At 69.4% G+C, this 115,343-nt stretch carries 99 protein-coding genes (2 of these 99 only partly in view); 50 read left to right on the top strand and 49 right to left on the bottom strand.

Annotation, left to right across the window (positions count from 1 at the left end; genetic code table 11):
- From G6O69_RS11315 to plsY, 7 genes are all read left to right on the top strand, one after another.
- Nucleotides 1-680, top strand: the 3' portion of a protein-coding gene (locus tag G6O69_RS11315; protein ID WP_172303524.1) for a hypothetical protein. Its footprint begins 457 nt before the window's first position; only the last 680 of its 1,137 coding nucleotides appear in the window; its start codon lies beyond the left edge, outside the window; it ends in the stop codon at nt 678-680.
- Between the two features lie 54 nt (nt 681-734).
- A complete protein-coding gene (locus G6O69_RS41540; RefSeq protein WP_172303523.1) occupies nt 735-4,049 on the top strand; it encodes a dynamin family protein in 3,315 nt (1,104 codons plus the stop codon).
- Between the two features lie 85 nt (nt 4,050-4,134).
- Nucleotides 4,135-4,755, top strand: coding sequence for an imidazole glycerol phosphate synthase subunit HisH (gene hisH / locus G6O69_RS11305; protein WP_172303522.1), 621 nt, complete (start codon nt 4,135-4,137; stop codon nt 4,753-4,755).
- A 13-nt stretch (nt 4,756-4,768) separates the two neighbouring features.
- On the top strand, nt 4,769-5,551 hold the full coding sequence (locus tag G6O69_RS11300) for a HisA/HisF-related TIM barrel protein (RefSeq protein WP_172303521.1): 783 nt from the start codon (nt 4,769-4,771) through the stop codon (nt 5,549-5,551).
- On the top strand, nt 5,545-6,351 hold the full coding sequence (gene hisF, locus G6O69_RS11295; RefSeq protein WP_172303520.1) for an imidazole glycerol phosphate synthase subunit HisF: 807 nt from the start codon (nt 5,545-5,547) through the stop codon (nt 6,349-6,351). The genes G6O69_RS11300 and hisF overlap by 7 nt, the downstream gene beginning before the upstream one ends.
- A 15-nt stretch (nt 6,352-6,366) precedes the next feature.
- Nucleotides 6,367-7,263, top strand: coding sequence for a bifunctional phosphoribosyl-AMP cyclohydrolase/phosphoribosyl-ATP diphosphatase HisIE (gene hisIE / locus G6O69_RS11290; RefSeq protein ID WP_172303519.1), 897 nt, complete (start codon nt 6,367-6,369; stop codon nt 7,261-7,263).
- Nucleotides 7,260-7,892, top strand: coding sequence for a glycerol-3-phosphate 1-O-acyltransferase PlsY (gene plsY / locus G6O69_RS11285; RefSeq protein ID WP_346017030.1), 633 nt, complete (start codon nt 7,260-7,262; stop codon nt 7,890-7,892). Before hisIE ends, plsY begins: the two co-directional genes overlap by 4 nt.
- Before the next feature lie 173 nt (nt 7,893-8,065).
- On the opposite strand, the gene G6O69_RS11280 is transcribed toward plsY, so the two are convergent.
- Together G6O69_RS11280 and G6O69_RS11275 are read right to left on the bottom strand one after the other, a co-directional pair.
- Entirely contained in the window at nt 8,066-10,093 is a 2,028-nt protein-coding gene (locus G6O69_RS11280) for a DUF4157 domain-containing protein (RefSeq protein ID WP_172303518.1), read from the bottom strand.
- 56 nt (nt 10,094-10,149) lie between these two features.
- Nucleotides 10,150-10,485 (bottom strand): hypothetical protein, encoded by a 336-nt coding sequence (locus G6O69_RS11275; RefSeq protein ID WP_176396770.1) that lies wholly within the window; start codon nt 10,483-10,485, stop codon nt 10,150-10,152.
- Nucleotides 10,486-10,938: 453 nt separating this feature from the next.
- On the opposite strand from G6O69_RS11275, the gene G6O69_RS11270 reads away from it, so the two are divergent.
- Both G6O69_RS11270 and G6O69_RS40075 read left to right on the top strand, forming a co-directional pair.
- The gene (locus G6O69_RS11270) at nt 10,939-13,089 is read left to right on the top strand and encodes a right-handed parallel beta-helix repeat-containing protein (protein WP_172303517.1); all 2,151 of its coding nucleotides are present in this window, start codon (nt 10,939-10,941) and stop codon (nt 13,087-13,089) included.
- 62 nt (nt 13,090-13,151) lie between these two features.
- A complete protein-coding gene (locus G6O69_RS40075; RefSeq protein ID WP_255215762.1) occupies nt 13,152-15,164 on the top strand; it encodes a hypothetical protein in 2,013 nt (670 codons plus the stop codon).
- A 90-nt stretch (nt 15,165-15,254) separates the two neighbouring features.
- Here the strand turns inward: G6O69_RS40075 and G6O69_RS40070 are convergent, their stop codons facing one another.
- The gene (locus tag G6O69_RS40070) at nt 15,255-15,464 is read right to left on the bottom strand and encodes a hypothetical protein (RefSeq protein ID WP_255215761.1); all 210 of its coding nucleotides are present in this window, start codon (nt 15,462-15,464) and stop codon (nt 15,255-15,257) included.
- Between the two features lie 3 nt (nt 15,465-15,467).
- Here G6O69_RS40070 and G6O69_RS11260 point away from each other — a divergent pair, with 3 nt between their 5' ends.
- Nucleotides 15,468-15,662: a hypothetical protein gene (locus G6O69_RS11260; protein ID WP_176396524.1), complete on the top strand. Its 195-nt coding sequence runs from the start codon at nt 15,468-15,470 to the stop codon at nt 15,660-15,662.
- A 32-nt stretch (nt 15,663-15,694) separates the two neighbouring features.
- On the opposite strand, the gene G6O69_RS11255 is transcribed toward G6O69_RS11260, so the two are convergent.
- The gene (locus G6O69_RS11255; RefSeq protein WP_176396769.1) at nt 15,695-16,630 is read right to left on the bottom strand and encodes a hypothetical protein; all 936 of its coding nucleotides are present in this window, start codon (nt 16,628-16,630) and stop codon (nt 15,695-15,697) included.
- An 853-nt stretch (nt 16,631-17,483) separates the two neighbouring features.
- On the bottom strand, nt 17,484-17,615 hold the full coding sequence (locus G6O69_RS40065; RefSeq protein ID WP_255215760.1) for a hypothetical protein: 132 nt from the start codon (nt 17,613-17,615) through the stop codon (nt 17,484-17,486).
- A 486-nt stretch (nt 17,616-18,101) separates the two neighbouring features.
- Here G6O69_RS40065 and G6O69_RS11250 point away from each other — a divergent pair, with 486 nt between their 5' ends.
- Nucleotides 18,102-19,559 (top strand): hypothetical protein, encoded by a 1,458-nt coding sequence (locus G6O69_RS11250; RefSeq protein ID WP_172303514.1) that lies wholly within the window; start codon nt 18,102-18,104, stop codon nt 19,557-19,559.
- Here G6O69_RS11250 and G6O69_RS11245 read toward each other — a convergent pair.
- The 7 genes from G6O69_RS11245 to G6O69_RS11215 form a co-directional block, all read right to left on the bottom strand.
- Complete coding sequence (locus G6O69_RS11245) at nt 19,543-20,046, bottom strand: hypothetical protein (protein WP_172303513.1); 504 nt, start codon at nt 20,044-20,046, stop codon at nt 19,543-19,545. The two genes, G6O69_RS11250 and G6O69_RS11245, sit on opposite strands and share 17 nt — an antisense overlap.
- A 70-nt stretch (nt 20,047-20,116) precedes the next feature.
- The gene (locus G6O69_RS11240; protein WP_255216236.1) at nt 20,117-20,791 is read right to left on the bottom strand and encodes an IS3 family transposase; all 675 of its coding nucleotides are present in this window, start codon (nt 20,789-20,791) and stop codon (nt 20,117-20,119) included.
- A 68-nt stretch (nt 20,792-20,859) separates the two neighbouring features.
- Entirely contained in the window at nt 20,860-21,555 is a 696-nt protein-coding gene (locus G6O69_RS11235) for a toll/interleukin-1 receptor domain-containing protein (protein WP_172303511.1), read from the bottom strand.
- Between the two features lie 406 nt (nt 21,556-21,961).
- A complete protein-coding gene (locus tag G6O69_RS11230; protein WP_217909805.1) occupies nt 21,962-22,855 on the bottom strand; it encodes an STAS domain-containing protein in 894 nt (297 codons plus the stop codon).
- Nucleotides 22,855-23,373 carry a hypothetical protein gene (locus tag G6O69_RS11225; protein ID WP_172303509.1) on the bottom strand — a complete coding sequence of 173 codons (519 nt, stop codon included), beginning with the start codon at nt 23,371-23,373 and terminating at the stop codon, nt 22,855-22,857. Before G6O69_RS11225 ends, G6O69_RS11230 begins: the two co-directional genes overlap by 1 nt.
- A 232-nt stretch (nt 23,374-23,605) precedes the next feature.
- The gene (locus tag G6O69_RS11220) at nt 23,606-26,593 is read right to left on the bottom strand and encodes a serine/threonine-protein kinase (RefSeq protein ID WP_172303508.1); all 2,988 of its coding nucleotides are present in this window, start codon (nt 26,591-26,593) and stop codon (nt 23,606-23,608) included.
- Nucleotides 26,594-26,685: 92 nt separating this feature from the next.
- Nucleotides 26,686-28,266 carry a protein kinase gene (locus G6O69_RS11215; protein WP_172303507.1) on the bottom strand — a complete coding sequence of 527 codons (1,581 nt, stop codon included), beginning with the start codon at nt 28,264-28,266 and terminating at the stop codon, nt 26,686-26,688.
- A 58-nt stretch (nt 28,267-28,324) separates the two neighbouring features.
- On the opposite strand from G6O69_RS11215, the gene G6O69_RS11210 reads away from it, so the two are divergent.
- The 4 genes from G6O69_RS11210 to G6O69_RS11195 all read left to right on the top strand — a co-directional run bounded on the left by G6O69_RS11210 (nt 28,325) and on the right by G6O69_RS11195 (nt 33,444).
- On the top strand, nt 28,325-29,281 hold the full coding sequence (locus tag G6O69_RS11210) for a hypothetical protein (protein ID WP_172303506.1): 957 nt from the start codon (nt 28,325-28,327) through the stop codon (nt 29,279-29,281).
- Nucleotides 29,278-30,936 carry an FG-GAP repeat protein gene (locus G6O69_RS11205; protein ID WP_172303505.1) on the top strand — a complete coding sequence of 553 codons (1,659 nt, stop codon included), beginning with the start codon at nt 29,278-29,280 and terminating at the stop codon, nt 30,934-30,936. The genes G6O69_RS11210 and G6O69_RS11205 overlap by 4 nt, the downstream gene beginning before the upstream one ends.
- Before the next feature lie 48 nt (nt 30,937-30,984).
- Nucleotides 30,985-32,379 (top strand): asparagine--tRNA ligase, encoded by a 1,395-nt coding sequence (gene asnS, locus G6O69_RS11200; protein WP_172303504.1) that lies wholly within the window; start codon nt 30,985-30,987, stop codon nt 32,377-32,379.
- A 303-nt stretch (nt 32,380-32,682) separates the two neighbouring features.
- Nucleotides 32,683-33,444, top strand: a complete 762-nt coding sequence (locus G6O69_RS11195) for an alpha/beta fold hydrolase (protein ID WP_172303503.1) — start codon at nt 32,683-32,685, stop codon at nt 33,442-33,444.
- Between the two features lie 48 nt (nt 33,445-33,492).
- Here the strand turns inward: G6O69_RS11195 and G6O69_RS11190 are convergent, their stop codons facing one another.
- Entirely contained in the window at nt 33,493-34,497 is a 1,005-nt protein-coding gene (locus tag G6O69_RS11190) for an HD domain-containing protein (protein WP_172303502.1), read from the bottom strand.
- Between the two features lie 77 nt (nt 34,498-34,574).
- On the opposite strand from G6O69_RS11190, the gene G6O69_RS11185 reads away from it, so the two are divergent.
- Nucleotides 34,575-35,318: a hypothetical protein gene (locus tag G6O69_RS11185; RefSeq protein WP_172303501.1), complete on the top strand. Its 744-nt coding sequence runs from the start codon at nt 34,575-34,577 to the stop codon at nt 35,316-35,318.
- On the opposite strand, the gene G6O69_RS11180 is transcribed toward G6O69_RS11185, so the two are convergent.
- Complete coding sequence (locus G6O69_RS11180) at nt 35,304-35,588, bottom strand: glutaredoxin domain-containing protein (RefSeq protein WP_172303500.1); 285 nt, start codon at nt 35,586-35,588, stop codon at nt 35,304-35,306. The genes G6O69_RS11185 and G6O69_RS11180 overlap by 15 nt on opposite strands.
- Nucleotides 35,589-35,692: 104 nt before the next feature.
- Between G6O69_RS11180 and G6O69_RS11175 the strand changes: the two genes are divergently transcribed.
- The 5 genes from G6O69_RS11175 to G6O69_RS11155 all read left to right on the top strand — a co-directional run bounded on the left by G6O69_RS11175 (nt 35,693) and on the right by G6O69_RS11155 (nt 39,352).
- On the top strand, nt 35,693-35,962 hold the full coding sequence (locus tag G6O69_RS11175) for a hypothetical protein (protein WP_172303499.1): 270 nt from the start codon (nt 35,693-35,695) through the stop codon (nt 35,960-35,962).
- A gap of 100 nt (nt 35,963-36,062) precedes the next feature.
- Nucleotides 36,063-36,851, top strand: coding sequence for a hypothetical protein (locus tag G6O69_RS11170; RefSeq protein WP_172303498.1), 789 nt, complete (start codon nt 36,063-36,065; stop codon nt 36,849-36,851).
- Between the two features lie 52 nt (nt 36,852-36,903).
- Complete coding sequence (locus G6O69_RS11165) at nt 36,904-37,290, top strand: MAPEG family protein (RefSeq protein WP_172303497.1); 387 nt, start codon at nt 36,904-36,906, stop codon at nt 37,288-37,290.
- A gap of 40 nt (nt 37,291-37,330) precedes the next feature.
- Nucleotides 37,331-38,917 carry a hypothetical protein gene (locus tag G6O69_RS11160; protein WP_172303496.1) on the top strand — a complete coding sequence of 529 codons (1,587 nt, stop codon included), beginning with the start codon at nt 37,331-37,333 and terminating at the stop codon, nt 38,915-38,917.
- Between the two features lie 21 nt (nt 38,918-38,938).
- Entirely contained in the window at nt 38,939-39,352 is a 414-nt protein-coding gene (locus G6O69_RS11155) for a biopolymer transporter ExbD (RefSeq protein WP_172303495.1), read from the top strand.
- Nucleotides 39,353-39,512: 160 nt separating this feature from the next.
- Here the strand turns inward: G6O69_RS11155 and G6O69_RS11150 are convergent, their stop codons facing one another.
- A complete protein-coding gene (locus tag G6O69_RS11150) occupies nt 39,513-40,640 on the bottom strand; it encodes a hypothetical protein (RefSeq protein WP_172303494.1) in 1,128 nt (375 codons plus the stop codon).
- 144 nt (nt 40,641-40,784) lie between these two features.
- Here G6O69_RS11150 and G6O69_RS11145 point away from each other — a divergent pair, with 144 nt between their 5' ends.
- Nucleotides 40,785-41,657: a hypothetical protein gene (locus G6O69_RS11145; RefSeq protein WP_172303493.1), complete on the top strand. Its 873-nt coding sequence runs from the start codon at nt 40,785-40,787 to the stop codon at nt 41,655-41,657.
- A gap of 89 nt (nt 41,658-41,746) precedes the next feature.
- Here the strand turns inward: G6O69_RS11145 and G6O69_RS11140 are convergent, their stop codons facing one another.
- From G6O69_RS11140 to G6O69_RS11130, 3 genes are all read right to left on the bottom strand, one after another.
- A complete protein-coding gene (locus tag G6O69_RS11140) occupies nt 41,747-44,101 on the bottom strand; it encodes a DUF4139 domain-containing protein (RefSeq protein WP_172303492.1) in 2,355 nt (784 codons plus the stop codon).
- A 71-nt stretch (nt 44,102-44,172) separates the two neighbouring features.
- The gene (locus G6O69_RS11135; RefSeq protein WP_172303491.1) at nt 44,173-46,404 is read right to left on the bottom strand and encodes a molybdopterin-dependent oxidoreductase; all 2,232 of its coding nucleotides are present in this window, start codon (nt 46,402-46,404) and stop codon (nt 44,173-44,175) included.
- A 64-nt stretch (nt 46,405-46,468) separates the two neighbouring features.
- On the bottom strand, nt 46,469-46,987 hold the full coding sequence (locus G6O69_RS11130) for a hypothetical protein (protein WP_172303490.1): 519 nt from the start codon (nt 46,985-46,987) through the stop codon (nt 46,469-46,471).
- Nucleotides 46,988-47,063: 76 nt separating this feature from the next.
- On the opposite strand from G6O69_RS11130, the gene G6O69_RS11125 reads away from it, so the two are divergent.
- A complete protein-coding gene (locus G6O69_RS11125; RefSeq protein ID WP_172303489.1) occupies nt 47,064-48,512 on the top strand; it encodes a hypothetical protein in 1,449 nt (482 codons plus the stop codon).
- Nucleotides 48,513-48,539: 27 nt separating this feature from the next.
- Here G6O69_RS11125 and G6O69_RS11120 read toward each other — a convergent pair whose 3' ends face one another.
- The 5 genes from G6O69_RS11120 to G6O69_RS11100 all read right to left on the bottom strand — a co-directional run bounded on the left by G6O69_RS11120 (nt 48,540) and on the right by G6O69_RS11100 (nt 53,241).
- The gene (locus G6O69_RS11120; protein WP_172303488.1) at nt 48,540-49,325 is read right to left on the bottom strand and encodes a hypothetical protein; all 786 of its coding nucleotides are present in this window, start codon (nt 49,323-49,325) and stop codon (nt 48,540-48,542) included.
- Between the two features lie 15 nt (nt 49,326-49,340).
- Nucleotides 49,341-50,174, bottom strand: coding sequence for a type VI immunity family protein (locus tag G6O69_RS11115; RefSeq protein ID WP_172303487.1), 834 nt, complete (start codon nt 50,172-50,174; stop codon nt 49,341-49,343).
- A 64-nt stretch (nt 50,175-50,238) separates the two neighbouring features.
- A complete protein-coding gene (locus G6O69_RS11110; RefSeq protein ID WP_346017029.1) occupies nt 50,239-51,189 on the bottom strand; it encodes a PAAR-like domain-containing protein in 951 nt (316 codons plus the stop codon).
- Nucleotides 51,190-51,199: 10 nt separating this feature from the next.
- Nucleotides 51,200-52,222 (bottom strand): beta-ketoacyl synthase N-terminal-like domain-containing protein, encoded by a 1,023-nt coding sequence (locus G6O69_RS11105; protein WP_176396768.1) that lies wholly within the window; start codon nt 52,220-52,222, stop codon nt 51,200-51,202.
- A 5-nt stretch (nt 52,223-52,227) separates the two neighbouring features.
- Complete coding sequence (locus G6O69_RS11100) at nt 52,228-53,241, bottom strand: DUF2169 domain-containing protein (protein ID WP_176396767.1); 1,014 nt, start codon at nt 53,239-53,241, stop codon at nt 52,228-52,230.
- Nucleotides 53,242-53,473: 232 nt separating this feature from the next.
- Here G6O69_RS11100 and ettA point away from each other — a divergent pair, with 232 nt between their 5' ends.
- A complete protein-coding gene (ettA, locus tag G6O69_RS11095) occupies nt 53,474-55,156 on the top strand; it encodes an energy-dependent translational throttle protein EttA (RefSeq protein ID WP_172303484.1) in 1,683 nt (560 codons plus the stop codon).
- Nucleotides 55,157-55,165: 9 nt separating this feature from the next.
- Here ettA and G6O69_RS11090 read toward each other — a convergent pair whose 3' ends face one another.
- The 3 genes from G6O69_RS11090 to G6O69_RS11080 are packed head-to-tail and all read right to left on the bottom strand — an operon-like array spanning nt 55,166 to nt 57,239.
- Nucleotides 55,166-56,065 (bottom strand): energy transducer TonB, encoded by a 900-nt coding sequence (locus tag G6O69_RS11090; RefSeq protein WP_176396766.1) that lies wholly within the window; start codon nt 56,063-56,065, stop codon nt 55,166-55,168.
- Nucleotides 56,062-56,487 (bottom strand): biopolymer transporter ExbD, encoded by a 426-nt coding sequence (locus tag G6O69_RS11085; RefSeq protein WP_172303482.1) that lies wholly within the window; start codon nt 56,485-56,487, stop codon nt 56,062-56,064. Before G6O69_RS11085 ends, G6O69_RS11090 begins: the two co-directional genes overlap by 4 nt.
- Nucleotides 56,484-57,239: a MotA/TolQ/ExbB proton channel family protein gene (locus G6O69_RS11080; RefSeq protein WP_172303481.1), complete on the bottom strand. Its 756-nt coding sequence runs from the start codon at nt 57,237-57,239 to the stop codon at nt 56,484-56,486. Before G6O69_RS11080 ends, G6O69_RS11085 begins: the two co-directional genes overlap by 4 nt.
- 56 nt (nt 57,240-57,295) lie before the next feature.
- Between G6O69_RS11080 and G6O69_RS11075 the strand changes: the two genes are divergently transcribed.
- Nucleotides 57,296-60,142, top strand: a complete 2,847-nt coding sequence (locus G6O69_RS11075) for a hypothetical protein (RefSeq protein WP_176396765.1) — start codon at nt 57,296-57,298, stop codon at nt 60,140-60,142.
- Nucleotides 60,143-60,188: 46 nt separating this feature from the next.
- On the opposite strand, the gene G6O69_RS11070 is transcribed toward G6O69_RS11075, so the two are convergent.
- Together G6O69_RS11070 and G6O69_RS11065 are read right to left on the bottom strand one after the other, a co-directional pair.
- The gene (locus G6O69_RS11070) at nt 60,189-60,968 is read right to left on the bottom strand and encodes a hypothetical protein (RefSeq protein WP_172303479.1); all 780 of its coding nucleotides are present in this window, start codon (nt 60,966-60,968) and stop codon (nt 60,189-60,191) included.
- Between the two features lie 133 nt (nt 60,969-61,101).
- Nucleotides 61,102-61,281 (bottom strand): hypothetical protein, encoded by a 180-nt coding sequence (locus tag G6O69_RS11065; protein WP_176396764.1) that lies wholly within the window; start codon nt 61,279-61,281, stop codon nt 61,102-61,104.
- Nucleotides 61,282-61,330: 49 nt separating this feature from the next.
- Between G6O69_RS11065 and G6O69_RS11060 the strand changes: the two genes are divergently transcribed.
- Both G6O69_RS11060 and G6O69_RS11055 read left to right on the top strand, forming a co-directional pair.
- Nucleotides 61,331-61,747 (top strand): hypothetical protein, encoded by a 417-nt coding sequence (locus G6O69_RS11060; protein WP_172303478.1) that lies wholly within the window; start codon nt 61,331-61,333, stop codon nt 61,745-61,747.
- Nucleotides 61,748-61,787: 40 nt separating this feature from the next.
- Complete coding sequence (locus G6O69_RS11055; protein ID WP_172303477.1) at nt 61,788-62,621, top strand: hypothetical protein; 834 nt, start codon at nt 61,788-61,790, stop codon at nt 62,619-62,621.
- Between the two features lie 44 nt (nt 62,622-62,665).
- Here the strand turns inward: G6O69_RS11055 and G6O69_RS11050 are convergent, their stop codons facing one another.
- From G6O69_RS11050 to G6O69_RS11025, 6 genes are all read right to left on the bottom strand, one after another.
- Nucleotides 62,666-64,399, bottom strand: coding sequence for a carboxyl transferase domain-containing protein (locus tag G6O69_RS11050; protein WP_172303476.1), 1,734 nt, complete (start codon nt 64,397-64,399; stop codon nt 62,666-62,668).
- A 54-nt stretch (nt 64,400-64,453) separates the two neighbouring features.
- Nucleotides 64,454-65,818 (bottom strand): biotin carboxylase N-terminal domain-containing protein, encoded by a 1,365-nt coding sequence (locus G6O69_RS11045; RefSeq protein WP_172303475.1) that lies wholly within the window; start codon nt 65,816-65,818, stop codon nt 64,454-64,456.
- 50 nt (nt 65,819-65,868) lie between these two features.
- Nucleotides 65,869-66,834, bottom strand: coding sequence for a hypothetical protein (locus G6O69_RS11040; protein ID WP_172303474.1), 966 nt, complete (start codon nt 66,832-66,834; stop codon nt 65,869-65,871).
- Between the two features lie 70 nt (nt 66,835-66,904).
- Nucleotides 66,905-67,738, bottom strand: coding sequence for a hypothetical protein (locus G6O69_RS11035; RefSeq protein WP_172303473.1), 834 nt, complete (start codon nt 67,736-67,738; stop codon nt 66,905-66,907).
- Nucleotides 67,735-68,580, bottom strand: coding sequence for a hypothetical protein (locus tag G6O69_RS11030; RefSeq protein WP_172303472.1), 846 nt, complete (start codon nt 68,578-68,580; stop codon nt 67,735-67,737). The genes G6O69_RS11035 and G6O69_RS11030 overlap by 4 nt, the downstream gene beginning before the upstream one ends.
- Nucleotides 68,577-69,788, bottom strand: coding sequence for a retropepsin-like aspartic protease (locus G6O69_RS11025; RefSeq protein ID WP_172303471.1), 1,212 nt, complete (start codon nt 69,786-69,788; stop codon nt 68,577-68,579). Before G6O69_RS11025 ends, G6O69_RS11030 begins: the two co-directional genes overlap by 4 nt.
- A 42-nt stretch (nt 69,789-69,830) precedes the next feature.
- On the opposite strand from G6O69_RS11025, the gene G6O69_RS11020 reads away from it, so the two are divergent.
- Genes G6O69_RS11020 through G6O69_RS11010 form a run of 3 tightly spaced genes read left to right on the top strand, consistent with a single transcriptional unit; the run spans nt 69,831 to nt 71,560 of the window.
- On the top strand, nt 69,831-70,004 hold the full coding sequence (locus G6O69_RS11020) for a hypothetical protein (RefSeq protein ID WP_176396763.1): 174 nt from the start codon (nt 69,831-69,833) through the stop codon (nt 70,002-70,004).
- A 12-nt stretch (nt 70,005-70,016) separates the two neighbouring features.
- Nucleotides 70,017-71,123 (top strand): response regulator, encoded by a 1,107-nt coding sequence (locus tag G6O69_RS11015; protein ID WP_172303470.1) that lies wholly within the window; start codon nt 70,017-70,019, stop codon nt 71,121-71,123.
- 38 nt (nt 71,124-71,161) lie between these two features.
- On the top strand, nt 71,162-71,560 hold the full coding sequence (locus G6O69_RS11010) for a hypothetical protein (protein ID WP_172303469.1): 399 nt from the start codon (nt 71,162-71,164) through the stop codon (nt 71,558-71,560).
- Nucleotides 71,561-71,589: 29 nt separating this feature from the next.
- Here the strand turns inward: G6O69_RS11010 and G6O69_RS11005 are convergent, their stop codons facing one another.
- A complete protein-coding gene (locus G6O69_RS11005) occupies nt 71,590-72,243 on the bottom strand; it encodes a hypothetical protein (protein ID WP_172303468.1) in 654 nt (217 codons plus the stop codon).
- 111 nt (nt 72,244-72,354) lie between these two features.
- Between G6O69_RS11005 and G6O69_RS11000 the strand changes: the two genes are divergently transcribed.
- Both G6O69_RS11000 and G6O69_RS10995 read left to right on the top strand, forming a co-directional pair.
- On the top strand, nt 72,355-75,321 hold the full coding sequence (locus tag G6O69_RS11000) for a DUF6541 family protein (RefSeq protein WP_172303467.1): 2,967 nt from the start codon (nt 72,355-72,357) through the stop codon (nt 75,319-75,321).
- A gap of 130 nt (nt 75,322-75,451) precedes the next feature.
- On the top strand, nt 75,452-76,228 hold the full coding sequence (locus G6O69_RS10995) for an MBL fold metallo-hydrolase (RefSeq protein ID WP_172303466.1): 777 nt from the start codon (nt 75,452-75,454) through the stop codon (nt 76,226-76,228).
- A 192-nt stretch (nt 76,229-76,420) separates the two neighbouring features.
- Here G6O69_RS10995 and G6O69_RS10990 read toward each other — a convergent pair whose 3' ends face one another.
- Nucleotides 76,421-77,548, bottom strand: coding sequence for a M28 family peptidase (locus tag G6O69_RS10990; protein WP_172303465.1), 1,128 nt, complete (start codon nt 77,546-77,548; stop codon nt 76,421-76,423).
- Between the two features lie 322 nt (nt 77,549-77,870).
- Here G6O69_RS10990 and G6O69_RS10985 point away from each other — a divergent pair, with 322 nt between their 5' ends.
- The gene (locus G6O69_RS10985) at nt 77,871-79,130 is read left to right on the top strand and encodes a glycosyltransferase (protein ID WP_172303464.1); all 1,260 of its coding nucleotides are present in this window, start codon (nt 77,871-77,873) and stop codon (nt 79,128-79,130) included.
- A 136-nt stretch (nt 79,131-79,266) separates the two neighbouring features.
- Here the strand turns inward: G6O69_RS10985 and G6O69_RS10980 are convergent, their stop codons facing one another.
- Nucleotides 79,267-80,790: a DUF4157 domain-containing protein gene (locus G6O69_RS10980; RefSeq protein ID WP_172303463.1), complete on the bottom strand. Its 1,524-nt coding sequence runs from the start codon at nt 80,788-80,790 to the stop codon at nt 79,267-79,269.
- 404 nt (nt 80,791-81,194) lie between these two features.
- On the opposite strand from G6O69_RS10980, the gene G6O69_RS10975 reads away from it, so the two are divergent.
- The 3 genes from G6O69_RS10975 to G6O69_RS10965 all read left to right on the top strand — a co-directional run bounded on the left by G6O69_RS10975 (nt 81,195) and on the right by G6O69_RS10965 (nt 85,721).
- The gene (locus G6O69_RS10975) at nt 81,195-83,387 is read left to right on the top strand and encodes a hypothetical protein (RefSeq protein WP_172303462.1); all 2,193 of its coding nucleotides are present in this window, start codon (nt 81,195-81,197) and stop codon (nt 83,385-83,387) included.
- Nucleotides 83,388-83,465: 78 nt separating this feature from the next.
- On the top strand, nt 83,466-84,725 hold the full coding sequence (locus tag G6O69_RS10970) for a tetratricopeptide repeat protein (RefSeq protein ID WP_172303461.1): 1,260 nt from the start codon (nt 83,466-83,468) through the stop codon (nt 84,723-84,725).
- 141 nt (nt 84,726-84,866) lie between these two features.
- The gene (locus G6O69_RS10965) at nt 84,867-85,721 is read left to right on the top strand and encodes a hypothetical protein (protein WP_172303460.1); all 855 of its coding nucleotides are present in this window, start codon (nt 84,867-84,869) and stop codon (nt 85,719-85,721) included.
- 57 nt (nt 85,722-85,778) lie between these two features.
- Here the strand turns inward: G6O69_RS10965 and G6O69_RS10960 are convergent, their stop codons facing one another.
- The 7 genes from G6O69_RS10960 to G6O69_RS10930 form a co-directional block, all read right to left on the bottom strand.
- The gene (locus tag G6O69_RS10960; RefSeq protein ID WP_176396762.1) at nt 85,779-87,029 is read right to left on the bottom strand and encodes an SAM-dependent methyltransferase; all 1,251 of its coding nucleotides are present in this window, start codon (nt 87,027-87,029) and stop codon (nt 85,779-85,781) included.
- 21 nt (nt 87,030-87,050) lie between these two features.
- Entirely contained in the window at nt 87,051-87,758 is a 708-nt protein-coding gene (locus G6O69_RS10955) for a DUF459 domain-containing protein (RefSeq protein WP_172303459.1), read from the bottom strand.
- A gap of 45 nt (nt 87,759-87,803) precedes the next feature.
- Nucleotides 87,804-88,448 carry a DUF3226 domain-containing protein gene (locus tag G6O69_RS10950; RefSeq protein WP_176396761.1) on the bottom strand — a complete coding sequence of 215 codons (645 nt, stop codon included), beginning with the start codon at nt 88,446-88,448 and terminating at the stop codon, nt 87,804-87,806.
- The gene (locus G6O69_RS10945) at nt 88,445-89,467 is read right to left on the bottom strand and encodes an ATP-binding protein (RefSeq protein WP_172303457.1); all 1,023 of its coding nucleotides are present in this window, start codon (nt 89,465-89,467) and stop codon (nt 88,445-88,447) included. Before G6O69_RS10945 ends, G6O69_RS10950 begins: the two co-directional genes overlap by 4 nt.
- A 13-nt stretch (nt 89,468-89,480) precedes the next feature.
- The gene (locus tag G6O69_RS10940; protein ID WP_172303456.1) at nt 89,481-90,674 is read right to left on the bottom strand and encodes an acyl-CoA dehydrogenase family protein; all 1,194 of its coding nucleotides are present in this window, start codon (nt 90,672-90,674) and stop codon (nt 89,481-89,483) included.
- Nucleotides 90,675-90,854: 180 nt separating this feature from the next.
- Nucleotides 90,855-91,379 (bottom strand): MauE/DoxX family redox-associated membrane protein, encoded by a 525-nt coding sequence (locus G6O69_RS10935; protein WP_172303455.1) that lies wholly within the window; start codon nt 91,377-91,379, stop codon nt 90,855-90,857.
- Nucleotides 91,376-91,999: a rhodanese-like domain-containing protein gene (locus G6O69_RS10930; RefSeq protein WP_172303454.1), complete on the bottom strand. Its 624-nt coding sequence runs from the start codon at nt 91,997-91,999 to the stop codon at nt 91,376-91,378. Before G6O69_RS10930 ends, G6O69_RS10935 begins: the two co-directional genes overlap by 4 nt.
- A 208-nt stretch (nt 92,000-92,207) precedes the next feature.
- Between G6O69_RS10930 and G6O69_RS10925 the strand changes: the two genes are divergently transcribed.
- Nucleotides 92,208-92,960, top strand: a complete 753-nt coding sequence (locus G6O69_RS10925; protein WP_172303453.1) for a hypothetical protein — start codon at nt 92,208-92,210, stop codon at nt 92,958-92,960.
- Nucleotides 92,961-93,094: 134 nt separating this feature from the next.
- Nucleotides 93,095-93,928, top strand: a complete 834-nt coding sequence (locus tag G6O69_RS10920) for a class I SAM-dependent methyltransferase (RefSeq protein ID WP_172303452.1) — start codon at nt 93,095-93,097, stop codon at nt 93,926-93,928.
- Between the two features lie 158 nt (nt 93,929-94,086).
- On the opposite strand, the gene G6O69_RS10915 is transcribed toward G6O69_RS10920, so the two are convergent.
- On the bottom strand, nt 94,087-94,974 hold the full coding sequence (locus G6O69_RS10915) for an XdhC/CoxI family protein (protein WP_172303451.1): 888 nt from the start codon (nt 94,972-94,974) through the stop codon (nt 94,087-94,089).
- Between the two features lie 126 nt (nt 94,975-95,100).
- Here G6O69_RS10915 and G6O69_RS10910 point away from each other — a divergent pair, with 126 nt between their 5' ends.
- From G6O69_RS10910 to G6O69_RS40060, 3 genes are all read left to right on the top strand, one after another.
- Nucleotides 95,101-95,769, top strand: coding sequence for a hypothetical protein (locus G6O69_RS10910; protein ID WP_172303450.1), 669 nt, complete (start codon nt 95,101-95,103; stop codon nt 95,767-95,769).
- Nucleotides 95,770-95,860: 91 nt separating this feature from the next.
- Nucleotides 95,861-97,939: an ABC transporter ATP-binding protein gene (locus G6O69_RS39365; protein WP_172303449.1), complete on the top strand. Its 2,079-nt coding sequence runs from the start codon at nt 95,861-95,863 to the stop codon at nt 97,937-97,939.
- On the top strand, nt 97,932-99,755 hold the full coding sequence (locus G6O69_RS40060; RefSeq protein WP_255216224.1) for an ABC transporter ATP-binding protein: 1,824 nt from the start codon (nt 97,932-97,934) through the stop codon (nt 99,753-99,755). Before G6O69_RS39365 ends, G6O69_RS40060 begins: the two co-directional genes overlap by 8 nt.
- Nucleotides 99,756-99,785: 30 nt before the next feature.
- On the opposite strand, the gene G6O69_RS10890 is transcribed toward G6O69_RS40060, so the two are convergent.
- From G6O69_RS10890 to G6O69_RS10880, 3 genes are all read right to left on the bottom strand, one after another.
- Nucleotides 99,786-101,120, bottom strand: a complete 1,335-nt coding sequence (locus G6O69_RS10890; RefSeq protein WP_172303448.1) for an FAD-dependent monooxygenase — start codon at nt 101,118-101,120, stop codon at nt 99,786-99,788.
- 99 nt (nt 101,121-101,219) lie between these two features.
- Nucleotides 101,220-102,461: a patatin-like phospholipase family protein gene (locus G6O69_RS10885; RefSeq protein WP_172303447.1), complete on the bottom strand. Its 1,242-nt coding sequence runs from the start codon at nt 102,459-102,461 to the stop codon at nt 101,220-101,222.
- 191 nt (nt 102,462-102,652) lie between these two features.
- Entirely contained in the window at nt 102,653-103,312 is a 660-nt protein-coding gene (locus tag G6O69_RS10880; RefSeq protein WP_255215759.1) for an MBL fold metallo-hydrolase, read from the bottom strand.
- A gap of 144 nt (nt 103,313-103,456) precedes the next feature.
- Here G6O69_RS10880 and G6O69_RS10875 point away from each other — a divergent pair, with 144 nt between their 5' ends.
- The gene (locus tag G6O69_RS10875; RefSeq protein WP_172303445.1) at nt 103,457-104,113 is read left to right on the top strand and encodes a hypothetical protein; all 657 of its coding nucleotides are present in this window, start codon (nt 103,457-103,459) and stop codon (nt 104,111-104,113) included.
- Between the two features lie 73 nt (nt 104,114-104,186).
- Here the strand turns inward: G6O69_RS10875 and grxD are convergent, their stop codons facing one another.
- A complete protein-coding gene (gene grxD / locus G6O69_RS10870; protein ID WP_172303444.1) occupies nt 104,187-104,504 on the bottom strand; it encodes a Grx4 family monothiol glutaredoxin in 318 nt (105 codons plus the stop codon).
- A gap of 500 nt (nt 104,505-105,004) precedes the next feature.
- Here grxD and G6O69_RS10865 point away from each other — a divergent pair, with 500 nt between their 5' ends.
- The 8 genes from G6O69_RS10865 to tssA form a co-directional block, all read left to right on the top strand.
- Nucleotides 105,005-106,531, top strand: coding sequence for a hypothetical protein (locus G6O69_RS10865; RefSeq protein WP_176396759.1), 1,527 nt, complete (start codon nt 105,005-105,007; stop codon nt 106,529-106,531).
- A gap of 378 nt (nt 106,532-106,909) precedes the next feature.
- Nucleotides 106,910-109,663 carry a type VI secretion system ATPase TssH gene (gene tssH, locus G6O69_RS10860; RefSeq protein WP_172303443.1) on the top strand — a complete coding sequence of 918 codons (2,754 nt, stop codon included), beginning with the start codon at nt 106,910-106,912 and terminating at the stop codon, nt 109,661-109,663.
- A 349-nt stretch (nt 109,664-110,012) separates the two neighbouring features.
- Nucleotides 110,013-110,435, top strand: a complete 423-nt coding sequence (locus tag G6O69_RS10855; protein WP_172303442.1) for a hypothetical protein — start codon at nt 110,013-110,015, stop codon at nt 110,433-110,435.
- A gap of 195 nt (nt 110,436-110,630) precedes the next feature.
- Nucleotides 110,631-111,047, top strand: coding sequence for a hypothetical protein (locus tag G6O69_RS10850; protein ID WP_172303441.1), 417 nt, complete (start codon nt 110,631-110,633; stop codon nt 111,045-111,047).
- A 40-nt stretch (nt 111,048-111,087) separates the two neighbouring features.
- Entirely contained in the window at nt 111,088-111,405 is a 318-nt protein-coding gene (locus G6O69_RS10845) for a hypothetical protein (RefSeq protein WP_172303440.1), read from the top strand.
- A gap of 400 nt (nt 111,406-111,805) precedes the next feature.
- Nucleotides 111,806-112,291, top strand: a complete 486-nt coding sequence (tssB, locus tag G6O69_RS10840; protein ID WP_172303439.1) for a type VI secretion system contractile sheath small subunit — start codon at nt 111,806-111,808, stop codon at nt 112,289-112,291.
- A 58-nt stretch (nt 112,292-112,349) separates the two neighbouring features.
- Nucleotides 112,350-113,825 (top strand): type VI secretion system contractile sheath large subunit, encoded by a 1,476-nt coding sequence (gene tssC, locus G6O69_RS10835; RefSeq protein ID WP_172303438.1) that lies wholly within the window; start codon nt 112,350-112,352, stop codon nt 113,823-113,825.
- A gap of 102 nt (nt 113,826-113,927) precedes the next feature.
- Nucleotides 113,928-115,343: the 5' portion of a type VI secretion system protein TssA gene (gene tssA / locus G6O69_RS10830; RefSeq protein WP_172303437.1), read on the top strand. 1,878 nt of this gene lie beyond the right edge of the window; 1,416 of the gene's 3,294 nt are visible here — the first part of the coding sequence; it begins with the start codon at nt 113,928-113,930; its stop codon lies beyond the right edge, outside the window.

The raw sequence follows: 115,343 nt of genomic DNA, 5'->3' as shown, positions 1-115,343 counted from the left end.
CGCTCGACTCGCAGTTCGAGCAGATCACCGAGGACCTCGGCTGCCCGCAGTCGTCGACCTTCTCGATGTCCGTCGACCGCAACGGCATCGCCCACGTGATGTTCTTCAACAACGACATCTACACCGTGGACGTCAACAACCCCAACACCTGCGCGGACCCGGGCTACGTCCCCAGCCAGCTCGACTTCGACAAGTTCGGCATGGGCTTCGTGTCGAACAGCCAGTTCGACCCCTGCGAGAAGCTCTACGCCCACAGCTGGAGCGGCCAGGGCGGGTTCTCGGAGGCCAACGACGCCGGCCGCCTCGGCAAGCTCGACCCCGAGACCCTGACCATGGAGGAGATCGGCTACATCGACTACGACGGCGGCGAGCTCACCGGGACCGGCGACGGCCGGCTCTTCGCCTTCGCCGGCAGCCCGGCCAAGCTGGTCGAGTACGACAAGTCCGACGCCTCGGTGATCGACACCGAGACCCTCGACATGGACCTGACCAACGCGTTCGCGTTCGGCTTCTACGGCGGTGACTTTTATATGTTCACCGAATCCGACAACAACTCCTCGGTGTCCAAGGTCACCCACTACGACTACAACGACACCAAGGACCTCACGGTCGTGGTCGAGCAGGCGCCGATCCGCATCGTCGGCGCCGGCGTGTCGACCTGCGTGCCCGTGGCCCAGTAGGAAAGTCCAGGGCCCCCAGGCGCCGCCCGGGGGCCTGCGCTATGCTCCCCGCGCATGGCCGAGGACGAGGACGATAGCCCCTTCGAAGAAGCCGCCCGCCAGGCCCGAGAGGCCGGGCGCCAAGCTCGTGACTGGGCGCGCAAGTTCAAGCTCCGCGACGTCGGAGACTCGCTCGGCGGGACCCTCGGCGACTGGGCCAAGAAAGCCCGCGACCTCGTCGTCGAGGTGTCCGAGAACGTCGGCGTCCCCGAGGCCGTGCGCGACGCGACGGAGCAGGCCAGGGCCATGCGCATCGCCGGCGACGCGGCGGGGGCCCGGGCCGTGCTCCGCGAGCTCATCGAGCCCTACAAGGGCGAGGCGGCGCTGGTCAACGCCCTGGCCCTGACGGCGACCCACGAGCGCTTCGTCGACGACCGCGTCCCCGCGGGCGTCGAGATCGTCCGCGAGCTCGGGGATCGCCTGGGCGAGAAGAAGGTCGGGGCCATGTGCCTGCTCGACGCGGCCGAGCACCTGCGCAGCGGGCGAGATCCGGCCAAGGCCCTCGACACGCTGCGCCGCGGTCGGGCTCGGCTCGAGCGCCTCGGCTCCCAGGATCTGATCGAGGGCCGGCTGCTCGCCCACCTGATCGCCGCCTCGGCCCACCGCCGCCTGGGCGCCCACGAGCGGGCGATCCGCGAGATCCGCAAGGCCGCCGCCGCGCTCCCGCCGGGGGCCAGCGAGGCCCTGCGCCGGCTGACCTTGGCCCTGGGCGTGGACCAGCTCCTCGCCGGCGGGCGCATCGTCGAGGCCGAGCGCTGGATCCAGTCGGCCTACCAGCGGCGGATCATCGCGGCCCGCAAAGAGGCGATCCGCGCCCGCGCCAGCAAGCAAGCCGAGGAGCGCGAGGCTGGCGTCGAGCTCGAAGAGGACGCGCCGACCCTCGACGACGCCAACACCGAGTTCGACCTCGGCGACGAGGTCGACGATCGCTACAGCCCCCTCGAGCAGGCCCTGCTCGCCCGCGTGCTCGCGGCCCGAGGCGAGCGCGCCCGCGCCCGCGCGCTGATCCGCGAGCTCCCGCCCCAGGTGGGCGAGGACGGCCTGGTCAGCGAGGCCCGGGTGCGCGTGGCCGTGGCCGCCAGCCCGCCCGCAGGGGCCTGCGCCGCGGCCCTGCGCTTCTTGCAGGCCGACGCCGCCGATCCCGACCGCCTGCGCCTGTGGGCGCTCGCCGAATTCCGGCGGCTGCGCACAACGCAGACCGCCGCCGCGCCCTCGTCCAACACCGCCACGCCCTCGACCTCCGGCGTGCTCGAGGCCCTGGTCCGCGCCCTGAGCCACGCCCCGCCCCACGCCCGCGCGCCCCAGGCCCAGGAGCTCGCCCACGTCGCCCTGGTCCTCGAGGACTTCTCGCAGCCAGTCTGCCGCGAGCTCGACGCGGTCCGCCGCGAGCACAAGGAAGACCTCGCCCTGCTCGGCGCCGAGCTGCGCCTGCACCGGGTCCGCGCGGCCCTGGCCGAGGCCCTCGCCAAGACCCGCGGCGCCGAGACCCTCGACCTCGAGGTCCGCCGGCTGTTCTCGCCCATCGACGGCCCCGCGCCCTATCGCCTCCAGGCCCGCCCCGAGCTCGCCGAGATCCTCGGCCCCGACGAGCTCAGCCCGCTGCGCGACCCCCTGCGCCGCGAGGCCCTGATCGCCGCCCAGCGCGAGCTGGCGATCGCCGAGCGCACCATGCTCGACGGCCGCGCGGCCATCCACGCCGTCGAGCGGGCCCTGGTCGCCGCGCTGATCCAGGACCCCGAGCTGCCCGTGGCCCGCCGGCGCCTCGCCGAGCTCGACGGCCCGCGCGTCGGCGACCGCCTCGAGGATCGGCTGCGCGCGGCCACGGAGCTGCTCGCCAAGCTCCCCGACGAGATCCTCGGCGTCCCCGTGGCCGGGGCGGGCGAGGCCCTGCGCCAGGTCGTCGCCGCCCGCGAGCGCCTCGCCCGGCCGCTGACCATCGCGATCATGGGCGAGTTCTCGGCGGGCAAGAGCACCTTCGTCAACGCCCTGCTCGGCGAGGCCGTCGCGCCCATGGGCGTGCTCCCGACCACCAACACCATCAACGTGTTTCGGCGCAGCGCCGGACGGGGCGCCCGGGTCCACTACCGCGACGGCAGTATCGCGACCGTCGCCGCCCCCGAGCTCGACGCCTACCTGCGCAACCTCGACGACCAGGAGGCCGACCGCATCCGCCACCTCGAGATCGACCGTGTCGGCGAGCGCATGGGCGACGCCGCCGTCGTCGACACCCCAGGGCTCAACGCCCTCGACGAGTATCACGAGCAGGTCGCCCGGGCCTTCATCGAGGAAGCCGACGCCGTCGTCTGGATCTTCTCGGCCACCCAGGGCGGGACGGCGACCGAGGCCGGCATCCTGAAGGAGCTGCGCGAGGGCGGACGCAAGGTCCTGGGCGTGCTCAACAAGGTCGACATCCTCGACTCCGAGGCCGAGCAGCGCGAGCTCGCCGACTACCTGCGAGACCAGCTCGGGGCCGTGCTCGTCGAGATCCTCCCGCTCTCGGCCGCGGCCGCGCTGAACCAGCGGACCGCCGAGTCCCCCGCCGGCGAGCCCGACAACCAGACCCGCGGCGATCTCTTCGCCCCCGTCGACGACGCCCTCGAGCGTCACTTCCTGGCCCACGCCCGCGAGCTCAAGGTCGACCTCACCCGCCGCCGCCTCGGCGAGGCCCTCACCCTGGCCCGCGCCGGCGTGCTCGCGGCGGTCGCCTCGCTCGAGGGTCGCGGCGCCGACGAAGACCTGGCCACCGCCCTCGAGCGGGCCGGCCTCCAGCTCGCCCGCTTCTCCGAGGAGCTCCACGAGGGCCTGCTGAGCCTCGACGATCTCCTGGTCCGCGAGGCCCTGGCCATCGGCCTGGTCGAGGTCGGCCAGGGCTCGCGGCGCAAGCTCGACGCCCAGGACGGCGAGTACCTCGAGGCCACCTTGGAGGACGCGGCCATGCGCGCGCTCCAGGATCGGCTCGCGGATCTGACCGCCGAGCACGAGGTCTTGGCCGGGCTGCTCGTCGAGCGCCTGGTCCCCTGGGCCCGGGGCTACCTCGCTGGCCTCGCCAGCCGCGGCTTCGCCCGCGAGCTCCTCCAGACCCACGCCCGCGCGGCCAGCCGCGGCGAGCAAGCCCTCCGCGACAGCCTCCGCGGCGGCCTGCGTCCGCTCGCAGACGACTGGCGAGTCGCGACGCGCGAGCTCCTGCGCGAGCTCGAGCGGGCCCTCGCCCGCGCGCGGCAGCAGTCGACGAGCGCCCCGCGGGCCGAGGCCCTTCGCCTGCGGACCTCCGTACTCGTCGGCATCGATGCCCTCTCCGCTGGCCTCGACGCGCTCGATCGCAACGCGTAGTTCGCGCAAGCAATTGAGGGCGAGTCCTCCATGATCTCAAATTTGGGTCGGATCTGCGCGGACTTGTGTTAGAACCGCCCGGCTCATGGCTCGGGAAATTACCCTCGTCGACGCGGGCCTCGGCAACCTGGCGAGCGTGGAGCGCGCTCTCATCCAGGTCGGCGCTGCCACCGTCGTCACCGACGACCCCGACAAGGTCGCCACCTCGAGAATCGTCGTTTTCCCCGGTCAGGGGGCATTTGGCGAGCACACCGCGAAGCTCGTGGATGGCGCCATGGGTCAAGCCATGCGCATGGTCATCCAGCGCGGAGACCCCTTCTTGGGCATCTGCCTCGGCATGCAGCTGCTCTTCGAGGACTCCGAAGAGGGCGGCGGCCGCAAGGGTCTGAACGTCCTCCCAGGTCACTGCCGGCGCTTCCCCGACGACATGACGGTCGTCGAAGGCGAGAGCGTGCGCAAACTCAAGATTCCGCACATGGGCTGGAACGAAGTCCAGCCCTCGGGCGAGCACTACTACTTCGTCCACAGCTACTACGTCGACGCGACCAACTCCGAAGACGTGATGTGGTCCTCGACCTACGGCGACATCACCTTCGCCGCCGCGGTCCGCCACGACAACATCTACGGCTGCCAATTCCACCCGGAGAAGAGCCAACAGGCCGGCCTCCGCTTCCTGCGGGCCTTCCTGCTGGGGAGCCGCCAGTAGGCCGAGGACGCCGGTGCAGCTGATCCCCGCGATCGATCTCCTGGGTGGCAAGGCCGTCCGCCTCGCCGAAGGGGACCGCGAGCGGGTCACCGTCTACGCCGACGAGCCGTGGAAGCTGGCCGGTGAATTCGTGGCCGCCGGGGCTCGCCGCCTGCACCTCGTCGACCTCGACGGGGCCTTTGGTGAGACCCGCCAGCTCGACCTGCTCCGCCGCATCCTGACCACCGCGCGCTGGGCCGAGATCGAGGCCCGCGCCCCCGATCAGACCGGCCGCGAGCTCGTCATCGACGTCGGCGGCGGCATCCGTGACGTCGACGCGGCCGAGGCTCTGTTCGAGCTCGGCGTGGATCAGGTCGTCGTCGGCACCTTGGCCGTGCGCGAGCCCGAGGCCGTGGCCGAGCTGTGCCAGCGCCACCCCGGGGGCGTCGTGGTGGCCATCGACGCCCGCGACGGCGTCGTCGCCGTCGATGGCTGGCGCGAGCTCTCGACCCGCAGCGCCGCCGAGCTCGCTGGCGAAGCCGCCGAGTGGGGCGCCGCGGCCTTGCTCTACACCGACGTGCACCGCGACGGCCTCCAGGTCGGGCCCAACGTCGAGATCACCGCGCAGCTGCAGCAGGTCGTCGACCGCCGCTGCGACCACCGGGGCATCCCTCGGGCCGAGGTCATCGCCAGCGGTGGCGTGGGCTCCCTGGCCGACTTCGACGCGCTGCGCGAGGCCGGCGTCCGGGCGGTGATCGTCGGTCGCGCCCTCTACGAACATAGCTTCACCCTAAAGGAGGCTCTCGCACGATGCTGAAACGACGGATCATCCCCTGCCTCGACGTCAAGAACGGACGCGTGGTCAAGGGCGTCCACTTCAAGGGCCTGCGCGACGCGGGCGACCCGGTCGAGGCCGCCCGTGCCTACGACCAGCAGGGCGCCGACGAACTGTGCCTGCTCGACATCACCGCGACCACCGAAGGTCGCGAGACCTTCGTGGAGGTCATCCGCGCCGTCGCGCCGCAGGTGTTCTGCCCGCTGACGGTGGGCGGCGGCATCCGCCGCGAGGACGACGTCCGCCGCCTGCTCGAGGCCGGCGCCGACAAGGTCGCGATCAACTCCGCCGCGGTCAGCTCTCCGCCGCTGATCGAGCGCCTCGCCAAGCGCTACGGCAGCCAGGCGATCGTCGTGGCCATCGACGTCAAGCGCATGCCGGCCCTGCCTCAGGACAGCGAGCCGCTCTACGAGGTCGTGATCCACGGCGGGACGCGCTCGACCGGCCTCGAGGCCCTGCACTGGTGCGAGCAGGTCGCCGAGCTCGGCGCGGGCGAGATCCTGCTGACCTCCATGGACAAGGACGGCACCCGCGACGGCTACGACCTGTGGGTGACCCGCGAGGTCGCGCGCCGCGTGCCGGTCCCCGTGGTCGCCAGCGGCGGCGTGGGCTCCCTCGAGCACCTGCGCCAGGGCCTGGCCCTGGGCGAGGGCGAGGCCGACGCGGCCCTCGCCGCCTCGATCTTCCACTTTGGTCTGTTCACCATCGCCCAGGCCAAGCAGTACCTGGCCGAGCACAACATCCCGGTGCGTCCCCCCGAGGGCCCACGCAGGGCGGCCTGAGACCGAGGGCGAGCGGTGGACGTCGACGAGCTGTGGGCGAAGCTCGCCCCCGATGATCGCGGCCTGGTCGCCGCGATCATCACCCACGTCGACGACGGCCGGGTGCTGATGCTCGGCTACATGAGCCGCGAGGCCCTCGCGCGCACCCTGGCCACGGCCAAGGTCACCTTCTTCAGCCGCTCCAAGCAGCGCCTGTGGACCAAGGGCGAGAGCTCCGGCAACGTCCTCGCGCTGCGCGAGCTACGGGTCGACTGTGACGGCGACGCCCTGCTGATCGCCGCCGTCCCCCACGGCCCGACCTGCCACACCGGGGCGAGCTCCTGCTTCTACAAGCCCCTCGAGCTCGCCGAGCCCACCGCCGACGCCGAGCCCACCGCCGAGCCGCTGCGCTTCGCCCCCGAAGACGACGGCCCCGCGCCCTTGCCCGGCGCAGCCCTTGCCCAGCTGTGGTCGACGATCCTCGCCCGCAAGGCCGGCGAGGGCATGACCAACGCCGAGGGTCGCAGCTACGTCCGCTCGCTCCTCGACGCCGGCGTGGCCAAGATCAACGCCAAGATCCGCGAGGAGGCCGAGGAGCTCGCCGCCGCCCTGACCGACGAGACCGACGAGCGCGTGGCCTCCGAGGCCGCCGACCTGCTCTTCTTCGCCCTCGTCGGCCTGGCCGCCCGGGACCTCGAGCCCGCCGACGTCGCCGCGGTCCTCCGCGCCCGCCACGGCCTCAGCGGCATCGATGAAAAACGAGCCCGTTCGGGCTCCGGGGAAAAACGAGCCCCCTCGGGCTCCGGGGAAAAACGAGCCCCCTCGGGCTCCGGGGAAAAACGAGCCCCCTCGGGCTCCGGGGAAAAACGAGCCCCCTCGGGCTCCGGGGAAAAACGAGCCCCCTCGGGCTCCGGGGAGACGCCGAAGCCGTGACCCTCGAGCTGCTCGCGTGGATGATCGGCGCCTACCTGGTCGCCGGCGTCCCCGTGGGCCTGCTCATCGGCCGTGCCCGGGGCATCGACCTGCGCGCCTTCGGCTCGGGCAACATCGGGGCGAGCAACGCCGTACGCGCCCTGGGCCGCCGCTGGGGCCTCCTGGTCTTCGCCCTCGACGTCGCCAAGGCGGCCCTCCCCGTCGCCGCCGCCGTCCACCGCTACGCCGGCACCCCCAGCGAGACCACCGCCGTCTCGCTCGTCGCCCTGGCCGCGATCCTCGGCCACGTGTTCCCGATCTACCTGCGCTTTCGCGGCGGCAAGGGGGTCGCCTGCGCCTTCGGAGTGTTCTTGGTCCTCGCCCCCAAGGCCGCCCTGCTCGGCCTCTTCCTCTACCTCCAGACCCTGTGGCTGACGCGGATCTCCGCCGTGGGCTCGCTGACCGCCGCCGCGGCGATCCTCGCCCTGGCCTGGGCCGACCCCGACGTCCCCTTCGCCTACGTCCTCCTGGCCGCTGGCGTCGCGGGGCTGATCTGGGAGCGCCACCGCGAGAACCTCGGCCGCATCCTCGCCGTGGCCAAGGACAGCAGCCAGCGCGAGGCCAAGCTGCGCGACAAAGACCCGAGCTGAGCACACCTTCGCTTGCCTACAATTTGACCCACTGGCGCACAGCAAAGTCGCATCGACCTCGATGAGGTACTTGCTGACCAGGCGGCGAAAAGCTGGGGCGAGCGCAATGGCGAGCGGGATGTAGAGGCCGAAGGGGGGTTCTGGATCCGCGACGCGTGCTCCTCCAGGAGATGTCAAAACTCTTTCCGAAGCCTTTTCCGACGGTTTTTTTGACGCCTTTTCCGACGCTCTTGCTCTCGCTGTATGTCTCGCTCGATCGTTCGCCTCAACTCACGATATGGATCGGTGTCGATGAGACTGGGCCGATCTGGGTCGTACCCCTCTCGCTCCAGTACGTTTCCGAGGATCGTCGACACCAGCGGGGCCCTTTTACTGAGCCTGGCATTTCCGTCGAGCCTGGCCATCACCGCCTCGGTGATCATGGCCCCGCGGTTCTCGCCGTGGCTACTCGAGCTTCGCGGCGTGTATTCGGCGTAGCCGACGCCGCTTGCGATCGGATCCATCCCCGGCGGCGTCGCCCCCCGCTGTGGGCCGGTGAGGTTCAGCCGATTTGCGACGTAGTTCGCAGCGGGCAACCCGGGGTGATTGAGATAGATGACCGCATCGTCCACACGCTTGCCGATGTTTTGTGGACCCATGATCTTGCTCTGATTTACAGATTGAGGACTTCCTGCCACGGTTTTGTACATGCGTTTGGCATTTCGTGCTGCGCCACTGACATCCATGTTGAGACTCAGGCGGGCGAAGACTCCATTTCGCATGCGACGACTGCCAGCTGGATTTATGCGGTAGGCAAATGTCGACAAATGATCTCCGTCGCTCAGGAAAGCCTTGTCTTCTTCGAGCTGCCTCTTCATTTCATCCAGACTATTCTTGCTGACTCCTCCATTCCGCTCCGCAGCGGCGATCTCTTGTTCGAGATCTTTGATGCGCTTGCGCCTATTCTTCACCTCATTTTCGTACTGCCGTGGCGAAAACTCCCCGTCGTCTTCGAATTCCTGAGCATAAACAGACATCTTGCCGTCGGAGTTTTTATCCCCGAGACGCTTGAGACGAGTGAAGGCTCGGTTAACATGAGTCTGACGTTGCGCTGGGTCCTCGTCCGGAGCGTCGCGCCAGTTGTCATAGATGCGACGGACGATCTCCGCGACCAAGTCCCGGTTCCCCTCCGCGAGCCCCTCGCTCGCAATCTCCGCGAGGCGTGCCCATTCATTCATCGAGCTCCTGGCGTACCCCGTGTTGCCCACGGTCACGGGCACCCCATCAGTGCGCGATGCTCGCAAAACCGTGAGCGTACGACGCATGCGCTCGAGTAAGTCCGCGAACTCGTGTCCCGCCATTTGGGTCGGTCGCCGGAAGCCGTTACCGCTGACATCCAGGGGCCCGAGGTTCACCCTTCCGACACTCCTGAGCCTGCTTCGCGCCTCCACCAACGCCTCGGCGCTCGCGTGGGCGGGCCAGTCGGCTTCATTGGGATCTGCCTCGCGCTCCTGTCGGTGTTGGATCAGCTCGTAGACCCCCGCTTGCCGAAAGGCCCCCCTCATCGCTCGCTTGAAGCCCTCGGGGCTGAACCCCGGCTCCTCCTCGTCCTCCCTACGCTGCACCACCCCCGGGGACCCCGCGGTCCCGGAGCCCAGCGACGGCGAGCTTTCCCCCATCCCCGCCGCCTCTCCCCGCGCCGCTCGCTCACCCGCCCCGTCCGCCTCCCGCTCCAACCCCGCTTGCGTGTTCACCGAAACGCCCCCGATCTCCACGTTCCCTCGCACCCGCCCCTGCCGCTGCTGCACCACGTGCGCCAACTCGTGCCCGATCATCCGCTGCCCCGCCGCGCTCTGCGGCCGATACTCCCCAGGCCCGAAGTGCAGCTCCTCCCCCCGCGTGAACGCCCGCGCTCCCACCTGCGCCGCCTCGGGCCCCTCACTCACCCGCACGCTCGAGAAGTCTGTCTCGAAGGCCGCCCCCATCTTCGCCGCTAGCCCCCGCGGCAAGCTCCGCCTCGGTCCGTCCGTCCCCGCCCCTCCTGTCCGTGCGTCCGCCAGCGCCTGCAGCCGCGCCAGACGCTGAACGCAGGGGCTGCGGTCCGCCAGCGCCTGCAGCTCGCTCAGCCGCGCGTCCCCGGGGCGCTCCGGCATCCCCTCGCTCGCTCGCGACGTCTGCCCGCGCGAAGACGTTGGCGTGAACTGCTGCTCGAGGTCATGCATACGCGACACCTCTTCAGCTTAACGTCGTCAATGATGGTCACCCTGTGAAATCCAAATCATTTTTCCAAGCTACCTCGTGCAAAGAATCTCCTCAGCCAAAACCCCCGCTGGACGGCTGGGGATCGCCTTGGCCGCGGCGACGGGCGAGCACCAAGGCCCAGGTCGGCGAGCACTCGTGCGATGTCGTCAGGCTTGTTGGCGATCTTCACCAAGCGCATCCCACCGCGGCAGCGCGGGCAGGTCATGACGTCGACCGCGAACACACGCTGCAGCAGCCACGCCCATGGATGTCGCGCAGGTGGTTTGGCGATCCCCTCGAGCGCTGTCGGATCGTCCACGAACGACAACGAGCTCTGCGTCGGCTCGGCGCGCTTGCGTTCGGGCCGTGGCACGAGCTTGGACCAACGCCTGATGCTTTCCAATTCATGGCCAACCGGGTTATCCCAGTTGCTGACCAAGCGGCGGCGTTCCGTGTTTGGGCAGGATTCCAGTGAGCACCCGAGGGGCCACGACGATGACGAACGAAAAAAAGGACATCGAGGTCTACGTCGAAAACCTAGTTCGGAAACCTGGCTGGAGATAACCCCGACGGGCGACCGATTGGTCCCGTGGGAAGAAACTCGAGAGCGAGAGTAGCGCTCGACTCCGCCCTTCTCCCACAACGATCGTCGGCGTGAACCCGGGCTCCTGGATGCGCAACGTCGTGCCCGAGTGAGGAGATTGCCGGGGCTGTTGTGGCTCAGCACCGGGGCCCTCGTCGCCCTCGCAGCCCGCTCTCGCTTGGCTTTCACGGTGAACCCCCGAGGTTTTGTGAAGGGACTGGCGCCCAGGGCCATGGAGCCACCATGAGTTCCGTATCGCCGAGGCCGGCGCGCGGCAGCGCTGGCTCGTGGCTGCCCCTGTCTTTGTGCTCGTCGCTGCTCACCATGCTCGGCTGTCCGCTCGGAGACGGCGAGATCGTCGATGGCGACTCGGTCGGCGTCGATGAGACCGACGAGAGCGCGGGCCTCGACACGGACGAGGGCACGGGCGCGGATCCGGACACGGCCGGGACACAGAGCACAGGCGCGGAGTCGACCGGGTCGAAGGCCGGGACACAGACGGGGACGACGGGCGAGGAGACGGAGGAGACAGAGGAGACGGGGACGGAGGAGAGCACGAGCGGGACGGAGGAGAGCACGAGCGGGACGGACGAGGGCACGGACACGGACACGGGCACGGATACGGACGAGGGCACGGATACCGACGAGGGCACGGACACGGACACGGGCATGGACACGTCGGACACGAGCACGGACGAGGACACGGGGACGGACGAGGGCACGGATACGTCAGACACGAGCACGGACGACACGGACACGGGCGACACCGGCGAAGAGAACAGCGACCCGATCTACGTCGACATCGATGCCCCCGACGGCGGCGACGGCCTGAGCTGGGAGACGGCGCGCAACGATCTACGGGCGACGGTCGAGGAGCTCGCCGACCTCGGCGGGGTGGTCTGGGTCGCAGAGGGCGTCTACGGGCCGCCGGACGAGGGCGTGGTCCTGCGCGTGGCCCCAGGCCTTCGCCTCTACGGGGGTTTTGCGGCCACGGAGACGTCCCTCGAGGAGCGGGACCTCGAGGCCCACACCACGCTGCTGCGCCAGATCGGGGCGGCGCCGGTGGTCGAGATCGACGGCTTCGACGCGGACACCGCCCTGATCCGCCTCGACGGCCTGGAGATCAGCGGAGACCTCGAGCTGCCGGTGGAGGAGCGCGGCCCGGGCATCGACTGCCTGGGGCAGGAGTTCGAAAACCACTACGCGCCACAGATCACCCTGGCCAACCTCGACATTCACGACACCAGCCGCGGCCTCTACGTCAGCAACTTCAGCACCGTCGAGATCTACGACAGCAGCTTCCACCACAACGTGGGTATCGCCGGCGCGGCGATCTACCAGGCCCACAGCTGGGTGTTCATGTACGACTCGAGCGTGGTCGACAACGAGGTCATCGGCGACTGCGGCAACGGGGCGATCAAGCACCTGCAACTGTGGGGAGACTTCTACTCCGGCTTTCTCTGGGCCGAGGACAGCAGCTTCTCCAACAACGTCCGCGGCGGCATCAGTGGCGCCTCGGTGCAACTGCAGCGCTGCACCCTCTCCGGCAACACCGGCCGGGCCGCCGGCGGCACCCTCAACAGCAGCTACGAAGACTGCGACTTCATCGGCAACCAGAGCGGGGCGCTCAGCGGCGCGGAGTTCACCGTCGATCGCTGCCGCTTCATCGACAACGAGAGCTCGATGGGCGCTGCGATCACCGGAGAGAAGGCCACGATCCGCGACTCGCTCTTCGTCGGCAACCACGCCGAGAAGGGCGGGGCGATCTATGGCTATGTCAGCGACTTCTACTACTCCCGCTTCGACATCTTCGACAGCAAGTTCATCGCCAACAGCGCCAACGAAGGCGGGGCGATCTACGCCCACGGCGACGGGATGAGCGGCTCCGCCGACATCGACGTCTTCAACAGCGAGTTCATCGCCAACGAGGCCGAGAGCGGCGGGGCGCTCTACGGCGCGGTCACGGCCGAGGCCTCGAGCTTCAGCGGCAACACGGCGGCGAGCGGGGCGGTGATCGCCGGCTTCATCCAAGGCCCGGAAAATGTGCACATGGCCGGGAGCCTGCGCTCCTGCGCGATGTGGCCCGACGAGGTCGGCAGCACGGTGGCCCACCACATCGCCAACTCCTGCTTCCCCGCCGGCATGCAGGGCTTCGACGACGACGGCGGCAACGTCGGGCTGATCGCGGATCCCTTCCAGACCCTCGATCTCGACGACGACGGCGTCGAGTCGCTCTACCTCGATCCGGCCTCGCCCTGCGTCGACCTCGGCGGCGAGCTCGAGGGCTTCGACTGGACGATCCTGACCACGCAGGCCTCGCAGTGCACCGACAGCGTGAGCCTCGACGCCGGAGTCCACTTCGCGCCCCTCGAGGAGGCCGGCCGCTGCGGCTGAGCGCCGGCCTGAGCAGCACGCGCTTCGCGTGAAGGGCTCGGCGTCGCGGACCATGGACAGCCATGAGCTCCGCACCACCGAGGCCGACCTGGGGCGTCTCCAGCTGTGGGCTGCTGCTCTCGCTGTCGGCGCTGAGCGCCCTCGGCTGCCCGCTCGGGGACGACGTGGGCGTCGACGAGACCGCGACGGCGGGGGGCGACAGCGACGAGAGCACGGGGACGGACACGGACGAGAGCACGGACACGGGCGAGAGCACGGACACGGGCGAGAGCACGGACACGGGCGAGAGCACGGACACGGACGCGGAGAGCGAGACCACCGATACGACGGACGAGAGCACGGAGAGCGATTCGGGGTCGGACTCGAGCGACAGCGGTAGTAGCGAGTCGGACACGGACAGTTCGGACAGCACGGACACGGGCGACACCGGCGACACCGGCGGAGGGGACAGCGACCCGATCCACGTCGACATCGACGCCCCCGACGGCGGCGACGGCCTGAGCTGGGAGACGGCGCGCAACGATCTGCGGGCGACGGTCGAGGAGCTCGCCGGCGTCGGCGGGGTGGTCTGGGTCGCGGAGGGCATCTACGGGCCGCCGGACGCCGGCGTGGTCCTGCGCGTGGGCCCGGGCGTCCGGGTCTACGGAGGCTTTGCCGCCACGGAGACGGCCCTCGAGCAGCGGGATCTCAGCGCCCACACCACGCTGCTGCGCCAGACCGGCACGGCGGCGGTGGTCGAGATCGACGACTTCGTCACGGACTCGCCGCAGATCCGCCTCGACGGACTGGAGATCAGCGGCGACCCGAGCCTGCCGGTGGGCGCCCGCGGCCACGGCATCGACAGCATCGGCGCGGTCTTCGATCATCTCGACACGCCGCAGCTGATCCTCGCCAACCTCGACATCCACGACACCAGCCGCGGCCTCGATCTGCTCCACGCCACCACCGCAGAGCTGCGCGACAGCAGGATCCACGACAACGTCAGCGAGAGCGCCGGCGCGGCGATCCACCAAGACCAGAGCCGGCTGCTGATCCACGACTCGAGCATCGACGCCAACCAGGTCACCGGCGTGGGCGAGTACGCCGTGATCGACCACGTCATCCTCTTTGGCTCGGCCTACTTCGGCTACACCGAGCTGTGGAACAGCACCATCGCCGACAACGTCGGCGGCGGGATCCGGGGCGGGAATGTGCGCATGCACGACTGCCTGATCGAGGGCAACTCCGGGATCCGGGCCGTGATCGCGACCTTGTCGGCGCTGATCGAGGACAGCGAGTTCATCGCCAACACCGCCGGGGCAGCGTCGGCGGCCAACTTCAGCGTCGAGCGCTGCCGCTTCATCGACAACCAAGGCGAGCGCGGGGCCGCGCTCCTGGGCACGGATGTCACGATCCGCGACTCGCTCTTCGTCGGCAACCAGGCCGAGTTCGGCGGGGCGATCTATGGTGGCATCACTGACTTCAGCAAGGCGGACATCGACGTCTTCGACAGCAGCTTCATCGCCAACAGCGCCAGCGAGGGCGGGGCGATCTACGCCTTCGGCTACCTGAGCGTCGGCTCCGCCGAAATCGACGTCGTCAACAGCGAGTTCATCGCCAACGAGGCCGAGAGCGGCGGGGCGCTCTACGGCTCCATCGACGTGTCAGCCTCGAGCTTCAGCGGCAACACGGCGGTGACCGGGGCGGTGGTCGCCGGCTTCATCGCCGAGCTCGGCCTCGATCAGGGGGTCTTCGCCGGGAGCCTGCGCTCCTGCGCGATGTGGCCCGACGAGGTTGGCGACGTGGTGCCCCACTTCGTCGCCAACTCCTGCATCCCCGCCGGCATGCAGGGCTTCAACGACGGCGGTGGCAACGTCGGGCTGATCGCGGATCCCTTCCAGACCCTCGATCTCGACGACGACGGCGTCGAGTCGCTCTACCTCGATCCGGCCTCGCCCTGCGTCGACCTCGGCGGCGTCGTCGAGGGCTTCGACTGGACGATCCTGACCACGCAGGCCTCGCAGTGCACCGACGCCGGCCTGCTCGACGCCGGGGCCCACTTCGCGGCGCTCGAGGAGGTCGGCGCCTGCGGCTGAGCGCCGAGCCCCAGCTGCCCGCGCGCCGGCTTACCACCGGCGTAGCGTTTTTGCCCGACGCCGGGCGCATCACCAGCGCCCGCTGCTGCCCTACCCGGACCTGCCGCGCGACGTCGAGCGCTGGGTCGAGGAGCCGTCCGCCAAGGAGCCGAAGGACAACCCCGAGGCCTGGACCGAGACCTCGCCGCCGCCGCTGTCCAACCCCGGCGCCGTGCCGGGCTCACGGGTGGTGCCGACGCCACGTGCCCTGCCGCGCTCTGCGGCCGATACTCCCCAGGCCCAAAGTGCAGCTCCTCCCACCGCGTGAACACCCGCGCTCCCACCTGCCCCGCCTCGGGCCCCTCGCTCACCCGCACGCTCGAGAAGTCCGTCTCGAAGGCCGCCCCCATCTTCGCCGCCAGCCATCGCCTGCAGCTCGCTCAGCCGCGCGTCCCCGGGGCGCTCCGGCATCCCCTCGCTCGCTCGCGGCGCCTGCCCGCGCGAAGACGTTGGCGTTGACTGCTGCTCGAGGTCTATCAGCCTGGGCCGGCTCAGTTGAAGCCGCTGCCACGGAAGATCTTCTTTGGCAGGGTCGTGATCTTGCAGCGCAGGCCGCCCTCCTGCTCGTACATGAAGGTGCGGACATCGCTCTTGATCAGCTCTCCGCCCAGGTGGCCGCCGACCGGGATCACGCTGATCCCAACTTCCTTCATATCATTACTGAAACACTCGAACGCGAACTGAATGAACTGATCATCCTCGTCATCATCGTGAGCAACGAGGACTTTGTCGGGGAACACCCCGAGACCATTGCAAAAGCAGAAGAAGGGCCCCATGCCCCTGCCATTGTTGATGTGGCCATCGACGACGCCCAGCGGAAACACGCCAGCGGTCTCGACCACGGTGAGCCCTGCCCCCTCGAGGACTCGGCGCGTCTCCGACTGGATCTTACGATAGGTCGTGATGAGCTTCTTGATGGGGCGCCCGAACCTCTCGCGCTTCGCCCCCCCCCGAGCTCCGAAGTAGAAGTCATTGACCAGCTCGAGCTGCTTGGTGAAGCTATGCAAGGCAATCGTGCCATTTCCGACATAGAGCATTTGCAGGTCGATGTGGTAGGCCCATTGGGGAACGAAGACGACATTCACGTCAAACGGAGGATCATCGGTCCCCATCAGCAGTCGAGCGACTCGCTGCTTCGCCTTGTCGAGCGAGGGGCATGAGGTAGACCGCCACACGGACAAGGGGGCGGCGTCTCCGACAACGAAGCACAGCTGATCTCGATGATTTCGCGCGCTGATGACGTTGCCTCCGGCGAAGGGCTCCGTGTGCACGCCGAACAACTTCGGGCTCAGTTTGGTCCCGGCCAGCGTGGGGATCACGCTCTTCGCCGAGCGCACGCCACCAAGGAAGTCTACGGCTTTGCTGATGATGCCAGAGTAATGCGGCGGCAGCATGAACTCCCGATTGACCGGTAGTTCCTGATCCAAGAACAGTGACGGCCCTGCGCATGTACGAAGCACAGAGTCGCGGTTCCAGTTCAAGGTAGCGAGGCTGACCTTTCGACATGAGAACCCGTGGGCTCGCCCCGATATCTGCAGCCAATTGAAGAAGGGGTCTCCGTCCAACAAGACCTCCGTGTAGCCCGGATAGACCATGTCCTCCACGTGCCACCACCTGAACGACTTGCGAACGAATGACCTGAACTGGGGGCCAACCCCAGGCGAGAACGGGGTCTTCGCACTCAGCGGCTTCGTCAGTGTCAGGAGGCATTGGCCTGGAGGCGCCTCGAACTGCCCCCACCCCGCCGAAGCCACGGACTGATCGGGCGGCGGGAGCGGCTGGCGCTTCTTGAGTTCACTCGAGGAGAGCTCGACGAGATCGATGGAGTAATAGACCTGGGAGGTCGATCGGTGTTCGTCGCACCGGGGTACCCGCCCGCGCCACCCGAGCATGAAACAAGTGGCTTCGTTCTCACAGCCGAATTCTCCGCACTTCATGAAGTCGCTCCAATCCTCCTCCCGACCCGAGTTGGTCCCATGGTTCTTTGAAAGAGGAAAGAATCCGGCGGCGAGCGTCCTTTTCCGCGCGGAAACAAAGAGCAATTCATCAGTGAATTGGCAGCGCGACTTGCGGAAAGGACATCCAATGCAGGGTCGGTGGGATGCGTTAACATCGCGCCAGCCTGAGAGCTGGCGTGCATGTCGCAACAGGACCCGGATGGCGCGATATCACCCCAAGCAGAGCCCCATAGGGCGCGAGAAGGCGCGATGTCGCCCGGCACTTGCCCAGCTCCGTGCACCCGACGCACGGCTCGACCAGCGCGACCTGATCAGGGTCAGGTCACGCGGCGAAGTCGAGCTCGAGTTGGCCGGCTGGGATCGCCTTGGCCGCGGCGGCGGCGAACGAGCGGCCCACATCGAACCCTTCGAGGCGATCACGTTCGACGTCGGCGAGCCATGGCGGAGCTGACATTCTGCGTGCTTCGGCTCAAAGTAGTCCCGAACGGATGAAGGTGTTGCCTACTCGCTCGAGCCCGAGGCGAAAGCTACGGCGCAGCTGCTCGAGTCGTCGACGAGGCTGGGGCACTGCGGGCAGGCGAGCACCGAGGACCTGCGCGCGAGCGGCTGGGAGCGCGGTTAGGGGGCTTGGAAGGTCGGCGGACCTCCGGGACCAGCCGGGAGGTTTTGCTGCTGCATGTCCAACGCATCGCGGATGGTCCAGAACCGAAAGGCCCTCATGAGGTGAATATCCAGATCTATCACGCTATTCCTCCTCCAAGCCGGAGCTAGGGGGAGATTTTGCAGGATATTCTGAATCTGGCCTCGCAAGAAGGTGATATGGGTCAGGACCGACGGGGCGGATCCGATCCTGAGCAGGCTCCCCAGCGCGTTGCAGGAGGACGGCGACTCCCCGGTTGTGGTTTCCGAGGTTTGAGATCATGCTGGGCTGGAGGTCACCATGGCAAGCCGGAAAAAGCCCAAGAAGCAGCCCAAGAAGCCGAACAGTGAGCTGGTGCGGAAGCTCGCGGCGATGATCAAGCAGAAGGTCGACGAGCAGCTCGGGCCAGATGCGACCTTCGAGCAGCGGCGTGATCTGGAGGCGGAGCTGATGCGAGACGTGCTGTGGCAGCGTGAGGACGACGACTTGCGCGAGTCTGTCTCGGAGGCCGACGTGGTCGAGGTCGGAGGCCGACGCTACGCTCGCCTGTCGCAGCGGTCGTCGGCGACCTACCACGGACGCTGGGGGCCGCACACGATCGAGGAGGCGCTCTACCGGGAGCTCGGCGTGCACAACGGGCCGACGATCAAGCCGCTGGAGCTGTGCGTCGGTATGATCGCCCGACGCTTGACCCCCGACTTCGCCCGCATCGCTGGTGAGCTGAGCGCGGACCTGAACAGCCGCGAGCTCGAGAACATCCTGAGGGTGGTCGGGATGCGGCCTCCGAGCCGTTCGTTGCTCGAAAAGCGCGTCAAGCTGATGTCCGCCGACATCGTCGAAGACGTCGACATGCTCGAGGCCGCGAGCAGGGCCGTGGAGGCCATCCCGCCGGGAGTGGCCTCGATCAGCTGCGGGCTCGATCGCTTCTCGGTGCGCATGGCTGAGCAGCTCGACGCCGACCTCGCGGAGGCGGCGCGACCGAAGCGGCGGCTCGCGGAGTACGTCCGCAAGCCGCCGCCCCCCAAGGAGCACCACTGGCGAAAGGCGTGGGTGGGCAGCGTCACCATCCACGACGCGGAGGGACAGGAGCTGCACACCTGGCGATACGCAGCCGATGCGGGGGAGGACGTCCGAAAGCTCGCCGAGCGGGTCGCGGCGGACGTGGCGTGGATCCTCCGTAGCCACCCACAGCTCCCGGTTCACGTGGTCCAAGACGCCGCGCCCGAGCTGCGTGCGCTGCCCGAGGCGTTGGCTCGAGTGCTGCCGAGCGACGCGAAGGTCCGGACCTTGATCGACTTCGAGCACCTGACGAGCAACTACCTCGATGCAGTCGTGGATGCCTGCGAGCCCGAGGGCGATCCCTTCAACATGAAGAGCTGGTATCGCGGCGAGCTCCTGCGCGACGACGGAGCGATCGAGCGGATCTGGCGAGGTCTTCTGGAACGGGCGAAGCGACTGCCGGGCCGGGACACGACCGCTCGCACGGCGGTCGCGGCCGCGCTCAGCTACATACGCCATCGCAAACCACTGATGCGTTATGCGTCGTCGTACGCGGCCAACCTGCCCATTGGTAGCGGCGCGACCGAGAGCACCTGCTGGACGATGCAACGCCGCGTCAAGCGCCCCGCGCAGTCCTGGGAGGTGCCTGGCCTGCGAGGAACGCTCGCACTGCGAGCCCTCGTCATCTCGAAACGCTGGCGCGCCGTTTGGGCCACCTATGCCGCTGTCCATCGCCACGAGGTCACGCTCGCCCATTGATCAGGATCGAATCCACCTCGAGGACCGAGTTCGTGTTGACTGGGAGCGGAGCGTGCCTGATTTTGAACGCCGTCGAGACCATCGCGGGCAGATGGTGGGCTGGCATCGCGGGGTCGAGTCCCATGCCGTTCACGATCATCTGCGTCTGCGGGTTGAGGTCGTCGAAGATGAGCGTGTTGTGGTAGTGGTTTCGGATTGGCTCTCCCAGCGCGATCTGAGCGGGCCGCTCGTGACGAGTCACGTTGTCGTCCTCCATGACGTCGTTGTGCGGGTTGGGCAGGTTCGGGGCGACGAGCCCGGCATACCCGTACATGGGCAGCAACCTGGCGTGGAGTCCGTTGAGCCAGGCTGTGAAGTCGCGGATCCCCCCCGCGCCTGCCAGCGGGCCCAGGGCCGCGAACTGTTCGGCCTCGATGTCCTGCTTGACGTGCCCGAACTCGTGCATGAGCAGCACTGCGGCCGATAGCGTGCCTGTCAGGTCCTGCATCCCCGCCTGGATGTTATTGGGAGCGCCGTTGAAAGTGCCCGTCTTGCCCCGAAATTTCGGACACCTGGTTTTATGCGACCTGACTCACCGTGAGCTCCACATAGGTAGTCCCGCTCGTATTCGACCGGCGAGCAGTAGCCGATGGTCGAATGCTTACGCTAACTATTGCGTAAATCCCGATCCATTCTGCAATGGAAATCATCGCCTGATCCTGGGTGAGGAAGACCTTCCGGTAGACATGCTCGCGCTTCAGCGTGGCGAAGAATGCCTCGGCCACGGCGTTGTCCCAGCAGTTGCCTCGGCGGCTCATGCTACAGGTGATCTTCTCGGCCTCGAGGCGCTCGCGGACGCGTGTCGCCTTGTACTGGGCGCCCTGATCCGAGTGAAAGAGCAAGCCCGCGTCGGAGGGCTCGAGGCTCCCGAGCGCGACCTCGAGCGCCTCGAGGACGAGCTCGGCGCGCATGTGCTCGGCCATCGCCCAGCCGACGACTCGGCGCGAGTACAGGTCGATCACCACGGCCAGATACAGCCAGCCGGCGGCGGTCCAGATGTACGTGATGTCCGAGACCCAGACCTGATCTGGCTCGTCGACCTCGAACTGGCGGTCGAGGATGTTGGTGGCGAGTTTCGCTGTCGGTTCCATGTCCACTATCCGGAATTTCGGCTTCAGGTCTGCGCTGAGGCCCATCTTGGCCATGAGTCGGGCTACTCGCTGGCTGAGATTGGGCGACCCCGGAAAGCCCAGGCCTATTCGGACCCCATTTTCCTTCGGCTTGGCGGGGCCAAGCCGACGATCTTCGGAGTCTCGCTCAGCTATGGCGTCACAGCACTGTTGAGATCTGACGCCCGCAGTCGACTCTGGATTTGTTGTGCAGCCTCAAGAAGGCGCCGCTGGGGCGGGGGTCGGGGCATATCGAACGAGAGCTTGCGCAACAACATCGGAAACTTCCTTCGTAGCGTACGGATCTGCGCCTCCAAACCGACAAAGAGGGGCAACACGAAGACCTCACCGTGCTCGAGCTCAAGCACGGTCGCGGCCTCCATCTCGTGCAGAGGCCACGGCTTCTTGGCGAACGAATCCGAGACCACAACCACGACGATTTTACTGGTCGAGAGGCCTCGGTCGATGTTTCGAATGAGCCCGTCACCCCATTTGATGTCCTGCTTGTCATACCAGCACGAGAGCCCCAGTTTTTTACACTCCCTGTTCAAGGGCTCGACCACGTCGCTCTTGTCCTCCGAGGCGTGACAAAAGAACACGTCCCGCGGTTTCTCGGAGACGAACTGCGAGCGGAATTTTGCATTGGGCTGCGGGGCGGAGAATCCCCGCGCAAATTTCAAATACCAGCGATCGTCGTGTCCGCGCACGTGGCCGATGTACTCGATGTGTCCGCGCAAGATCGTCGGGAAGTCGGGGCTCCCCCCTGGGCGTCGGTCTTCGTCGGGGTTCTCGTTACGATACTTCTGAAGTGCGATATTGGGTCCGTCCACACGCAGCGAGTGCAACATCGCGCGAACTCGATATAGATACTTGCGATCCACATTGGGGAAGCGGTTGACGGTCAACCCTGTAACGACTTGGCGGGTGTCGTAGTCAGAGAATGAGCAAGCGACACAAGCTCTTCGGTCCAAACAGAGGCTACATCACCCTGCTGGCCTCCTAAAAATGACCTCAACAAGACCGAGGCGGAGACACCCACCGACAAAGACGCGCACAAAAGGGCCAGCAGGGGACCCTCGGGCCGAGTTTAGCGTACGCACCCCACCCTCGACGCTCATCCCTCCACCAAAGAAGCCAATCGCCCCACGCAAACACCTCCGCAGTCAGCGATCTGTCTGAGGCCCGAGGGTCCCCTGCTGGCCCGTGCGCGTGCCTGCCGGTCACCGACTCCCTCCTAAAAAGACCAACAACCCCTCACATCTTCGAGATCTTCAACCGCTGAGAAAGCAACGCCTGCGCGAGCCCGTCCTGCAGCGTCCCCAAGGTCGTGATCCCCGACAAATCCACATCGAGATCGAGGATCGCCAACGCGTGCTGAGGCGACAACCCCACGAAGAACACCTCCGCCCCGAGCATCCGCGACGAGCGAGCCAGGCGAGCCACCATGTCCGCAGACTCGACGTCGAAGAGCGGCACCCCCGACAGATCGATGATCACCGAGCGCGCCCGCATGCGGACGATCTCATCGAGGAGCTTCTCCGTCAGCAGCTGCGCACGGAATTGATCGAAGGCCCCGATCAGCGGGACCACGAGGATCCCGCTGACCACCGGCACGATCGGCGTCGAGGCCTGGCGAAAACGCTCGAGCAGCTCCGTCTTCTCGGCCAGGGCGATCCCCAGCTCCTCGAGCTGCGACTCGAAGCGCTCCAGGTCGCGGCTGGCCGAGGCCGCCTGGAGCTGCTGATCCCGGCGGACCATGAAGTGGATGCAGCAGGTCGACAGATGGTTGAAAAACCAGTCCTCGACCGCGAGCAGCGACTCGATCTGCGCGTCCGGGTCGGCGCTCGCGCTCGCGCCCGCGATGACCGCGTCGCGGACCTGCTCGCGCAGCGAGGTGCTGAAAAAGCGCAGGTCCGCGAAGTTCAGCCCATCACCCATGAGCCCGTCGAGCATCGCGATCACGCAGGTCCGCGTCTGTCCGCGCGAGCCCGCCTCGAGATCCTGCTCGAAGGCCGCGAGGGTGTCCTCGACGAGGCCACGGCAACGCGCGGCCCCGGCCTTCATGAACGCGCTCGCGCGCCTGCCGGACAGCCTTTCGCTGAGCTGCGCCGCGATCGTCTCGCGGCGCTGTGCGTCGAGGACCGCCATCACCAGCTGACGCGATAGAGGCAGGTCGGCGCGCCGTCGTCTTTGCAGCCCTCGTTGCCGTGCTCGATCAGCGGCGTGATCCCGTAGCGCGCGCACGCGCCTTGGATGATCCCGACGTTGAAGGAGCAGGGTCCGCGGGCCGAGTTGTCGATCAGCGCGGTGCACTCGTCTTCGAACTCGCAGGTGATCTCGCCGACGTCGGGGCCGCGCGCGTTGAGGGCGAACCAGTAGCCGAGGCCGGAGAGCAGCGCGTGGATGTTGTCGATCTCTGGTGGGTAGATCGCCGCCTCGATCATGCTGCGACCGACCTCGGTGAGCGCGGCTTTCCCGAGCAAGGTCTCGATCTTGTAGAAGAAGGAAACTGCCCAGTCGTAGTCGTACCAAGCCTCGGGATCGATGTTGTCGACGCCAGCGTCGGCGAGCAGCTTGTCGATGGTCGCCTGCGACTCGGACAAGGCGACGATGAAAGAGCGCAACGCGGCGCCGCTGTACTCGCTTTTACTGCTCGGCTCGCTCACGCATCCAGGATAGTCACGGGCACCGGGCTTCGTCGAGACGAGAACAGCCCGTGCTCGGCAGCGCCCACCAACGACCACCGAGTCTCACTGACCCACCAACATGGGTCAGGGTAGGAGACGTGATCGCGCTCGCTTTCGCGACCGAGCTGGGATCACCCCTTCGAGCGTCTGGCTGGGAGTCGGGGTCGAGCAAAGCGCGCCCAAAACACGCGAGACTCGCGCAGGAGCGGCTTCAGTGGTGCTCCATCCGCACGAGCATGCCCGGGTGCTCGGCCATCCACGTCGCGAGCACCGGCGAGACCTCGCGCCCGTCTTCGGCGAAGGCCGCGAGGGCGTCGGCCAGGAGCGCGCTCGCGACGGTGCGGTCATTCGTGTGGTTGCGGATCCAAAGCGCGATCGCCAGCTCGGCGCGCGTCGTCGCGACCTCCACCGCCGGCATCTCCTGGCGCTCGGACACGCGCAGGGTCTGCTCGAGCATCTCGACGGCCTCGTTCGCCCGGCCAAGGCGAGCCTTGCTCGCGGCCAGGCTCGTGGTCGCGTTGAGGGTGTAGCCGTGCTCGGGGCCGTAGAGCCGCAAGAAGATCTCGTGCATGTGCGCGAAGCGGTGGTTCGCGCCCTTCCAGTCCTGGGCCCGGGCGTCCAGCTCACCGAGGCCGTTGAGCAGCATCGCCTGCAGGCTCTCGTCGGAATCTTCTCCGCGGGCAGCCAGGCGCGCGAGGCCGAGTTCGAATTGCTCGCGCGCGTCCTCGTCACGGCCGAGGTGCATCAGCGTCGACGCGTAGTTGAGCTGCATCGTGACACTGCTGCCGTGCAGCGGGCCGAGCTCGGCCTCGGCGATGGCCAGGGCCCGGCGGTGATGGGGCAGCGACTCCTCGAGGCGATCCGCGGCGAGCAACAAGGCGGCGAGGTTGCCCTCGGCCTTGCCGACCTCGACGTTGTCGTCGCCAAAGAGATCGCGGTAGAGCTCGAGGGCGGCAGCAGAGAGCTCGACCGCGCGCTCGAGGTCTCCGCTGCGATAGGCCACCTGGGCCTCGAAGTTGCCGAGCCTGGCGAGGGCGACGTGACGATCGAGGCGCTCGCCGAGGGCGTGGGCCTGCTCGGCCCAGCGCCTCGCCGCGTCGAAGTCCCCGAGGTGCACGCCGACGACGCGGACCATGACGGCGAGGGCGTCGACGGCGAGGGCGTCGTCGTTGCTGGCCAGGCCGGCCAGGTAGGCCTGGTAGAGCGCCTCGTGGGCCAACTCGTAGTCGTGCTCGGCGTCGGCGAGGCGGCCCTCGAGCAGCTGCGCCCGGGCCGTGAGCGGGTCGTGCCCGAGGGCGAGGATCCCGGGCAGGGACGGCTCGAGCAGGGCGCGGGCGGCCTCGAAGGCGCTCTCGCGGTAGAGGGCGTCGACGCGATCGAGGCGCCGCGCGGAGCTGGCCACGGCGTTGGCGATGGCCGGCGGCGGCGGCTCGAAGCGCGCCGCCAGCTGCTCGAGGTCGCTACAGTCGCCGACCGCAGGCAGCCCGGCCGCGGCCGTCACCAGGTTCTGGATCCGGGTCGCGTCGACGGGCGTGAAGGCCCCGAGCTGGGCCTCGAGGGCGCCGAGGCGACGCGCGAGGCACTGGCTGCGGCGCTGGTAGAGATCCGCCAGCCCCGGATCCTTGGTGTGCTCGTGGCAGTTGCCGACCAGCGCCTCGCTCAGCTGCCGGGCGTAGATGTCGAAGGTCGCGACCACGCGCTTGGCCGTATCCGCTGCCCCGGGGACCTCGGTGGCGACGATCTGCTCCTCGAGGTCGAGGCGGCGCTGCGGCGACCACGTCTCGACGACGGCGGCGTCGGCCCTGGCGCAGGCGTCGGGCGGCTGCTCCCGCTCGCCCACGCCCGCGCCAAAGAGCACGGCCGCGACGGCGACCACGGCCGCGCTCGCGCCCACGATCAGCGTCGAGCGGCGCCGCGTCGCGGCCGGCGGCTCGAGGGCGAGGAGCAGCTCGTCCATGGACGCGAAGCGATCCTCGCGCTGGATCGACAGGCCGCGCTCGATCACCTCGAGCACCCGCTTGGGCACGCCGACCTCCGGCGGGCTGATCCGCGCGCCGCGGCAGACCTGCTCGGCGACCTGGCGGGCCTTGGTGCCCGGGAAGGGGCGAGAGCCATAGAGCGCCTCGAACAGGCCCACGCAAAAGGAGAACTGATCCGTGAGGTGATCGACGACGCCGCCCGTGAACTGCTCCGGGGCCATGTAGGCCGGCGTCCCGTACCAGCGCGACTTGGGCAGCAGCGCGAAGGAGCCCGTGGGCTCGGCGCTCTTCAGCGCGCTCTCGGAGCGCGAGCGCCTCGAGCCCCGCGATCCTCGTGAGCCCAGTGAGCTCCTCGAGCCCCTCGAGCCCCTCGAGCTCCCCCCTGAGCTCCGCAGACCCCTCGAGTTCCTCGACCCGCGCGAGCCCTGCGAGCCCTTCGAGTCGCTCGCGGACCCGCCTTCGTCCGCGCCCTCGTCCTCAGCCTCGAGCCCCGGGCGCTGTCGGCTGCCGCTGCCGGTCTCGACCAGGGCCACCGGGTTGCCGTCGAGGGTCTCGGGCTCGGCGTGGCTCGAGTCCGCCGAGCCCTCGCCTCGCCCGGACGCCCCGGACTCTCCGGAGTCCCCGGCGAGGTCGCTGGCGAGCTCGCCGGCCGAGCGCGCGAGGCCAAAGTCCGTGACCTTGACCCGACCGTCCGCGCCGACCAGCACGTTGTCGGGCTTGAAGTCGCGGTGGACCAGCTTCTTGGCGTGCGCAGCCGCGAGCCCGCGCCCGGCCTCGACGAAGACCGCGACGATCTCCTCCCAGCCGCGCGCGCGGGCCTGCCACCACTCGCGCAGCGTGCCGCCCTCGACGTACTCCATGGCGATGAAGAGCCGGGCGGGCTCCCCCTCGTCCGCGTCGAGCGTGCCCACGTCGTGGACGGCCACCACGTTGGGGTGGGCGAGCTTGGCCATGGCCTGGGCCTCGCGGATCAACGACTTCGCTCCGCGAGAGGACCGGCGCCGCAGCAGCTTGACGGCGACCCGGCGATCGAGCTCGGGGTCGTAGGCGGAGTAGACCTCGCCCATGGCCCCGGTCCCGAGCTCCTCGAGGACGACGTAGCGGCCGATGCATTGACCGAGGCCGAGATGCGCGCGAGCGCCCTCGCTCTCTCGCGGCTCGACGATGACCGCGGTCGCCATCGCGTCGCCCGGCGACCGACTCGAGAGCTCATCTGCCACGGGAGCAGTCTACTTGAGGACCACCCAAAACGCAGTTTGGGCGCTCGCGTACGGCGATCCCCGCAGGCTCCCGGCGCTGGCGTCGCCGGCCGTCAACGCGCGTTGGCGGTCAAGGGGAGCGCGATCGTGTAGCGCCGCAGCCCCGAGCGGCTGGCGGGAAAACGTTGGCCGCGGATCGCTCGCTCTGCGCAGTTTCCAAGCTGAGATCCCCCCAGGGAGGACAAGGTCTTGGCTCTGGTGACCTTCCCGTCGGGCGCCACGTCGATCTCGACCCGCGCCCAGTCGTCGAAGCCTCCTCCGCAGGCGCGCGAGCGCTTGCCCGCGGCCGCCAAGGTCGAGCGCATGTCTCGCTCGCGCAGCTGCTCGGGCACCGCTGCGCGTGCCCGCGTGCGTCCCCGAGGTAGGGGCTCGGCCTCGTCCTCCGAGCCTGGCCTATCGCTGGCCGCCACCGCAGTCTTTGCTGCCGTCTCCGTGGCGCTGTCGACCGAGCCCGAGACCCGCGCGTTCGGTGCGTGGGCCGCGGGGTAGAGCGCCTCTCCCTCGAGCTCGGCGTCGACCTCCAGCGCAGCTTGCGAGCCGTCGATCAGCTCGCCGTAGGCGCGCTCGCGCAGGAACAAGACCCCCGCGCAAACGAGGCCCAGGCCGAAGACCGCGGCCCCAACGCGGAGCCTGGCGCGGCGCCCCCTCGCCCGGGTGCGCGCGAGGTCTGCGGGCAGCTTCTCGATCTGCGCGATGAACTCGTCCGCGCTCGCGTAGCGCTGCTGCGGGTCCTTGCTCAGCGCGCGCGCGATCAGGGCCTCGACCCGCGGATCCACGGGCTGGTCCGGCGCAACCTCGGCCATCTTTGGCGGGTCCTCGGTGAGCAGCCTGGCGAGGACCGCCGTGGGCGTGCGCCCGTCGAAGGGCCGCACGCCCGTGAGCAGCTCGTAGGCCAGCACGCCGACCGAGTAGAGGTCGCTGGCGACCCCCACCTGCTCGCCGCGGGCCTGCTCCGGCGACATGTACTGGACCGTGCCGAGCACCACCCCGGTGCGCGTGATCGCGTCGTCGGCGAGGCGGCTGTCGATCGACTTGGCCAGGCCGAAGTCGAGGACCTTGATGAAGTCGCGGTTGCCTCGACGCAGCAGCCGGAAGCAATTTTGTGGTTTGACGTCGCGGTGGATCACGCCCTGGGCGTGGGCGTGCGCGAGGGCCGAGAGGATCTGCAGCAGCATCGGCCGCGCCCGCGACCACGCCAGCGGCCCCTCGCGGCGGATCGTCGCGCCGAGGTCCTCGCCGTCGAGGCACTCCATCACGAAGTAGGGCAGGCTCTCGTCGTGCATGCCCGAGGCGAAGATCTCGACGATGTTCTCGTGCTCGAGCATCGAGATCATCCTGGCCTCCCGGGCCAGGCGATCGGCGTGCTCCGAGCCGCGCCCGGGCAGCGACGCGCGGTAGATCTTCACGGCGAAGCGCCGCTTGCTCTCGAGGTCCGTGGCCAGATAGACCGAGCCCATGCCGCCGCTGCCGAGCTGGCTGACCAGGCGATAGCGGCCTGCGATCAGCGCTCCGCACAGCTCCTCCGCGGGCGGCTCGGGCTGCTCGTCGCGCTCGGGGTTCGGCAGCGCCCCGGGGCCGAAGGCCTCGGTGGCCGCGAAGCCGATCCTCTCCGAAGGCTGTCCCCCCGACACCATGGCGGGCCCAACTATAGCGAAGATTGCCGCCCACGCGGCGCTTGCGTATGATCCACGCGTGGTTTGGCCTCCCGCCCGTGGTCGTTGGCGATCGCCCATTCACACGGCAGGGCTGTCGCTGACGCTGCCAATCCTCCCCCTGGCCCCTCCCCTCGACGACCCTCGACCCCTCGAGCTCGCGGCGCCACAGGCGGCTGACCTCGAGGCCGCGCGAGCCCTCTCCGACGCTGGCCAGCGCGCCTTCGAACTCGGGCACTACGACGAGGCGATCGCGCGCTGGGAGCACGCTTACATGCTCCTGCCCGCCGACGAGGCCGCGCTGCTCGAGGCCACGCTGCTCTACAAGATCACCCTGGCACACCAGCAGGCCTACACCCTCGACGGCGATCGCCGTCACCTCGAGCTCGCGCTGCGCCTGCTCGATCGCTATCGGACGCACGTCCGCGCCGACGACGAGGAGTCGCTGGCCGACAGCGACGAGCGACGCGCGACCCTCCTGCGCCTGCTCGAGGAGCAGGACGCCGCCGAGCAGGACGCCGCCGAGCAGGACGCCGCCGAGCAGGACGCCGCCTGCGAGCCCGCCACCGCAGCCAGCGAAGCCGCGGACCAGGGCGACCAACCCGACGCCCTCGCGCACGCCCCCGGCGAGCCTCCGCCGCCACGGCTCGACGCCGAAGCCCAGGCCAGGCGACGCTACCGCCTCGAGGTCTCCCTGGGCGCGAGCGCCACGGCCCTGGGCGCAGCCGCGACCTGGGGCTTGGCCCTGACCTCGGCCCTGGGCGCCGACATCAACCGCCAGATGAGCCTGACCTCCGACTACGAGACCCTCGCCTCCCTCGACCGCCGCGGCCGGACCTACAACCGCACGGCCGTGGCCTCCGGCGTGCTCGCGGGGGCCCTGCTGGCCACCGGCGTCGCGCTGCTGGTCGACGCCCGCCGTCACCGGCCGGCCCCCCTCGCCAAGCAGGCGCCCACGCTCGGCCTCGGGCCCGGCGCGCTGGAGGTACGATTTTGAAGCCCCGGGTCAGCGCGCTGCTCGGCGCCCTCGCGGCCTGCGGGGGCTGCTACGACACCGACGCCTTCCCCCCGGACGACCAGGCCCCGCCCTGCGGCTTCGCGGACCCGCAGCTCGAGCTGGAGGTCGAGGGCCCGGGACGCTTTCGCCTGCGCTGGACGGCCGACCCGAGCGGCGAGGTCGGCCACGAGCAGCTGATCGCCCACGGCCCCGCGGGCGCAGCCGTGCTCGCCCTCGACCCCGCGCTGCCCGGCGAGCACACCCTCGCCGCGCCGCTGCACTTTGGCCGCGAGCTCGGCTACGAGCTGCGCCAGTGCGAGGACCAGGCCTGCGCCTGCGTCGACACCCACCTGGTCGCGCCGACGGCCGCCCAGCTGCGCGCGGCCATCGACACCCTCGCGCCCGCCGATCTCGAGGCCGACAACACCTTCGGGACCGCCCTCAGCCTCGACCGCGACGCCTCCCACCTGGCCGTGGGCGCGCCCTTCATGAACGCCGATGGCGAGGGCGTCGGCCTCGGCAGCGTGCGCGTCTACGCCTGGGACGCGCAGCTGCTCGGCTACCAGCCCGAGGCCCTCCCGCTCCCCGACAACCTGAGCAGCGAGCGGCGCTACGGCTTCTCCGTGGCCATGGACGCGGCGGCCGAGGTCATGCTCGTCGGGGCCCCCGGCGGCGCGGGGATCGAGGGCCGGGCCTACCTCTTCGTCCGCGACGCGGACCAGGCGTGGACGCTGAACGACGCGAGCGGGCTGAGCGACGAGGACACCAGCGGGCGCTTCGGCCTCGACGTGGCCGTGAGCGCCGACGGCGACACGATCGCCGTGGGGGCCCCGCGCGCCGGCGAGGCCGGCGAGGTCGCGGTCTATTTTCGCGACACCTCGCTCGCCTGGAAGGCCCTGCCCAGCGTGGAGCTGCCCGCAGCGCTCGCCAGCGGCGACGGCTTCGGCAGCGCGCTGGCCCTCGACGCGAGCGGGCGGCGGCTGGCGATCGCGGCCCCGCGCCAGGACGCCCTCGCCGAGGACGGCGGCGCCGTCTATCTCTACGAGCGCGACGCGAGCGGTCAGTGGCAGCGCGAGCTCGAGGTCGGCCTCGACTCGGCCATGGCCGACGATCGCTTCGGCTCCGACCTCGCCCTCGACGGCGCCGGAGATCTCCTGGTCGCCTCGGCCCCCGGTCGTGGCGCGCTCTTGCTGTGCTGCCAGCGCGAGTCCGCCTGGACCTGCGAGCAGCGCGAGCTCCCGCGCCCCGAGGGGCTCGGCGAAGACGACGAGCTCGGCTCGGCCATCGCCCTCAGCCAGGACGGCCAGGTCCTCGCCGTGGCCGCGCGCAAGGACGACAGCGCCCTCGCCGGCCTCGACCCCATCGAGGCCCTCGCCGCGCCCGGCGAGCCCGAGGCCCTCGCCGACGCGGCTGCCGACGCCGGGGCCGTGCACGTCTACCCGCGCCTGGATCGGGTCGGCCCCGCGTGCGGCTTTGCGAGCCCCGCAGGCGAGCTGCGCGGCCACTACGTCAAGGCCCCCGCGCCCGCGGCCTACGATCAATTCGGCCGCGCCCTGGCCGTGAGCGAGGCCGGCGAGAGCCTGGCAGTCGGCGCCTACAAGCGCGACGGCGCGGGCGAGGCCCAGGCCAACCAGGGCGCCGCCTACGTCTACTAGGAGCCCGGCCTCCCTTGCTCGCGCTCGTCGACTCGCTACTCTTCGCCCGTGCAAACGAAGCGGAGCAAGATCGTCGACCTCCTCCAGGCCGAGCCCCCGCTCGCCGAGGTCCGCGTCAAGGGCTGGGTGCGGACCATCCGCGTGGGCAAGCAGGTCACCTTCATCGAGCTCAACGACGGCTCCTGCATGGGCAACCTCCAGGTCATCGTCGCCCCCGAGACCCCGGACTACGAGGCGATCACCCACACGACCACCGGCTCCGCCCTCGAGGTCGTCGGTGAGCTCGTGGCCTCGCCGGCCAAGGGTCAGCGCGTCGAGCTCAAGGCCGCCACGGTAGCGATCATCGGCCTCGCGGACCCCAGCTTCCCGCTGCAAAAGAAGCGCCACGGGTTCGAGTTCCTGCGCGAGCAGGCCCACCTGCGCGCGCGCACAAACACCTTCGGCGCGGTCTTCCGCGTGCGCAGCGTGCTCGCCCAGGCGATCCACGAGTTCTTCGCCCAGCGCGGCTTCGTCTACGTCCACACCCCGATCATCACGGCCAGCGACACCGAGGGCGCCGGCGAGATGTTCCGGGTCACCACCCTCGACGTCGGCGCCCCGCCGCGGACCGAGGCGGGCGCCGTCGACGACAACCAGGACTTCTTCGCCAAGCCCACCTACCTCACCGTCTCCGGCCAGCTCAACGCCGAGACCTTCGCCATGGGCCTGTCGGACGTCTACACCTTCGGCCCCACCTTCCGCGCCGAGAACTCCAACACCAGCCGCCACGTGGCCGAGTTTTGGATGATCGAGCCCGAGATGGCGTGGGCGGATCTCGACGACGACTGCGAGCTCGCCGAGGCCTTCGTCAAGCACCTGCTGCGCGCCGCCCTCGAGCGCGCCGGCGAGGACCTGAGCTTCTTCGACAAGCGCATCGACAAGGGGCTGATCGCCCGGCTCGAGCAGGTCGCCGCGGCCGACTTCGCGCGCATCACCTACACCGAGGCCGTCGAGCTGCTGCAAAAGTCCGGGCAGAAATTCGAGTACCCCGTCGCGTGGGGCAAGAACCTCCAGGCCGAGCACGAGCGCTACATCACCGAGACCGCCATCGGCCGCCCGACCTTCGTCGTCGACTACCCCAAGGAGATCAAGGCCTTCTACATGCGCCGCAACGACGACCAGAAGACCGTCGCGGCCATGGACCTGCTCGTGCCCAAGATCGGCGAGCTGATCGGCGGCTCGCAACGCGAAGAACGCCTCGACGTGCTCGAGCAGATCATCGCCGAGGACCCCGGCCTGAGCGCCGAGGACTACTGGTGGTATCTCGACACCCGCCGCTTCGGCACCGCCCCCCACGCGGGCTTCGGCCTCGGCTTCGAGCGCCTGGTCATGTACGCCACCGGCATGGAAAACATCCGCGACGTGCTGCCTTTTCCGCGCACGCCTCGGCACTGCGAGTTTTGAACCTACCTCGCGGGTAAAAGCACACACTCCGCGCGCCCAAAACCCGGGCGCGCGTCGCGGATCGCCGGCTGTGCGCGATCGGGACGCAGCGCAGTCGCTTTCACTGATCCCGGCACTGAGTTCCAAAACATCGCAGTTTCACCGCCTATCATGGCCAAAGGACCGCGAAACTAGGTTCACAGCGCGCCAGGCACCATTAGATGTCGATCGAAATTCCCCACGTCCATGCCGCGTGTGTAGACTTCGATCCGAATGGGCTTGGCTGACCAGCTCAAAAACCGCGTTCGAGGCGCCGTCGACACGGTGACTCACAGCTTCGACTACAGTCGACACCTGGTCCGCGGCAATCGCTTCAGCGTCGATATGTCGTGGACGCGGCCCGGCACGCCACCGGTCGTATTGGTCCATGGCTTCATGGGCACCCGAGGGACGATGCTCCCCCTCACTCACCGCTTTCAGGCCGACGGCCGGGTGGTGTTCAGCTACGCCTACGGCAAGTTCAACTTCGCCTCGCTGCGGCGCTCGGCCGAGGACCTCGCCGGGCAGCTCGAGGCGATCTGCGAGAAGCTCGAGGTCCCGCGGGTCGACTTGGTCGGCTTCAGCATGGGCGGGCTGATCAGCCTCTACACCCTCAAGTTGCTCGGGGGTCACCGCTACGTCCGCAACCTCGTGATGATGGGCTCGCCCCTGCGCGGCACCTGGGTCGGCCTCGCCGGCGTCGCTACCCTGGGCGCGATCAGCCCCTCGGTCTGGCAGGTCCTCCCCGGCTCGCCCTTCCTCGAGGACCTGCTGACCTCGCCGGTGCCCGAGGGCGTGCGCATGCGTCAGATCCACGCGGCCTCGGACGCCTTTTGTCCTCCGCCCGGCCCGATCCCCGGCGTCGCCGCGCGCGACTACATCATGCTCCCTGGCGGCCACTCCTCGCTCGTCGTGGCCGAGCACTTCTACGAGGCCTGCCGCGAGTTCCTCGACGACACCGCGGACATCGACGAGCTCGAGTACAGCTTCGAGCCGATCTCGCGGCCGAGCGCCTACAGCCTCGACGACCAGGACGCGGCCGAGTAGTTCGGGCGCAACCTCGCCGAAGCCCTGAGCTGCTCGGCTCTGCCCTGCTCAACCCTGTCCGACCAGGCCCAGGTCTCGGCTGCGCTCGACGTAGTAACTCGGCTCCCGCCCAGCCTCGAGCTCGCCCGCCTCGCACAGCGCCTCGAGCCGCCGACGCAGGCGCCCGAGCACCGGCCCAGGCGAGAGGCCGAGCTCGGCGATCAGCACGTGGCCCAGCCCCGAGGGCAGCGGATCCACCTGGGCGTCGGCCTCGATCAGCGCCTGCACGCGTCGGCTCAGGGTGCTGATCCGCAGCAGGCAACGCTTGCGCTGGCCGGGACGCTTGCTGGTGATGTCGGCCCGAGACAGGTCGAGGAGATCTCGCAGGCCCTCGCCGGCCTGGGTGTAGAAGCGGCGCAGAGCGGCGTCGGTCCACGAGTCTTCGTACTGGCCGGGGCGCAGGTGCATGCGGATCAGCACGGCCACGCGCTGGCGCAGCGCCGGCGGGAAGCCCAGGCGCGCCGCCGGGCCGTGGATGAACATGCGCTCGCCGACCTCGGCGTGGCCATGAAAGCTGACCCGACCGTCGTCGAGGAAGCAGCGCGTGGGGACCTTGCCGATGTCGTGGAGCACCGCGGCCCAGCGCACCGCCGGGCGAGGGACCGACTGCCAGACCACCGTCTTGGTGTGCTCCCAGACGTCCTTGTGTCGGCGCTGGCTCTCCTGGGAGAAGTTCACCGTGGCCTCGAGCTCGGGCAGCAGCTGCGCGAGCAGGCCGAGCTCGTGGAGCGCCTGCAGGGCCAGGTGCGGATGGCGGGCACACAGCGCCTCGGTCAGCCGCGCGTGGAGCTGCGCCGGGGGACAGTCGAGGATGCGCGGGGCACGGGCCGCGACGCGCTCGACCTGCGCGGGCGAGGGCAACTCGGCCTGGCGGCCGGCTGCGATCACCGGCGCCAGCAGGTCCTCGAGCTCGCTGTTCTCCCTGTCCACCCCGCCCTTCATCCCCGCGTCCGCCAAGCGATAGCACGAGCCAGCGCTCCCTGCCCGCGCGCCCGACACTGGACTGACGCGCATGTCGACGATCCCGGCGTACGCGCGCCTTCAAAACGCTCACGGTCGACCCCTCGCCCGTGCTAGGCTCGACGAGCGCGATGTCGCGGTCACCGCAGCTCGGTTACAACCACAACATCCCTCACCGGGGCCGGCTGTATCACGTTCAGACCGAGGACTCGGGGGTCAAGAAGGCCCATATCTTCACGCACGTCTTCTACGACGGCACGATCATCTCCTCCAACAAGGTCACCTACGACCCGGAGGGCGTCGCCGCAGAAGATCTGGATCAGCACATCGTGGGGCTCATGCAGGAGTCCCACAAGGGCATGATCCGCCAGCTGCGGCGAGGCGAGTTCGACGAGAAGATCATCAAATACATCGGCGAGCACCCCGAGGCGGCCAAGAGCGCCGACGGTGCTGCGCCGGCGGCTCCCGCAGCCAAGGTCGCCGTCGCCCCTGCCAGCGAAGAAGACGAGGACAAGCGACCCGAGCGGCGCCCGGCGCCGGAGCCCCGCGAGGTCGAGCGCCAAGGTCCCCCCCTCGCCACCGGTCACCCCGGGCCGACGGTGGATCCCTCGCTCACCCACCCCGCGTTCAGCTCGCGCGAGGCTCAGGCCCAGGTCGCCGCGAGCGCGTCGGGCAAGGGACCCAAGCGGCCCAGCCGTGGACCCAGCCGCGTGCGTCGCCGGGCCATCGGTGGCATCGGAGGTCGGGGCGTCGCCGCCGACCAGGCTCAAAAAGCCAAGATCGCCGAGCGCCGCGACATCATCGTCGGCAAGTTCGCCAGCGAGCACCAGGCTCAGCTCGACGAAGAGATCCTCTCGCTGCTACGCGAGGAGTGAGGCCAGCCGCCCCGAGCGGTCCATGGCCTCGAGCTCGGTGAAGCCGCCGATGCTCTTCCCCTCGATGAAGATCTGCGGGACGGTGTGCTGGCCCGAGGCCTTGCGCAGCCACGCGCGGGCCTGGGTGTTCCCGGTGACATCGACGCTCTCGAAGCGGATCTCCCTCGAGGTCAGCAGGCTCTTGGCCATGTTGCAGTAGGGGCACCAGGGCGTCAGATAGACAACCACTTTGCTGGACAGCGCGTCGGGGAGCGGGAAGGAGTCGCCCATCACCTCTGGAGCTAGCGCCGATGGCCCCCGCTGGCAAGCCGTGCCCGCTCCCACCCTGGCCAAGCGGCGCAGAGCGCTCTACGATCGCAGCCAGCGAGGGACCCATGGCTGAAAACGAGCTGATCAACAAAGGACTGACCGAGCTGCGTGCTCTGGGCGCGGAGATCGAGAAGGTGGTCAAGACCGCCAGCGACGAGGCCAAGGAGGGCTGGCAGAAGCTCCAGCCCCACCTCCAGCAGGCCGAGAAGATGGCCGCCACCAAGGCCAACGAGATCGCCCAAGAGGTGGGCGAGTCCACCGGCGAGTTCATCAGCGACGTGCGCGGTCGCCTCGAGGCCCTGCGCGCGCGCATTCGCGACGAAAAGAAGGGCTGAGCGCTGGCCGTCGAGAGCGACACCTTCACCGAGGCCGCGGGCGGCCTTGGGCGGCGGAGCTACTGCGCGCGCCGGCCCAGGCATGGGGGGCAGGTCCGCCATGGCAGCTGAGCCCATCGGCCTGCGCGGCGACGGTCCCCTCGCCCGGGCGATCGTCGAGGCCTGGCTGACCGGCGGCTCGACGAGCGCCCTCGCCTGGAGCATCGACCCCCAGGCCGCCAGCTTGTCGACCGCCCTGCGGCGGTGGTCACAGACCCACGGCGCCCGGCTCCAGGGCGAGGCCATCCGCTTTGGCGACGGCCGCCGCGTCGAGCTGGGCGAGGGCAGCGACGCCGCCCCCGAGCGGCGCACGATCGACGCTCGCGGCTGGCGACCCAGCGTCGGCCGCAAGCGCATCGACCCCGCGCCGGCCCTCGCCGCCGCCCCGGTCCTCGAGCGCCTGCTCGCCGGCCCCGGCCTGCGCTGGGTCCACGTCGACGCCCTGCTCGGCGCCCGCGAAGGCCACCCCAATTTCGGCTCCGTGCTCGCCAGCGCCGAAGTCATCGAGCCCGGCGAGGGCCTCAGCGCCGCCATCGCCCGCCGCCTCCCCGGCCTCGCCGGCAAGCTCAGCGCCGGCGCCACCCATGGCCCCCAGCACGGCGAGAGCCTGATGATCTGCGCCATGCTGGCGCCGGGCGCCAGCCTCGAGGGCGTCCGCGACCTGCTCGTCGACAGCGCCCGCCCGCCCGTCGAGGCCGCCCCGGGCGCCCGCTCCGACGAGGCCCTGGGCCGCGCCGCCGTGCTCGTCGACACCAGCGCCATCCAGGGCGTGGGCCCGCTGATCCGCGTGCTCGCCCACTACGACCCCGCGCCCCTGCTGGCCGCCGCGACCTGGGAGGCCCTGACATGAGCTCGCTTCTTTCGTGCCTCCTCGTCGCATTCCCCTCCTCGGAGGCCCCGACATGAGCACACCTTTTTTGTGCCTCCTCGTCGCCTTCGTGTGGGCCTGGCTGATCCGCATCCCGGTCTTCGTGGCGATCCGCCGCGCCGGCGAAGAGATCGACAACGAGCTCCCTTTGCGGCAGCTGGCCAAGCTCGAGGGCTTCGGCGCCCGAGCCGTGGCGGCGCACCAGGCCGCGCTACAAAACTTCGCCCCCTTCGCCGCCGCCGTGATCACCTCGCAGCTCTTCGAGGGCGACCCTCGGCGCGCGAGCGTGCTGGCGATCGGCTTCGTCGTCGCGCAGGTGCTGCATACGCTGACCTATCTCGCCAACGTCGACTACCTGCGCAGCTTCGTGTGGTTGGTCGGGTTCTTGAGCGTGGTCGGGCTGTTCTTGCTCGCGTTGTGAGCCGTGGCGGCCAGCAAAATCCCCTGCTACCGTCCCGTCGATGCGGCGACTCCTCCGAAGCGGCCGATCCGGCACCTTGCTCCTGGCCGGCCTCCTCGCGCTCACGGCCTGCCCCAAGACCACTGACGGCGAGGCCAAGGGACCCTCCAAGTCTCGAAAGGAGCGCCAGGCCGCGGCCGTGCAGCTCCCGGATCCCCTCGAGCTCCCGGCTCAGCCCGACGCCGCCTCGTGGATCGCCCAGCCCAAGCGCGCCCTCGACCTGCTCACGCCCTACGTCCCCGGCCCCGTCGAGCCCGCGGGCCTGGTTCAGCTGGCCCTGGGCACCGTGACCACGGCCCAGCTCGCCGAGCAGCTCGCGCCCACCGTCGACCCCGCGGGCGCCTTCGGCAACGTGGTCCTGGCCGAGGAAGAGGTCATCCGCCTGTCCGTGCGCTCGGACCAGGCCGAGGCGCTGGCGGCGAGCTTGGCCGGCCTCGAGCCCGTCGGCGAGTTCGGGGCCGTGCGCCTGCCCAGCGCAGATCCATCCGAGGGCGCGCGCGAGTGGCTGGCGTGGATCGACGCCGACGACGAGGGCGCCCTGGTCCTCGCCAACAGCCTCCCGGGGCTGGTCACCGGCCGCCACCTCCAGGCCGCCTACGGCGAGCGGCCGCTCTTCTTCACCCTCGACCCGCGCAGCCTGGGCACGATCCCCGTGGAGCTGCCCTTCTCGCGCGTCGAGGGCCGCGGCGACTTCAGCGAGGTCGTCGTCAGCGTCCAGGCCATCGACGGCCAGGACCTCCTCGCCGGCATCCCGATCGCCGCCGGCACCTTCGGCGGCCTGCTCGAGGGCGAGGGCATCGTCGCCGGTGCCAGCTCGCGCTACGCCGACTACCAGGCCGCCGTCCGCGAGGTCATCTCGCAGGTCAACGGCCAGGTCGCCCAGCTGCCCTTCCTGGTTCGGGGCGTCGGCGAGGGCCTGGCCGCCAAGCTCAACACGGCCCTGCGCACCTGGGACGGCCGCACCCTCGTCGCCCTCGGCCCCGCCGGCCACCTGCGCGTGGCCTACGGCGCCTCCGACGTGACCAAGAGCCGCGTCGCCGCGATCCGCCTGCTCCAGGCCGTCGTCGACAACGTCTCGACCGCGCGCAACTTCATGTCGCAGCTGCCCAAGCTCACCTTCCGCCGACGCGTGGCCAAGGGCGACGGACAGGACATCGAGATGCTGGTGATCCATGGCGCCTCGAGCATGCTCCAGCCCGAGCTGCGCCCCCTGGTCGACGACCAGGGCCGGCTCAACGTCGCCATGGCCTGGTCCGAGCGCGCCGGCGGCGGGCTGATCGTCGTCGGCCCTCGCGCGGACAGCGAGCTCGCCACCTGGCTCGACCAGACCAGCAAATCCCCCAGCGGCGAGCAGACCCAGGCCGACCTCGTCGCCGCCAGCTTCGCCGCCGCCCCCGAGCAGCTCATCCCCCTGCTCGGCATGACCGAGGTCGACCAGTCCGCGATCCTCAGCGCCCTCATCGCGCTCGAGGCCACCGGCCCCCGCTGGCAGGCCCGCGCCCGCGCCCTCGACGAGCCCGGACGCTACGAGCTGGTCCTCAACCCCCCGCCCAGCGCCCCTCCACGCGCCAACTTGAAGTCCAAGTAGCCCAGAGGCTATGGTCGGGGCGTGAACGACGACGACCTGCAGACCGACACGGTCGCGGACATCAACGTCACGCCGATGATCGACGTGCTCATGAGCCTGTTGATCATCTTCTTGGTCGCCGCCAAGCCGCCGGCCAAGCACAAGCAGCCCATCGCGATCCCCAAGGATCCCGTCGCCCAAAACGAAAACGACCCCGACGCCACCTTGCTGATCAAGGTCGACGCTCAGGGCCAGGTCACCGTGGGCAAGACCGCCGTACAAGGCGAGCACGAGGCCATCGTCGAGGCGCTGAAGGCCAGCGAGAAGGCCCAGTCCGACGGGCGCGTCGCCGTGAAGGCCGACGAGAAGGTCAAGTACGGGACCGTGATCGACGTGATGGCCGCCGCCCGCGAAGCAGGGATCGAGCACGTCGGGATCGCTAGCGAGCGGCTCTAGATCTGGCGCTCGCCCATCAGGCGCGCTGAATCGACATGCATCGATTCAGCGCGTTTGCTCAATTATGATCATACGCCCAGGCCCATGGCTGACTCGTGCTCGATTACTGCAACGTACAAGCGATAGGTGGCTGGATCCAGACACCCTCCGCGGGGGTCCATTACAGATCCGGCCGCAGCCGGATCCCAATGTTCAAGGTCAGCACAGTATCCAGCTTCGCCCGCTCCGCCCCCGTGACCTGCTGCGCAAACGCGATGCTCGCGTCCACCCCGACCCCGCCGAGCTGCGCCGGCCGGATGAAGCCCAAGCCCGCGCTCACGTAGCCACGATCATCCTCGGCCCCGCGCCCGCGTCGGTCCCACCAGCCGCCCACGCGGATCGGCACCGGCCCGGCCACGAACTCGCCGCCGGCGTTGACGGTGATCCGCGTCCAGTGGTCCTGCGACTCCCAGTAGCTGGTGAAGTCGTAGGTCGCGTCGAGGTTGAGGCTGAAGTTGGGCGTGCCCAGGGGGAAGATCGCCAGGCCGTGGCCGAGGCTGCGCGGGTAGTCGGAGAGCTCCCGAATGTTGCTGGTGTTGTAGTTGGGCTCCTCGGCGACCTCGACACCGTCGAGCTCCACCTCTTCTCCGTCCATGCGCGCGGGGTCGAGGGGCTGGACGAGGTTGTAGCCAACCACGCCGATGCGCGCGAAGTTGAGGATGTTGAGGCCGATGGAGGCGTCGAGGCCAAAGCCGTTGTGCTTGGTCCGGTAGTCACGCGCGACGCCCTCGTCGTCGAGGTAGCGCATGCTGACGTACTGCCACTGCGGCTTGATGCCAATGTAGAGCCAGTTGGGGATCGCGGTGACGCTGAGCACACCGGAGATCTCGTGGCCGAAATGCTCGATCTCGAGGGTGCTGCGGTCGCCCTCGATGTCGTCGTAGAGCAGGTGCGGCGTGCCGCGCATGAAGATGTAGCCCAGGGCGAGGGCGAAGCGCGGGGTGTTGAGCGAGTCCGCGATGAACACGCCCAGGCCGTGGGTGCGCGTCTGCAGATCGTACTGGTACATCCCCTCGATGGAGAACTGCTGGTAATAGCTCAGACCGGCGGGGTTGATCAGCGCGGCCTGGGTGCCGCCAGAGGAGCCGCGCGTGGCACCGCCCATGGCGATGTTGCGTGGACCTTGGACGCCTGGACTCGCCTGGGCGTCACCTTCGAGAGCGCCAAGCGCGGCCAGGCCGAGGCCCAGGCTCAGGCCAACAGTGGCCAGCTTGGCGGAGGCGCGGTGAGAACAGGCGTACAGACGCATAGTTGGGCGCCAGCATACGGGCGCTGTGGATCCGCGCAAAAAAACCCCGAGGCCGAGGGCCTGGAACCCCAAGTCACTCCAGGAGCGATCGCGCCCCGACAAAAGCCCGTCTCCCGCGCCGGGGCTCTGTTACGCTGATCCGGCATGGCCAGCGACGACCGCAAGCTGCCTCCGATGGTCTCCAACCTTGGTCAGGGCGACGAGAGCCAGCGCAAGGCCGCCATGGACGCCTTCGGCACGGGCATGGCCTCCCTCGACCTCGACAACCTCGACGCCTCCCTCGACGACGCGCCCGAGGAGGTCGACAAGGCCACGCCCGAGGAGGTCGCCGCGCGCCAGGTCCCGCTGAGCTCCAAGGCCAAGTCCAGGGCCGCCGCCAGCCCGCCCGCAGGCGGCTCCCCGCCCGCAGCTGGTGAGCCGGCAGGACCGAGCTGGGGAGGCAAGGAGCAGGCCCTCGAGGTCGACCACGGCGACGACGCGTCCAACCCTCGCGCCCAGCTCGAACCGGTGCCAGACACCGCTCACCCCCCGCAAAACCGCCGCGTACCCACGCAGCGGCCCAAGCCCAACCCAAACCTCGTCCTCGACGATCCCGACGAGGACGCGACCACCGCCGCCTACCCCAGCCTGACCAAGGGCACGATCCCCAAGAGCCCGCCCCCCAACGTCGCTGGCGGCCCCTCGCCGAGCCCCGCGCCCTTGCCCCGCGGGCTGTTCTCCAGCGACCAGATCACCAACATCCTGATCGGCGTGGCGATCGGCGCTGCGGTGATGATCCTGCCGGCCAAGCGCATGGCAGAGCGCTACGAGCAGCGCGAGGTCGCGCCCATGCTCGACGACCTCGAGGGCGCCGTGGACCACCCCCTCGGCGTGGCCGCGGGCCTGATCGAGAAGCCGGCGAGCATCGCGGCGCGGATCGAAGACGGGCGCAGCAAGGTCCGCACCCGCTTCATGCTGATCTGGCTACTGGTCGGCCTGCCCGCGGGCGCGGGCGTCGGGCTGATCCGCCGGCGTTGACTCTTTGACTCGCGGCTCCCTCGGCCCGACTCGCTGACAGCCGAAGCTGACGCTTTGTCAGCTGCCCACCCGGGCCGCGCTGAGCGTGCTCACTTTTCCTTGGCCTGCCCCTTGGCCTGCCCCGTGGCGGCGTCCTCGCTGACCGCCCCCTTGCCCGCGCGCAGGTCGAGGTCCTGAAGCATGTCCTCGAGCTCGATCTTCTTCTCCAGCCGCTTGCTCTCCAGCTCCACGATCTTCCGCCCCTTCTCGTCCGCCTCGCTCGAGAACTCCTCCAGCCGCGTGTTGAGCTTCTTGCGCAGCGACCCCGCCGCGCTGTCCTTCTTGATCGCCTCGAGGTTGCGCCGCGTCTGCTCCGCCCGCTGCTCGAGCTCCGCCTGCTGCCGCCGCAGCCCGTCCACCTCCGTGTCGATCCGCCCGATCTCCCGGCGCAGATCCACGATCGGCTGGAGCTTCGCCCGCGCCCCCGCGTCCAGGTCGCCCTTGGCCAAAAACTGCTCGAGCAGGCCAAGCGCCTGCTGATCCCAGATCGCCAGAGTCAGCTTCGAGGGCGTCTGCTCGACCACCTTCAGCGAGGCCGAGTTCGACTTCGCGGGGATCGTGATCGGGATCAGCCACGCGCCCTCGAGGTCCTCGGTCCCCTCGGGCCGCTTGGCGAGCGCGTAGTTGCTGCCCGACTGCGGCTGGCGGATCAGCACTTTGTAGGCCTCCGGCTCGACCGGCCCGCGCACGTCCCAGGTGGTCGTGGTCTGATAGAAGCTCTCGACCTCGAGCACGCCGCGGACGATGCGGGTCAAGGTCATCTCCTGGCCGCTGTACTGCTTGGCCGAGGTGACCATGATCTCGGGCTCGACGGCGAAGGGGATGGTCACCGAGGTCCCGGCGCCCACGGCCTCGGACAGGCCCTCGCCGACGAAGCTCCCGCCCGAGTAGATCGCGATCGGCCCGGGCTCGAGCACGTAGTCCGTGGCGTTTTCGAAGCGCACCACTCGGTAGGGGTTGGCCTCGTAGCCGTAGCCTGCCCCGCCCGGCTTGTAGAGGAAGGTCTGCTCGGCGGAGATCGACTCGTTGACCAGGGCGACCATGGTCGAGGTCCCGTCGGGGACGGTCACCGGCGTATCGAGGTCGACGCGGGTCAGGCCGGAGATCCGCTGCGAGCGGGCCGAGGCCATGGTGCTGCGGCGCAGCGTGTCCACGTCGATCAGGCCGCCGGGCAGCTCTTCGGTGACGGCTTGCTGCCGGGGACTCGCGGCCGAGCTCGCGGACGAGCGCGCGGGCAGCTTGGCCTTCGACCGCTTCGAGCGGCCCCCCCCGCCCGAGCCCGTGCCCGTCGCCATGTCCTCCTCGTAGTCGTACGCGTAGTCGTCGTCGCCGTCGTCGTAGTCCTTGTTGGCGTCGCGCCAACGGGTCGACTTCTCCTCCACGACGCCCGCGGGCTCGGCCATCGGTGGCGGCGGCGCCTCCTCCTCTTCCTCCCAGCTGGTCTCGCCCAGGGCCACCGTCGCCCGCTTGTCGGCGGCGCTTTGGGTCATGTCGCTGCGATAGACCTCGCGGGGCGAGTGCAGATCGTAGCGAAAGGCGATCGGCGCGCCAGAGGTCAGGCTCAGGCGGACCTCATCCCAGTCCTCGCCCGAGATGTTGTCGACCACGGCCCAGCCCTGGAGCAGCGCCTGACCCTTGCCCGCCTCGGGCAGGACCACGCGATAGGTCGGCTTCCACATCGGCGCGCCAACGACATAGCTGACCTGGAGGCGGTGGCTGCGGGCCCCCGCCAGGCGCAGCTCGAGGTCGACCTGCTCGAACATGCCTTCGCCCGCCGAGGCGTCGAGGCTGCGGTGCAGCTGCATGGCAAGGTCGCCGTCGTGGAGCGTGATCGCGTCGACCTTGGACAGGCGAACCACCTGCATGCGCTCGCGCGAGAGCAAGGTCAGCTTCCAGTCGCGGCTGTCCTGGGTCGGCGCGGGCATCACCGTCCGCGCCGTGGTCACGGCGTCGGGTTCGTTGATGCTGCGCTCGATCATCACGATCCGCCCGCGAATGAACCGCCCCTGAGCCTTGACCGTGATCTCCGTCCCGCGCAGCGAGTCGAGCACCTCGGCCAGGGACCCGCGCCCCGGCGCCAAGGTGGCCATGGCCGCGCTCGCCCAGGTCTGCGGATCCAAAGGCATGGACACGCTCACCGCCTTGCCGTCCTCGTCGACCACCGTGAGGCTCTTGAGCAGGTCGTTGACCTGGTCCTTGCGCACGCGCAGGCGCAGGACCTCGCCCTCGACCTTGCCGTGGCGCTCGAAGTAGCCGACCCCGCTGCGATAGAGCACCACCGAGCTCAGCTCGAGGCCGTCGTCGGCGACGCTGGGATAGGGCGTCCGGCCGGCGCAGGCGGTCAGGGCCGGCAAGGTGGGCAGGGCGAGCAGAGCGCACAGCGCGAGGGGCGAGAGACGTCGCATCGCGCGCACGCTATCCGCGACGCGCCTCGTGCCCAACTTTTTGGCGCGCCCGCCCGCAGAACGCTCTGCGCTCAGCCGATCCCCGACCAGCTGCGCGGCTCGAATTCCCCAGCCGCCGGCCGCACGTCGACCACGAAGCCCGTCAGGTTCGACATCCCCGAGACCCGCTCGATGGCCTCGGGCCCGTCGGCGGCCAGCAGGTTCACGTTCACCCCCCGGGTCTTGCCGGCCACGGACAGGCCGCGCGCGTGCTGGTGGCCCCAGCCGTGGGGCAGCGCCACGGTCCCGGGCATCAGATCCTCGAGCACGGCCACGGGCACGCGCACGGTCGCGGTGTCCGTGCGCACGTCGGCGTAGCCGCCCTCGACCAGGCCCAGGCGCGCGGCGTCTTCGGGGTGCACGTAGAGGTGGTTGGTGCCCGCGCGCGCGAAGGCCTCGATGTTGTGGGTCCAGGAGTTGTGCGTGGTGATCGCCCGCTTGGTGATCAATTTGAGGCGGTTGGCGTCGCGGCGCTCGCTCTCGAAGTGCGCCTCGAGCTTGGCGGTCTCGGCCATCAGCGGCGCGGGGGCGAGGTCGAGCTTGCCGTCCTCGGTGAGCACGCGCTCGCCCAGGAAGCTCCCGGGCGCGTGCGCGGGACGGAGGCGACCGTGGGGCGCGGCGAGCAGGCCGCCAAAGCTGCCCTGGCCGGAGACCCGCAATAGCATGTCGAGCAGGAGCTCTTGGGGGATCGCCGGCTGACGATCGGGGTGCCGCCTGGACCAGCGCCGCTTGCCCCACTCGAGCAGGCGCTGGGCCACGCGCGAGTCGAACAGGTTCACGCCCGCGGCCCGGCACAGGTCGAGGTAGATCGTGGCCTCGTCGCGCTGCTCGCCCTGCGGGGCGACGACCTCGCGGGTGGCCTGGAGGTAGGGCTTGGACTGCATGCCCAGCATCAGCGGAAAGATGAAGGGCAGGTCCGGGCGCTGCATCGGCGAGGTGCAGGGCAGCACGTAGTGGGCCAGCGAGGCGGTCTCGCCTTGGAAGATGTCGAGGCAGACGAGCAGCTCGAGCTCACCCAGGGCCTCGCGCAGGCGCCCGGCGTTGGCCATGGTCAGCAGCGGGTTGCCGCCGGTGACGATCAGCGCGCGGATCTTGCCCTTGCCCGGGGTGAGGATCTCGTCGGCCAAGGTGCCCCCGGGGAAGGCGTCGTTGACCGCCCGAAAGCCGCCCACGCGCGAGCGCTCGCTGCTGGTCAGCAGCCCGTTTTTGACCCCGAACTTTGGGAAGTCGATCACGCCCTGACCGACCAGCGTGCCCCCGGGGCGGTCGAGGTTGCCGGTGATCGCGTTGATCACCTCTTGCAGCCAAAAGCCGATCGAGCCGTGGCTGCCCATGTTGACCCCGGTCGAGCTGTAGAGCGCCGCGCCCTCGGCCGCGAGGTAGGCGTCGACCATGGCGCGCAGCTGGTGCGCGGGGATCTTGGTGACCTGGGCGCAGCGCTCCGGGGTCCAGGGCGCGGCCAGCTCCTCGATGGCCGCGAAGCCGCGCATGTGCGCCGCGAGCCGCTCGCGGTCGACGGCGCCGCGGGCCAGGACCTCGTGCAGAAAAGCCAGGTAGAAGAAGGGGTCCGTGTTCGGGCGGATGAACACGTGCTCGCCCGCGGCCTTGGCCGACTCGGTTCGCCGCGGGTCCACGAAGTAGAGCGCGCAGCCCCGGCGCTCGAGGGCCTTGAGGCGCTGGACCGGGTTGGAGACCTGCAAGAAGCTCCACTTGGACACCGCCGGGTTGGCGCCGACGACGATCAGGCAGCCGCAGCGCTCGAGGTCCGGGAAGGGCTGGGTGAAGCAAAAGCCGTAGAGCTCGCGGGCGACGGCGAACTTGTTGGCGCAGTCCTGGGTCGCCGAGGCGTACATGCTGCGCGAGCCCAGGGCGGTCATGAAGCCCTGGGCGAAGATCGGATGGAGCACGCCGAAGCCCGCAGCCGTGCCCACGTACATGGCGATCGAGTCGGGTCCGTGCTCGGCTTTGAGCGCCTCGAGCTTGGCTCCGATCTCGGCGAGGGCGCGCTCCCAGCTCACGCGCGCGTAGTCGTGCTCGTGCCCCGAGCCGCCCGGCTCGCGACGCAGCGGGTGCGTGAGCCGGTCCGGCGAGTCGTAGAGCTGGTACTGCTTGAGGCCCTTGACGCAGGCGAAGCCGCCGGTCGCCACGTGCTCGGGGTCGGGGCGGATCTGCGTGATCCGGCCGCCCGCCGTGCTGACCTCGAGGCCGCACAGGGCCTCGCAGATGCGGCAGAAGGTCTGGTGGGTCTGCTCAGAATTTTTCAAAGCGGGACCCAATATCACCCCTGGTGGGTCACCCTGGAAAGTCACTCGTGAGGGTTTCGCTCGCTCATTGCGCGAGCTCATCGAAGACCGCGGGGTCGAGGCCGAAGACCGACACGGCGAGGGTCACCACCAAGAATGCCAGCGCGAAGGCCAACGCCACGATCCCCACCAGGCACGCCGCACCGATCCCAAACGCCGCCCAATTGGAGGCCTGGGGCCGCCCCTCGACCAGCCGCATGCTGAGCTCGGTGCCCTGCACGACCTCGGCCACCTTGTAAACCAACCCCGCGACCGCCCCGCTGAGCAGCACGTTTGGGATCTCTTCGGGCAAGACGAATCCCAGGCCAACGGCTGTCAGCGTGATGAGGATGCCGAGCAAGACCATCCCCACCCGCTCGATCCTCTTTCGCCCCATGCGCTTGGCGTTGATCGCAAGCAAAACGCAACCAGCGAAGCCACTGGCCAGGAAGGCCACGACCGTGATCTGCTTGAGTCCAAACAGTGGTTTGCCCGCATCCTGGAGCGGCTTGGCCGCCGGAGCCTGGTCCCCCGAGGGCGCCTGATAGGGGTTGAATTCGCTCACCAGGCGAGTGTAGCCCAAGAACACGCGTTCTCCTCGCTTCCGGCTGGCTGGCCGCCCCGAGGCGTACACTCTCCTCGTGGACTGCCATTCGCCTCGCCTCGACCTCTCGTCCGCTCTTCGCCTCGCTGCACTCGTCGCGCCCCTCGGCCTGCTCGCGGCCTGTGGCGACGACGCTGCACTCGATGGCAATGACGGGCAGGACGAGCAGGACGAGCAAGACACCCAGGCGACGAGCGAGGGCGATGAGGCCGGTGCGTCCAACGGCGAGTCGGGCTCCGCCGAAGGTGGCGAGGACGTCGGCGAGGACGTCGGCGAGAGCGCCGAGACCGGGAGCGAGACCGGCGAGCCCGCCTGCGATCCCCTGGCCCCCGAGGCCCTCGAGCGCGAGTTCCTGGTCCGGGGCAGCAGCCGCGAGGGCGTGCAGCTGAGCGCCTGCGACTACCACGTGTGGTGGATCTCCGCCGCCGCCGACGTCGAGACCACCCTGACCCTCGACGCTGGCGTCGAGCAGGGCGTCGAGCTAGCGATCAGCTACCCCGACACCCTCGCGTTCACCAACCCGATCGCCAGCGCCACGCTCTATGGCCCCGGCGCGCTGAGCTTCGACGCCCCGCGCTCGGGTGAGTTCGCCGTGCTCGTGCGCGCCCAAAACCCCGGCGCCGATCCGGACCTGAGCCTGAGCTACGACCTCTCGGTGACCTGCACCAACCAGTGTCAGCTCGAGACCACGCGCTTCCCCATCACCTTGGTCCACGGGTGGACGGGCTTCGAGAACATCGGGCCGCTCGACTACTTCTACGGCGTGCGCGCGGACCTCGAGGCCCTCGGCTACCCCGTGGCCGTGCCCGTGCTCGATCCCTACAACGCCGTCGAGATCCGCGGCGAGCAGCTCGCCGACTTCGTCGAGCTCACCTTGGGGGCCCAGCGCGCGCGCAAGCTCAACCTCTTTGGCCACAGCCAGGGCGGCATCGACTCGCGCTACGTCGCCGCCGACGCCGGCGGCGGCCTTGGGGATCACATCGGCGCGGTGATCACCTTGGGCACCCCGCACCAGGGCACCCCCTTCACCGACATCGCCCTCGGGCTGATCCCCGGCCCCGCCGAGACCGTGCTCGTCTGGCTGCTCAACTTCCTCGGCGCCGCCCAGAGCCAGCAGTCCGACGTCGAGGCCTCGCTCTACACGCTCAGCGAGACCTTCATGCAAGGCGAGTTCAACGCGACCTACCTCGACCACCCGCAGGTCCAGTATTGGAGCTGGACGGGCGAGACCTGCGTCGCGGGGATCGGCTGCCAGGACGCCGTGGATCCGCTGCTGCTGTTCAGCTACGAGCTGATCCAGCCGATCGCCGGTGCCAACGACGGCCTGGTGCCCGAGAGCTCGGCGGTCTGGGGGGACTACCTGGGCCTCGTGCCCGCGGACCACATCGACGAGATCGGGCAGATCGGCGGGCTGACCAGCTTGAGTTACGACCACATCGAGTTCTTCCGCGACAACGCGCGGATGCTCGCGGACAACGAGTTTTGAGGCCCGCCTCCGGGCGAGACCGCGGCCTCATGACTCGATGATGAGCTCACGCACTCGAGCGATCCGCTGATCGATCGCCGCGACGACGTTGACGAGGCCGACGAAGGCCCCCTCGTGGCAGCGGATGTGGCCGAGATCGAGGACCAGCTCGTCTTCGACCATGACGAGCGCGTCATCGACGATCAGCCCGCAGTCGCTCGGCCGGCTCGGCGCGATGGCGTATGCCCCCCAAGCGCTCACGCCCGCCCAGGTGAGCAGCAGCCCGAAGATCTCCTGACTTTGCTCCTCGCTCGGCGCCTCGTCGAAGAGAATCGTCGCCGCGCCGGACTCCATGAGCTCCTCGTCGCGCTCGACCGAGAAGCGGAGCGAGGCGTCCTGCCCTGGGTAGACATCCCAGCTGTCCGGGCTCGAGCGGACCGGAAGCGCCGACGCCCCCGCGTGGATGGGCAACAGGTCCACGGACTCGACGGACGGCCCCGGGACGTTGTCGAGCAGCAAATTGAGCAGCACGATCGCCGCTCGATCGTCGAGGCGCACGCCGCTGAGCAGCCACGTCACGGCCCCCTCCGTCATCGTCATCGAGCCGTGGTCGGCGATCCCCGACTCCCCCGCAGGGATCGCCTCGCCCGACATCGCGCCCGTGCCCGCCAGGACGATCCAGGCGGTCACCGCGGCGTCCAGCTTCTCCAGCGCGACTTCGTCGAGCGCTTCTTTCAACCTGACCTGGAGGCGAAGGTCCTGGCGCTGGCCGAGCTCACCTTTGCAGGGCGCTCGCAGGGTGAAGGCTGGCGCGTAGGCGGTGATGAGGGTCATGGTGGGTGCTCTCGGTCAGTCGAGGAAGCGACGCTGCCAGCGCATGTACTCTTCGTCGTCATCGAAGAAGCCGATCTCATCATCAAAATATGTGATCGGCTCGAGCACTTTTGCCATCGCTCGGAGCTGGGAGAAGTCATCGTCACGATTGACATCGCCTGGCACCGGCGGGCCCGAGCAGCGTAGCGCCACGCCATTCGCGGTGGCCGTCACGCTGATCCCTTCGAGCGCCCGCGAGAGTGTCTCGAGCCCGCCAACTTCTTCGGCGAGCGCTGGCCCGAGAAAGACCATCCATCGCGCTCCGAGACACCGCTTACCCATATAAAGATAAGTCTGTGAGTGATCGTGCACATCAAATCCCAGGTGGCGAAATACAAGACGATGGACATCCTCAGCCGAATCATCGATCTCCGCGTCGTTTGACCAATTCAGCGCAGGAGACACATACCCAGAGTCATGTGGAAGAATCCTGGCAACACCGAGCGCAAACCTCGCAACACGCTCGCCGTTATCATCAGCCCACTCCGCCGGGAACCTCATCTCGACATAGTTAGTCTCTCCCTCGTCCGGCTCTCGCACGCCAAGCATGGAGAAGAGAAAGTCTGGATTGACGTGCTGGGGCCCCAAAACCTCAAATGCGCTGATCTCTCGCTTCGCGGCCTTAACTGGATCAACCTGCCCCAAACACCTGCGAACCGCGCGCGCATCGGCAGGTTTGCTCGTCGAAGCGGAGGCCCCCACCAACGCGTGGCCAACCGCCTCTGGAGGCATCTCTTGCCGCCAAAATTCGAACACTCCCTCGACCGCGGATGCCCACTCCCCAAAAGGGCAAACCTTGAAGAAGGTCACGATCAGACCATCTCGCAGCCTGGGGCCGCCGTACTTACCTTCTACGAAGACGTGGACCATCGCTCTACCAGCTCGCGTGAACGATTTTGACCTTTTTCCCAAGAATTTTATACTTCCGTTTCTGCTTTGCCTCCATTTTCCCTCCACCCTCACAATTGAACTTGAAGTCATAAACTTTTCTAATATTCTTTTTGAGAGCTCGAGTCGCAGGTGGTTCTATCACCACAACGTCTGCGATGAGGTGAGTTGCACCGCCACCTCCTCCAAAAAACGCGTTTCCCCACACATTCCGCGTTGCCTGCCCCGCAGCCTTCGCCTGTTTGTATGCTTTCCCAGCACGCGAGTATGCATCACTAATCGCATCCCGAGACAGGAGTTTTCCATTCTTGTCGTAAGGCACCTCCGATTTCACATACGGATTCCCAGCCTTTTCGATTGACTCCTGGCAGCACTTGTGTTTTTTCGTGCCCAGCCTGGTGCAGGGCTTGCCGATCGGCTTCTTCCCCTCGTCTTTCTGATATCCATCTTCCGCGTTCACCTTGTCATTGCACTCATCGGCGATCTTTTTAAGTGCTTTACGCACGTCTTTGCCCCCCGCCGCCTGCAACTCCTTGATCGTCGCAGCGTTCGCCGGGTTCGAGTTGTTATTGGTCATCGCGTCGCCCAAGAGGTGAATATTCTTCCCCTCGGCCTTCACGTCCATGGACCCCGGAGACACGAATTTCGCCGTGCCATGCGTCGCCCCCGACACGATCCCCCCACCTGTCCCCTTCGAGGCGATGTCCCCCGTGCTCTTGAAGGTCACCCCTTTGATCGCCACGGCCTTGCCCTCGATCTTGACCGTCTTGGTCGCGCCTTTCATGCTCATCCCAACCCGCGCGACATTCGGCAGCGGGGTCGGGACAAAGGGCGCGGGCGGCCCCGGCATCTTGCAGACATTGGGCATCGTCGCCGCGGCGACCCCCTTGCTGCCTTCGGTCACTGGAGTACGGGGTGCGTTGACAGTGGTCTTCACCTTGCTCTCCTCACTCGCACGACTCTACCGCAGCGGCCGCCCTCGCACCACACTCGGAGCTGGCCCACGCGAGCATGTGGCGCCCCGCGGCGTAGCCACGACGGGCCGAGACCGCCGCCAGGGTCAAGAACAGTGGCCCCGAGGCCGCGCCTACGTCTCCCCAGCAGTCAGCCGGCGCGACGTAGGCGTTCGAGTCCACGAAAGGCGCCCAGACCCTCAACGGGACATACATGAATTCTTCACTGCGGTAGCTCTCACCATTGATATCGCAGTAGGTCGTGCGGATCTTCTGCTCGGGTAGTCGAAGCGCCGCGGTCGCGGCCTCGATCGCGTCCGACAACCCTCGGCCCACGCACACGGCGTCGGTCTTGATCCGGTTGGGCTCGAGGCGACTCGCAACCCCAACTAGGCGAGCGAGCGTGGGCAGCCCCAGCTGGGCGAGCCGCTCACGACTGCCAACGAGGCAGCAACCCGCCGCCTCCCCGGGGATGAAGCCCGCGCGGTTCGCCTCGTTGGCGAGCTGACGGTTCTCATCGAGCCACTCCATCGTCAGGGCGTTCAGATAGCTGTCGACGCCCAAGACTAGCGCGAGCTCGAGGTGGCCGGCCTCGATCTTGGCGGCCGCAGCTTCGAGGGCGAGCAAGCCCGCGGCGTGCCCCTTTGGAACGCTCTCGACGGTCTCGAGCGCGACCCGAGGGAGCAGCGCCGCGGACAGGCGCTCGACGAGGCGCTCCCCCTCGTCGAGCGTCCAACCTGGGCGGGGCTCTGGCAGGCCAATGTAGAACCCCGCCCTCGCCCGGGCGCGGAGCCCATGCGTGGCCTCGTCCAGGGCGCTCAACCCCATCGCATACATCCTCTCGGACACCGGGAGAGAATCGGGCAGCCTCGCGTCCATGGCCGCGCGCATCCGCTCTCCTGTCCGGTCCACCCAGCGCGGATGAAAGCTGAGCCGCGAGATCCCCGCGTGAACCGCCGTCCCCACGGCATCGGCATAGAGCCCAACGGGCGCTCGCGCGCCGACTGCAGCAATCACCGTCTTCATAGCTTCCGGTACTCTTTTTGAACAATGCGCGTCTGGTCGAGGAAGTCTGCCTCCCGATGGCACCTCAGGCTGCCATGCCAGACCATGATCACGCGTGGAAAATCGGGCTCGATGATGACCGAGTGCAGCGCGGCTCGGTGATGCTTGGGCTTGCTTCGCGTCGCGATCGACGTCTCCAGCGAGAGGAAGACCTTCGGCAGGTCGAAGGCCAGCAGCCCACCGGGCGACATGTTGCGGAGCGTGACTCGCTCCCCGCCACGCAGATGAGGGATGAACTGCTGGTCCACGGGCGCGCACATCCAAAAGCTCGGGTCGAAGTCCTCCGGAAGCAGCGGCTTGCGCGTCTTCGTCCACGCCTCGTCGTATGTCCCTCCGAGCTCGCGCCTGGGCTGCCAGTAGCTACAGACCGCCCCCAAGCCGGCTGCGCCGCTTTTGTCCCCCGACAGCGCGCCAATGTTGGGAGCGGGTCGCCCGAGTAATTTTCGCGCGAGGGTGGCGACCCCGACGCCGATCGGGTTGGGGGCGAAGAGCTCGTGCTTCGACGGGTCGGGGTCGTCGCAGTCGTAGCCACCGAAGGCCCGCTCGTAGACGAGGGGCATGCGCTCAAACGCTCGCGGCAGCGACGGCGTCGCTCGCCCGAGCGCCATCTGGTAGACCCGGTCGCCGATCACCTCGAGGACCTTGGGCTGGCGGGATCCAACACCCAGCGCGACCTCCATCCGCGCCGTGGGAGCGCCTCCCGGGGCGTAGGCGTGGCCGTTGACGTAGACGTCGGTTCCCGGCTTGGGCAGAATCATGTCGGCCTCGTATCGCAGGCTCGAAGACCCCGGACAGCCGTGATACTCGGGCTCGAAGAGCGGTTCGAGCTGTTCGCCAGCGAGCGCCGTGCGACCGTCGTCGCCGATGGTGAAGGTCCCCTTCACGACGACCACCCACCGCTTCCCGCCATCGGCGTCTTGAAGCCAGGCACGCTCTGCCTTGTAAGGCGTACGATTTTCGAGCTCCCACATCGATCGAGACGCACCTCGACAGTCGTCGCAGACACGCGGTCGATTGCTCGCCGTGACCGAATTCACGACGGTCTCGCTCTTCCTCGAAAGCGGACCACGGTGATTTTTGACCGTCCGACGACACCCCAGAGCGCGGCGTCCGGGCCCGAGCCCGCGGTTCTTCTCGCCCGCCAGCGGAGCCGGCGCGGGGGGCCTGGCCAGGGCCGCGCCGCGCGGGTAGAGTCCCGCCGCCATGGCCTCCTACCAGTACATCTACACGATGAAGGACCTCGCCAAGGTCTACCCCGGCGGCAAGAAGGTCTTCGAGAAGATCCACCTGTCCTTCTTCCCGGGCGCCAAGATCGGCGTGATCGGAGACAACGGCGCCGGCAAGAGCACCCTGCTGCGGATCATGGCCGGGCAGGACAAGGAGTACATCGGCGAGGCCTGGTCGGCCGAGGGCGCGCGCGTGGGCTACCTGCCCCAGGAGCCCGAGCTCGACCCCAGCAAGGACGTCAAGGGCAACATCGAGGAGGCCGTCGCCGACATGCGCGACACCCTCGAGCGCTTCGAAGAGGTCTCGATGAAATTCGGCGAGGTCTCGAGCGACGACGAGATGAACGCGCTGCTCGAGGAGCAGGGCAAGCTCCAGGACAAGATCGACGCCGGCAACGGCTGGGAGCTCGACCACACCCTCGAGCTGGCCATGGACGCGCTGCGCTGCCCGCCCAGCGACGCCGACGTCACCAAGCTCAGCGGCGGCGAGCGCCGGCGCGTGGCCCTGACCCGGCTGCTGCTCGAGCGCCCCGACATGCTGCTGCTCGACGAGCCCACCAACCACCTCGACGCCGAGTCGGTGGCCTGGCTCGAGAAGCACCTCCAGGACTACCCGGGCACGATCGTCACGATCACCCACGACCGCTACTTCCTCGACAACGTGGCCGAGTGGATCCTCGAGCTCGACAACGGGCGCGGGATCCCCTGGAAGGGCAACTACTCGAGCTGGCTCGAGCAGAAGCAAAAGCGCCTCGCCGACAAGGAGAAGCAGGAGAGCGCCCGGCAAAAGGAGCTCGCCCGCGAGCTCGACTGGATCCGCATGAGCCCCAAGGCCCGCCAGGCCAAGAGCAAGGCGCGCATCCGGGCCTACGAGGAGCTGGTCAACAGCGCCGAGAAGCGCAAGCTCGACACGACCTCGATCCACATCCCCTTCAGCCGCCGGCTGGGCAACGTGGTCGTCGAGGCCGACGGGCTGCGCAAGGCCTTCGGCGACAAGCTGCTGTTCGAGAACCTCGAGTTCAAGCTGCCCCGCGGCGGCATCGTCGGGATCATCGGCCCCAACGGCGCCGGCAAGACCACGCTCTTTCGCATGATCACCGGGCAAGAGCAGCCCGACTCCGGCGCGCTGCGGGTCGGCGAGACCGTCGACATCGCCTACGTGGACCAGAGCCGCGAGGCCCTCGACCCCGACAAGAGCGTGTGGGAGGAGATCAGCGAGGGCAAGGAGAGCATCGACCTCGGCGGGGTCGAGATGAACTCGCGCGCCTACGTGGGCAAGTTCAACTTCAACGGCGCCTCGCAGCAGCAAAAGGTCGGCACGCTCTCGGGCGGCCAGCGCAACCGCGTGCACCTGGCCAAGCTGATCAAGCGCGGCGGCAACCTGCTGCTCCTCGACGAGCCGACCAACGACCTCGACGTCGACACGCTCCGCCACCTCGAGGACGCGCTGACCAGCTTCCCGGGCTGCGCGGTGATCATCAGCCACGACCGGTGGTTCCTCGATCGCGTGGCCACGCACATCCTGGCCTTCGAGGGCGACTCGCAGGTGACCTGGTTCGAGGGCAACTACGCCGACTACGAGCGCGACCGCAAGGCGCGGCTGGGCGACGACGCGATGGTCCCCAAGCGCATCAAGTACCGCAAGCTCACCCGCGGCTGAGCCCGCGGGCTACTTGCCCGGCTTCGGCTTTTTGATCCGCGACGGCCGCTTTTGGTCGAAGTGGATCTCGAAGCTCACCACCGAGCACACGCGCTCGGCCGCCCCGCCCCCCTCGATCGGCTTGAAGCGCCACCGCTTCACGGCCTTGGTGCACAGCGCGTCGACGGCGGGGTCGCCAAAGCGCTGGACGGTGCGCACGGCCTCGGTCCTGCCGCGAGCGGTGACGCAAAAGGCCGTGCGGTTGACCCCGTCCTCGCGCTCGAAGCCGGCCGAGGTCCTGGCGAGGTCCTGGGGATCCGGGTTGGGGGTGAAGACCGCCCGCTTCATCACGGCCTCGAGCGGCTCGGGGGCGGGGCGCTCGCGCGGGCGCGAGGGGGCCGTCGCTGGCACGCCCCCCGGCACGCCACCTGGCACACCGCCCGGCACGCCACCCACGACGCCGCCCGGCACCCCGCCGGGGACGCCACCCACGACGCCACCCGGCACCCCGCCCGGCACCCCCCAGGGGACCGCGGCCTTGCCCGGGTTCTTTGGCGGATGCACGGGCGTGCCGATGGCGTCGGGCAGCTTGGCGCAGCCCTCACAGGGCGCGGGAGGGGGCGCGGGCGGCCCGGGCGAAGACTTGGGCGCGGGCTTGGTCTCGGGCCGCGGCTCGGGCTCGGGCTCGGGCGCCGACACGAGCTCGGGCTCGGGCTTTGGCTCGGGCGCGACGGGAGCCTTGGGCTTCGGCCGCGGCTGCGATCGCACCCCGACCGCCTGGATCGCCCGCCGCGGGCGCGGCTCGGCCGGCGGCCGCGGCTTGTAGCTCAGCCCCCACAGCGCCAGCGCCAAGGCGTGCACGCCCACGCTGATCACCACCGCCGCGGTCCAGCTGCCCTGCTCTCCCCTGGCCGCAGTCGTCGCGCTCATTCGAATTTCGTGACCACCATGTCGACCCGCGTGAAGCCGACCTGGGTGACGAGATCGAGGATCGCCAGCACCCGGCCGTGCGAGGCGCTCTCGTCCCCGCGCAACAGGATCGGCGCCCCAGCGTCGCGCTCGTGCAGGGCCTCGAGGCGCTCGCGCACCGCCTCGTCGGCCAGCGCCTCGTCGCCGTCGATCACCACCCGACCGTCGGCCATCACCGTCAGCGTCATGCCGCGAAAGCGGTTGTCGCGGTCGGCCTCGCCCGCCGCGGCCTCGGCGAGGTCGACCGGGAGCAGGTACTCGTTATGCGAGGCGAAGGTCATGGTGATCACGAAGAAGATCAGCAGCTGAAAGACCACGTCGACAAGGGGGGTGAGGTTGATCGAGCCGTCCCCCTCGCCGTCCTCGGCCCGCCCGATGTTCACGCCGCCGCCTCCTCGCCCTGGTCGCCGTCTTCGGCCTCGGCCTCGTCCACGGCAAAGGCCCGGATCAGCGCCCGCCCGAATTCCTCGATCTCGTTGATCATCGCGTCGATCCGCCCGAGCACGAAGCGGTGCCCCAGGTAGATCGGGATCGCCACGATCAGCCCCGCCGCCGTGGTCAGCAGGGCCTGCCAGATCCCGTCGGCCAGGGTCCCGATGTCCGCCGCGCCGTGGCTGAGCGCGGCCTCGGCCACGACCCCCTGAAACATCGAGATCATCCCGACCACCGTCCCGAGCAAGCCGAGCAGCGGAGAGATGTTGGCGATCGAGCTGAGCACGCCGGTGCGGCGCTTCATCAAGTAGAGCTCGCGGCGGCCCGCGTCCTCCATCAGCGCACGCATCTGCCCGGCCGCTGCCCGCGGGAGCTCGAGGCCGGCCAACAGCACCCGGCCCACCGCCGTGCCCTCGGTCGCGAGCAGGACCCGCAGCGCCTCGCGCTCCTTGGCCGCGATCAGCCCGGGGGCCGCGGCGCGGATCTTGGGGCTGAGCACCCGATCTCGGCGCAGGTAGAGCAGCCGCTCGACGAAGAAGGTCACGCCCACGAGCGAGGCGAGGAGGATGGGAGCCAGGAACCAGCCCCCCTGAAGCAGCAATTCGATGAACAGAGCGTCGCTCCCTTGTCTGACGCCGCACATCTTACCCGCGGCCGAGGAGGCCACGCCCATCACCGGGTTCCCCCCCGATCGGGCGCGCACAATTCACCGGGCTTTCACCCGCGCAGATACAACCTGCTTCCTGCTAGCCTGGCCGCGTGTCGCTCGCACGACGAGCCCTAGGGCCTGCTCTCCTCCTGGCTCTCACCGCCTCGAGCTTCGCTTGTCTCCATGGGCAGAGCGCGGGCAGCCGCCCGCCGATCCTGGAGCCGACCTCTGCCCGCGTCAGCGTGCCCGAGGTCGCCCTGCCCTTTCACCGCGCCGCGATCGTCGAGCTCGCGCTGCTGTCACCGGGTAGCGGTCAGTCCTGGCGCCTGGCCACGGTCGACGCCGAGGGCTGGCTGCGCGTGTGGGCCGACGGCCGCCTGGTCTTCGCCGCCATCGCCCACCCCGGCGGCGTCTCGGCCATGCGGGTCAGCGACCAGGGCCGGCTCTACACCGCGGGCTTCGACGGCCGGGTGATCGAGTGGCGCGACGAGCCCGGGACCACGACCCTCGCCCCCGCCCGCGCCTGGGCCCTGCACATCGACGACGACCTGCCCCTGCCGCGGCCGGTCCCGATCACGGCCATGGACGTCGCGGTGGGCAAGCTCGCGGTCAGCGACGGGCGCTACGTTCAGCTGTGGCCCCTCGAGGATCCTGCGGCTCCTGACGACGGGGCCCCTGACCCAGCCAACGCAGCCGAGTCGGCCGACTCGAGCAAGGCCGACTCGAGCGAGGCCGACACCAAGCGCGAGCCGCTGTGGTGGATGACGGCCCGCGAGTTCGTGTCCGGGCTCGAGATGTCCGCGGACGGGCAGTACCTCGCCACCGCCGAGCTGCGGACCTCGAGCCTGCGCGATGGCCTGGCCAACCATCCCCTCGCACAATTCCCCTCGCGCGGGCTCTCGGCCGTCAGCCCCGAAGAAGAGGCCGATCTGCGCTGGATGGCCGAGCGCGACTTCCCTGGCGCGCGGGCCGACTACGTCGAGGTCTGGCAGCCCGGCCACCGACGCGCGCGCCAGATGATCCCCCAGGCGCCCATCGACGCCGACCTTGGCGTGCTCGATGATGGCAGCGTGGTCTACCGCGAGATCTGGGACGAGACCCAGGCCTGGGTGATCGCCCGCCGGCTCTCGGACACCACGCATATCTGGCTGCCCATGGTCGAGCCGTGGCCCTTCTCCAAGCCCGCGCCCTCCCCCGACCAAGCGCCCGACCAAGCCCAGACCCCCGCAGCAGAGAACGCCGCGCCCGTGGGCGACTTCGTCATCGGCCCCAAGGGCGAGATCGTCATCGTCGATCACTTCTCCGGCTGGCAGTACCTCCCGCCCGAGGGCGGCTTCGCGGTCGGCGATCGCCGCGAGCTCGCCGTGGGCTACGGCCACGCCGCGCTCGGCGATCGCTGGGGCAACCTGAACGTCGTCGGGCTGCAGGACGAGCCCGGCACCCGCGGCTGGCGAAACCCCGGCGAGGAGCTGCCCGAGCTCGTCGCCGCCGCCTCGGGTCGCCCTGCCCTGGCCACCGCCACCCCCGAGCCGCGCACGCGCTACCGACTCATCGATCTCGAGGCCGGCCTCCAGAAGCTCCTGCGCGTCGAGCATCCCAGCGCCGTGCTCCAGACCCTCACCGAAGACGGCCAGCCTGCCGAGTCGAGCCCGCCGCCACAGTACCCGCTGATGCTCGCCCTCGACGGCCAGGCCGAGCTCCTCGCCGTGAGCGCGTGGAGCTTCGACGCCGACGAGGTCGGCTCGATCCGCCTGCAGCCCACCGGCGAGGGCGAGCTCCCGATCCTGCGCCAGCGCGGCATCACCCCCGGCCAGGACATCGCGCTGAGCCCCCAGGGCGACGAGCTGCGGGCCTGGTCCCTGGGCGGCGACGCCCAGCGGTGGCGCGCTCCCACCATCGTCGCCAAGCCCGAAGCCGCGCGGACGCCCCGGGGTGTCCCGCTCTTCTCGGCCAATGGCGCGTGGTCGGCCGCCGTCTCGCCCTCGGCGTGGATCGTCGCGCCCCGCAGCCCTGCGAGCGCAGCCGCCGAGGACGACGCCGCCGCGGGCTCTCCCGGCGCGTCTGCGACCGAGACGCTCCCCAGCGCGTCCGCCGGTGCGTCTGCGACTGGCACACCCGCGAGCGCCGCGGCCTCCGACGCATCTGCAACCGATCCCTCCGCCACACCGGCAAAGGTCACCTCCCCGACCGACACGGCTGTGAGCGCCGCCTCTCCCAGCGCGACCGGCGATCCAGGCACCGCCTCGACCGAGGACGCCAGCGACAGCCCCGCCGACGCCCCCGCCACCGAAGCCCCTCCCACCGACGCCGAGCCCCGCCTGCTCCAGCGCGATGTCAAAAACCTCGGCGAGTCCATCGCCGCCCTCGCCGACGACGGCACCCTCGCCGTCGTCGAGCCGCTGGGCGGCGGCGTGCTCGAGCTGTGGCCGCCGGGCGCCAGGCAGACGATCCCCCTCGAGCTCCCCGGCGCCGCCACGGCCCTGGCCTGGCTCGGCACGCAGACCCTGGTGGTGGGCTTTCAAGACGGCTCCATCGCCCGCGTCGACCTCGACCCCGAGTCGGGCGCTCCGCTCCAGCCGGTCGTCATCGACCCCGGCGAGGGCGGGCGAGTGTGGTCCCTCAGCGCGCTAGGCGAGGGCGCGTTCGCGGAGCTCGACGAGCGTCAGCTGACGCTGCACCGGCTGAGCGACGACGCGATCGTGCGCGTCCACGTGGCCGACCGCGGCGCGCTGGCACGGCACGGGGGGATGGGCGTCGAGGCGGCGCGCGGCGAGGACATCGTCGCGGTGTGGATCCCCGGGGCGGCGATGCCCGCCTGTCGCGTGCTCGATGGCAGCGTCGCGGGGGTGCTCGTGGGCGAGGGCGTGGAACGCTTCGACGCCGCGCGGGCGGGGGAATTCTTCGCGGCGTTTTTGAAGGGTGAGGGCTGCGGCGAGGCGGAGGACGAAGCGCAGTGAGCTGCATCCGTCGAGCGCCGCGCTCACCTCGGAGCGCGACGCAGGCTCACTCGTCCCCCCGCGGCGGCGGCTCGAAGTCATCGGGCACCCTCAGCTCGAGGTGCTCCACGCCAAAGTCGCGCAGCATCGACGCCGCGAGCTCGGGCTCGATGCGCGGCGCGACCAACACGCAGCGCACCTTCTCGGGGGGAACCCCTGGGAACATCACCTGCCAGACGCAGCGATACTTGGCCGCCTGCGCATACCAGCGCCGGTCCTCGGCGCCCACGTAGGGCTTGACCTCGATCAGGCACCAGCTGCCCGACTTCTCGTAGACGACCACGTCGACGCGATCGTGGGTCGCGAGCACGAACTCCAGGGCGGCCTCCCCCCAGGGTCCCCCGCGCAGCCCCGCGAGGGCCTCCGCCGGGCGCTCGGCGATATAGTGCTTGAGCGCCCAGTGCACGTCGCTCTCGCGAATGACGCGGTCCTGGTCCGCGGCGCCCAGCGAGCGCTGACCACGAGCGGCCCAGGCCGCATAGAGCGAGTCGGCTTGGGGATCGACTTCGACTTCGGCTTCGGCTTCATCGTAGCCGCGCAAGCTGACAATACTCCCCACGCTCGTCACCCACTCGGGGAGCGCCGCTTTGATCAACGCCGGGGTGAACACCGTGCGGCCCGAGGTGAAGATGTGGCCATCCCGCAGCAGGCCGCGCCAGGTTCGATGGACCTCGGCGGCGGAGATCCGCGAGGGCTTGCCGCTGCGGGTCCGCGCGGACATGCGCTCGAAGTAGTCGTCGCCGACCGCGGTGATCTGGTTTGCGACCTGCTCTTGCAAGGTGAACACGGGCGCGCCGCTCTGGCGCTGCTTTTCAGCAAACTCGCGAACTCGCTGCCAGACTTGCTGTTCGGACGGAGGACTTCGTCGAGGCGGCTGCGTCACATGTGAACACTCGCGAACTTTTGATAACCATGTCCACTCACGAGAGCCACACGACTGTCATCCCCCTATCTGCCCGCGCCTGCTCGCCGACGACGACCCTCGCAAGACCAGCCAGTCCATTTTCACGACTCGAGAGCGACCACTCCGACCACGACCGACCTCGGGCGACCCAGGTGATCGTCACACTCGCCATGGGCACCACGGAGCGGCGTGGCACGCCGGGATCACATCACACATCTACATGAAATTCATGATATCATTCGAGTATGCGCCATCTCGCTTTCCCACTGCTATTCCTCGCAGGCTGCACACGCACCGCCGACGAGCCCATCGACTATGACTCACTGAGAGCTGAGGCCTGTACCTCCGCCTGTGCGGTCATCGACACCTGTGACCCCGATCGCTTCGCCGGGATGGACCCCGAGGACTGCTTTGAGCGCTGCTCGACGCTACTTCCTCGCCTCCAGGAGGAGAACCAGTGCGGCAGTCGAGAGATCATTCACCTCGAATGCCTCGGCAAGCTCACCTGTGATGAATTCGAGCAAAACGAAATCGGCTCAGATCTCTCCGAGCCATCATCACTAGACTTCGACGCGCCTTGCGTCACCGAACTGCACTGGGCAGTCGAGTGTGATCATAAAGAACCCTTCAACCTCGACGAGCCCGCCCCCACGGCCCCCTGAGAGAGCCCCCATGCAATTTCGAGTTAGACTCCCTCTGCTCTTGTCGCTCATCCCCTTGGCACAGGGATGTATCATACCCGACCGGGACATCGTCGTCATCCTCGAGCACCCCTGTGGTGAAGAGTGGATCGCCCAGACCGTCGGGGCCTATGGCTACAATGGGCTCGGCGAACAGGAACCCGTCAAGACCGAGGATGACGAGTGGATAAGCAAGCACTACTGCGTATCCCAGGCTCAAAGCGAACTCTTGGCAAACCCTAGCAGTGAGATCGCCGATACCTTCATGGCTGAGGTCTCTGCTGAGTGCACACACCGTGCACTCACGCTCGGCCTCGCCGACAACGACGACACCTGCGTAGGAGTCGCTCACCTCGCATGGATCGGTGAGTGCCAGAACCCAGACGGTGGTTGTGATCAAGGTGCCGACGAAGCCGATGTCGAAACGGGTGACGACACAGAGGGCACAGAGGATGACAGCGGAGACACCGAGACCAGCGATGCAATCACCCTTGCGGATCTCGAATTGAGCGATGAGGTGATCATTGAGAATGGAGCATATGTTGTTTCAGAGCGTCTGATCTCTGTCGCCGACAGTGACATCGTAGGTCTCATGGAAGATGGCACGACGGCGACTCAGCTCGTCGATGACTTCGATGAGCCCTACGCTTTCGAGATCTCGGGCGTACGCTCTGACAACCTTGGAGGTGTCCTTGGGCTCAAAAATGGAGACCGGGTCACCGCTATCGACGGCTGGCCTACAACCAACCTCGAGAGCCTTCTGAGTATCGCCGGACACCTGGAAGAGGCGGAACAAAGCACCATTGAGCTCGAACGTGATGGGACCGTCATGACGGTGACCTACCGCCGACGCTGAACGCAAACTGCGAAGGCCTCCTCGCCGGCGGGCTGCGCGGCCGCTCAGCGCGGTCCGCCGGCGATCACAGCCAGGTCGTGCAGCGACCAGATCCGCGGGTTCTTCACCCGCCGCGACCCCGTGCTCTGGTACGCCATCTCCACCAGCGCCGCCAGCCACGGCCGCAGCTCGTCCATGCGCACGATCTCGTCCGTGTCCATCTGCCGCCCCGCCACGTAGGGATCCATGTCGGCCTCGATGCGCTCGGCCACGGCCTGCATGCCGGCCGCGATCTTCGCGCGCTCCTCGGGGTCTTGGGTGACGATCTCGAAGTCGTCGTCGAGCTTGGTGTTGTAGGTGGCGATCGCCAGGGTCCGGCCCTCCATGACGGAGAGTCGGCTGACGGTGGTGCTCAGCTGGACGACGGGGTCGTAGGGCAGGCCGGCCATGGCGTAGTAGCCGGCGCCCGAGGCCTTGCGCAGGAGCACGGTGAACATCGGCACGTCGTTGGTGCTGTTTGTGTAGATCAGGCTCGAGCCGTAGCCGAGCAGGCCCTGGGCCTCGGCCTCGGCGCCCACGTCGAAGCCGGAGATGTCCTGTAGCCAGATGATCGGGATGCCGTCGGCGTTGCAGGCCCGGCTGAAGGCGCTGATCTTGGCGATGCCGCCGCGGTACAAGATCGCGGCGGGGCGCTTGCGCTCGCGGTGCTCGGGATCGCCGACGAGGCCCTGGCGGTTGATGATGAAGCCGGCGTAGAGCCCACCGATGCGGCCGACGCCGGTGATCATCTCTTCGCCGGTCTCGGGCATCAGCTCCCAAAACAAGCTCTGGTCGCACAGCCGGGCGAGGACCTGGCTGGCGTCGTAGACCTCGCGGTGATCCGGGGGGATGATCCCTCCGAGCTCGCGGGCGGGGTGCGCGGGGTCGATGGGGCCGCGGCCGTGGCGGTAGAAGTCGGCGCCGGAGCTGGGCAGCTTGGCGATCTCGCGGCGGATGCAGTCGAGCGCGACCTCGTCGTTGGGCACGCGCACGTCGGCGCAGCCGCTTTGGTGAACGTGGACCTCGGGGCCGCCGATGTCCAAGCTGGTGATCTTCTGGCTCTTGGCGCCCTTGATGAGCGCGGCGCCGGCGATGACCATGTAGGCCTGCTCGGTCATGTAGACGCGGTCGGAGATGATCGGCATGTAGCCGCCGCCCGCGATGCAGTCACCGAACACGCCGGCGATCTGCGGGACGCCGGCGGCCGAGAGCAGCGAGTTCTTCTTGAAGATGTGCCCGGCCCCGGTCGCCCCGGAGAAGGTCCGCGACTGCTCGGGCAAGAACAGGCCGGAGCAGTCGACGAGGTAGACCGTGGGCAGGCGCAGGCGCAGGGCCATGGTCTGGGCGCGCTCGATCTTCTCGGGGGTCTTGGGCCACCACGAGCCCGAGGCCACGGTGTTGTCGTTGGCGATGACCATGCACCAGCGCCCCTCGATCTGGGCGAAGGCGGTGACGACCCCGGCCCCGGGGGACTCGAGGCCGCGGTCGCCGAACTTCAGGCCCCAGTTGACGAAGGTCCCGACCTCGAAGACCTCGCTGCCGGGGTCGACGAGGCGAGCGAGGCGCTCGCGGGCGCTGAGCTTGCCGCGCTCGTGGAGGCGGTCGAGGTACTTTTGTCCCCAGCCGGCCTGGACCTTGGCGCGCTTGTCCGCGAGCGTGGACTCGCGCGCGGCGAGGGCCTCGCCGTACTCGGCGAAGGTTTGATCGTCGCAGACTTGGTCGCGGGGAGAGCCGATGGGCGAGAGCGGGACGATGGCCATGAGTGGTTCGGAGGTCGGGTAGGTGGGAGTCGAGAGGGCAGGAGGTACGCCAGCTCAGGCGCTGAATCCGGGGATCGCCCTGGTGTCGTAGCGGTTCGCCCGGAAGTCTTCGCTGGCGAGGATCTGCAGGTGCATGGGCACCGTGGTCTTCACGCCTTCGCACTCGAGCTGCTCGAGGGCGCGGATCATCCGGTCGGCGGCGGCGTCGCGGGTCTCGCCCCAGCTGATCACCTTGCACAGCAAGCTGTCGTAGTGCGGCGGGACGACGTAGCCGGTGCGCACGTGGGTGTCGACGCGCAGGTCTTCGCCCAGGGCAGGGCTGACCCAGCGGGTGAGCTCGCCGGGCGAGGGGCGAAAGCCCTGGCTGGGGTCTTCGGCGTTGATCCGGCACTCGATCGCGTGGCCGCGCAGGGCGAGGCTGTCCTGGGTCAGCGAGAGCGGGTGGCCGGCGGCGACGAGCAATTGTTCGCGCACCAGGTCGACGCCGCTGCGCATCTCGGACACGCAGTGCTCGACCTGTAGGCGGGTGTTCATCTCCATGAAGCGCAGCACGCCGGCCTCGCCGCCGTCGCCGGACTGGTCGAGCAAGAACTCGATCGTCCCGGCGCCCACGTAGCCGATGCTGCGCGTGGCCTCGACGGCGGCGGCCAAGGTCCGCGCGCGCTCCTCGGGGTCGAGGACCGGGGCGGGCGACTCCTCGATCAGCTTTTGGTGGTTGCGCTGGACGGTGCAGTCGCGCTCGCCGAGGTGCACGACCTCGCCGTAGCGGTCCGCCATGATCTGGATCTCGACGTGGCGGCCGCCGGAGATCAGCTTCTCGAGGTAGAGCCGGCCGTCGCCAAAGGCGGCCGTGGCCTCGGCGCGGGCCTGGGTCCACGCCTGCTCGAGCTCGTCGGCGGTCTTGGCCACGCGCATGCCCTTGCCGCCGCCGCCGCTCTGGGCCTTGAGCAGCACGGGGTAGCCCACGGACTCGGCGACGGCCCGGGCCTCGTCGAGGTCCTCGAGCACGCCCTCGCTGCCGGGGATCAAGGTGAGCCCGGCCGCGCCCATGGTCCGCTTGGCCGGGATCTTCTTGCCCATGAGGTGCATGACGTGGGCGGGCGGGCCGACGAAGGTGACGCCGTGCTGCTCGCACAGCGCCGCGAACACCGGGTTTTCGGCCAAGAAGCCCCAGCCGGGGTGCAGCGCCGAGCACCCGCTCTGGCGCGCGGCCTGGACCACGCGGGTCATGTCCAGGTAGCTCAGGGTCGAGCGCGCGGGGCCGAGCACGACCTGCTGGCGGCCCTCGGTCCAGGGGGCGTCGCGGTCGGCCTCGGAGACGCCGAACACCGGGGTGACGCCGAGCTCGTCGCAGGAGCGAGCGATGCGTACGGCGACCTCGCCACGGTTGGCGATGAACAGGCGGTGAAAGCCGGCCATGGGGGCGCAAGGTATCACGAGCCTGCGCCGCGTGGACCGCCAGCGCGCGCTCAGGGTCGCGCTGCCAGGCCGATCAGCGCCCGATCTCCACGCACGACCACCGCGGAGATCGTGGCGCAGCTCGGCATCGTGAGCGTGTCGAGCACGGCGCCCGTGCTGCGCTCGACGATCTCGAGCTCGCTGCCCTGCCAGACCCACAGCGCGTCGCCCACACCAAAACGCACGCCGGCGTCGAAGCGCCACTGCCAGGAACATTCGGGCGGCCCCAGCCCTTCTCCTGGTGCCCCCAGCGTCCACTCGCAGTAGCGCCCCTCGAACACGCCCGCGGCTCGAGAGGCGTCGACCCGCGCGAGGCCGAGGGTCTCCAGACGCTCGGGCAGCACACGCAGGCGATCGCCCTCGCGCACGACCAACGCGTGGGTCTGCGCGCCCGAGACCACGTCCACGCGCTCTTGCACGATCATCAGCTCGCCCTCGCCCAAGATGAAGGCGCCGCGCTGCACGTCGACCTGGCGCGCCCGGGGAGCCGGGCCGCTCGCCAGCTCGCGCCAGGAGCCGTCCTCGCGCTCGCGCGCCCACAAGCGCATGCGCCCTTCGAGGTCGGTCCACAGCAGCCGCGTCCGACCGCCGGCGAGGATCGAGCCGAGGCCGTCGCGCTCGAGCTCGAGCGCGCCGTCGTCGACCCTCTCGATGCGCAACGAGTCGCCGGCTCGCCGCGCCAGCCAGTCCCCCTCGTCGCCGATCACGATCGCGCTGCGACCCATGGCGCCGCGAGGCAACGCTCGCTTCGAGCGCAGCCGATCCGCCTCGAGCTCGTAGCTGCTGAGCTCGACTCGGCCGAGCTCGCCGCCTCGCGCCCGCCAGCGCCCCACGACCGCCAGCTCGGCGTCGCCATCGAGCGCCATGAAGGCCGCGTCACGCGAGCGCCCGAGCCGACGCGGGGCCTGACCGGCCTCGACGAGCACCGCCTCGAGGGCCCCGGGACAAGGCCGTGGCGCACATCCCAAAGTGGCCAAGAGCCCGAGCCCAAAGCACGCGGCGATCGATTTGACCGAGCGCGCCACGTGCCTTGGTCAGCCTACGCGGCTACTTGCACTTGGCCTTGTCGGCCAGGTAGGTGATGCCCTCGAGCAGGTCCTGCGAGGCGCCGGCGCTGGTGTAGAGCTCGCTGGCCGTGGCCGCGTGCTCGCAGGTCTTCGCCTTGTCGCTCTTGTTGTTGTAGACGACGGCGAGCCCCTCGTGGGCCTGGGCCTGGATCGCGGGGTCGCTGCTCGCGGCCACGGCCTCGTACTCGGCCGCGGCTGCGTCGAGCTCGCCGGGGTTGACGATCTTGGTGTCCTCTTCGCCGGTGCCAAAGGCCTGGTTGAAGTGGGCCTGGGCCAAGACGAGGTGGGCGAGCTCCGCGTAGGCGCCCTCGTTGCCGACCACGGCCTCGACCTCGGCCTGGGCGGCCGTCGCCTCGAGCACGCCGATGAGGTAAGCGGCGTGGGCGGCGTGGCCGAGCTGGAGGACCTCGGGATCACCGAGGCGCTCGCCAGCGATGATCGCCTCCTCCGAGGGGTACTTGCCGTTCTCGGGGATGACCTTGGCGGCGGCCATGGCCTCGATCCCAGCGAGCAGGCCGTTGGCGCGGATCTGGGTGTCGGCGGTCATCGTGGCCCGCAGCTCGGCGGCGTCGCTGGCCACGGCCTCGTAGTCGCCGATCAGCAGGCGCGCGTAGAGGTCGGCGAGCTCGGCGGGGTCGGGGTCCTGGGCCGGGAGCGCGGGCGCGGCCTCTTGCTCGGCCGCGGCGTCGAGGTTCTCGTCGGCCTGGGGCTCGGCCGCCGCCTCGTCGGGGTTTTGGGTCTCGCCGTCTTTTTTGCAGGCCGGGGCCAGGGCGAGGGTCAGCAGGCAGCAAAGGGGGATCAGTCGTCGGGTCATGCGTCGAGCTCGGTGGGGTTGGGGGAGTCGGGAAGGTCGGTGTCTGGTGTCTCGGGCTGCGCCGGGGCCTCGGGTGCGCGCTCGCTCGGCCCAGAATCGGGCTCGGGCTCGGGCTCGGGCTCGGCCGGGGATGTGGGCGGAGACTCGGGCGACGCGGGTCGGGCCCGCTCGAGCACGCGGATCTGAATCTGCCCGCGGCTGCCGAGCATGCCACGAAGCGCGCCTTCGCTGATGTCCCTGGCCGCGTCGAAGACAAGCAGATCTCCGAGCACTTGCACACGATCACCCAGATACAAGGAGATTGTGTCGTGCGGCCCACCATCTTCGCGAGGCGCGATGACCCGGGCCTGCTCGAGGCCCTCGAGGCCGAGCAAGGTGCCCTCGCCGTCGCTGAGCAGCGCGAGGTCGACCGCGATGGCCGTGGCTCGGCCGGCGCCGTGACGGTTATGGTAGATGCAGGCGAACTCCCCGGTGCCCAGGGCGCCCTCGCCCTCGCGCAGCACGCCCTCGACATGCGTGGGCCCACCCGCGGCGCTGGCCAGGGGCACACAGGGCAGCGCATCGAGCTTGGCCACGCTCAGGTCGAAGTCGGGCTTGGGGCGCAGGCCCCGGCGAGTCTTGCGGGCGCGGGTGAGGCTGTTGACGAAGAAGGGCACGGCCACGGCCACGGCCACGAGCAGCGCGGCCTTGGGCCAGGGCGCGCCGAACAGCCAGTCGATCTCGCCGCCGCCGCTGCTCTCGGGCACGGGCTGCCCGCCGAGCTCGGGCGGGCCGAGCAGCAGCGCGAGCGCGTGGATCTCGAGCTGCGCCAAGGGGATGCGCACGAGTTCGAGCACGCTCACCAGTAGGCTTCCGCGAGCATCAGCGTGAACTCGACCGAGCCGCCGTCGTCGTCGTCCTCGGTGACCTGGCCGACCAGCAAGGAGCGCCCGGTCTCGCCGGGATCGATGCGCTCGACTCGCTCGCCATAGAGGCGCGGGCCGTCGGCGAAGTCCACCCGCGGCATGACGTCGTAGAGCGGCACGTCGCCGTTGTTGGTCATGGTCACCACCCAGCGGATCCGCCCCAGCCAGATCTCGGGGCGACCCTCGACCTGCATGGTGAGCACCGGCTCGATGTCGTAGGCGCGGTTGGGCCGACCCTCGTGGATGCGCGGGATCAGCCGCATGTGGTCGCCCTGGTAGTCCATCTCGACCAGGAATTCGCGCATCACGTTGAGGCCGAGCAGACCCGCGGTGCGGTCCGTCGCGCACGAGTCACACACCGACACGAGCAGCCCGGGGATGCGGACGTCGCCCAGGCGCAGCGCCGGCAGATGGACCATTCGACTCTCGCGCAGGCCGCTGGCGGTGTTGAACTCGAGGGTGGGGGCGTCCTCGGGCACGTCGATGCCCAGGGCCGCGGCGGTCTTGGAGGTGATCGTGGTGTAGGAGGCCCCGGTGTCGAAGAGGTAGTCGAAGCTGGCGCTGCTGCCCGCGTAGCCCTCGAGCTCCACGGACAAGAAGATCGCCGCGCCCTCGTCGCTGAAGGGCACGACGATGTCGCCGTCGAGGGCCACGCGCGAGTTTGCGACCTCTGGGGCGGGGAGCGTGCCGCCGCCGGGGTCCACGACGTCGGCGGCCTCGTGGCCCAGGGCGCTCAGGGCCCGGGTGGCCGGGTGCGCGTCGCCCAGGCGACCCTGGACCACCCACTCGCAGCTGCGCAGTGATGTTCCCACCAGGTCCGGCACCAACAAGGTGGCGATGATCAGGCCGCCGGCGTTCCACAGCCCCGGCAGCCAGGTCATCGTCGAGCGGATCCGCCGCGGCTCGCCCACGTGCTTCCAGGCCGCGAACGCGCAGGGAATTCCAAAGGTCAGCGCGCCCGCGAGCAGCCACAGCCAGGCCACGTGCGCGCCCCCGTTGGCCGAGCGGGCCAGCGAGAAGGCCGTGAGCAGCGCGACCAGACCGACGAGCAGCGAGGCCAAGCTGAGCATCACCCAGCCCAGCGCGGCGAGGACCGAGAGGGCCTCGCCAGCGGCCACGGAGCGCTTTGCCTGAGTGCCGGCCACGAGGTCGAAATGTAGCAGCTCGGGGCACGTCGAGCGCGAGCTGTGGCGCTTTCCCAAAATTTCCGGCTGGAGGCGGCCCCTGGGCCGGTTCGCCGCGGAGCCACGGGCCCGCGCGCGGGCCAATGCGTGGGCGGGGCCGCCGGGCTGGCCGCCGACGCCCGGGCCGAGCCCACGCGCGGGCGCCGGAGCTTGGCCTTTGCGGCCCAGGCAGCCTAAGATCCCTCGAAGATGCCGGGGCCATCGCGCGCGAAGCCGCCGATCTTCAAGATCAGTTTCGAGTCTTACGACGATTTCCTCGTCGAGTACGGCGACCACCTGCGCAAGGGCATCTTGATGTTGCCGGCGGGCACTGGCCTCGAGCCTGGCCAGGACGTGCGCATCAAGCTGGTCCTGCCCGACGAGAAGGTGCTCTACCTCAAGGGCACCACCCGGGCCCGCGACGACGGCGGCGGATTCGCCCTCGGCGGCAAGGACGACGATCAGGTCCAGGTCCAGCTCGCGGCCTACACCGACGAGCAGAGCCAGGCCCTCGAGGCCTGCGTCAGCGGGGCCATCGCCGACGAGCCCGAGCACGAGGAGACCAGCTCCACGCCGATCAACTTGCTGCTCGTCGACGACTCCGTGGGCGTGCGCATCGAGCTCGGCGACGCCCTGCGCGATCGCGGGCTGCGGGTCCGCGTGGCCGAGAACGGCCTGGTCGCCATCGCCGCCGCGCTCAAGCGCCCGCCGGACATCATCCTCAGCGACGTCGAGATGCCGGTCATGGACGGCTGGACCTTCCTGCGCATGACCCGGGCCCGGCAGCGCCTGGCGCATATCCCCTTCGTGTTCTTCACCCGGCTGACCGACGACCTCTCGCGGCTCCAGGCCTATCGCATGGGCGTCGAGGACTTCCTGTCCAAGGGCACCAGCGCCGACGAGGTCCTCGCGCGGCTCCAGGGCGTGCTCGCCCGCCACAAGAACCGCCCGGGGGCCGTGGCACCGGCCGCCAGCACCGGTCAGGGCCTGCGCGGCGACCTCGAGCACGTCAAGCTCGGCAGCTTGATGGCCTTCCTCGAGTCCGAGAAGCGCACCGGCAAGCTCCACCTCGACAACGGCCGCGACGGCGCGGTGCTCGAGATCATCAACGGCGCCCTGGCGGGGGTCGAGAACCTCGGCAGCTACGCTCACGCCCACGACCGCGTGTTCGAGCTGCTCGACTGGCCGACCGGCGAGTTCGAGTTCATCGGCCTGCCCGAGAGCGAGAGCTTCGAGACCAGCGCCGAGCTCACGCCGATGACCTACCTGCTCATGGAACACGCCCGTCGAGCCGACGAGGCCAACTCGGGCATGTGATCCCCGCGATGGATCCCGGTCTGTCCGGGCATTGCATCATGATGACCACGCGCGCGTTGCTCCTGTCCCTGGTCATGGTCGTGGCGAGCTTCGGCTGCGCCGACCGAGACACCATCTCCCTCGACGACGAGGTCGGCGAAGACGAGGACCCCTTCGAGCCCGGAGAGTCCTACGCCTCCTGCAACGCCGCGGGCGAGTGCTTCAACGACTGGTGCCTCCGGCCCCTCGACGAGCCGGGGTTTTGCACCCAGGCCTGCGACCCCGCGACCCCCGAGACCTGCCCCGATCCGGGCGTGGGCACGGCGACGCCGGTCTGTGTGGTCGTCGGCCAGGACGCAGCCTGCGCGCTCGACTGTGGTGGGGAGCGCGACTGCCCCGAGGGCATGCGCTGCGAGCAGGTCGACGTCGAGGGCTCGGCCCGCTCGATCTGTTTTTGAGCGCGCCCCGCTCTCGAGCGGGGGCGCGCTCAGAGCTTGGTCACGGTCAAGGTGCCCGGCGCCGGGGCGCTGTCCGCATCGACGATCACGAAGACGGTCTGATCGGCGACGAGATCGGTCTGCGTCGCGCCCCCGTCGTTGCAGCTCAGCTCCTCGAGGGGCACGCACTCCGTGACCACGTAGATCGCCAGGGGGATCGCCTGCGCCCCGGGGTCGAAGCTGTAGGTCCCGTCCTCGTCGGCCGTGAAGAAGAACACGAGCTCGGGCCCGTCGGCGCCGCAGTCACTGCTCAGCACAGACTCGCCCTCGGGGATCTCGAAGGCGAGGGGGGTGTCGAGGAAGACCTCGGTCGGGTCGAATTCGCCGCACGAGGAGTCGAGCCCCGAGTCCCCCGTGTCGGTCGCGTCCCCCGTGTCGGAGGTGTCGCCCTCGGTCTCGTCCCCCGAGTCGGAGCTCGTGCCCGTGCCCGTCTCGTTTTCGCCCTCGTCCCCGCCCCCGGTGTCCCCGATCTCGTCCGATGAGCCGGCCCCCTCGGTGTCTCCGCCCAGGTCGTCCTCGCCCGTGTCTTCGTCGGCGATGTCGATCTCATCGGGCTCGATGCCGATGAACCCGCAGCCGCCGAACAGGGCCAGGGCCAGAGGTGTGAGGAGGAGGAGCCGGGGGGCGGGCTGAGCAAAGTTCATGGCGTATATCCTGCGTCAAGGGCGCGAGAGCGAGCAAGCCCCGCGTAATTTGGTGGTTCCCCGAGCCCGCGATCCGATCACCACCACGAAGTTGGTACCCTTGCGCCCCGCTTGCTCAGGCCGACGGAAAGCCCCAGTCACTTCGGAGCCGCGCGCGCCCTCGAGCGTGGCTGGCCATGGCTGGCGATCCTCGCCGCAGCGCTGGCCCTGCTCACCAAAGACGCGCTCGGGCGATGGATCGCCATGGCCCTGGTGCTCACGGCGGGCCCCAGCTTGCTGGCCCCGATCCTCCGCCAGCTCGCGCGCTGGCCGTGGCTGGCGGAGCGCGAGACCAAACTGGGCCACGCCCTGCCCTACGCGACCCTCGGAGCCCTCGCGCTCGCGCTCCTCGGCGAGCTCGCCCTCGGCCGCCCCCCGGCCTCGCGGGACCACGGGATCCACTTTTTCCAGACCCGGGTGCTGGTCGACGAGCTGATCCCCCGCGGTCAGCTGATCGGCTTTTCACACCAGCTCAACTCGGGCTACCCCTTTGGCGACTCCTACCCGGTGCTCGGCTACCTGCTCACCGGGGCCGCCAACTTGCTGAGCTTCGGGTGGATCTCGCTGCGCACGAGCTACGCCTGGGGGCTCTTGCTGGTCTGGGTGATCGCCCTCGTCGGGGTGTGGTGGCTGGCGCAGAGCGTGGCCCAGGAGCTGATCGCCAACGAGCGCGAGGGCGCCCGCGACGGGGGCGACCCCAAGGCCGCCCACCGCCTGCTCGACCCGCGCTGGGCCGGGGCCTTCGCCGCGATCGCCTGGCTCATCGACCCCGGCTCGAGCCGCGAGGGCGGCTGGAACTACCTGATGTTCCACGGCGTGTGGCCGCAGCTGCTGTCGACGGCGCTGTGGATCACCTCGCTGCCGGCGACCTGGGCCGCGCTGCGCAAGCCGAGCCCGCGCAGCCTGAGCCTGGCCGCGCTGCTGCTCGGCGGCAGCGTGCTCGCGCACCCCTTTGGCATGCTGACCGCGGCGGCCTCGGCCGCCGGCTGGCCGCTGGCGATCTGGGCCAGCGGCGCCATGCGTCACCGCCTCCCGACCGGCTCGATCCGCTGGGGCCTGCTCATCCACCTCGGCGCCGCGCTGGTCTGCGTGGGCTGGCTCTACGTGTTCCTGGCCAGCGCCGAGTCCATGGCCCGCTCGCCCGTGCCCTGGATGCCCCTGGGCGAGATCGCCACGCAGCTCGTCGCCGGTGAGCTCTTCCAGGATCACCGCGCCTGGGTCGGCCCGCTCGCGGTCTTTGGCCTGGCCGTGGGCATCCGCCGCGGCCGCAGCATGGCCTGGCTGAGCTGCGGCCTGCTCTGCGCCCTGCTCGTGCTCGGCTCCGACGCCGCGATCACGGTGCTGCGCCTGGACCTGCTCGTCAGCGGGTTCAAGAACCTCCAGTTCCCGCGCTACGCCATCGCCCTCAAGCCGCTGCTCTACGTGTTCACGGGCCTGGGCGCCGCCACCTTGGCCGCCCGCCTGCGCAGCGCGCCCTCGCGGGACCACGCCCTCGACGGCGGCCCGCGCTCGAGCTCGACCATGGCCGCGCGACCCCAGGGCGCCCGCCTGCTCGCGGCCCTGTGCCTCGCGCCGCTGCTCGTCGGCGTGCTCGACGACCGCGGCCGGCTTTTGCCCCGACCCGTGGGCAGCGCGGAGGTGCTCGAGGGCACCGAGCACGCGGACACGGACCAGGCCCTGCTCGCGGCCCTCGAGGCCGAGGCCACGAAGCTGCGCGAGCGCCCCGGCGCCGCAGCCGAGCCCCGGCTGCGCGTGGCCTTCCTGCGCCAGGGCATGGGCGGCGGGACCTTTCCGCTGTTCGCGATCACCGACGCCGACGCCGACCTGGTCCTCGACGGGCACATCCCCGCGGTCAACTACAAGCGCCAGGTCCGACGGCGCGCGCCCAAGACCCTGCGGATGCTGGGCGTCACCCACGTGATCCACGATCGCCCGCTCGTCCGCTCGGCCGACGACCGCCGCCTCGCCGAGGCGCTCGAGCCGATCGGCGAGTTTGGCGGCTGGACCCTGGCGCGCCTCGAGCCCGCGCCGAGCAGCCTGGGCTTCGAGCCCCAGGGCGCCATCGACCCCGCGCAGGTCGAGGTCGAGCGCGACGACCCCGAGCACCTGCTCGTGCGCCTGCGCGCGGGCGCGGGCGCGGTCGGCCTGCCGCTGGCGCCCTATCGCAAGTGGGAGGCCCGCAGGCGCGCGGGCGAGCGCGACGGCGAGCTGCTGACGATCGAGGAGGCCACCTTGGCCGGGGGCGTGCCCGGCCTGCGCGTGACCTTCGACGAGCCGGGCTTCATCGACATCCGCTACCGCACGCCGGCCCTCGAGCGCGCCCTGGGCTGGCTCAGCCTGCTCAGCGCCGCCGCGCTGCTCGGCCTGCTCGCCTGGGGTCGCCCCCTCGAGCTCGCCGCCCGGCTCCACGCCCCGAAGGTGATCACCTGGTCGTGGCTCCTCGGCCTGGCGACCGCGGCGGTGCTCCTCGCCTGGGCCGTGCACCGCCAGCACACCCAGCTGGCGAACACCTGGGACAAGGTGCTCTCGGATCACTCGGCCTCCGCCGCCCTCGCCCGCGGCCGCCCGCTGAGCTTCGAGCGCGACCTGATCGCCCGCGGCGACTGGTCCGTCTCGCGCGAGGGCCCCGACGCCTGCGAGGGCCTGCTCGGCAAGGACGCCCTCGCCGGCTGCACCGAGACCGACCACGCCCCGCGCGTGTCCATGGCCTACCGCAGGCCCTTCTTGTACCGCTGCCTCCGCGTCGAGCTGCCCGCCGAGGGCTCGGCGACGATCTCCCTCGCGGGGATCGACCCGAGCGAGGACCTCGCTGGCTTCGTGGTCCGCGAAGATCGCAGCTTCGAGGGCTTCCAGCTGCGCTTCGCCCACGAGGCGCCGCACAGCCCTCCAGCCCGACACAAGCGCCAGGAATTCCACGTGCGCGCCGGGGACCTCGTCCGCGACGCCGAAGGTGACGTGCAGCTCGAGCTGCTCAACGCGTCGAGCAAGATCAAGACGGTCTGCCTGAGCGCCGCCGCGGCGAGCTCGAGCGAGGGCTGAGGCCCCCAAGACTTCACTTCAGTACCCGCGCACGCGGGGCCCTACCCACCCGCGGCGCGGCCCGCCGCGCTTGACAGCTTTGGGCTCGGCCTTGCGATACTGACCCCTACCCATGCAAATTCCCGCGCCCATGCCTGTCTCCGGCCCCCGCCGACGCCGGCGGCTCGCCGCGGCCGCGCTCGCCCTGCTCTCGGTCGGCTGCGCCAACTCGACCTCCACCCGCGTCATCGGCGAGCTCGAGATCCACACCATCCGGCGCAGCCACAACAACGCCCACCTCGTTCGCCAGGGGGAGCACCAGATCCTCGTCGACGCCGGGCTCCCGGCCGCGGCGACCGAGATCGAGGCCGAGCTGCGCGCGCTGGACATCGACCCCGCGCAGCTCGACGCGATCGTCATCACCCACGGCCACGCCGACCACGGCGGCGGGGCCAAGTATCTCCACGACACCTACGGCGTCCCGATCATCGCCGGGGCCGGCGACGAGGCGATGCTCGCCTCCGGCCAAAACGGCCAGCTCTGTCCGACCGACGCGATCGCCAGGCACCGCCTCGACGAGGACGCCTCGGCCACCTTCTCGCCGACCACCGCCGACCTGTGGATCGACGCGCCCACGCCCCTCGAGGCGCACGCCGGCATCCCCGGCTGGATCGTCCCCGTGCCCGGCCACACCCCGGGCTCGCTGATCCTCGTGCTCGGAGAGGTCGCCCTGGTCGGGGACCTCTTCCGCGGGTCGATCCTCGGCCACGCCGCCGTCCCCCACTTCTACATGTGCGACCTCGAGGACAACCGCGCCGACATCCACGGCCTGCTCACCGAGCTCGCCCCCGCGGCCCAGGTGTTCTTCGTCGGCCACTTCGGCCCGGTCAAACGCAAGAAGGTCGAGAAGCTCGCCGCGGACGACTGAACTGGACCCGAGCGGCGCCCGAGCGGCACCCTAGGAGCCCGTGGTGGAACCCAGCGCGGCTCCTGGCGCCGGGATTTTCGTCGAGGGCGCGAAGCCAAAACGCTGCTGTACCGGGTGTACTGCAAGTTTTGGCGACAACGCACTCGGCGAAAAGACCAAGCGAGGTGTCGCGTTGGGTTTCACCACGGGCTCCTAAAGCCCGAGGGACTGCGCCGTCGCGCCCACCGTCGCCGCGACCACGTCGCGGGCGAAGTCATGGTCGAGCAGCTCGACGACGTCTTCGCCCGCCTGGCAGTGGTAGTTGGCGTAGCGAAATTCCGAGGTGTCGGTGAGCATCGTCGCCGAGACGTCGCGGTCCCAAAACGAGGCGTGGTCCGAGCGCTGGAGGTCCGCCAGCAGCGGCGAGCTCTTGAGGTCGTCGGGGACCTCGAGCACGAGCTGGGGCAGGCCCAAGCCGTCGGCCCAGGCCGCGAGGTAGGCGGCGTGTTCGGCCCCGGCCTCGTCGACGATGATCGCCAGGAAGTCGCCGCGATCGTCCCACGACGCCAAGGTCTCGCTCGCCGCCGGGAAGAGCAGCTCGAAGCCCTCGGGCAGGGACTGCGAGCCCGCGGCGCTGTCGGTGAAGCCGATCATCTCGAAGTCGTAGTTGAACAGGATCTCGGCCCCGGAGGCGAGCGCGACCTCGGCGTAGGCGTCCGAGCCGATCAGCCCCTCCTCCTCCTCGTCCCAGCAGGCGACGATCAGGGTCCGCGGGTAGTCGCGGGTCGCCAACACCCGCGCGGCCTCGAGCACGCCGGCGGTCCCGGTGGCGTTGTCGTCGGCGCCGACGCAGCCGGCGATGTGGTCGTAGTGCGCGGCGAGGACGATCTGCTGGTTTGGGCTCTGCGTCCCGAGCTTGCGACCGACCACGTTGACGCCGCTGCCGTAGTCGTGGCGGCTGACCTCGAAGCCCAGCGCCGCGAAGCGCTCGGCGCAGAGGTCCTGGACCGCCTGCCAGTGGGCCGAGCCGGGCTCGCGCGGCTGGGCGATGAACTCGAGATCGGCCAGGTAGGCCTCGCGGTCGACACAGGCGACGAGGGCCGCCGGATCGTCGCCGGCGCAGCCGAGCTCTCCCGTGTCGCCGCTCTCCTCCCCCTCGGAGCCGCCCTCGCTCCCCGTGGGTTCGCCCGCGTCGCCGCTGCCCGAGCCGACATCATCGTCATCGTCACCCTCATCAGCGGCGCCCTTGCAGGCCGCGAGCCCGGTGGCGCCGGCACCCACGAGCACGAGCGCGAGCGCGGGGAGGTAGCGGACGAGTCGAGGGCGAGACCGGTCGAGCATGGCTGCATCTTCGGTCGTCTCCCGCGTCCGCACCAGCGCGCGAACACCCGACATCGTTCACGTGCAGATGCGACTACGCACCGACACCCTGGGCCGCGGCCCCTCGTGACCTCGAGGACAGCAACGCGCGCACGGGCTGCCAATCCCCTAGTGTGCGCGGCAGAGGACTTGAAGGGTCCCAGGCGCCGGACCGCCGGTTGCTGACGAGGCGCGAGGAGGGAGTTTGTCGGGCACAAATGACTGACGAGCAACGAAGTCAGCGGCCGGTGCTCCAAGCCTGGGGCCCTTCAAGTCCTCTGCCGCGCACACTAGACTGGGATGGGTGAAGATCCTGATCATCACCCTCGGCACCCGAGGCGACGTCCAGCCCTACGTGGCCCTCGGCGAGGCCCTCGCGGCCCGGGGTCACGCCGTCTCCCTCGCCACTGGGCAGGGCTTCGACGCGCTGATCCGAGGCGCGGGGCTCGAGCCGGTGGCGCTGAGCATCGACTACCGCCAGCTGCTCGACACCCCCGAGGTCAAGGCCGCGATGCGGACTTTCGCGGGCAAGCTGCGGGCCGCAAGGATGATGAAAGACGAGAACGCCCGGCTGCGCGACGAGCTGTGGGCCGCCTGCCAGCGCGAGCGCCCCGACCTGCTGATCGTCAGCCCCAAGGGCTTCCTCGCCGTGGTGATCGCCCGGGTGCTCGGGATCCCCTGCGTCACCTCCACGCTCCAGCCGGGCCTGGTCGAGCGCGGCGACTTCCCGCCCTTCTTGCTCGCCCGCGACCTCGGTCCACGGGGCAACCGCCTCGCGCACCGGGCCGTTGAGCGCCTGACCTTGGCGGGCCAAAACCAGTTCGTCAAAGCATGGGCGCGGCGCAACCTCCCACCGGGCAGCGACATCCGCCTGCGGGGCTTTCACGGTCACCACCCCGACGGGCGCCCGCTGCCCCTGCTCCAGGCCTACAGCGCTCACCTCGTCCCGCCGCCGCCCGAGTGGGGCGCCCTCGAGCCGGTCACCGGCTACTGGTTTCGCGCGACGCCCTCGGAGCCCGAGCCCCTCGCCCCCGCGCTCGCGGCCTTCCTCGACGCCGGCCCAGCCCCGATCTACGTGGGCTTTGGCAGCATGCCTCCCGAGGACGCCAGGCAGCTGACCGAGCTCGTGGTCGCGGCCGTCGTCGAGCTCGGTCAGCGAGCCGTGCTCGCCAGCGGCTGGGGAGCCCTCGAGGCCAACGCGGCCACGCCCCCCGAGGTCCTGGTGATCCGCGCGGCCCCACACCCGCGCTTGTTCCCGCGCTGCGCCGCGATCGTCCACCACGGCGGCTCGGGGACCACCCACGAGAGCCTGCGCGCCGGTCGACCCGCCGTGATCTGCCCCGCCGGCGTCGACCAGCCGTTTTGGGCGCGACGGCTGGTCAGCCGCGGGCTGATGCAGCGCGTCGTCCCCCTCGCCGAGCTGACCCGCGACACGCTCGTCGCCCAGCTCCGCGTGGCGCTCGGCGAGCCGGTCCGCGCGGCCTCGGCCGAGCTTGGTGACGCGCTGCGGCGCGAGTCCGGGGCGGAGGCGGCGGCGGAGATCCTGTTGGCGGCGATCGCTTGAGCTGCCCGCGCTCGGTCGGGCTTCCAGTCGTGGATCGGGTGTGTGGCACCACGTGATGAGCCAGCCGGGTTCGCACGCCAGCCGATCTCTTGCTGGCGTTTTCGACTCACGCTCCGCCTCCGCCCAGGAAGCGAGTCTACCTCACCACCGCGGGCTTTCCGATGGACTCATCGTCTCCTGGCGAATACTCCCAAAATCCGCCATCAAAATGATCTTTATTGAATATATTCAATCCCCTTCCCGACCTCTGCCTGAGTTGCACCTCACCCGCCTGAGAGCGCACGAACCGTCCACCTACCCTTTTATCTTCGTTGAATTTCTGACTGGGCTTGGAGCCTTGCGGCGCGACCACCCCCGAATGTCCTTCCCCCCCCCTCGGATCCTCACACGGACTATGGCTATCGGCAGACATACAAGTCTTCGTCGTGAAAACGACGAGCCTCCCCGCGTCTGCGCTGGCCTGGGCAGACCTCTCCTGTTCTTCGGGGTTTGCGCCTTTGACCGGGTTCCAGCCGTACATCCCTCCCCACTTGCGAAGCCAATTGTTTAGCGTTGGAGGGGTCATCAGTGTGACCTTGTTTGTCACCATGGATATCTCGCCTCCCGAACGATAGCGACTGACAATTTCATCCGGATCTTTCCACCATTGCTTTGGGAAGTAGGCCTCGCTGACGTGCATGTCGGCAAAGTCTGTCGCATAGATATTGCACTTGAACGCGCCTCCATTTGCAATATATCGTGTTGACGTGGGGCTCTCGACGTTCAAGGTGTCGGCGACTGCATGAAATGAAGCAAGCCCAATTATCTTGTCCAGCGCCTCGTACTCGACCCTCGACATCCTTCCCGTGGGCAGCATGCCGTGCTCGAGCACCATGCGCACATCAGACATATCGTCCTCGACGCGCTCGAGGTCGGCCACACTCGACATGGGATATTTCTCGAACAGTTCGGTCCCCGCGGCCAGCCTCCCATAATGATGAGAAAACCTTGCAAAGAGCACTTCCCCTAGCTGAGGATAGCGAGACAAACCGTCCGACTTGACTGGATCAATTCTCGACCCCCCACCAAGTTTGATACCGGGAGACATTGTCCTGTTGTCCGCGAAGGTGCTTTGTGACATTCGAACATAACGAGGGGGGAGGCCCTGGAGCTGATCTTCAGGCTCGCCCCCCCCAATGCGCCCGAGCACATAGGAAGCCGCCGCGGATGCGTCGGGGTTCTTGCCACCCACGACCTGAGTCAGACCATCGATCAGTGCCCCCATCACCACCGAGGATTTCTTTGGCGCGAGGGTCGAAGCCTTTGCCTCGACGCTGTCCGCCAATGCCTTGGCTAGGGCGTCATCGCCTGCCTGCGCCGCCTCGACCGTTTTCCTGACACCTCGAGGCGCTCGATAGACCCGCTCGTCGCCGCCCGCCACGTGGAAAAGTTCGTGAGCCAACAAATTTCGACCAACAGTCGTTTGAGGACTCCACTCATTCGAGCCAAAGACAATATGATTTCCGTATGTCAATGCTCGCGCATCGAGATGACCTGCCAGCGACGCGGACCTCGAGTCCCTATGAATCCGAACCCGATCGAACTTTGTACCAAACCTATCCTCAGCATCTTTCCGACTCGCAAACGGCAGCCGATGACCTTCGCCAAGCTGCTCGCGCATCTCGAGGTCCGCGGGACGGTCCCTGGATGGACGCTCCCTATCTGTAGCAGGTCCTCGCTGGAGGCCATGAGACAAGATCGGCTCGGCTGCACGCTCATGGGCGTCACTACGCGGGGCGACTCGCTGGGAAAGCAGCTTGGCGAAGTGCGTGCCTAGCGAGCCAGAGGCTCCTGCCCGCCGACCAGAGGCTCCACGAGCGAGCGGCTTGTACGATGACATTTTGACATGCTATCACCCCGAAAATGGCGAGTCGCCTTCCAGAGGGCCAGATATTGGCAGTCTCTTTGATTGGGGTGGCCCTTCTCGGTTTTCTGGCAAGCTGTGTCAACGAGCGCGCTGTCCCTCCCAGCGTCGCACAAAAAGAATCCTCGCAACCGTCAGACGACCTCGCAGCCGAGCCTGTCTTGCAGCTGGAGCTGCTGCCCAACCGCCGGCTCCCCGCCCCCGAGACATGGCGCTTGTCTCCCGACGGGAGGCACGTCGCGGCGCTCGACGAAGGCGAGTGCCACCTCTGGCAGATCCGCGAGCTTCATTACGCCGGCGCCGCCAAGGCTGGCGAGCTCGAGCAAGATCCTTGCGCGGACTGGCCGGGCGCGCGCTTGCTCGGGCGAGATCCTCTGCCCGGAGCGCTCGAAGGCAGGGCGCTCGCCGACGCGCTGAGCTCGAGCGACGCCTGCCTCGCTCGAGCCGGTGGTCCCCAGAGCCCCGACTGCGCTCGCCCCATCGCATCCGTGACCGCGAGCCCCACGGGAGATCGGTTCGCGGCGCTCAGGTCGGCTCCCCTCGAGATCGAGATCTGGTCACGCGACGGCCAGTCGGCGCCGCTCACCCTCGCGGTCCCCGGCTCGAAGCATCCATGGGCGAGCGTCGAGCTGCTCTGGAGCGCGCGCGGGCTCCATGTCCTGCTCATCGAAGCCTCGGACAGCGCGGACCCTCGCTCGACATCCGCGCCAAGGGTCGAGCTTTGGCTTTGGAAAAATTTCGACGAGCCCGCCCGAGAGGTCTACTGGTACGCGAGCGACGACGACGAAGGCCGCGCGCGCGCCGTCCATGTCGATCCGCTGCGGCGCTGGCTATGGTTCATGGAGCAGACGCCTGTGCCCCATCACCCCGGACACCTGCACGAGCAGACCTCGGGCGTCGATATCCACACAGTGGAGGGCGGGCTGCGAGTCTCGCCGCTGTGGTGGCGCGGGCCGGTCACGCCTGATCAGGCTGATCAGCCTGATCAGGCTGATCAGGCTGATCAGGCGCCCCCAGACGGAACCTTCGCGTGGGCGGTCGGGCCCGCGACGGCGTGGATCGAGGTCGAGCATCGCCGACACGAAGGCGACGCGCTCTTCGACTATCACGACACGCGCAACGCCCTCGTCATGCTGGCGCCGCTCGTCCATCGCAGCCAAAACGACAACTTCGGCAGGCAGCTGCGCGCCTACGACTGGTCGTGGCTCGGGGTCGAGGACGGTCGGATTCGCCTCGACGAGACCGTGTGCGAACCGACCTGGGAGCCATCGAAGGCCAAGCCCCCACCCTGCGCGCGCGCCGAGCTGCCCAAGGGCTGTGAGGTGCTCGATCGGCCGATCTCACCTCCAGGACAGCAGGGCTTGCGCGCGTCCTGGATCAGCTGCGCCAGCGGCCGCTACGCGGGCACGGCGGGGCTGTGGCCGTGGACGCGCGAGATCACGACGCCGAGCGCAGGCGTCCCGCTCGGGCCCGTGCTCGGCCGCCGAGGAGATCCGGCGACGCTGATATGGGGCAGCGAGGGGATCGCGATCTGGACCCGCGGCGGCGGGCTGACCCTCGTCGACGCTCGGCTCCAGGACGTCTACGCCGACCCCAAGGTCGACGCGATCTGGCGCGCGAGCCTCGACGCCGAGCTCGGCCTGGCGCTCATCCAGCGCGACGCGAGCCTCCAGGTCATGTCGATGGCCGACGCCAGCTTCTCCCCCTCGCTCTCGGCTCCGCCCCCCGACTGGGCGGCCTTTCACCCCAGCGGACACCAGCTCGCGCTGGCCTGGTCGAGCGAGATCGCCGTCTTCGATCTGAAGACCGGCTCCGCGCTCGCGCGCTGGGACGCCCCTGCTCCCCTGCGCGGGCTCGCGTGGCGACAAGACGGCAAGGTGCTGTTCAGCGGGCACGAGCGAGCCATCCCCGAGCTGGCCTGGGAGGGTGAAAGTGGCGCGCGCGTGCCCCGAGCAGATCCCTCGCCAGCCCTGCGCGAGCGTCTGCTTCGCAGCCAGCTCGATCCCTCGTGGCGATGGGCCAAGGACGGCGGCGCCTTCGTGCGGATCCGCGACGGCGCGTGGTTGGTCAGCTACGAAGCCAGCGCGCTCGTGACCAGCGACGGTCGTCATGAGATCGACGAGGGCAGCTCGTGGTATGGCGTCCGATGGTGGGCGCTGCGGCCTCGCGACGAGCTGCTCGGCGAGGTCGTTCCCCTCGACCTCGTCGAGGAATTTCGCCAGCCGACGGCTGCTCGCTTCGCCGCCGGCGCGAGCATGCAGCCGCTGACCGTGGCGCGCGCGCGCTGGCGAGAGCTCGTCGCGTGCGCCGAGGCGCAGCAAGACTGGTCCTCGCCGAGGTCGTGCCCCCCGTGAGCACGAGGCCCCGACATGTCGTCTTTGTTGGTCTGCCCAGCCACGCGCGCGCTCGTTTTCATCTGTTAAGCTGCGACGATGCCGACCGTCGTCGACACCGAGCTGCGCGCCCGTGTGCAGCGCCTGCTCGATGTCCCCCTCGACTGGAGCGAGGCCGCGGCTGTCCTGGCCCAGGTCCGCGCGCGCGGCCTCGCGCTCGCCCGCGCCGGAGGGGACGCCGAGGCGGTCGCCGCGAGCGAGCTGGCGGCGGCGCTGTGTCGGGCCCACGGCTCTGCCCTCGAGCTCGCACAGATCCTCGACGAGCTCGGGCTGCGGCTGACGGCCCTCTATCGCTACGCCGACGCGGCCGCAGCCGCAGCCGAGGCCGTGGCGCTCTATCGACGCGAGGGCCTCGAGCTCCCGCGGGGGATCCTCGTGGAGGCCCTCGATCGCCTGGCCAGCTGGCGCTTCCTCGCGGATCAGGAGCCCGAGCATCTGGGCGAGCTCGCCTCCCTCGCCCAGCTCCTGCGCGAGGCCGAGGTCGCCCAACGCTACCGAGACAAGCGCATCGAGGTGCTCGGGAAGCTCGCCGAGCGCACCAGCCGGGCGCGGCGCTTCGACGAGGCGGTCGAGTATGGGCGCGAGCTGATCGCTACGCTGCGCAGCGCCCCGATGTCCTCGATGACCTCGATGACCTCGAGCGAGCAGCGAGCGGCGCTGGCCAAGGCCCTGACCAACGTCTCCGTCGATCTCTCCCAGCTCGAGCGCCACGCGGAGGCCCTCGCGGCCAGCGAGGAGGCCGTCTCCTCGCTGCGCACGCTCGCCGAAGCCGCGCTCCCCGAGCACCGCCTCGCTCTCGTGCGCGCGCTGACCAACCTCGCGGAGGATCTCGACGCGCTCGGGCGCAGCGAGGAGACCCAAGCGCTGCGCCGCGAGGCCCTCGGCCACCGCCGCGCGCTGGTCGAGGCCACGGAGGACCCCGACGACCGCCTCGAGCTCCTGCCCGAGCTGGTCTCGGCCCTGGGCGACCTCGCCCTCGAGGCTTGCGAGCGCGGCGAGCATGACGACGCGCGCAGCCTGGCCCTCGAGGCCGAGGACCACGCCCGCGCGCTCTCGCAGGAGGCGTCCGAGGTGTTCGCGCCCGAGCTCGCGTGGGCCCTCGATGTCCGCGGGGTCGTCGAGCGCGCGCGGGGAGACCACCGCGCCTCGCTGGCGCTGCTGTGCGAGGGGCTGGCCCTGCTGCTGCCGCGAGCCGGCGTCGATCCTGGCGAGCACGCCGAGCTGGCCGCGGAGCTCGGCGCCGACATCCGGGAGACCTGCGCAGCCGGGGCCCTCGCGCTGCCCGAGGGGCTGCCCTGAGCCGACGGATCGACACGACCTGCCACCCACTGTGTCAAAGGGAGTCGATCCTCGCGCTGGGTCGGCTCCAAAACGCATGTTCGTGCCCCGAGTGAGCGCCTCCCCACCTTGGCACGGCCCTCGCACCACCTAGCGTTCGCCGTGCTGTTGACCGCAACGATCACCGACGAAGAATTCATCGAATTTGCCCGCGGACTGCTCCCCGTCCGCGTCGACCTCAGCGACGACGGCAGCGCCAGCCGCTACCTCGAGATCGCGGTGCTCCAGGACATGCACCTCATCGAGGGCGTGGGCTTGTCGGTCACGGCCCCGATCGAGATCCACTGGCCCGACCGCCAGCTGCTGACCCGCTTTCGCGTCGAACGCTTTGGCCTGCGCCTCGAGCCCCACCTGGTGCCCTCGCCCGCGGGCATGGCCCTGAAGGTCGACCTGCGCTGCGGCGACATCGATCTGCGCTGGATCCCCAAGGCCATCGACGGGCTCCTGGCCAAGGAGATCGACTCGCGGGTCCGCGCCATGGAGCTCGGCTTCACCTGGGATTTCTCGGAGACGCTGAGCTTTCACCTCGACGAGGCCAGCGGGCGCTCGACGGTCGCGGGCTTCGACTTCGACGTGAGCTCGGCCAAGCTGGTCGTCGGCGCGCGGGCCCTCGAGCTGCTCGTGCCCATGAAGATGGGCATCTCTCGCCGCGGCGTGGGGCCCCAGGCGCTGCCGGCCTCCGCGAGCGAGCTGCCGCCCGAGCTGACCACGAACGAGCCCGTCCCCGCGGCCGCGAACGAGCCCGTCCCCGCGACCGCCGAGCCCGCGCCTGCCCCCAAGCCCGTCGCCGAGCCCAAGCCCAGGCCCGCGCCCAGCACCCCCATACCTGCGGCGGCGAACGAGGCCGCGGCCAAGCCCGCGCCCGCCACCGCGCCCACCGAGCTGAGCGTGTCGCCGACGTCGAAGCCAGACTCGAAGCCCACTCCCCGCCCGACGCCGGCCCCGACGCCGCGCTGAGCCCTGGCCGATGGCCGCGTCTCGAGTGCGGTCTTCAGCTCGGTCGAGGATCCTCTGTCAGCCGCCGAGCAGCGCGAGCAGCCGCGGCCGGACGCCCAGCGCCGCGCAGCGCTGCGCTACGGCCTCGATCGCCGCGCGGGTCTCGGGCTCGTCCAGCCCCCGCGCCCGCGGCCGCCGCAGCGCTCGCAGCAGCAGGTTCTTGGGGGTGTGGGCCGCCGCCACGAATTCGACCACGCTGACCTCGTAGCCGCAGGCGGCCAGCAGCTCGACGCGCAGGCCGTCCGTGAGCAGCTCGCCGAGGCCGCGGCGCATCAGGCCATGATCGAGCAAGGCAGGGACCACGCCGGCCGCAGACGCAGCTCGAGCCTCGCCTTCGAGGGCCTCGAGCTGGCGGGCGAGCTCCGCCTGGCAGCAGGGCGCGCAGAGGATCGCCGGGAGCTCGGCGCGGATCCCCAGGGCGAGGGCGTAGTCCGTGGCCGTGTCGCAGGCGTGCAGGGAGATCGCCAGGTCCGCGGGGCCGCCGAGCGCCCTCGCCAGGGCCGGGCCGTCGAGCTGCTCGAGGTCCATGGCCTCGAAGCGCGCGTCGTCGCCGAAGCCGACCTGCGCTGCGCGCTCGCGGCTCGAGGTGATCACGTCCTCGCGGCGATCGATGCCCAGGAGCTGCCCGGGCTGCCCCTCGAGGCGCAGGGCCTCGAGCAAGACGAAGCTCAGGTAGCTGTTGCCGCAGGCCAGGTCGACCACGCGCAGCGGCCCCTCGGCCCGAGAATTGGCGAGCAGACGCGTCCACACCGGCCGGCACAGCTCCACGAAGTGATTGACCTGCTTGTACTTCTTGGCGCTGCGCGCCGAGATGCTGCCGTCGGCGTTCATGATCCCGATCGCCCGCAGCAGCGCGGCGCTGCGATCCGGCCGCAGGGCGCGGTCCTTGCCGCCCATGATCTTGTCGACGGTCGCGTCGTCGAGGACCCGCGCCTTGACGTGGCCGTGGCGCGCGTCGATCTCCACGCGGTGGCGCGGATCGATGACCACGCAGATCTTGACCAGCCCGCGGGCGGCGGCCTGCTCGGCGGCGGCCCACAGCGCAGCGAACGCGGCCTCGAAGCCTGTCTCGGTCGCGGTCTCGGTCTCGGAGCCGGACTCGGACTCGGACTCGGCGGCGAGCGGACCGGGGCCCTCGAGGACCTCTTCGTCGCGGGTCCCGTCGGCGCGCGCGGGGCTGGTGAACACCGCCCGCTCCCACCCACTGGAGAGCTTGCGCTGGAGCTTGGCCCGGGCGCGGTTGAGCTTGGATTTTTGCTTGCTGGACATGCTGGACACCGAGCGCTCGCGCTACTGACCGAGCAGCTGGGAGATCCGCGGACGCACGGCGTCGGCGAGCAGGCGGCTGCCCGCGGCGTTGAGGTGGATCCCGTCGCCGGCGCGCACCCGCTCGCGCTTGCCCGCGTACTCGAGGTGGTCGGCGTAGTTGCCCTCGTCGTCGGCGAGCACGGACCAGATGTCCAAAAAGCGCGCGCTCGGGCGGATCGCCAGGGCTTCTCGGTAGAGCTCGTTCATGTGCGCCACCCGGGTGTGCAGCCGCTCGAGGCGCATGGGCGGCATCCCGACCCAAAACAGCCACTCGCCGCCGGCCGTGACCGCGTCGGCGAAGAAGTGGATCCGCCGGCGATACTCCTCGTCCCAGCCGGCCTCGCCGTAGCGGATCCACTGGTCGCGGCCCATGTAGAGCCCCTGGCCGTCGTTGCCGCCGAACATGCAGACGACCGCGTCGGGCTCGAACGCGGCCCGGGCCGCGGCGCCCTCCTCGATCCAGTCGTAGAAGTCCGGTCGAGCCAGGCCGGTGGAGCTCTTGCCGCGGCGCTCGGTCAGGTAGCCGTGCTCGCGCTCGAGGTCGCGGGCCAGGAACAGGCCGAAGCCGCCGGCGATCATGCTGTCGCCGAGGAGCAGGACCTTTGTCTGCGCGGCGCGGGCCGAGCGAGGCAGCAGCGCCGCGCCCGAGAGCGCGGCGAGGGAGGCGATCCACTGGCGACGGCGGAGCATGGGCGTGGAAACGTAGGCCAAGGTAGCTGGCCTGGCAAAGCGGGCTCAGGGCGCGACGAACAGACGCTCGAGCCAGGCCAACAGCGCCTCGACGACGGCCGCGTCGGCGTCGAGATAGCGCGCCGTGATCGCCTGCCCCATCGGCCGACCCGGCTGCTCCTGGACGGCGAGCCAGGCGTGGACCCTCGCTTTTTGGGCGTGCCGCGCAGATACGCCGGCTCCGCTCTTGCGTGCCGCGTCGACGTAGGCTTTTGCCTGAGGCCAACACGCGTCGGCCTCGGGCACGAGAAAGGACACGAAGTCCTCGAGCATGCCGGGGAGCGCGTTGTCGGGCATCAGCCACACACCCAGGCGAGGCCCGCCCTCGGGGAGCGCGAGCACTGTCCCCGACGGGTCCGGCTGCGCCGGCATCACGCCGGGGTAGATCGTCTCGACGCGGTCGCGCAGCGCGGCCCAGCGCGCGGGGAGGTCGTCGTCCGCATCGAGGATGACTCCGAGATGCGTATCGCCGTTGGCCAGCAGTCTGACGCGAAAGTTCTCGAGCGCGGAATCGACCCCGTCACAGACCGCGATCTCGAAGCTTCCCTGCGCAATGCGTGGGCTTCTCGCTGCGAGCAGGGCCCAGAGTACGTGGCGATCGTCGGGGCCCTCGACGAGCAACACCTTCCCGTTGGGCTGGCGTCGACTCACCGCAGCTCGATCCCCTCGCGGGTGGCGATCGCCAGGTCCTCGTCCTCGAAGACCGTGGCCGCGACCTTGCCCTCTCGGCGCGCGAGCTTGACGAGCACCCCCGCCCCGGGCTCCTCGCTGGCGGCCTGCTGAAACGCCTCGATGCAGTCCCAGGAGTGCGAGGTGGCGAAGAGCTGCACGCCGCTTTGGGCCGTGGCCTCGAAGAGGAAGCGCCAAAAGTCGGGGAGCAGCGAGTAGTGGATGCCGTTTTCGATCTCGTCGATGAGCAACATCCCGGACTCCCGCGCGATCTCGAGGGCGAGCGCCATGGAGAACATGTGACTCACGCCATCTCCCAGGGACTTGAGCGGCTGCGGCTGCTCTGCGTCACGGAGCTTGACCATCGCCATGCGTCCCCTGTCGTAGTGCTCGGTCGAGAAGGGGTGGCTGACATAGGCGACCCGCTCGATCGGAGAGATCAGCTCGAGGCACTCGATCACGCGCGCCTCACTGCTGGTCAGCGAGACGGAGTCCCACCAGCTGGCGAGCCGATAGTCGTTGAAGCGGTTGGCCTCCAACAAGATCGGGAGCTGTGAGCGCGGGACGTGGTGGACGATCTTCTCGTACTTGATGGACAGGGGGTCGTCCGTCGCCTCGTAGTTGACGATCGTGGTCTCGGACGTCTCCGCTTCGGAGAGGTTGACGCCGATCATGACCCTCCGAGGTGAAGCGCTCCTGCTCTCGAGGGTGATCGTCGGCGCCATGCTCGCGCTGGCAAAGCTGCCATGAAAGAGCCGCGTCAAGGTGATCTCGGGCCCGCTCGCGTCCCGGCTCGCCTTTGGCCGTCCAACCTCGTCTCGCATGTCCAACATGTCGACGATCGCGTGCTGCACCCCCCTGGCTCGAAAGATCCTCAGCGCGTGCAACAACATCGTCTTGCCGACGTTGTTGCGCCCGACGATCAAATTGACCCGCCCGAGTCGGGGGATCTCGAGGTCCTCGAAGGTTCGAAAGCCGCGTGCGCGAAAGTCCTCGAGCATGGTCCCCTCGACTTCAGCTGAAGGCCGCGAGCCCCGTCAGCGCCCGGCCGATCGCCAGCGTATGGATCTCGTGGGTCCCCTCGTAGGTGTAGACCGTCTCGAGGTTGCACAGGTGACGCATGATGTGGAACTCGCCCATGATCCCGTTGCCGCCGAGCATCGTCCGGGCCGTGCGCGCGCAGTTACGGGCGAGCTGCACGTTCTCGCGCTTGAGCATGCTGACCTGCACGGGGTCGAGCTTGCCGGCCTGCTTGAGCCGGCCGAAGTGGTGGGCCAGGAGCAGGCCCTTGGCGATCTCGTCGTGCATCTCGACGAGCTTTTGCTGGGTCAGCTGAAAGCCGGCGATCGGCTTGCCGAACTGCACGCGCTCCATGGTGTAGCGCCGCGCTCGCTCGTAGACGTCCATGGCCGCGCCCACGCCACCCCAGCCGATGCCGTAGCGCGCCTGGGTCAGGCAGCTCAGCGGGCCCTTGAGGCCGCGGACGCCGGGCAGCATGTTGTCCTTGGGCACGACGACCTCGTCGAGGACGAGCTCCCCGGTGATCGAGGCCCGCAAGCTGAGCTTGCCGTGGGTCTCGGGGGTCGAGAAGCCCTTCATGCCGCGCTCGACGATGAAGCCGCGGATCACCGGGGTCTCGCTGCCGTGCTCGAGGGTCTTGGCCCAGACCACGGCGAGGTCCGCGATCGGGCTGTTGGTGATCCACATCTTCTGGCCGTTGAGCACGAAGTCCCCACCCGGGCCCTGCTGCTTGGCGTGGGTGCGCATCGAGCCGGGGTCCGAGCCGGAGTTGGGCTCGGTCAGGCCAAAGCAGCCGATCGCCTCGGCGGTGGCCATCTTGGGCAGCCAGCGCTGCTTTTGTTCCTCGCTGCCGTAGGCCCAGATCGGGTACATGGCCAGGGCCGTCTGGACCGAGCAAAACGAGCGGATGCCCGAGTCGACGCGCTCGAGCTCGAGCATGATCGCGCCGTAGGCCACGGGGCCGAGGCCGGCGCAGCCGTAGCCCTCGAGCGAGCAGCCCAGGAAGCCCATCTCGGCGAACTCGCCGATCAGCTGCTTGGGGAAGGTGCCGGCCTCGTAGTGCGCCTCGATCACCGGCAGGACCTTGGTCTGGCAAAAGTCGTGGGCGGACGACCAGATCAGGCGCTCGTCCTCTTCGAGCAGGTGATCGATGCTGACCAGATAGGGGCGCGGCTCGGGGGCGGGCATGGGGGACCATCGATACCAGATTTCCCCCCGCGACGCCCGGGAACGAGCGCGCGAGCAGATGACCGCGAGCGCGAGCTCGATGTGCTCAGCTCGGCTGCTCGGTCGAGCGCGCGCGCAGCCGTGCCCAAGGGCGCTCGACTCGACGATTCGGCCGAGCGCGCGGCCACGAGCTCGATGTGCTCAGCTCGGCTGCTCGGTCGAGCGCAGTCGTGCCCACGGGCGCTCGGCCGGGAGATAGGCGACGACGATCGCCGCGAGCAGGCCGAGGTCGAACACGAATTTGGGCCAGCCGACCGCGCTGGCCTCGTCGGCCTTGCCGAAGCAGCCGCAGCTGAGGTCGATGTCTCGCCAGATGATCGAGAAGATCAGCGCCAAGAAGGCGACCGTCAGCGCGCCGAGCACCAGGGCGCCGGCCCGGCGCTTGACGTTGGTGAGCACGGCGAGGCCGGCGATGATCTCCGTGACCGGGACCAGGGCCGCGGCCAGGTGCAGCGACCAGTCGGGGAAGGCCTGGTAGTTGGCGATGTCCTCGGCGAACTGCAGGGGGTCGAGGAGCTTCTGCGCGCCGGCGAAGACGAACACGCCGCCCACGCCGAGGCGCGCGAGCAGGCCGACCACGCGCAGCCACCTGGGCTCCTTGGGCTCGCTCGCCGGCCTGTCCTCGGGAGCCTGGGTCTCGCTCGCGCTCGCTCGATCGTCACTCACGGCAGGACCTCCTCGCTAGCTGGCGCCTCGCTGGCCGCCGGCACACTGCTCGAGCCCGCGTCGCCAAAGCGCGAGCTGCCGGTGACGGTAGGGCCCTCGTCGGCGATCCAGGCCTGCCAGCCACCATCGAGCACGCGGACCTGCTGACAGACGTCGCGCTCAGCGAGCAGCGCGCCGAGGTAGTCGGACTGCTCGCAGCTGCCGCCCTCGCAGTAGGTGATCACCTCGCCCTCGGGGGGGATCGGCAGAGACTGGACCTCGAGCAGGCCCTCCGCGTCGCTCGCGGGCAGGCTCATGGCCCCAGGGATGTGCGCGTAGTCGTAGGCGGTCGTGGGGCGCGCGTCGACGAAGGTGACCCCGGGCTGACCGAGCCGCTCGCGGGCCTCGGCCAGGGAGATCCGCGCGGCCGCGGGCGCGGGCTCGGCCGGCTCCTCTTCGAGGGTGCAGGTCTCGTCGCGCGGGGGCGCGACCAGCTGCATCTGCGGGTGGGCCAGCAGGAAGGTCAGGCCGCCGAGGACCGAGGCCCCGAGGACCAGCGCGGTGTCGCCGAGGCGCTCGAGCTGCCGGGCCAGCAGCAAGGTGACCACCCCCAGGGCGGCGAGCAGGAGCAGGGCCAACATGGCTGGTCCAGGGTAGCCGATCGGGCGGCCTTTGCAGGCACCGGCGGCGCGTGCGACAAGGGCGCGCAGCGCCGGGAATATTCTCGCCGACCGCGACCGAAGATCTCCCCCCGCGCCTGCGTCCGCTGCTCCGCGCGCCCCCGCCGGCTGCGCTCGCGCCGAAAATTGGCGCCACCCGCCCCTCGTGTTTCACTCACCACGCCCCGCGATGCCCGCCTCCTTCGAGACCCTCCTCCCCCGCCTGCGCACCTTGCTGGTCGCCGCCGTCGCCTTCCTCGGCAGCCTCGCCCTGAGCGCCGAGGCCGAGGCCGCCTCCCCCTCGGGCAAGAGCGGCCCCGGTGGCTCCTACTCGACCACCGGCGACTCGCGCATGCCCGACTTCGTCTACGGCGGCAACGCTCTGTCGTTCATGGGGCCGTTCCAGATCGGCCTGACCCCCAAGGGCTTCGTGCCCCGCGGCCGCTTCGCCTTCCAGTACGACCGCCAGCTCTTCCGCGCCCACTGGCTCCACGTCAACGCCGGCATCGCCTTCGACCGCGGCGACTGGCAGACCTTCGGCATGGACAGCTGCGGCCTCGAGTCCCAGAGCGGGACCTGTGAGCCGGGCGGCGTGGTCGGCATGGACGTCTCGGCCGGCTACACCCACAAGCTCTTCATCGAGGCCAAGCCGTGGATCGTGCCCACCTTCCGCGTCGGCCTGACCGGCGGCTTTTGGAAGCTGCCCCGGGTCGGGAGCAGCCGCGAGCAGACCCGCGAGCTGAGCTGGACCCTGGGCATCCAGGCCGCGGCGGGCGTGCGCTTCTTCCTGCTGCGCGAGCTCGCCTTGGGCATCGACCTCGAGCTGCGCCCGCAGCTGGCCGTGCACCGCGAGCGCGCCGACGGGGCCGTGGATCCGGACAACCAGGCGGCCTTCGTGCTGCCGCTGCAGATCACCCCGCTGATCCTCGAGTACCGGTTTTGATCTCGCACGAGCCACCTGGCACCCCGTCTCCTTGACCGCCCGGCGCGAGCTGGCCTATACCTTCTTTTAATTGAAAACGGTTTTCGTTTTCATGGAAAGACGGGTTTCATGGAGAGGCGGAAGAGGAGAGGCATATGACGACAAACAAGGTCGAGGTAGCGCTGGGTCCCGTTCAAGAGACGCTGCTGATCCCCCTGCTCGGTCGCGCCGAGGAGACCCGCAAGAAGCGGGGTCTCGTGCACGATCCAAAGGCCGTCGAGATCGTCGACTCCCTGGACTATGACTTCGGCAGGTGGAAGGGCATCCGCTCGCTGGTCGGCGCGTCGATCCGCACGCGGCTGTTCGACGACGAGGTCAGGGCCTTCCTCGACAAACACCCGGAGGGGACGATCATCGAGATCGGCGCGGGGCTCAACACCCGCTATGAGCGGCTCGACAACGGCCGCGCGCGCTGGCTGGAGCTCGACCTGCCCGACAGCATGGCGCTGAGGCGTCGCTTCTTCGCCGACACCGAGCGGCGCACGATGATCGACGCCAGCGCGCTCGAGACCGACTGGTACGACCGCGTCGAGGCCCTGCCGGGGCCCTACTGCTTCGTCTCCGAGGCCGTCATCATCTACATCGACAACGACGCCGTCGAGGCGATGCTCCGCCAGCTCGCGGCGCGCTTCCCAGGCGCGGTGCTGGTCACCGACACGACCTGCTCGAAGATGGTCGACGACCAGGCCAAGCACGACGCGATGAGCAAGATGCCCAAAGACGCGTGGTTTCGCTGGCGCTGTGACGACCCCGGGGGGCTCGAGCACCTCGACCTCCACCTCGAGCGCTCTCGCAGCTTCGCCGACGCGCCCGCGGAGGTCGTCGCGGCGATGCCCCTGCTCTATCGTCTCATCTTCACCGCCGCGCCGTGGATCATGCGTCGCCAGGCGGACGGGTATCGCATCAACCGCTTCCGGCTCGGCTCCTAGGAGCCCGTGGTGGAACCCAGCGCGGCTCCTCGCGCCGGGGTTTTCGTCGAGGGCGCGAAGCCAAAACGCCGCTGTACCGGGCGTACCGCAAGTTTTGGCGACAACGCCATCGGCGGAAGGACCAAGCGAGGTGTCGTGTTGGGTTTCGCCACGGGCTCCTAGCCCACGCGCTCGCGCTCGTCGATGCGCGCGACCGCCTGATCCACGCAGCCCATCGCCGCCCCGCTGCCACCGTGGCGAACGGCCACGAGCTCCGCCGCGATGCTCACGGCGATCTCCGGCGGCGTGCGTCCGCCGAGGGCCAGGCCGACCGGCGCGTGCAGGCGCGAGAGCTCCGGCCGCGGTCGGTCGCGCTCGTCGAAGCGCCGCAGCACCCGAGCGAGCACCGTGTGCACCTTTCGCTGGCTGCCGATCATCCCCAGGTAGGCGTGGGGCAGGGTCAGGGCCTGAGCCAGGGCTCGCTCGTCGCGGGCGTGGTCCCGGGTGACGATGACCAAGTAGTCCTTGTCGCTCAGGTCGGGCACGGCCGCGTCGATCTCGTCGGCGTCGAAGGCCAGGCGCTCGCAGTGCGCGAACGCGGGGGCCTCGAGCATCTCGTCGCGGTCGTCGAGGACGAGCACGCGAAACCCGAGCTGCAGGGCCTGGGGCGCCAGGGCCTGGGCGACGTGGCCGCCCCCGATGAGGATCAGCCGAGCTTCGGCCTGTAGGTACTCCACGAAGACCTCCATGGCGCCGCCGCAGCACATGCCCAGGTCGCGGACGAGGTGGGCCTCGACGGTCCGCGCTCGACCGCTGCGCAGGACCTGGCGGCAGGCGTCGAGCACCTGATGTTCGATGGCCCCGCCGCCCACGGTGCCCAGGGTGCGGCCGTCGGGGAAGAGCAGCATGCGGGCCCCCATCACCTGGGGCGCCGAGCCGGAGCGACGGATGACCGTGGCCAGGGCGGCCTCCCGCGGCCAGTCCCCCCGGCCCTCGAGGAGCTCGGCGATGACCCGGGCGAGGCGGGCTGGCGTCGTCGATCCCACGGCTTGGTCGCGCTCGGACACGGCGGCACCATAGCAAGGCCGGGGGACGCTGGGGATGGCCGCGAGCTGGCGAGGCGCACCGAGGGTCAGACCGAGCGAGGGCCACCGTGGTACCCTCGGCGCCCCTCGCTCGCTGGGAGTCCCGCCATGCTCATGCGCACCGTCAAGCTCGCCCTGCCCCTCTCCCTCGTCCTGACCGCGGCCGCCGCCACCGCCATGCTCGGCTGTGAGCCGCGCGAGAACCCCTACGAGGTCAAGGCCAAGAGCGGCCCCGACCTGCACAAGATCGACAACACCGCCAGCGAAGAAGAGCTGGCCGAGGCCCGCAAGGCCGCCGGCCACCCCTCGCAAGACGAGATCGCCAAGGAGAACGCGGCGATGTTCGAGAAGGGCGCGCGCGAGTACATCAAGACTCGCATGAGCGAGTACCGCGACTTCATGAAGGAATTCCGCGGCCACCTCGACGACATCGAAAAGCAGGCGCCCAAGTGGAAGGATGACGCCGCCTTCGAGAAGTTCGACAAGAAGTACCGCGAGAAGGTGAAGGACTTCGGCGACACCTACGACACGCTCACGGCCAAGGGCGTCGAGGGTGGGAACACGCAGGCCGACCTCGGCGCCGCGTTCCGTGACTTCGAGCAGCTCAACAGCGACATCGGCCCGGGCGTGACCGACAACGAGGCCTTCCCCGAGGCGCTGAAGAGCATCCGCGAGCGCCTCGACGAGGTCGACGCCGCGCTCGACGACATCGAGCAGGACGAGACCCTCGAGATCAACGCGGACTACAAGCCCAAGAAAAAGAAGAAGAAAAAGTAGGCGAGAGGCGCCGAGGGCGAGCACCCCCTGGTCCGCCGACTCCTCCGATCGAGGGGGTGCCAAGAGCAAGCTTTGCGGGTAGAAAGCCCCCGTGTCGGAGGCCGCGAAGGAGCGCACGATGGTGCAAACCGCGCTCTTCGTGACCCGCGCCGTATTCCGTTACGCCCGCCGCTACTGGGTCTCCTACCTGTTCGGCTTCGCGGCCCTGCTGGCGACCAACTGGGCCGTGGTCCGCATCCCCACCTTGGTGGGGGACATCCTCAACGAGCTGAAGGCCGCTGGCAGCGCGGGCCTGCGCGAGTCCGCCGAGGCGAGCACCCTGGCCATCGAGCTGATGCTCTGGGCCTGCGTGCTGATCGTGATCCGCACGCTCTCCCGGGTGCTCTTCTTCAACCCCGGCCGCGAGATCCAGTACCGCATCGGCGTCGACCTCTTCGCCCACCTGCTCACGCTCCAGCGCCCCTTCTTCAACCGGCGCAAGATCGGCGAGCTGGTCTCGGTCGCGACCAACGACACCCAGTCGATCCGCCTGCTCGTGGGCTTCGCGGGCCTGCAGGTCTGCAACGTGATCGTGGCGATCCCCCTGCACCTGTGGCAGATGCTGCGCTCGGACTGGGTGCTCACGCTGTGGTGCGTGACCCCGGTGCTCTTCGGCGCGATCTACATGCGCCGGACCGTGAGCCGCTTCTACGCCCTGGTCCGGACCTCGCTCGAGAAGCTCGCCGCGCTCTCGGACCGCATCCTCGAGAGCTTCTCCGGGGTCGGGACGATCCGCTCGCACGTGGCCGAGGAGGCCGCCGTGGCCCGCTTCGAACGCTACAACCGCGACTACCTCGAGCTCCAGCTCGACGTCGCCCGGCTGCGCGCCTTCGCCATGCCGGTGCTCGGCTTCACGGGCTACCTGGGCGCGGGCCTGGTCTTGTGGATCGGCAGCGAGCGGGTGCTCTCGGGGGACATCGAGATCGGGACGCTGGCGACCTTCACGGCCCTGCTGATGAGCCTGATCTCGCTGCTGGTCTCGGTCGCCTGGGTGCTCACCGCCTTCTCCCGGGGCACCGTGGGCCTCGACCGCGTCCAGACCCTGCTCGACGCCGAGCCCGGGCTCCCGCCTGCGAAGCGCCGCCACCAGCTCGAGGCCGCGCCGCGCATCGAGCTGCGCGCGCTGAGCTTCACCCACGAGGGCCGCGATCAGCCGGCCCTGCGCGGGGTCTCGGCGGTGGTCGAGCCCGGCCACACCCTGGGCATCTTCGGGCGCACCGGCTCGGGCAAGTCGACGCTGATCGAGCTCCTCGCCCGGGTCTACACCCCGCCGCCCGGGGCCGTGATCGTCGACGGCCACGACATCCGCGACCTCGAGCTCGCGCCCCTGCGCGAGGGCCTGGCCGTGGTCCCCCAGAGCCCCTTTTTGTTCTCCACCACCTTGCGCGACAACCTCCGCCTGCTCGGCGAGCGCACCGGGCACACCGCCACCGAGGACGCCGAGATCGCCGGGCCCAAGCTCTTCGCGCGCCTGGCCGCCGCCCGCGAGGCGCAGGCCTCGGCTGCCCTGGCGAGCGCCGCGGGTCCCTCTCCCGAGCTCGCCGCCAGCGACCCCAAGCTCGACGCGGTGATCGAGTCGGCCTGCCTGGGCCCCGACATCGCCGCCTTGCCCGAGGGCCTCGACACCATCGTCGGCGAGCGCGGGGTCATGCTCTCCGGCGGCCAGCGCCAGCGCGCCGCCCTCGGCCGGGCGCTCTACCGCGAGCCCAAGCTGCTGCTCCTCGACGACGTGCTCTCGGCCGTCGACCAGGCCACGGAGACCAAGCTGGTCGCGGCGATCCGCAGCCTCAACGCCGACAGTGGGTCGGGGAGCGCCTCCAGCTCGCGGCCGACCACGGTGATCGTCTCGCACCGCACCAGCGTGCTCGAGCACGCCGACGAGATCCTCGTGCTCGAGCGCGGCGAGGTCGTCGAGCGGGGCAACCACGCCGCGCTGATCGCCGCCGGTGGCGTCTACGCCGCCGCCCACGAGCACCAGCGCGAAGACGCCGAGTCGCGCACGCGCACGGAAGAAGAAGAAGAAGAAGAAGAAGAAGAAGAAGAAGAAGAAGAAGAAGAAGAAGAAGAAGAAGAAGAAGAAGAAGAAGAAGAAGAAGAAGAAGAAGAAGAAGAAGAGGCCAGCGATGGCTGAGCGCGCGAGCTCGGCCGCAGCGCTGCTGCGCCGCTTTTGGGGCTTCGCCAAGCCGCACAAGCGCTGGCTCTTCGCCGGCCTGGCGGCGATCCCCCTGGTCGCGGGCATGGCCACGCTGCGCCCGCTGCTGATCAAGGAGGTCGTCGACACGGCGATCCCCGCCGACGACGGCGCGAGCCTGCGCCAGCTGGCGATCTTCTTCCTGATCGCCGTCGCCGTCGAGTTCGTGGCCATGGCCGGCCAGGTCTACGCGCTCCAGCGCGCCGGCCACGCCTCGATCTACGACATGCGCGCGGCGATCTTCCGCCACGTGCTGTGCCTGCCGGCGCGCTTCTTCGACAAGCACCCCCTGGGCTCGCTGCTCTCGCGCAGCACCAGCGACGTCGAGGCTCTGGGCGAGACCCTGTCCTTCGGCGTGTTCACGATCCTCACGGACGTCGTGATGATCGCCAGCTTCCTGGTCTCGATGGCCATGCTGAGCTGGCAGCTGACCTTGCTCTCGCTGTCGATCGCGCCGCTGCTCTTCCTGCTCGTGCGCGCCTTCTCCAAGGTCCTGCGCGGGCTCCAGCTCGAGGTCCGCCGGGCCCAGGGCGTGCAGTCCGGCTACCTCACCGAGCAGCTCTCGGGCGTGGGCGTGGTCCAGCTCTACGGCCGCGAAGACCACGCCCTGCACACCTACGACGCCCTCGGCTCGCGCTACCTGCGGGCCACGAAGCTGGCCAACATCTTCGACTCGCTGCTCTACTCGCTGATGGACGGCATCTCGGCCTTTTGCGTGGCCTTGCTGCTCTTCTTCGCCGCCCCGGCCCTGCTCGACGACACCAGCGTGCTGACGGCCACGACCGGCGCCCTGACCCTGGGCACGCTCTTCGCCTTCGTCGAGTACCTCCAGCGCATCTTCGTGCCGATCCGCGAGTTCTCCTCCAAGCTCGCCACGGTCCAGCGCGCGGCCGCCTCCCTCGAGCGGATCTACGGCCTGCTCGACACGCCCTGCGAGCGGCGCACGGCCCCCGACGAGGACACGCTGCTGCGCGGGTGGAAGGGCGCCCTCGAGGTCCGTGACCTGCGCTTCTCCTATGGCTGGGGCGACGCGGCCGACGGCCAGCGCGAGGCCCCGGTGATCCTCCGCGGCCTCGACTTCGACGTCGCCGCCGGCGAGGTCATCGCCGTGGTCGGGCGCACCGGCTCGGGCAAGACCAGCCTCGGCCGCATCCTCACCCGCATGTACGACGGCTACCGCGGCAGCGTGGCCCTGGTGCTCGAGGACGGGCGCAAGCTCGAGCTGCGCGACCTCCCCCCGGACCTCGTGCGCCGCCACCTGCTCATGGTCCAGCAGGACGTGTTCTTGTTCGACGAGAGCGTGGGCTTCAACGTCAGCCTCGGCGAGCGCGACCTCGACGATGACCCCGCGGCCATGCTCGAGGCCCTCGACACCGTGCAGGCCGGCGCCTTCATCCGCGACCGCGGCGGCCTCGACTCGCCCGTGGGCGAACGCGGCGCCAACTTCTCCGCGGGCGAGACCCAGCTGCTCGCCTTCGCCCGCGTCGCCGCCCGCTCGCCCACCATGCTGATCCTCGACGAGGCCACGGCCAGCGTCGACAGCCTCACGGAGCAGCGCGTGCAGCAGGCCATCGAGCGCCTGCTCGACGGGCGCAGCGTGCTGGTCATCGCCCACCGCCTGAGCACCGTGCGCCACGCCGACAAGATCATCGTCCTCGCCGACGGCGAGATCGCGGAGGTCGGCAACCATGAGGCGCTCATGGCCCGAGACGGGCTCTACGCGGACCTCTACCGCAGCGGCTTCGCGGAGGAGTGAAGCCCCCCAGGCCGCGCGCGGCCGCGCGGCTCAGCCCTGGACCGAGAGGCTCGGCCTGGCGTTGAGGGTCGCCACCGAGAAGCCCGCCGTGCGCTTGTAGTTCTCGGCGATCGCCTCGAGCTCCCCGGGGGCGAACACCTCCTCGACCCTGGCGAAGCCGTGGGGCGCCCGCTCGTCCGCGAGGTCCATGCAGCGCTCGGGCGCGTGCTCGCGGTTGGCCACGACGATCTTCGCGGTCGCCGGGCGGCGCGTGGCCTCGTAGGCGACCAGGCCCGCGTCGAGGTCGGGGGCGAGGGCGAGGGCGCGGGCGAGGATCCGCGCGTCGAGGATCGCCTGGGAGGAGCCGTTCGAGCCGGCCGGGAACATCGGGTGGGCGGCGTCGCCGAGCAAGGTGACGCGGCCGCGGGTCCACGCGGGCAGGGGGTCGAAGTCGACCATCGGGAAGTGATAGACGGCGTCGGCGCTGCGGATCAGCGCCTCGCAGTCGAGGAAGTCGAGGATGATGTCGGAGAAGCGCGCGCACAGCTCGTCGGCGTCGACCTCGGCGTGGCGCTCCCAGCTCGGGCCCGGGAGCTCGCCCTCGGCGAAGGCCGCCTGCTCGGCCGCGAGGCGCTCGCTCGGCCCGCGATCTTCGACGACCCAGTTGAGCAGCGTCCGCCCGCCGCCGCCCGCGTCGACCGGGTAGACGGTCACGCGGTGGCCCGAGCGCCCCGCCATGATCATGGTCTTGCCGTCGAGGAAGGGCCGCGCCAGGGTCACGCCCCGCCACATCGAGACCCCGGTCCAGCGCGAGGGCGCCTCGCCGAGGGCGAGCAGGGCCCGAACCCGGGAGCGAAGGCCGTCACAGCCGACGAGCACGTCGGCCTCGCGCTCGCTGGGCTCGCGCTCGCCGTGGCGATCGACGAAGCGCGCGCGCACCCCCTTGCCCCGCGGATCCCCCCAGATGTCGTGCACTTCGAAGCCGTCGAGGTGCTGGGCGTGGTGGACCCGCTCGGGGCCGAGGCGCTCGAGCACGGCGTGGTGGAGCACCCCGAGCAGGCGCCCGCGGAGGATCGACAGCTGCGGCCAGCGGTAGCCAGCGGCCAGGCCGCGCGGCTCGGACCAGATCCGCTGACCCCAGCGCGAGTAGTAAGCCAGCTCGCTCGTCTCCACCGCGCAGGTCTCGAGCCGCGCGAGCAGGCCGAGCTCGTCGAGCTCGCGCACGGCGTGGGGTAACAAATTGATCCCCACGCCAAGCTCGCGGGTCGCCGAGGCGGACTCGAACACGTGGACGTCTTCGAAGCCGGCAGCGTGGAGGCTCAGCGCCAGGGCCATCCCCCCGATGCCGCCGCCGGCGATCAAGATGGTGGCATGGCGGGCACTCATCGCCTCATGCTAGCAGGGCGAGGTCGGGGCCAGCGCGCCCGCGAGGCGCTCGTGCGCGGCTCCATGACCGGCTGGCTGGCTCGTGGTTTCGCGCCGCCGTCAGGGGCAGGGACGAAAGAGCGCCTCGAGGCGATCGTGCTGGCGGGCCGCGTCGGCGTAGCCGAGCTCGATCAGCCGGTTGACGTACTCGGGGTCGAAGAGCACGTAGGAGGCCAGGTCGCTCTCGCCTCCCTCGGCGCGCTCGTCGGCCTCGACGGAGCGACGGATCGCGCTCGACACCACGCCCGAGTAGCGGCGCAGGCGGGTGTCGTTGACGACCTCCCAGGCGATCCGCCCGAGGTCCTCGCTGGGCTGGATGACCATGGTCTCGACGCTGTGCCAGGGATCTTCCCGGTCCAGGGATCGGCTCAGGCGCTCGGCGAAGTCTCCGCCAAACTCGGCCTCGCCGGCGGCGAGCATTCGGTTTGTGCGATCGATCCGCTCGAGGTCGGCCTCGACCTTGTCGAGGAGCAGAGAGTTGAGCAGCTTGCCGAGCAAGAAGAAGGCGTTGGGGTAGACGGTCTCGGCCTCGGCGCGCTGACGGGCGCGGCGCTCCGAGGGGCTCTCGCCGTGGCGCAGGCCGATGACCAGCATCCGCCGGGCGCCCAGGCGCAGCGCCGGCCGCAGCGGCGTGTTTTGACGCAGGGCCCCGTCGACGAAGAACTGCCCGCCCACCTTGACGGCCGGGAAGAGCACCGGGATCGCCGCCGAGGCCAGGGTGTGCGCCGCGGTGATCCCCGTGCTGACCACGGTCTCGTTGTTGCCCTCGGGCCACGGCTCGACCCGGCGCCGACCGGTCTGCACGAAGACCGTGGAGATCCCCGTGGCGATCTCGGTGGCCGTGACCGAGAAGGCCTGGAGATGACCCGCGGCCAGGTTCTCCGTGAGCCGCCGCCAGGGGATCTGCTCGCGGACCAGCTGTTCGAGGGCCGAGGAGTCGACGAGCCCGCCGAGGCGGCCGCCGTGGGGGGTCTGGTCGAGGCGCGTGCCAAAGAGCGCCCGGGGCAGCTTGCGCAGCTGGGCCCAATTGAAGTCGTAGACCTTGTCGATGGTCAGCTGCGACCAGACCCGCGCCAGCGCGCGCGCCTGCGCCCGCGGGCGATCGCAGGTCGCCGCGATGTACGCTCCATTGATCGCCCCCACGGAGGTGCCGGTGATCACATCGAAGCGTGTATCGACGTCGAGGCGCTCGCGGATGTAGCGGAGCACGCCGACCTCGTAGGCTCCGCGCGCACCCCCTCCCGAGAGCACCAGCGCGACACAAGGCCGCCCCCCTCGCTGCTCGCCCGAGCCTTCGCTCATCGTCGCCGACGATACTATCGCGGGTTCTAGAGCGGCAATCAGTTTGAATTCACACTCTCAGGCACATCTGGGCGGCCCCGTGGTCTTTGTCGCTCGGCGCTCGCAGTGGGTCCACCACAGCTTCGGCCTCGCTCCTCGCCACGAGACCGCCCAGACGCACCTGAGAGCGCGCCTCCAAACTGATTGCCGCTCTAGAGGCCCAGGCGCAAAAAGCCCAGGAAGGGGTTGGACTTCAGCTCCTGGCCCAAGGTGGTGACCGGGCCGTGTCCGCTGTGCACGCGCATGTGCGGGGGCAGCTCGAAGAGCCGGCGGAGGCTATCGCGCGCGAGGCTCGGGTCGCTCATGGGGAAGTCCGTGCGCCCCACGCTGCCCGCGAACAACGTATCGCCGACGATGATGTCGTGGTCGTCGTAGTAGCAGCCCTGCCCCGGGGTGTGGCCCGGGGTGGATAAAAAGCGCAGCTCGAGCGTACCGATCTGCACGCTGTCGCCGTCATCGAGCAGGTGATCCACGCGGCCGCAGGGGCGGTTGAGGTGCGGGGCGCCAAACCAGTCGCCTTGCTCCGGCAAGCGTTCGAAGAGCGGGAGCTCCGCCCGCGGCAAATAGGTGGGCACGTCCCAGCGCTCCTGTAGCCAACACAGCCCCCCAGCGTGATCGACGTGGCCATGGGTGAGCAAGATCGCCCGGATATCCGGAGCTGGATCAATGTTCGAGAGCTGCTCGACGAGCTCGCGCGTCTCCCCCGTGTCGACGATGGCCGCGGCGCCCGTCTCGGGATCCGTGACCAGGTAAGTGTTGACACCAAAGAGCCCGACGGTGAAGCAGCGGATGTCCATGGCGAACCCGAGCATCGACCTAGGCCGCGGCCCCTGTCCAGTGCCGCTGGCCTCGGGTGTCCTGCGCGAATGGCGTTTGACCGCAGGTCCCCGGTTCAGGTACCACAGATGGTCAAAAGCCCCCTCGGCTCAGCCGAGTACACAGTCAGCGGAGACACGATGAAAAAGCTTTCCTACCTGTTCCTTGCTTCCACTCTGAGCGCCGGCGCGCTGGCCGGTTGCTCCGTCGACACCCCCGACGATCCCTTCGACACCCTCGTCACCACGACGACCACCACGGACGACGAGGTCGGCACGGAAGACGACACCGAGTCCTCGGACTCCGACACCACCACCACCGCGGACGACACCACCACCACCGCGGACGACACCTCCGACACCTCGGACACCGACACGACCTCGGATACCTCGGATACCTCGGACACCTCCGACACCTCGGACACCTCCGACACCACCACCACGGACGACACCTCCGACACCTCGGACACCACCGGCGGTGACATGTGCGGCGCCGACGACTCCTACTGCCTCGATAACGAGTGCACCGACGCCGGCGGAAACGCGCTGGTCGTCGACCTCGACGACGACGGCGTGAGTGACGTCGGCTGGTGCTTGTTCGAGTGCGAGTCGGCCGCGGACTGCCCCACGCAGCCGGGCGGCGGCACCGTCACCTGTGAGCAGTGGAACTCGGACGGCGACACCGCCTGCTTCCTCAACTGCGACGTCGACGACCCCGACAGCTGCGGCCCGGGTGCCGTGTGCGACGACTCCGTCGGCCTCCCGCTGTGCCTCTACGACGCGAGCAACTTCGGCTAGTCCTCCGCTCCTGGACAAAAAAGCCATGCCGGTCACGCGACCGGCATGGCTTTTTTGTGGGCTACCGCGCGCGTCAGCCCGCGGGGCGCTCGAGCAGCTTGGCGAGGTCGCCGGTGTTGTGCATCTCCGTGACAATGTCACAGCCGCCGACGAACTCGCCGTCGACGTAGAGCTGCGGGATCGTCGGCCAGTCGCTAAAATCCTTGATGCCCTGGCGGATCGCTGGATCCGAGAGCACGTTGAAGGTCTCGAACTCGGCCCCGTGGTGCTTGAGGATCTGTACGACCTGCGCCGAGAATCCACAGGCGGGGAAGACTTTGTTGCCCTTCATGAACAACATCACCCGGTTGCGCTTGATCAGATCGTCGATGATGGACTTGGGGTCGGTCATGGCTGCTCTCGTGAGGTTGGTGAGTGCGCGGCGACAGTGGCTGGCGCGGGGGATGGGCCGCGCAGAGGTAGGAGGCGCACAGGGCGCTCGCGCTGTGGCTTAGATAGCGCTGGCCACGGACGCCGGCAAGGTGACTTCACGGATCCCCCTCTGCACGGCAAACGCGCCCTCTCGCGCAAAATTGCGTATCGTCGGCCCTCGACCCCAAGACACTGTACCTTTGGTTGGGGCCAGAGCGGAAGGATAGATGAACAACGAGCGATACACCCGCGGCCTCCTGGCTCTGCCCCTCCTCGCTGACCGTCACCGGCCAGTACGGCTACGGCAAGATCCAATTCACCAGCTACCACACGGCCGAGTTCTTCGACTACGTCGGGCTCTCGCCCCCAGGAGCTGGTGCTCATGTACACGATCCTCGAGATCGGCGTTTGCCAGGCCGATCTCCCCGCGCCACAGTGAAACCCGTGCTCCATCACGAGTAACCCTTTCAGATAACGCTCATGCCTACACTCACCTCGTCTCGTTCTCTCGTCACCTCGACCCTGGCTTCCAGCCTCGTGCTGGTCCTCGGCTGTAACAACAGCTCCAGCGCCAACGACACCGTCTTCGGTGACGAAGGCGACGGTGCCTCGGACGTCGGGGACTCCCAAGGTGAAGACGCCGAAGGCACCGGCGAAGGGGAGGGCAACGAAGACATCGGTGAGAGCCAAGGCAGCGACTCGGCGGAGGACTCCGCCGACTCGCTCGACGATGACGACGGCGGCAGCGGCCCGAAATTCGACACCCTGGCGACCCCCGACAGCGGCGGTGACGGCTGCGGCAGCGATGACAACGACGCGACGCTGACCGGCACCGTGTTCGCGCCCAACGGGACCATCCCCGTCGTCGGTGCCCTCGTCTACACGAGCTCCTCCGCGCCCGAGAGCATCCCGGACCAGGTCTACTGCGCCGAGTGCATCGAGCTCGAGTGCGGGGTCGACTTCACCGAGACCGACATCAACGGCAACTTCTCGCTGCCGACCAACTCCGGCAGCGACCGCTACCTCGTCGTGCAAAAGGGTCAGTTCATGCGCGTGGCCCAGCTCGACATCGCGACTGGCGAGACCCAGCTGCCCGACGAGCAGGTCGAGCTGCCCGGCGAGTGGGATCCAGACAACGGCCTGTACATCCCCAAGATCGCCGTGGCCGACGGCTCCTACGACCGCATCGAGGACGCGCTCGGCAAGTTCGGCCTCGGCGACACCTCGATCTCCGACTACGAGGAGAGGACGATCGCGGGGACCGAGAGCTTCGACCTCTACAACAACGGCCGCGACCCGTCCTACGACGGGTTCACCTCGCAGGGGACGATGGGCTCGCTGATCTCCGATCCCGATCGGCTCGCGGACTATCACATCATCTTCGTGCCCTGCTCGTCGGACACCTACGGCGACGCCTTGACCGCACAGCAGATCCAGAACATCCGCGACTGGGTCGAGGCCGGCGGGCGCTGGTACGTCGCCGACTGGTCCAACGAGTTCATGTCCAACGTCTTCCCGGAGTACCAGACCTTCTACTCCGACGCCTACGGCAACGATCTCAGCAGCTACGACTCGCTCGCCGACGTCCTCGACGACGGCCTGCTCGCCTGGCTCGAGGCCCTGCCCGGCGCCCTCAAGGACATCAACCCGCTCAACGTCGGTAGCCACCCGACCCTCTACGACCTCCCCCAGGTCGGGACCGTCGACAACTGGTCGGGCATCCAATACCCGCTGCCCGAGGTCCTCGTCGACGACGGCGAGGGCGGGCAGGTCAACGTCGGGCACAAGGCCTGGCTCGAGGGCCCCGGCGGCGGCTCGATCTCGTCGAGTGACACGCTCCCGCTGACCGTCACCGGCCAGTACGGCTGCGGCAAGGTCCAGTTCACCAGCTACCACGCCGCCGAGTTCGAAAACTACGTCGGGCTCTCGCCGCAGGAGCTGGTGCTGCTCTACACGATCCTCGAGATCGGCGTGTGTCAGGACCCGCTGCCGCCCCCCCAGGGCTGAGCACGCAGGTCACGAGACGAACACGACAGACAGCGAGCCCGGCCATGGTCCGGGCTCGCTGCGTTTCGAAACCCGAGGGCACGAGCCCGGCTCGGGCCCGCAGCTGCCCCGCTCGGCCCCGCAGCTGGCCCGAACCCGAAAACTCGACGCCTCGCGGCATTCGGACCATGCCGCTGGCCCGGGCCCACGGCCTGGATCCGTCGCGACACGTGGAGATCGACCGTGAAAGGCGCTGGCATTTGCGTGCGCAGGTCGGGCAAACTCGACGCCCGCGCCGCGCTCACCGTCAAACGTCCGCGCTCGATGAGCGACGGACCTGCTGGTCCCGCGTCCTCATCACCCTCTCACACCACCTCGTCCGATCACTCAGGAACGTCCATGCGCGTACAGCCCAAAGTCCTCGTTCGTCGCCTCAGCCCCGTGTGCACCGGCATGCTCGAAGCCGCCGTAGGTCGCGCCGCCACCGGCCAGTACTACGAGATCGTCCCCGAGCACCTGCTGCACTTCCTCGTCAACCAAGAGGACGGCGACGTCGCCCAGATCCTCCAGCACTTCGGCCAAGATCGCCTGCGACTGATGGGCCGCATCGACAAGGTCCTCGAGGCCATGAAGACCGGCAACGCCGGGCGCCCGACCTTCGCCGAGTCGCTCTTCCAGTGGATCGAAGACGCCTGGACGCTGGCCTCGCTGCTCTACGGGGTCAGCTCGCTGCGCACCGGCCACCTGCTGCTGCAATTCGCCGAGCGTGCCTCTCGCTACAGCGCCGAGGACTTCCCGGAGATCGAGGCCATCGACACCGAGGTCCTGCGCCGCGACTTCGACAGCATCGTCTTCCACTCCAACGAGATGGACGAGAAGCCCACGGGCACGGCGCGCTCCGGCGGCCAGGCCGGCGCCGCCCCCGGTGAGGCCGGCGCGCCCTCGGCCGACAGCGCCCTGGGTCAGTTCACGGTCTCGCTGACCCGCGAGGCCCGCGAGGGTCGCATCGACCCGATCTTCGGTCGCCACCGCGAGATCCGTCAGTGCATCGACATCCTCGCCCGCCGGCGCAAGAACAACCCGATCATCGTCGGCGAGCCCGGCGTGGGTAAGACCGCCCTGGTCGAGGGCCTGGCCCTGGCCATCGTCAACGGCGACGTGCCGGACCTGCTCAAGAACGTCGAGCTCGTCAGCCTCGACATGGGCCTGCTCCAGGCCGGCGCCAGCGTCAAAGGCGAGTTCGAAAAGCGCCTGCGCGCGGTGATCTCCGAGGTCAAGGCCTCGCCCACGCCGATGATCATGTTCATCGACGAGGCCCACACGATCATCGGCGCCGGCGGGCAAAAGGGAGGCAGCGACGCCTCCAACCTGCTCAAGCCGGCCCTCGCCCGCGGTGAGCTGCGCACCGTCGCGGCCACCACGTGGTCCGAGTACAAGAAGTACTTCGAGAAGGACCCCGCCCTCGAGCGCCGCTTCCAGCCGGTCAAGTGCGACGAGCCCAGCGTCGAGAACGCGATCGTCATGCTCCGCGGCCTCGCCCACAAGTACGAGCAGGCCCACGGGGTCACGATCCGCGACGAGGCGGTGGTCGCCGCCGCCGAGCTCTCGGGCCGCTACATCTCCGGGCGCCAGCTGCCCGACAAGGCCGTCGACCTGCTCGACACCGCCGCCGCGCGGGTCAAGGTCGAGCAGGGCGCCAAGCCGCAGAAGGTCGAGGAGCTCGAGCTCGAGCTCGCCTCCCTCAACCGCCAGCGCATCGCCCTCGACCGCGACATCGCCGAGCACATCGAGGTCGACCAGGAGGCCTACGCCGAGCTGCTCGGCGAGATCGAGGCCATCGAGCAGGAGCTCGCCGCGCTGACCGAGCGCTGGCAGACCGAGCGCGACGCGGTCTTGGCCTTCAACGAGGCCTGCCAAAACCTGCGTGACGCCGAGGGCGGCGGCGAGGGCGAGGATCCCAAGGACGCGGCCCGCACGGCGGCGCCCGACGAGCCGCCCATGGTCGAGAGCGGCGGCGAGGGTGAGGGCGAGGACCCCGACAGCGCCGAAGCCGACGCCGCGATCGTCGAGCTCCGCGCCAAGGTCGAGGAAGCCACCAACAAGCTCGCCGAGATCCGCGGCGAGGAGGACCCCCTGGTCCACCACGAGTGCGACGCCGACGTCGTCGCCAAGGTCGTGGCCTCGTGGACGGGGATCCCCGTCGGCAAGATGAAGTCCGACACGATCAGCTCGGTGCTCGAGCTCGAGGGTGTGCTCGGCGGCCGGGTCAAGGGCCAGGAGCCCGCCGTCCAGGTCGTGTCCGAGACCGTGCGCATGTCCTACGCCGGCGTCCGCGACCCCAACACGCCGATCGGCGTGCTGCTCTTCGTGGGCACCAGCGGCGTCGGCAAGACCGAGATGGCGCTGAGCCTCGCCGACCAGCTCTACGGCGGCGACCGCTTCATGACGACCATCAACATGTCCGAGTTCCAGGAGAAGCACACGGTCTCCCGGCTGATCGGCTCGCCCCCCGGCTACGTCGGCTACGGCGAGGGCGGCATGCTGACCGAGGCGGTGCGTCAGCGCCCCTACTCGGTGGTCCTGCTCGACGAGTGCGAGAAGGCCGACCCCGACGTCATGAACCTGTTCTACCAGGTCTTCGACAAGGGCATGCTCAACGACGGCGAGGGCCGCAACGTCGACTTCAAGAACACGATCATCATCCTGACCTCCAACCTCGCCTCGGACACGATCATGCGCATGTATGACACCGAGGAGCCGCCGAGCAACGAGGAGGTCATCGAGGCCATCCGCCCCTCGCTCAGCTCCCACTTCAAGCCCGCGCTGCTCGCCCGCATGACGATCGTGCCCTTCCGGCCGATCGGGCCCGACATCATGCGCGAGATCGCGATCCTCAAGCTCGGCAAGCTGCGCCGGCGCATGGAGGAGACCCACGGCGTCGAGACCACCTTCAGCGACGAGCTGCTCGACGAGCTGGTCCGGCGCTGCACCGACGCCGACACCGGGGCGCGCAACGTCGACCATACGCTGCGGGCCTCGCTGATGCCGGCGCTGGCGCGGACGCTGCTCGAGTACATGGCGGACGGGGAAATCCCGCCGCAGCTGGAGATCGGGCTGTCGCCCGAAGGCGACTGGCGCTTCGATTTTTCCTAGCCCCCCTCGGGCGGCAGCAACTGCTTTAGCCCCCCTCGGGCGGCAGCTGCTGCTTTAGCCCCCCTCGGGCGGCAGCAACTGGGGCCATGCACGTCCGCCCGCTTCGCGGGCGAACGCCCCCTCTGCGAGGGGGATGGGCTGGGTATGTAGTTTGCGGTGAGTACGTAGTGGCCCCCCAGAGGGGGGCCTCTTCTTCCTTGGGGGCCTCTTCCTTGGAGGCCCTTCTTGGAGACCCTTCTTGCTTGGGGGCTCGCTCCAGGACGTTGGGCTGCAGTGTCATGCGGAGACGTGAACTTTGCGGGTTTCGCGGAGCAGACTCGGGAGCTCGAGCCACTACGCTCGGGGTACGATGGACGACGAGATCGAACCCAAGCAGCTCCTGACGACGCGCTTCACGTGGGGGTACTTCTTGGCCGGGCAGCTGGTCTTTGCCGGGCTCGGATGGGGTGCGATCCATGGCCCGCCGCGGCCAGATGACAACACCACCTTGGCGTGGATCTTATCTGGGCTCGGGGTAGTGACGGCCCTCGTCGCGCCCTTCGTCGTGCGCCACCTCGTCGTGCCCAGCGGGAACGATCCCGTGAGCAGGGCCTTCAACCCGCTGCTCGCGATCATGAGCACCGCCCTGGCCGCGTCGATGTTCGCGTTCATGACCTTCTTCATCGCCTCGCTCCCGCTGGCTTGGGCTCTGCCCGCGCTCGCCGGTCTCGGCCTGTCCATCTCCATGTACCCCACGCCAACGCGCGTGTCGGCGCTCGCCCGCAGGCCCTAGGAGCCCGTGGTGAAACCCAGCGCGACACCTCGCTTGGTCTTTTCGCCGAGGGCTTTGTCGCCAAAACTGGCAGTACACCCGGTACAGCGGCGTTTTGGCTTCGCGCCCTCGACGAAAATCCCGGCGCCAGGAGCCGCGCTGGGTTCCACCACGGGCTCCTAGAGCGGTCGAGGACACCTGCTAAGCTGGCGACGCATGGCCAAGCCGCTCACGCCCCAGGAGCTCCTCGTCCCGCGGATCTTGTGGGCCGCGTTCTTGTTCACGCAGCTGATCTTCGCGGGGGTCGGCTGGAGCGTTGGCTCCGTCGAAGGTGAGCCGGACCCGATCATCGGCTGGGTGCTCGCTGGCGTGGGCGTGTTCGTGGCGGTGATCGGGCCGCTCCTCGTCAAGAGCCTCACCGTCAAGACCTCGAGCACCTCGCCTGCCCAGGCTGCGACCACCGCCTTCATCATGCTGCTCGCCTTCCGCGAGAGCGCGGGGATCATGGCCTTCGTCACCCTCTTCATCGTGCGCGACCCGGTCATCTGGGCGATCCCCGCGGCCACCTCCTTCGTCTTGATCCTGCTGATGTTCCCGACCTCCGACAGCCTGTCTGCCCTGTCCAAGCGCTGAGTCACCCCTCGCCGGCCGAGTCGGGGGTAGACTCGCGGCGATGGACGTCATCAACCGCTATCACGTCGAGCTACGCGGTCAGCCCGGGTTCAGCTCGCGCGCGCAGATCCTGCTGCTCGGCGCGGACGACCGCGAGCGCGCTGCCCTCGGGCGCATCCACTTCTATGACGCCGGCGTGCAGCTGCCCACCGACGCCCAGAGCGACGGGGTCATCGAGATGCACCTGCCCATGGACGCGCTCGCCGGCGTGATCGCGCTGCTCCAACACGACAAGCCGATCAAGATCGGCTTCGTCGACGGCAACGCGATCCTCCGCACCGGCGAGTGGGAGCCCGTCGGCGAGAGCGAGCGCGACTGAGGCTCGGCTCGGCGGACTGCTCGGCGGGCGTGTCCTCCTCGGGCCCCCCGGCGGCGAGCCTCCCCAGTGCCCCCATACTCCCCACCCGCTCCCAAAGCGGGCCCAGCGAGGCCAGGCACGTGGGCCGCCGACCATCGATCCGTCATCGATCCCTGCCAACGCTGCCCAAAGGGGCAATGCGCAGGCCCCATTGCACAAGCGCGGATTGCGCACAAGTCTCGAGTACCCCCGATCACCCTGGTCCACCCACAGACCAAGGGTCCACTCGCGTGTCGGTCACGTGCCATGAGCCGCTCGCACTGGTCGCATTGGGCCGGCCGATCTCACGCCCAGAGATCCCTTCGCGATCGTCGATCGTCTTCACGATCCGTCGAGCAAAAGTGTTACGCTGCGCGCCGAGATGGGAAAAGAAGCATCCGTCGCCCCCAAAGAACGCGTCAACATCGTCTACAAGCCGGCCGGCGATGTACAGGAGGACGTCGAACTCCCGCTGCGCATCCTGATGCTCGGTGACTTCACCGGCAAAGCCGACGACACGGCTGTCGAGGAGCGCAGCCCCGTCAGCATCGACAAGGACAACTTCAACGAGGTCCTCGAAGGCTACGAAGTCGGCGTCGATCTCAACGTCCCCGACACGCTCTCCGAGGAAGAGGGCGCCGAGATGGGCGTGAGCCTGAAGTTCAAGAGCATGAAGGACTTCACCCCCGAGGGCATCGCCAACCAGGTCCCCGAGCTCAAGCAGATGCTCGAGCTGCGTCAGGCCCTGACCGCCCTCAAGGGTCCGCTGGGCAACGTCCCGGCGTTCCGCAAGAAGATCCAGAGCCTGCTCGACGACGTCGAGGCCCGCGAGAAGCTCATGAACGAGCTCGGCGCCGGTAAGGGCTGAGCCCTAGCCTTCCCCTCACCGCTCGCAACGATACCCCAGCCAGCAATACGGAATTCTCATGAGCACCGAAACCGAGACCGAAGCCGGAGGAGCCGCGGCAGCCGAGGGCTCCCTGCTCGAGACCATCCTCTCCGAGACCAAGCTGAGCCCCGGAGACGAGGCCTACGACGTCACCAAGCAGGGCGTCCAGGCCTTCATCACCGAGATGCTCAAGGGCCGCGAGGCCAAGAAGATCGACAAGGCAGCCGTCGACTCGATGATCGCCGAGCTCGACTCGCGCCTGAGCAAGCAGGTCAACGAGATCCTGCACCACAAGGACTTCCAGAAGATCGAGTCGGCCTGGCGCAGCCTCAAGTACGTCGTCGACAACGTCAACTTCCGCGAGAACGTGCGCATCAACGTGCTCTCGTGCCAAAAGGACGAGCTCCTCGAGGACTTCGAGGACGCCCCCGAGATCACCAAGTCGGGCCTCTACCGCACGGTCTACTCGGCCGAGTACGGCACCTTCGGCGGTCGGCCCTACGGCGTGATGTGCTCGCTCTACGAGTTCGACACCGGGCCCCAGGACATCGAGCTCCTCGGCCAGTGCGCGTCCGTGGCGACCATGGCCCACGCGCCCTTCCTGGGCAACGCCGCGCCCAAGATGTTCGGCGTCGAGAGCTACGAGGAGCTGCCCAAGCTCAAGGATCTGCAGAGCCTGTTCGAGGGCCCGCAGTACGCCCGCTGGCACTCCTTCCGCGAGAGCGAGGACTCCCGCTACGTCGGCCTGTGCGCCCCGCGAATGATGCTCCGCATGCCTTATGGCAAGGAGCAGACCCCGGTCAAGTCCTTCGACTTCGAGGAGGACGTGATCGACCAGCACGAGAACTACTGCTGGGGCTACAGCTCGATCGCGCTGACCACCCGCATCGCCGACAGCTTCGCCAAGTACCGCTGGTGCCCGAACATCATCGGCCCCACCTCGGGCGGCGCCGTCGAGCAGCTCCCCCTGCACCAGTACAAGCAAAAGGGCGAGATCCAGACCAAGCTCCCGCTCGAGTGCCAGCTGACCGAGCGCCGCGAGTTCGAGATGGCCGAGGAGGGCTTCATCGGCCTGACCATGCGCAAGGGCAGCGACAACGCGGCCTTCTTCTCGGCCAACTCGGCGCAAAAGCCCAAGGTGTTCCCCAACACCCCCGAGGGCAAGGCCGCGGAGACCAACTACCGCCTGGGCACGCAGCTGCCCTACATGTTCATCATCACCCGCCTGTCGCACTACCTCAAGGTGCTGCAGCGCGAGCAGATCGGCTCGTGGAAGGAGCGCTCCGATCTCCAGCGTGAGCTCAACGTGTGGATCGGCCAGTACGTGGCCGACATGGAGAGCCCCGCCCCCGAGGTCCGCTCGCGCCGTCCGCTGCGGAGCGCCTCGATCGCCGTCGAGGACGTCGAGGGCCAGCCCGGCTGGTACAAGTGCTCGCTCAAGGTCCGCCCGCACTTCAAGTACATGGGCGCCTCCTTCGAACTGTCCTTGGTCGGCAAGCTCGACAAGGAGTAGGGCCCAGCCCCCTGGTGCCCAACGAGAGGCTCCCTACCGCGGTGTAGGGGGCCTCTTTCATGACCACTGTCCGATTTTTTTGCTCGCCACCGCCGCTTCGCCATGGACCGCACCTTCGTCGAACAACGCGCCGCCTCCTTGCTCGAGCCGATCCCCGGAGACAGCCCCGGGGGACAAAACGCGATCTACGACCCCCGCCACGAGGAGCTGCGCCGAGAGGTCGCCAAGCTCGAGTCGCCGACCACCGGCATGCCCGACTGGGCGAGCGTCGCCGAGGGCGGCGCCGACGTGCTGCGGACCGCGAGCAAGGACTACTTGATGGCGTCCTATGTGGCCTGGGCGTGGTTCGAGACCGAGGGCCTCGACGGCCTGGCCTGCGGCGTCGCGCTGCTCCAGGGCTTCGTCGAGCGCTACTGGGATGACGGCTTCCCGCCCAAAAAGCGGATCCGCGGCCGCGCCAACGCCATCGACTGGTACATGAGCCGCCTCGACGAGGCGATCGCCAACGTCCAGGTCGGCGCCAAGGATCGCGTGGCGATCACCTTGCTCGAGGAGCTCGCACCCGCCTTCGCGCGGACGGTCCGCGAGCGCTTCGAAGACCGCGCCCCGGGCATGCGAACGCTGACCGAAGGGATCAAGCGCCTGGCCATGAGCCTGCCCGCGGCGAGCCCCGAAGAACAGGCCGCGCTCGCCAAGGCCGTGGCCAAGGCCGACGCGCCCGCCGAGCAAGCCGCCCCCGAGGCCCCCGCGCCCACGCCAGAGCCCGCCGCGCCAACACCCGCCGCACCAACACCCGCCGCACCAACACCCGCGCCGGCGGCCCCTGCCTCGTCTCTGCCTCCCCCCGGCTCCGCGCAGCCCGAGCCCGCGCAGCCCAAGCCCGCGCAACCCGAGCCCGCGCAGCCCGAGCCCGCGGCCCCGGCCTCCTCGCTGCCTCCCCCTGCCCCGCCTCAGCCCAAGCCGCAGCCGCCCGCGTCTTCGCTCCCGCCGCCAGCGCCCAAGCCGGAGCCCAAGTCCGAGTCCAAGCCTCCGCCTCCGCCTCCGCCTCCGCCAAAGCCCGAGCCCGCGATCCCGGACAGCCCATGGACGGCGCGGGTCAGCAAGTGGCTCGAGCCGATCCCCGGCGGCAAGCCAGCCGGCGAGGACACGCGCTACGACGAAGGCCACACCCAGGCCCGCGGCGAGATCGAGAAGCTCGAGTCGCTGACCGGTGGCGAGCCCGACTGGGAGACCGTCAAGCGGCTTTGCGATCGACTGCTGCGCGAGAAGACCAAGGACCTGACCGTGGCGGCCTACCTGGCGCGCTGCTTTTACGAGCTCCAGGGCCTCGACGGGCTGGTCACCGGCTTCGCGCTGCTCGCCGAGATCTCGGAGCGCTACTGGGACGAGCTCTTCCCGCCCAAGAAGCGCGAGCGTCGACGGGCCAACGCGGTCAACTGGCTGTTCGAGCCGATCGAGCGCAAGCTCGGCGAGCTCCAGCCCACGGCCAAGGACAGCAAGGCCATCTACGAGCTCGAG

The sequence above is a fragment of the Pseudenhygromyxa sp. WMMC2535 genome (assembly GCF_011083025.2).
Note: the sequence above shows the minus strand (reverse complement) of the source record. Positions and strands in the feature narration are given on the sequence as shown.

Bases quoted from the DNA above. Each gene is read 5' to 3' on its own strand.
- G6O69_RS10940 (WP_172303456.1), bottom strand. From the start codon at position 90,674: ATGCCCGCCCCCGAGCCGCGCCCCTATCTGGTCAGCATCGATCACCTG.
- G6O69_RS10970 (WP_172303461.1), top strand. From the start codon at position 83,466: ATGCCGACCGTCGTCGACACCGAGCTGCGCGCCCGTGTGCAGCGCCTG.
- hisH (WP_172303522.1), top strand. From the start codon at position 4,135: ATGGCTCGGGAAATTACCCTCGTCGACGCGGGCCTCGGCAACCTGGCG.
- G6O69_RS11140 (WP_172303492.1), bottom strand. From the start codon at position 44,101: ATGCGACGTCTCTCGCCCCTCGCGCTGTGCGCTCTGCTCGCCCTGCCC.
- tssB (WP_172303439.1), top strand. From the start codon at position 111,806: ATGGGAAAAGAAGCATCCGTCGCCCCCAAAGAACGCGTCAACATCGTC.
- G6O69_RS11165 (WP_172303497.1), top strand. From the start codon at position 36,904: ATGAGCACACCTTTTTTGTGCCTCCTCGTCGCCTTCGTGTGGGCCTGG.
- G6O69_RS10885 (WP_172303447.1), bottom strand. From the start codon at position 102,461: ATGAGCGAAGGCTCGGGCGAGCAGCGAGGGGGGCGGCCTTGTGTCGCG.
- G6O69_RS40065 (WP_255215760.1), bottom strand. From the start codon at position 17,615: ATGTCAGCTCCGCCATGGCTCGCCGACGTCGAACGTGATCGCCTCGAA.
- G6O69_RS11035 (WP_172303473.1), bottom strand. From the start codon at position 67,738: ATGACCCGACGACTGATCCCCCTTTGCTGCCTGCTGACCCTCGCCCTG.
- G6O69_RS11270 (WP_172303517.1), top strand. From the start codon at position 10,939: ATGAGTTCCGTATCGCCGAGGCCGGCGCGCGGCAGCGCTGGCTCGTGG.
- hisF (WP_172303520.1), top strand. From the start codon at position 5,545: ATGCTGAAACGACGGATCATCCCCTGCCTCGACGTCAAGAACGGACGC.
- G6O69_RS40075 (WP_255215762.1), top strand. From the start codon at position 13,152: ATGAGCTCCGCACCACCGAGGCCGACCTGGGGCGTCTCCAGCTGTGGG.
- G6O69_RS11145 (WP_172303493.1), top strand. From the start codon at position 40,785: ATGGCCAGCGACGACCGCAAGCTGCCTCCGATGGTCTCCAACCTTGGT.
- G6O69_RS11160 (WP_172303496.1), top strand. From the start codon at position 37,331: ATGCGGCGACTCCTCCGAAGCGGCCGATCCGGCACCTTGCTCCTGGCC.
- G6O69_RS10945 (WP_172303457.1), bottom strand. From the start codon at position 89,467: ATGCTCGAGGACTTTCGCGCACGCGGCTTTCGAACCTTCGAGGACCTC.
- G6O69_RS11185 (WP_172303501.1), top strand. From the start codon at position 34,575: ATGTCGCGGTCACCGCAGCTCGGTTACAACCACAACATCCCTCACCGG.
- G6O69_RS11050 (WP_172303476.1), bottom strand. From the start codon at position 64,399: ATGGCCATCGTCCCGCTCTCGCCCATCGGCTCTCCCCGCGACCAAGTC.
- G6O69_RS11060 (WP_172303478.1), top strand. From the start codon at position 61,331: ATGCGCCATCTCGCTTTCCCACTGCTATTCCTCGCAGGCTGCACACGC.
- tssC (WP_172303438.1), top strand. From the start codon at position 112,350: ATGAGCACCGAAACCGAGACCGAAGCCGGAGGAGCCGCGGCAGCCGAG.
- G6O69_RS11180 (WP_172303500.1), bottom strand. From the start codon at position 35,588: ATGGGCGACTCCTTCCCGCTCCCCGACGCGCTGTCCAGCAAAGTGGTT.
- G6O69_RS10955 (WP_172303459.1), bottom strand. From the start codon at position 87,758: ATGCTCCGCCGTCGCCAGTGGATCGCCTCCCTCGCCGCGCTCTCGGGC.
- G6O69_RS10925 (WP_172303453.1), top strand. From the start codon at position 92,208: ATGCCCGCCTCCTTCGAGACCCTCCTCCCCCGCCTGCGCACCTTGCTG.
- grxD (WP_172303444.1), bottom strand. From the start codon at position 104,504: ATGACCGACCCCAAGTCCATCATCGACGATCTGATCAAGCGCAACCGG.
- G6O69_RS10865 (WP_176396759.1), top strand. From the start codon at position 105,005: ATGCCTACACTCACCTCGTCTCGTTCTCTCGTCACCTCGACCCTGGCT.
- ettA (WP_172303484.1), top strand. From the start codon at position 53,474: ATGGCCTCCTACCAGTACATCTACACGATGAAGGACCTCGCCAAGGTC.
- G6O69_RS11150 (WP_172303494.1), bottom strand. From the start codon at position 40,640: ATGCGTCTGTACGCCTGTTCTCACCGCGCCTCCGCCAAGCTGGCCACT.
- G6O69_RS40060 (WP_255216224.1), top strand. From the start codon at position 97,932: ATGGCTGAGCGCGCGAGCTCGGCCGCAGCGCTGCTGCGCCGCTTTTGG.
- G6O69_RS11190 (WP_172303502.1), bottom strand. From the start codon at position 34,497: ATGCGCGTCAGTCCAGTGTCGGGCGCGCGGGCAGGGAGCGCTGGCTCG.
- G6O69_RS11120 (WP_172303488.1), bottom strand. From the start codon at position 49,325: ATGACCCTCATCACCGCCTACGCGCCAGCCTTCACCCTGCGAGCGCCC.
- G6O69_RS10880 (WP_255215759.1), bottom strand. From the start codon at position 103,312: ATGCTCGGGTTCGCCATGGACATCCGCTGCTTCACCGTCGGGCTCTTT.
- G6O69_RS11090 (WP_176396766.1), bottom strand. From the start codon at position 56,065: ATGAGCGCGACGACTGCGGCCAGGGGAGAGCAGGGCAGCTGGACCGCG.
- G6O69_RS11170 (WP_172303498.1), top strand. From the start codon at position 36,063: ATGGCAGCTGAGCCCATCGGCCTGCGCGGCGACGGTCCCCTCGCCCGG.
- G6O69_RS11005 (WP_172303468.1), bottom strand. From the start codon at position 72,243: ATGAACTTTGCTCAGCCCGCCCCCCGGCTCCTCCTCCTCACACCTCTG.
- G6O69_RS10875 (WP_172303445.1), top strand. From the start codon at position 103,457: ATGAAAAAGCTTTCCTACCTGTTCCTTGCTTCCACTCTGAGCGCCGGC.
- G6O69_RS11280 (WP_172303518.1), bottom strand. From the start codon at position 10,093: ATGCATGACCTCGAGCAGCAGTTCACGCCAACGTCTTCGCGCGGGCAG.
- G6O69_RS11245 (WP_172303513.1), bottom strand. From the start codon at position 20,046: ATGCAGGACCTGACAGGCACGCTATCGGCCGCAGTGCTGCTCATGCAC.
- G6O69_RS11250 (WP_172303514.1), top strand. From the start codon at position 18,102: ATGGCAAGCCGGAAAAAGCCCAAGAAGCAGCCCAAGAAGCCGAACAGT.
- G6O69_RS11235 (WP_172303511.1), bottom strand. From the start codon at position 21,555: ATGTTGCACTCGCTGCGTGTGGACGGACCCAATATCGCACTTCAGAAG.
- G6O69_RS11215 (WP_172303507.1), bottom strand. From the start codon at position 28,266: ATGGTGTCGGGGGGACAGCCTTCGGAGAGGATCGGCTTCGCGGCCACC.
- G6O69_RS11015 (WP_172303470.1), top strand. From the start codon at position 70,017: ATGCCGGGGCCATCGCGCGCGAAGCCGCCGATCTTCAAGATCAGTTTC.
- G6O69_RS11175 (WP_172303499.1), top strand. From the start codon at position 35,693: ATGGCTGAAAACGAGCTGATCAACAAAGGACTGACCGAGCTGCGTGCT.
- G6O69_RS10995 (WP_172303466.1), top strand. From the start codon at position 75,452: ATGCCTGTCTCCGGCCCCCGCCGACGCCGGCGGCTCGCCGCGGCCGCG.
- G6O69_RS10910 (WP_172303450.1), top strand. From the start codon at position 95,101: ATGCTCATGCGCACCGTCAAGCTCGCCCTGCCCCTCTCCCTCGTCCTG.
- G6O69_RS11100 (WP_176396767.1), bottom strand. From the start codon at position 53,241: ATGTGGGAGCTCGAAAATCGTACGCCTTACAAGGCAGAGCGTGCCTGG.
- G6O69_RS11045 (WP_172303475.1), bottom strand. From the start codon at position 65,818: ATGGCCGGCTTTCACCGCCTGTTCATCGCCAACCGTGGCGAGGTCGCC.
- G6O69_RS10930 (WP_172303454.1), bottom strand. From the start codon at position 91,999: ATGTTGGCCCTGCTCCTGCTCGCCGCCCTGGGGGTGGTCACCTTGCTG.
- G6O69_RS10845 (WP_172303440.1), top strand. From the start codon at position 111,088: ATGGACGTCATCAACCGCTATCACGTCGAGCTACGCGGTCAGCCCGGG.
- tssH (WP_172303443.1), top strand. From the start codon at position 106,910: ATGCGCGTACAGCCCAAAGTCCTCGTTCGTCGCCTCAGCCCCGTGTGC.
- G6O69_RS10980 (WP_172303463.1), bottom strand. From the start codon at position 80,790: ATGCGCGAGCAGCTTGGCGAAGGTCATCGGCTGCCGTTTGCGAGTCGG.
- G6O69_RS10960 (WP_176396762.1), bottom strand. From the start codon at position 87,029: ATGTCCAGCAAGCAAAAATCCAAGCTCAACCGCGCCCGGGCCAAGCTC.
- G6O69_RS10890 (WP_172303448.1), bottom strand. From the start codon at position 101,120: ATGAGTGCCCGCCATGCCACCATCTTGATCGCCGGCGGCGGCATCGGG.
- G6O69_RS11230 (WP_217909805.1), bottom strand. From the start codon at position 22,855: ATGGCGGTCCTCGACGCACAGCGCCGCGAGACGATCGCGGCGCAGCTC.
- G6O69_RS41540 (WP_172303523.1), top strand. From the start codon at position 735: ATGGCCGAGGACGAGGACGATAGCCCCTTCGAAGAAGCCGCCCGCCAG.
- G6O69_RS10990 (WP_172303465.1), bottom strand. From the start codon at position 77,548: ATGCTCGACCGGTCTCGCCCTCGACTCGTCCGCTACCTCCCCGCGCTC.
- G6O69_RS10850 (WP_172303441.1), top strand. From the start codon at position 110,631: ATGGCCAAGCCGCTCACGCCCCAGGAGCTCCTCGTCCCGCGGATCTTG.
- G6O69_RS10920 (WP_172303452.1), top strand. From the start codon at position 93,095: ATGACGACAAACAAGGTCGAGGTAGCGCTGGGTCCCGTTCAAGAGACG.
- G6O69_RS10855 (WP_172303442.1), top strand. From the start codon at position 110,013: ATGGACGACGAGATCGAACCCAAGCAGCTCCTGACGACGCGCTTCACG.
- G6O69_RS11010 (WP_172303469.1), top strand. From the start codon at position 71,162: ATGATGACCACGCGCGCGTTGCTCCTGTCCCTGGTCATGGTCGTGGCG.